The sequence below is a fragment of the Pseudomonas sp. NPDC089428 genome, assembly GCF_044749325.1.
Classification (GTDB): domain Bacteria; phylum Pseudomonadota; class Gammaproteobacteria; order Pseudomonadales; family Pseudomonadaceae; genus Aquipseudomonas.
In genome coordinates this window covers 1-110,149 of the sequence record NZ_JBIVHT010000008.1, presented here as the reverse complement: position 1 = coordinate 110,149, position 110,149 = coordinate 1, and the positions used below count along the sequence as shown (strand labels likewise).

108 protein-coding genes and 1 rRNA gene (1 of these 109 cut by a window edge) are annotated in these 110,149 nt (G+C 63.6%); 49 read left to right on the top strand and 60 right to left on the bottom strand.

Annotated elements, in window-relative coordinates; translation table 11 throughout:
* From ACIPZ5_RS16830 to ACIPZ5_RS16805, 6 genes are all read left to right on the top strand, one after another.
* Positions 1 to 381: the 3' portion of an MBOAT family protein gene (locus ACIPZ5_RS16830; protein ID WP_343597908.1), read on the top strand. It extends 1,077 nt beyond the left edge of the window; the window shows 381 of its 1,458 coding nt (coding positions 1,078-1,458); its start codon lies beyond the left edge, outside the window; its stop codon occupies positions 379 to 381.
* A gap of 10 nt (positions 382 to 391) precedes the next feature.
* Positions 392 to 1,549 carry an alginate O-acetyltransferase gene (locus tag ACIPZ5_RS16825; protein WP_400809747.1) on the top strand — a complete coding sequence of 386 codons (1,158 nt, stop codon included), beginning with the start codon at positions 392 to 394 and terminating at the stop codon, positions 1,547 to 1,549.
* Between the two features lie 20 nt (positions 1,550 to 1,569).
* The gene (locus tag ACIPZ5_RS16820) at positions 1,570 to 2,217 is read left to right on the top strand and encodes an alginate O-acetyltransferase AlgF (RefSeq protein WP_261941512.1); all 648 of its coding nucleotides are present in this window, start codon (positions 1,570 to 1,572) and stop codon (positions 2,215 to 2,217) included.
* Between the two features lie 35 nt (positions 2,218 to 2,252).
* Positions 2,253 to 3,707, top strand: coding sequence for a mannose-1-phosphate guanylyltransferase/mannose-6-phosphate isomerase (locus tag ACIPZ5_RS16815; RefSeq protein WP_343598076.1), 1,455 nt, complete (start codon positions 2,253 to 2,255; stop codon positions 3,705 to 3,707).
* A 100-nt stretch (positions 3,708 to 3,807) separates the two neighbouring features.
* The gene (locus tag ACIPZ5_RS16810) at positions 3,808 to 4,272 is read left to right on the top strand and encodes a multidrug transporter (RefSeq protein ID WP_343597912.1); all 465 of its coding nucleotides are present in this window, start codon (positions 3,808 to 3,810) and stop codon (positions 4,270 to 4,272) included.
* A gap of 151 nt (positions 4,273 to 4,423) precedes the next feature.
* Complete coding sequence (locus ACIPZ5_RS16805; protein ID WP_343597914.1) at positions 4,424 to 5,236, top strand: SDR family oxidoreductase; 813 nt, start codon at positions 4,424 to 4,426, stop codon at positions 5,234 to 5,236.
* A 130-nt stretch (positions 5,237 to 5,366) separates the two neighbouring features.
* Here ACIPZ5_RS16805 and ACIPZ5_RS16800 read toward each other — a convergent pair whose 3' ends face one another.
* From ACIPZ5_RS16800 to ACIPZ5_RS16780, 5 genes are all read right to left on the bottom strand, one after another.
* A complete protein-coding gene (locus ACIPZ5_RS16800; protein ID WP_343597916.1) occupies positions 5,367 to 6,161 on the bottom strand; it encodes an SDR family oxidoreductase in 795 nt (264 codons plus the stop codon).
* Positions 6,162 to 6,316: 155 nt separating this feature from the next.
* A complete protein-coding gene (locus ACIPZ5_RS16795) occupies positions 6,317 to 7,768 on the bottom strand; it encodes an efflux transporter outer membrane subunit (protein WP_343597918.1) in 1,452 nt (483 codons plus the stop codon).
* On the bottom strand, positions 7,765 to 8,826 hold the full coding sequence (locus ACIPZ5_RS16790; RefSeq protein ID WP_343597920.1) for an HlyD family secretion protein: 1,062 nt from the start codon (positions 8,824 to 8,826) through the stop codon (positions 7,765 to 7,767). Before ACIPZ5_RS16790 ends, ACIPZ5_RS16795 begins: the two co-directional genes overlap by 4 nt.
* A gap of 27 nt (positions 8,827 to 8,853) precedes the next feature.
* Positions 8,854 to 10,392 carry an MFS transporter gene (locus ACIPZ5_RS16785; RefSeq protein ID WP_400809744.1) on the bottom strand — a complete coding sequence of 513 codons (1,539 nt, stop codon included), beginning with the start codon at positions 10,390 to 10,392 and terminating at the stop codon, positions 8,854 to 8,856.
* Positions 10,393 to 10,627: 235 nt separating this feature from the next.
* Entirely contained in the window at positions 10,628 to 11,536 is a 909-nt protein-coding gene (locus ACIPZ5_RS16780; RefSeq protein WP_343597924.1) for a LysR family transcriptional regulator, read from the bottom strand.
* Between the two features lie 271 nt (positions 11,537 to 11,807).
* Between ACIPZ5_RS16780 and ACIPZ5_RS16775 the strand changes: the two genes are divergently transcribed.
* Positions 11,808 to 12,254 carry a universal stress protein gene (locus tag ACIPZ5_RS16775; RefSeq protein ID WP_400809743.1) on the top strand — a complete coding sequence of 149 codons (447 nt, stop codon included), beginning with the start codon at positions 11,808 to 11,810 and terminating at the stop codon, positions 12,252 to 12,254.
* A 132-nt stretch (positions 12,255 to 12,386) separates the two neighbouring features.
* Here the strand turns inward: ACIPZ5_RS16775 and ACIPZ5_RS16770 are convergent, their stop codons facing one another.
* The 4 genes from ACIPZ5_RS16770 to ACIPZ5_RS16755 are packed head-to-tail and all read right to left on the bottom strand — an operon-like array spanning position 12,387 to position 17,166.
* Positions 12,387 to 13,247, bottom strand: a complete 861-nt coding sequence (locus ACIPZ5_RS16770; protein ID WP_343597927.1) for an HlyD family secretion protein — start codon at positions 13,245 to 13,247, stop codon at positions 12,387 to 12,389.
* A 10-nt stretch (positions 13,248 to 13,257) separates the two neighbouring features.
* On the bottom strand, positions 13,258 to 13,458 hold the full coding sequence (locus ACIPZ5_RS16765; RefSeq protein WP_008097766.1) for a DUF1656 domain-containing protein: 201 nt from the start codon (positions 13,456 to 13,458) through the stop codon (positions 13,258 to 13,260).
* A gap of 4 nt (positions 13,459 to 13,462) precedes the next feature.
* Positions 13,463 to 15,640, bottom strand: a complete 2,178-nt coding sequence (locus ACIPZ5_RS16760; protein WP_400809741.1) for an FUSC family protein — start codon at positions 15,638 to 15,640, stop codon at positions 13,463 to 13,465.
* On the bottom strand, positions 15,637 to 17,166 hold the full coding sequence (locus ACIPZ5_RS16755; RefSeq protein WP_343597931.1) for an efflux transporter outer membrane subunit: 1,530 nt from the start codon (positions 17,164 to 17,166) through the stop codon (positions 15,637 to 15,639). The genes ACIPZ5_RS16760 and ACIPZ5_RS16755 overlap by 4 nt, the downstream gene beginning before the upstream one ends.
* A gap of 180 nt (positions 17,167 to 17,346) precedes the next feature.
* Here ACIPZ5_RS16755 and ACIPZ5_RS16750 point away from each other — a divergent pair, with 180 nt between their 5' ends.
* Positions 17,347 to 18,294 carry a LysR family transcriptional regulator gene (locus tag ACIPZ5_RS16750; protein ID WP_261941525.1) on the top strand — a complete coding sequence of 316 codons (948 nt, stop codon included), beginning with the start codon at positions 17,347 to 17,349 and terminating at the stop codon, positions 18,292 to 18,294.
* 81 nt (positions 18,295 to 18,375) lie between these two features.
* On the top strand, positions 18,376 to 19,350 hold the full coding sequence (locus ACIPZ5_RS16745; protein ID WP_400809740.1) for a 2-hydroxyacid dehydrogenase: 975 nt from the start codon (positions 18,376 to 18,378) through the stop codon (positions 19,348 to 19,350).
* Positions 19,351 to 19,464: 114 nt separating this feature from the next.
* Here the strand turns inward: ACIPZ5_RS16745 and ACIPZ5_RS16740 are convergent, their stop codons facing one another.
* The 4 genes from ACIPZ5_RS16740 to ACIPZ5_RS16725 all read right to left on the bottom strand — a co-directional run bounded on the left by ACIPZ5_RS16740 (position 19,465) and on the right by ACIPZ5_RS16725 (position 23,243).
* Positions 19,465 to 20,403 carry a glycosyltransferase family 2 protein gene (locus ACIPZ5_RS16740; protein WP_343597936.1) on the bottom strand — a complete coding sequence of 313 codons (939 nt, stop codon included), beginning with the start codon at positions 20,401 to 20,403 and terminating at the stop codon, positions 19,465 to 19,467.
* A complete protein-coding gene (locus tag ACIPZ5_RS16735; protein ID WP_400809739.1) occupies positions 20,400 to 20,768 on the bottom strand; it encodes a GtrA family protein in 369 nt (122 codons plus the stop codon). Before ACIPZ5_RS16735 ends, ACIPZ5_RS16740 begins: the two co-directional genes overlap by 4 nt.
* A complete protein-coding gene (locus ACIPZ5_RS16730; protein WP_343597940.1) occupies positions 20,765 to 22,258 on the bottom strand; it encodes a glucosyltransferase domain-containing protein in 1,494 nt (497 codons plus the stop codon). Before ACIPZ5_RS16730 ends, ACIPZ5_RS16735 begins: the two co-directional genes overlap by 4 nt.
* A 91-nt stretch (positions 22,259 to 22,349) precedes the next feature.
* On the bottom strand, positions 22,350 to 23,243 hold the full coding sequence (locus tag ACIPZ5_RS16725; protein ID WP_343597942.1) for a DMT family transporter: 894 nt from the start codon (positions 23,241 to 23,243) through the stop codon (positions 22,350 to 22,352).
* Between the two features lie 264 nt (positions 23,244 to 23,507).
* Between ACIPZ5_RS16725 and ACIPZ5_RS16720 the strand changes: the two genes are divergently transcribed.
* Positions 23,508 to 24,383 carry a helix-turn-helix domain-containing protein gene (locus ACIPZ5_RS16720; protein ID WP_261941528.1) on the top strand — a complete coding sequence of 292 codons (876 nt, stop codon included), beginning with the start codon at positions 23,508 to 23,510 and terminating at the stop codon, positions 24,381 to 24,383.
* A 78-nt stretch (positions 24,384 to 24,461) separates the two neighbouring features.
* Here ACIPZ5_RS16720 and ACIPZ5_RS16715 read toward each other — a convergent pair whose 3' ends face one another.
* From ACIPZ5_RS16715 to ACIPZ5_RS16690, 6 genes are all read right to left on the bottom strand, one after another.
* Complete coding sequence (locus ACIPZ5_RS16715) at positions 24,462 to 26,852, bottom strand: TonB-dependent siderophore receptor (RefSeq protein ID WP_400809737.1); 2,391 nt, start codon at positions 26,850 to 26,852, stop codon at positions 24,462 to 24,464.
* A gap of 101 nt (positions 26,853 to 26,953) precedes the next feature.
* Positions 26,954 to 27,934, bottom strand: a complete 981-nt coding sequence (locus tag ACIPZ5_RS16710) for a FecR family protein (protein ID WP_400809735.1) — start codon at positions 27,932 to 27,934, stop codon at positions 26,954 to 26,956.
* The gene (locus ACIPZ5_RS16705; RefSeq protein WP_261941531.1) at positions 27,931 to 28,482 is read right to left on the bottom strand and encodes an RNA polymerase sigma factor; all 552 of its coding nucleotides are present in this window, start codon (positions 28,480 to 28,482) and stop codon (positions 27,931 to 27,933) included. Before ACIPZ5_RS16705 ends, ACIPZ5_RS16710 begins: the two co-directional genes overlap by 4 nt.
* 4 nt (positions 28,483 to 28,486) lie before the next feature.
* Complete coding sequence (locus ACIPZ5_RS16700; protein WP_343597949.1) at positions 28,487 to 28,813, bottom strand: DUF3325 domain-containing protein; 327 nt, start codon at positions 28,811 to 28,813, stop codon at positions 28,487 to 28,489.
* A complete protein-coding gene (locus ACIPZ5_RS16695; protein ID WP_400809733.1) occupies positions 28,813 to 30,384 on the bottom strand; it encodes a PepSY-associated TM helix domain-containing protein in 1,572 nt (523 codons plus the stop codon). Before ACIPZ5_RS16695 ends, ACIPZ5_RS16700 begins: the two co-directional genes overlap by 1 nt.
* Positions 30,381 to 30,686 (bottom strand): DUF3649 domain-containing protein, encoded by a 306-nt coding sequence (locus tag ACIPZ5_RS16690; protein ID WP_085675010.1) that lies wholly within the window; start codon positions 30,684 to 30,686, stop codon positions 30,381 to 30,383. The genes ACIPZ5_RS16695 and ACIPZ5_RS16690 overlap by 4 nt, the downstream gene beginning before the upstream one ends.
* Positions 30,687 to 31,078: 392 nt before the next feature.
* Here ACIPZ5_RS16690 and ACIPZ5_RS16685 point away from each other — a divergent pair, with 392 nt between their 5' ends.
* Both ACIPZ5_RS16685 and ACIPZ5_RS16680 read left to right on the top strand, forming a co-directional pair.
* Positions 31,079 to 31,426: an HPF/RaiA family ribosome-associated protein gene (locus ACIPZ5_RS16685; RefSeq protein WP_167065769.1), complete on the top strand. Its 348-nt coding sequence runs from the start codon at positions 31,079 to 31,081 to the stop codon at positions 31,424 to 31,426.
* A 124-nt stretch (positions 31,427 to 31,550) separates the two neighbouring features.
* On the top strand, positions 31,551 to 31,853 hold the full coding sequence (locus ACIPZ5_RS16680) for a DUF3509 domain-containing protein (protein WP_261941535.1): 303 nt from the start codon (positions 31,551 to 31,553) through the stop codon (positions 31,851 to 31,853).
* A gap of 3 nt (positions 31,854 to 31,856) precedes the next feature.
* On the opposite strand, the gene ACIPZ5_RS16675 is transcribed toward ACIPZ5_RS16680, so the two are convergent.
* Positions 31,857 to 32,327, bottom strand: coding sequence for a phosphate-starvation-inducible protein PsiE (locus ACIPZ5_RS16675; protein ID WP_261941536.1), 471 nt, complete (start codon positions 32,325 to 32,327; stop codon positions 31,857 to 31,859).
* Positions 32,328 to 32,623: 296 nt separating this feature from the next.
* Here ACIPZ5_RS16675 and ACIPZ5_RS16670 point away from each other — a divergent pair, with 296 nt between their 5' ends.
* Positions 32,624 to 32,890 (top strand): YebG family protein, encoded by a 267-nt coding sequence (locus ACIPZ5_RS16670; RefSeq protein WP_343597958.1) that lies wholly within the window; start codon positions 32,624 to 32,626, stop codon positions 32,888 to 32,890.
* A 78-nt stretch (positions 32,891 to 32,968) separates the two neighbouring features.
* On the opposite strand, the gene ACIPZ5_RS16665 is transcribed toward ACIPZ5_RS16670, so the two are convergent.
* On the bottom strand, positions 32,969 to 33,988 hold the full coding sequence (locus tag ACIPZ5_RS16665; protein WP_343597960.1) for a Glu/Leu/Phe/Val dehydrogenase dimerization domain-containing protein: 1,020 nt from the start codon (positions 33,986 to 33,988) through the stop codon (positions 32,969 to 32,971).
* Between the two features lie 124 nt (positions 33,989 to 34,112).
* Between ACIPZ5_RS16665 and ACIPZ5_RS16660 the strand changes: the two genes are divergently transcribed.
* Entirely contained in the window at positions 34,113 to 34,919 is an 807-nt protein-coding gene (locus ACIPZ5_RS16660) for a tetratricopeptide repeat protein (RefSeq protein WP_343597962.1), read from the top strand.
* Here the strand turns inward: ACIPZ5_RS16660 and maiA are convergent.
* From maiA to hmgA, 3 genes are read right to left on the bottom strand one after another with little or no spacing between them, the layout of a single operon-like run.
* The gene (maiA, locus tag ACIPZ5_RS16655; RefSeq protein ID WP_343597964.1) at positions 34,913 to 35,545 is read right to left on the bottom strand and encodes a maleylacetoacetate isomerase; all 633 of its coding nucleotides are present in this window, start codon (positions 35,543 to 35,545) and stop codon (positions 34,913 to 34,915) included. The genes ACIPZ5_RS16660 and maiA overlap by 7 nt on opposite strands.
* Positions 35,546 to 35,556: 11 nt before the next feature.
* On the bottom strand, positions 35,557 to 36,849 hold the full coding sequence (gene fahA, locus ACIPZ5_RS16650; protein WP_343597966.1) for a fumarylacetoacetase: 1,293 nt from the start codon (positions 36,847 to 36,849) through the stop codon (positions 35,557 to 35,559).
* Positions 36,850 to 36,852: 3 nt separating this feature from the next.
* On the bottom strand, positions 36,853 to 38,154 hold the full coding sequence (gene hmgA, locus ACIPZ5_RS16645; protein ID WP_400809730.1) for a homogentisate 1,2-dioxygenase: 1,302 nt from the start codon (positions 38,152 to 38,154) through the stop codon (positions 36,853 to 36,855).
* Positions 38,155 to 38,319: 165 nt separating this feature from the next.
* Between hmgA and ACIPZ5_RS16640 the strand changes: the two genes are divergently transcribed.
* Positions 38,320 to 39,102 (top strand): IclR family transcriptional regulator, encoded by a 783-nt coding sequence (locus ACIPZ5_RS16640; protein WP_261941543.1) that lies wholly within the window; start codon positions 38,320 to 38,322, stop codon positions 39,100 to 39,102.
* Positions 39,103 to 39,311: 209 nt separating this feature from the next.
* Here the strand turns inward: ACIPZ5_RS16640 and ACIPZ5_RS16635 are convergent, their stop codons facing one another.
* From ACIPZ5_RS16635 to ACIPZ5_RS16620, 4 genes are all read right to left on the bottom strand, one after another.
* Complete coding sequence (locus tag ACIPZ5_RS16635; protein WP_261941544.1) at positions 39,312 to 40,214, bottom strand: SDR family oxidoreductase; 903 nt, start codon at positions 40,212 to 40,214, stop codon at positions 39,312 to 39,314.
* 114 nt (positions 40,215 to 40,328) lie between these two features.
* Positions 40,329 to 41,234, bottom strand: coding sequence for an alpha/beta hydrolase (locus ACIPZ5_RS16630; RefSeq protein ID WP_343597973.1), 906 nt, complete (start codon positions 41,232 to 41,234; stop codon positions 40,329 to 40,331).
* A gap of 176 nt (positions 41,235 to 41,410) precedes the next feature.
* Positions 41,411 to 42,097 carry an LrgB family protein gene (locus ACIPZ5_RS16625; RefSeq protein ID WP_400809728.1) on the bottom strand — a complete coding sequence of 229 codons (687 nt, stop codon included), beginning with the start codon at positions 42,095 to 42,097 and terminating at the stop codon, positions 41,411 to 41,413.
* On the bottom strand, positions 42,087 to 42,473 hold the full coding sequence (locus tag ACIPZ5_RS16620) for a CidA/LrgA family protein (RefSeq protein WP_400809726.1): 387 nt from the start codon (positions 42,471 to 42,473) through the stop codon (positions 42,087 to 42,089). The genes ACIPZ5_RS16625 and ACIPZ5_RS16620 overlap by 11 nt, the downstream gene beginning before the upstream one ends.
* Positions 42,474 to 42,571: 98 nt before the next feature.
* Between ACIPZ5_RS16620 and ACIPZ5_RS16615 the strand changes: the two genes are divergently transcribed.
* Positions 42,572 to 43,450: a LysR family transcriptional regulator gene (locus ACIPZ5_RS16615; protein WP_343597977.1), complete on the top strand. Its 879-nt coding sequence runs from the start codon at positions 42,572 to 42,574 to the stop codon at positions 43,448 to 43,450.
* Positions 43,451 to 43,564: 114 nt separating this feature from the next.
* On the opposite strand, the gene ACIPZ5_RS16610 is transcribed toward ACIPZ5_RS16615, so the two are convergent.
* The gene (locus ACIPZ5_RS16610) at positions 43,565 to 44,020 is read right to left on the bottom strand and encodes a flavodoxin (RefSeq protein ID WP_261941549.1); all 456 of its coding nucleotides are present in this window, start codon (positions 44,018 to 44,020) and stop codon (positions 43,565 to 43,567) included.
* Between the two features lie 105 nt (positions 44,021 to 44,125).
* Between ACIPZ5_RS16610 and ACIPZ5_RS16605 the strand changes: the two genes are divergently transcribed.
* Entirely contained in the window at positions 44,126 to 44,554 is a 429-nt protein-coding gene (locus ACIPZ5_RS16605) for a PAS domain S-box protein (protein WP_261941550.1), read from the top strand.
* 60 nt (positions 44,555 to 44,614) lie between these two features.
* Positions 44,615 to 45,235, top strand: coding sequence for a hypothetical protein (locus ACIPZ5_RS16600; RefSeq protein ID WP_343597979.1), 621 nt, complete (start codon positions 44,615 to 44,617; stop codon positions 45,233 to 45,235).
* Here the strand turns inward: ACIPZ5_RS16600 and ACIPZ5_RS16595 are convergent.
* The gene (locus ACIPZ5_RS16595; RefSeq protein WP_400809723.1) at positions 45,220 to 46,152 is read right to left on the bottom strand and encodes a MerR family transcriptional regulator; all 933 of its coding nucleotides are present in this window, start codon (positions 46,150 to 46,152) and stop codon (positions 45,220 to 45,222) included. The genes ACIPZ5_RS16600 and ACIPZ5_RS16595 overlap by 16 nt on opposite strands.
* 218 nt (positions 46,153 to 46,370) lie before the next feature.
* Between ACIPZ5_RS16595 and ACIPZ5_RS16590 the strand changes: the two genes are divergently transcribed.
* The 4 genes from ACIPZ5_RS16590 to ACIPZ5_RS16575 all read left to right on the top strand — a co-directional run bounded on the left by ACIPZ5_RS16590 (position 46,371) and on the right by ACIPZ5_RS16575 (position 48,340).
* On the top strand, positions 46,371 to 46,931 hold the full coding sequence (locus ACIPZ5_RS16590) for an antibiotic biosynthesis monooxygenase (RefSeq protein ID WP_400809721.1): 561 nt from the start codon (positions 46,371 to 46,373) through the stop codon (positions 46,929 to 46,931).
* A gap of 76 nt (positions 46,932 to 47,007) precedes the next feature.
* Positions 47,008 to 47,700: a dihydromonapterin reductase gene (gene folM / locus ACIPZ5_RS16585; RefSeq protein WP_261941554.1), complete on the top strand. Its 693-nt coding sequence runs from the start codon at positions 47,008 to 47,010 to the stop codon at positions 47,698 to 47,700.
* A 9-nt stretch (positions 47,701 to 47,709) separates the two neighbouring features.
* Positions 47,710 to 48,006, top strand: coding sequence for a DUF1244 domain-containing protein (locus ACIPZ5_RS16580; RefSeq protein WP_054884724.1), 297 nt, complete (start codon positions 47,710 to 47,712; stop codon positions 48,004 to 48,006).
* On the top strand, positions 47,999 to 48,340 hold the full coding sequence (locus ACIPZ5_RS16575) for a HopJ type III effector protein (RefSeq protein ID WP_400809719.1): 342 nt from the start codon (positions 47,999 to 48,001) through the stop codon (positions 48,338 to 48,340). Before ACIPZ5_RS16580 ends, ACIPZ5_RS16575 begins: the two co-directional genes overlap by 8 nt.
* A 32-nt stretch (positions 48,341 to 48,372) precedes the next feature.
* Here the strand turns inward: ACIPZ5_RS16575 and ACIPZ5_RS16570 are convergent, their stop codons facing one another.
* The 3 genes from ACIPZ5_RS16570 to ACIPZ5_RS16560 form a co-directional block, all read right to left on the bottom strand.
* On the bottom strand, positions 48,373 to 49,281 hold the full coding sequence (locus tag ACIPZ5_RS16570; RefSeq protein WP_400809717.1) for an alpha/beta fold hydrolase: 909 nt from the start codon (positions 49,279 to 49,281) through the stop codon (positions 48,373 to 48,375).
* A gap of 124 nt (positions 49,282 to 49,405) precedes the next feature.
* A complete protein-coding gene (gene fabV / locus ACIPZ5_RS16565; protein WP_261941557.1) occupies positions 49,406 to 50,617 on the bottom strand; it encodes an enoyl-ACP reductase FabV in 1,212 nt (403 codons plus the stop codon).
* 236 nt (positions 50,618 to 50,853) lie between these two features.
* Entirely contained in the window at positions 50,854 to 51,714 is an 861-nt protein-coding gene (locus tag ACIPZ5_RS16560; protein ID WP_400809714.1) for a LysR substrate-binding domain-containing protein, read from the bottom strand.
* A 135-nt stretch (positions 51,715 to 51,849) separates the two neighbouring features.
* On the opposite strand from ACIPZ5_RS16560, the gene ACIPZ5_RS16555 reads away from it, so the two are divergent.
* From ACIPZ5_RS16555 to ACIPZ5_RS16535, 5 genes are all read left to right on the top strand, one after another.
* Positions 51,850 to 52,890, top strand: a complete 1,041-nt coding sequence (locus ACIPZ5_RS16555; RefSeq protein ID WP_261941559.1) for an agmatine/peptidylarginine deiminase — start codon at positions 51,850 to 51,852, stop codon at positions 52,888 to 52,890.
* Positions 52,887 to 53,783, top strand: coding sequence for an N-carbamoylputrescine amidase (gene aguB, locus ACIPZ5_RS16550; protein ID WP_400809712.1), 897 nt, complete (start codon positions 52,887 to 52,889; stop codon positions 53,781 to 53,783). The genes ACIPZ5_RS16555 and aguB overlap by 4 nt, the downstream gene beginning before the upstream one ends.
* 2 nt (positions 53,784 to 53,785) lie before the next feature.
* Positions 53,786 to 54,871 carry an extracellular solute-binding protein gene (locus ACIPZ5_RS16545; protein WP_261941561.1) on the top strand — a complete coding sequence of 362 codons (1,086 nt, stop codon included), beginning with the start codon at positions 53,786 to 53,788 and terminating at the stop codon, positions 54,869 to 54,871.
* Positions 54,872 to 54,874: 3 nt separating this feature from the next.
* A complete protein-coding gene (locus ACIPZ5_RS16540) occupies positions 54,875 to 55,984 on the top strand; it encodes an agmatine/peptidylarginine deiminase (protein WP_400809710.1) in 1,110 nt (369 codons plus the stop codon).
* 153 nt (positions 55,985 to 56,137) lie between these two features.
* Complete coding sequence (locus ACIPZ5_RS16535; RefSeq protein ID WP_400809708.1) at positions 56,138 to 57,316, top strand: acetyl-CoA C-acetyltransferase; 1,179 nt, start codon at positions 56,138 to 56,140, stop codon at positions 57,314 to 57,316.
* A gap of 22 nt (positions 57,317 to 57,338) precedes the next feature.
* Here the strand turns inward: ACIPZ5_RS16535 and ACIPZ5_RS16530 are convergent, their stop codons facing one another.
* Positions 57,339 to 58,181 carry a 5-methyltetrahydropteroyltriglutamate--homocysteine methyltransferase gene (locus ACIPZ5_RS16530; protein ID WP_400809706.1) on the bottom strand — a complete coding sequence of 281 codons (843 nt, stop codon included), beginning with the start codon at positions 58,179 to 58,181 and terminating at the stop codon, positions 57,339 to 57,341.
* A 227-nt stretch (positions 58,182 to 58,408) separates the two neighbouring features.
* Between ACIPZ5_RS16530 and ACIPZ5_RS16525 the strand changes: the two genes are divergently transcribed.
* Entirely contained in the window at positions 58,409 to 59,896 is a 1,488-nt protein-coding gene (locus ACIPZ5_RS16525) for a methylenetetrahydrofolate reductase C-terminal domain-containing protein (RefSeq protein WP_400809704.1), read from the top strand.
* Here the strand turns inward: ACIPZ5_RS16525 and yjiA are convergent.
* The 3 genes from yjiA to ACIPZ5_RS16510 all read right to left on the bottom strand — a co-directional run bounded on the left by yjiA (position 59,856) and on the right by ACIPZ5_RS16510 (position 63,263).
* Positions 59,856 to 60,833 (bottom strand): GTPase, encoded by a 978-nt coding sequence (yjiA, locus tag ACIPZ5_RS16520; protein WP_261941565.1) that lies wholly within the window; start codon positions 60,831 to 60,833, stop codon positions 59,856 to 59,858. The two genes, ACIPZ5_RS16525 and yjiA, sit on opposite strands and share 41 nt — an antisense overlap.
* A gap of 152 nt (positions 60,834 to 60,985) precedes the next feature.
* Positions 60,986 to 61,183 (bottom strand): YbdD/YjiX family protein, encoded by a 198-nt coding sequence (locus ACIPZ5_RS16515; RefSeq protein WP_085674977.1) that lies wholly within the window; start codon positions 61,181 to 61,183, stop codon positions 60,986 to 60,988.
* Positions 61,184 to 61,196: 13 nt separating this feature from the next.
* Entirely contained in the window at positions 61,197 to 63,263 is a 2,067-nt protein-coding gene (locus ACIPZ5_RS16510) for a carbon starvation CstA family protein (RefSeq protein ID WP_400809702.1), read from the bottom strand.
* A 217-nt stretch (positions 63,264 to 63,480) separates the two neighbouring features.
* Here ACIPZ5_RS16510 and ACIPZ5_RS16505 point away from each other — a divergent pair, with 217 nt between their 5' ends.
* Positions 63,481 to 63,843, top strand: a complete 363-nt coding sequence (locus ACIPZ5_RS16505; RefSeq protein ID WP_400809700.1) for a PilZ domain-containing protein — start codon at positions 63,481 to 63,483, stop codon at positions 63,841 to 63,843.
* Between the two features lie 263 nt (positions 63,844 to 64,106).
* Positions 64,107 to 65,624 carry a nucleobase:cation symporter-2 family protein gene (locus tag ACIPZ5_RS16500; RefSeq protein WP_313713378.1) on the top strand — a complete coding sequence of 506 codons (1,518 nt, stop codon included), beginning with the start codon at positions 64,107 to 64,109 and terminating at the stop codon, positions 65,622 to 65,624.
* 60 nt (positions 65,625 to 65,684) lie between these two features.
* Here the strand turns inward: ACIPZ5_RS16500 and radA are convergent, their stop codons facing one another.
* A complete protein-coding gene (gene radA, locus ACIPZ5_RS16495) occupies positions 65,685 to 67,052 on the bottom strand; it encodes a DNA repair protein RadA (RefSeq protein ID WP_400809698.1) in 1,368 nt (455 codons plus the stop codon).
* 176 nt (positions 67,053 to 67,228) lie between these two features.
* On the opposite strand from radA, the gene mscL reads away from it, so the two are divergent.
* Positions 67,229 to 67,648, top strand: a complete 420-nt coding sequence (mscL, locus tag ACIPZ5_RS16490; RefSeq protein ID WP_261941568.1) for a large-conductance mechanosensitive channel protein MscL — start codon at positions 67,229 to 67,231, stop codon at positions 67,646 to 67,648.
* A 32-nt stretch (positions 67,649 to 67,680) separates the two neighbouring features.
* Here the strand turns inward: mscL and ACIPZ5_RS16485 are convergent, their stop codons facing one another.
* A complete protein-coding gene (locus tag ACIPZ5_RS16485; protein ID WP_400809696.1) occupies positions 67,681 to 68,457 on the bottom strand; it encodes a ferredoxin--NADP reductase in 777 nt (258 codons plus the stop codon).
* 212 nt (positions 68,458 to 68,669) lie between these two features.
* Here ACIPZ5_RS16485 and ACIPZ5_RS16480 point away from each other — a divergent pair, with 212 nt between their 5' ends.
* Positions 68,670 to 69,380, top strand: coding sequence for an autoinducer binding domain-containing protein (locus ACIPZ5_RS16480; protein ID WP_400809694.1), 711 nt, complete (start codon positions 68,670 to 68,672; stop codon positions 69,378 to 69,380).
* 93 nt (positions 69,381 to 69,473) lie between these two features.
* Positions 69,474 to 70,598: a methyltransferase gene (locus tag ACIPZ5_RS16475; RefSeq protein ID WP_400809692.1), complete on the top strand. Its 1,125-nt coding sequence runs from the start codon at positions 69,474 to 69,476 to the stop codon at positions 70,596 to 70,598.
* A gap of 30 nt (positions 70,599 to 70,628) precedes the next feature.
* Here the strand turns inward: ACIPZ5_RS16475 and ACIPZ5_RS16470 are convergent, their stop codons facing one another.
* The 3 genes from ACIPZ5_RS16470 to ACIPZ5_RS16460 are packed head-to-tail and all read right to left on the bottom strand — an operon-like array spanning position 70,629 to position 73,226.
* Positions 70,629 to 70,784 carry a DUF2474 domain-containing protein gene (locus tag ACIPZ5_RS16470; protein ID WP_060508707.1) on the bottom strand — a complete coding sequence of 52 codons (156 nt, stop codon included), beginning with the start codon at positions 70,782 to 70,784 and terminating at the stop codon, positions 70,629 to 70,631.
* A 9-nt stretch (positions 70,785 to 70,793) separates the two neighbouring features.
* A complete protein-coding gene (gene cydB, locus ACIPZ5_RS16465) occupies positions 70,794 to 71,801 on the bottom strand; it encodes a cytochrome d ubiquinol oxidase subunit II (RefSeq protein WP_261941572.1) in 1,008 nt (335 codons plus the stop codon).
* Between the two features lie 3 nt (positions 71,802 to 71,804).
* On the bottom strand, positions 71,805 to 73,226 hold the full coding sequence (locus ACIPZ5_RS16460; protein WP_343598023.1) for a cytochrome ubiquinol oxidase subunit I: 1,422 nt from the start codon (positions 73,224 to 73,226) through the stop codon (positions 71,805 to 71,807).
* Between the two features lie 345 nt (positions 73,227 to 73,571).
* Here ACIPZ5_RS16460 and ACIPZ5_RS16455 point away from each other — a divergent pair, with 345 nt between their 5' ends.
* The 3 genes from ACIPZ5_RS16455 to trmA all read left to right on the top strand — a co-directional run bounded on the left by ACIPZ5_RS16455 (position 73,572) and on the right by trmA (position 77,369).
* Positions 73,572 to 74,792, top strand: a complete 1,221-nt coding sequence (locus tag ACIPZ5_RS16455; protein WP_261941574.1) for an MFS transporter — start codon at positions 73,572 to 73,574, stop codon at positions 74,790 to 74,792.
* A 199-nt stretch (positions 74,793 to 74,991) separates the two neighbouring features.
* On the top strand, positions 74,992 to 76,287 hold the full coding sequence (locus tag ACIPZ5_RS16450; RefSeq protein WP_261941575.1) for an NCS2 family permease: 1,296 nt from the start codon (positions 74,992 to 74,994) through the stop codon (positions 76,285 to 76,287).
* Entirely contained in the window at positions 76,284 to 77,369 is a 1,086-nt protein-coding gene (trmA, locus tag ACIPZ5_RS16445; RefSeq protein WP_261941576.1) for a tRNA (uridine(54)-C5)-methyltransferase TrmA, read from the top strand. The genes ACIPZ5_RS16450 and trmA overlap by 4 nt, the downstream gene beginning before the upstream one ends.
* Positions 77,370 to 77,510: 141 nt before the next feature.
* On the opposite strand, the gene pcaG is transcribed toward trmA, so the two are convergent.
* The gene (gene pcaG / locus ACIPZ5_RS16440; RefSeq protein ID WP_261941577.1) at positions 77,511 to 78,116 is read right to left on the bottom strand and encodes a protocatechuate 3,4-dioxygenase subunit alpha; all 606 of its coding nucleotides are present in this window, start codon (positions 78,114 to 78,116) and stop codon (positions 77,511 to 77,513) included.
* Between the two features lie 10 nt (positions 78,117 to 78,126).
* Positions 78,127 to 78,846 (bottom strand): protocatechuate 3,4-dioxygenase subunit beta, encoded by a 720-nt coding sequence (gene pcaH, locus ACIPZ5_RS16435; protein WP_400809688.1) that lies wholly within the window; start codon positions 78,844 to 78,846, stop codon positions 78,127 to 78,129.
* Positions 78,847 to 79,034: 188 nt separating this feature from the next.
* On the opposite strand from pcaH, the gene ACIPZ5_RS16430 reads away from it, so the two are divergent.
* The gene (locus ACIPZ5_RS16430; RefSeq protein WP_261941579.1) at positions 79,035 to 79,925 is read left to right on the top strand and encodes a neutral zinc metallopeptidase; all 891 of its coding nucleotides are present in this window, start codon (positions 79,035 to 79,037) and stop codon (positions 79,923 to 79,925) included.
* A gap of 257 nt (positions 79,926 to 80,182) precedes the next feature.
* Positions 80,183 to 82,102: a methyl-accepting chemotaxis protein gene (locus ACIPZ5_RS16425; RefSeq protein ID WP_400809686.1), complete on the top strand. Its 1,920-nt coding sequence runs from the start codon at positions 80,183 to 80,185 to the stop codon at positions 82,100 to 82,102.
* 120 nt (positions 82,103 to 82,222) lie between these two features.
* Here the strand turns inward: ACIPZ5_RS16425 and ggt are convergent, their stop codons facing one another.
* From ggt to ACIPZ5_RS16410, 3 genes are all read right to left on the bottom strand, one after another.
* A complete protein-coding gene (gene ggt / locus ACIPZ5_RS16420) occupies positions 82,223 to 83,890 on the bottom strand; it encodes a gamma-glutamyltransferase (protein WP_343598034.1) in 1,668 nt (555 codons plus the stop codon).
* Between the two features lie 117 nt (positions 83,891 to 84,007).
* Positions 84,008 to 84,904, bottom strand: coding sequence for a LysR family transcriptional regulator (locus tag ACIPZ5_RS16415; protein WP_400809684.1), 897 nt, complete (start codon positions 84,902 to 84,904; stop codon positions 84,008 to 84,010).
* Between the two features lie 30 nt (positions 84,905 to 84,934).
* Entirely contained in the window at positions 84,935 to 85,525 is a 591-nt protein-coding gene (locus ACIPZ5_RS16410; RefSeq protein WP_085674956.1) for an NAD(P)H-dependent oxidoreductase, read from the bottom strand.
* A 205-nt stretch (positions 85,526 to 85,730) separates the two neighbouring features.
* Between ACIPZ5_RS16410 and ACIPZ5_RS16405 the strand changes: the two genes are divergently transcribed.
* The gene (locus ACIPZ5_RS16405) at positions 85,731 to 86,045 is read left to right on the top strand and encodes a putative quinol monooxygenase (RefSeq protein WP_027918390.1); all 315 of its coding nucleotides are present in this window, start codon (positions 85,731 to 85,733) and stop codon (positions 86,043 to 86,045) included.
* Here ACIPZ5_RS16405 and ACIPZ5_RS16400 read toward each other — a convergent pair.
* Entirely contained in the window at positions 86,035 to 86,799 is a 765-nt protein-coding gene (locus ACIPZ5_RS16400) for a sulfite exporter TauE/SafE family protein (protein ID WP_400809681.1), read from the bottom strand. The genes ACIPZ5_RS16405 and ACIPZ5_RS16400 overlap by 11 nt on opposite strands.
* A 78-nt stretch (positions 86,800 to 86,877) precedes the next feature.
* Here ACIPZ5_RS16400 and ACIPZ5_RS16395 point away from each other — a divergent pair, with 78 nt between their 5' ends.
* Entirely contained in the window at positions 86,878 to 87,783 is a 906-nt protein-coding gene (locus ACIPZ5_RS16395) for a LysR substrate-binding domain-containing protein (protein WP_400809679.1), read from the top strand.
* A gap of 43 nt (positions 87,784 to 87,826) precedes the next feature.
* On the opposite strand, the gene ACIPZ5_RS16390 is transcribed toward ACIPZ5_RS16395, so the two are convergent.
* From ACIPZ5_RS16390 to ACIPZ5_RS16380, 3 genes are all read right to left on the bottom strand, one after another.
* Entirely contained in the window at positions 87,827 to 88,234 is a 408-nt protein-coding gene (locus ACIPZ5_RS16390) for a type II toxin-antitoxin system HicB family antitoxin (RefSeq protein ID WP_261941585.1), read from the bottom strand.
* On the bottom strand, positions 88,231 to 88,458 hold the full coding sequence (locus tag ACIPZ5_RS16385; RefSeq protein ID WP_400809677.1) for a type II toxin-antitoxin system HicA family toxin: 228 nt from the start codon (positions 88,456 to 88,458) through the stop codon (positions 88,231 to 88,233). Before ACIPZ5_RS16385 ends, ACIPZ5_RS16390 begins: the two co-directional genes overlap by 4 nt.
* A 173-nt stretch (positions 88,459 to 88,631) precedes the next feature.
* Positions 88,632 to 88,907, bottom strand: coding sequence for a metal/formaldehyde-sensitive transcriptional repressor (locus ACIPZ5_RS16380; protein ID WP_054886890.1), 276 nt, complete (start codon positions 88,905 to 88,907; stop codon positions 88,632 to 88,634).
* Positions 88,908 to 88,977: 70 nt separating this feature from the next.
* Between ACIPZ5_RS16380 and dmeF the strand changes: the two genes are divergently transcribed.
* From dmeF to ACIPZ5_RS16355, 5 genes are all read left to right on the top strand, one after another.
* Entirely contained in the window at positions 88,978 to 89,916 is a 939-nt protein-coding gene (gene dmeF / locus ACIPZ5_RS16375; protein WP_343598049.1) for a CDF family Co(II)/Ni(II) efflux transporter DmeF, read from the top strand.
* Positions 89,917 to 90,012: 96 nt separating this feature from the next.
* Entirely contained in the window at positions 90,013 to 90,357 is a 345-nt protein-coding gene (locus tag ACIPZ5_RS16370; RefSeq protein ID WP_400809674.1) for a cupin domain-containing protein, read from the top strand.
* Between the two features lie 290 nt (positions 90,358 to 90,647).
* Entirely contained in the window at positions 90,648 to 91,142 is a 495-nt protein-coding gene (locus tag ACIPZ5_RS16365; protein WP_400809831.1) for an Hcp family type VI secretion system effector, read from the top strand.
* Positions 91,143 to 91,152: 10 nt separating this feature from the next.
* Complete coding sequence (locus ACIPZ5_RS16360) at positions 91,153 to 92,130, top strand: hypothetical protein (RefSeq protein ID WP_400809672.1); 978 nt, start codon at positions 91,153 to 91,155, stop codon at positions 92,128 to 92,130.
* Positions 92,127 to 92,516 (top strand): hypothetical protein, encoded by a 390-nt coding sequence (locus ACIPZ5_RS16355; RefSeq protein ID WP_400809670.1) that lies wholly within the window; start codon positions 92,127 to 92,129, stop codon positions 92,514 to 92,516. The genes ACIPZ5_RS16360 and ACIPZ5_RS16355 overlap by 4 nt, the downstream gene beginning before the upstream one ends.
* Positions 92,517 to 93,293: 777 nt before the next feature.
* Here ACIPZ5_RS16355 and mmsB read toward each other — a convergent pair.
* Both mmsB and ACIPZ5_RS16345 read right to left on the bottom strand, forming a co-directional pair.
* Complete coding sequence (mmsB, locus tag ACIPZ5_RS16350) at positions 93,294 to 94,184, bottom strand: 3-hydroxyisobutyrate dehydrogenase (protein ID WP_400809668.1); 891 nt, start codon at positions 94,182 to 94,184, stop codon at positions 93,294 to 93,296.
* A gap of 10 nt (positions 94,185 to 94,194) precedes the next feature.
* On the bottom strand, positions 94,195 to 95,721 hold the full coding sequence (locus tag ACIPZ5_RS16345) for a CoA-acylating methylmalonate-semialdehyde dehydrogenase (RefSeq protein ID WP_261941588.1): 1,527 nt from the start codon (positions 95,719 to 95,721) through the stop codon (positions 94,195 to 94,197).
* Positions 95,722 to 95,853: 132 nt separating this feature from the next.
* Between ACIPZ5_RS16345 and ACIPZ5_RS16340 the strand changes: the two genes are divergently transcribed.
* The 3 genes from ACIPZ5_RS16340 (at position 95,854) to ACIPZ5_RS16330 (ending at position 97,853) form a co-directional block, all read left to right on the top strand.
* Entirely contained in the window at positions 95,854 to 96,804 is a 951-nt protein-coding gene (locus ACIPZ5_RS16340) for a LysR family transcriptional regulator (protein WP_343598053.1), read from the top strand.
* A 395-nt stretch (positions 96,805 to 97,199) separates the two neighbouring features.
* Positions 97,200 to 97,433 carry a hypothetical protein gene (locus ACIPZ5_RS16335; RefSeq protein WP_400809830.1) on the top strand — a complete coding sequence of 78 codons (234 nt, stop codon included), beginning with the start codon at positions 97,200 to 97,202 and terminating at the stop codon, positions 97,431 to 97,433.
* A 156-nt stretch (positions 97,434 to 97,589) separates the two neighbouring features.
* On the top strand, positions 97,590 to 97,853 hold the full coding sequence (locus ACIPZ5_RS16330; protein ID WP_400809665.1) for a DUF3077 domain-containing protein: 264 nt from the start codon (positions 97,590 to 97,592) through the stop codon (positions 97,851 to 97,853).
* A 451-nt stretch (positions 97,854 to 98,304) separates the two neighbouring features.
* Here ACIPZ5_RS16330 and ACIPZ5_RS16325 read toward each other — a convergent pair whose 3' ends face one another.
* The 6 genes from ACIPZ5_RS16325 to recC form a co-directional block, all read right to left on the bottom strand.
* Entirely contained in the window at positions 98,305 to 98,796 is a 492-nt protein-coding gene (locus tag ACIPZ5_RS16325) for an OmpA family protein (RefSeq protein ID WP_400809662.1), read from the bottom strand.
* A 3-nt stretch (positions 98,797 to 98,799) separates the two neighbouring features.
* A complete protein-coding gene (locus ACIPZ5_RS16320) occupies positions 98,800 to 100,071 on the bottom strand; it encodes a diguanylate cyclase domain-containing protein (RefSeq protein ID WP_400809659.1) in 1,272 nt (423 codons plus the stop codon).
* A complete protein-coding gene (locus ACIPZ5_RS16315; protein ID WP_400809656.1) occupies positions 100,068 to 100,634 on the bottom strand; it encodes a YfiR family protein in 567 nt (188 codons plus the stop codon). The genes ACIPZ5_RS16320 and ACIPZ5_RS16315 overlap by 4 nt, the downstream gene beginning before the upstream one ends.
* A 70-nt stretch (positions 100,635 to 100,704) precedes the next feature.
* On the bottom strand, positions 100,705 to 102,780 hold the full coding sequence (gene recD / locus ACIPZ5_RS16310; protein WP_400809653.1) for an exodeoxyribonuclease V subunit alpha: 2,076 nt from the start codon (positions 102,778 to 102,780) through the stop codon (positions 100,705 to 100,707).
* A complete protein-coding gene (gene recB / locus ACIPZ5_RS16305; protein WP_400809650.1) occupies positions 102,777 to 106,448 on the bottom strand; it encodes an exodeoxyribonuclease V subunit beta in 3,672 nt (1,223 codons plus the stop codon). The genes recD and recB overlap by 4 nt, the downstream gene beginning before the upstream one ends.
* A complete protein-coding gene (gene recC / locus ACIPZ5_RS16300; protein WP_400809647.1) occupies positions 106,445 to 109,909 on the bottom strand; it encodes an exodeoxyribonuclease V subunit gamma in 3,465 nt (1,154 codons plus the stop codon). Before recC ends, recB begins: the two co-directional genes overlap by 4 nt.
* On the opposite strand from recC, the gene ACIPZ5_RS16295 reads away from it, so the two are divergent.
* Entirely contained in the window at positions 109,908 to 110,039 is a 132-nt protein-coding gene (locus ACIPZ5_RS16295; RefSeq protein ID WP_343598068.1) for a hypothetical protein, read from the top strand. The two genes, recC and ACIPZ5_RS16295, sit on opposite strands and share 2 nt — an antisense overlap.
* Here the strand turns inward: ACIPZ5_RS16295 and rrf are convergent.
* Positions 110,034 to 110,149 (bottom strand): 5S ribosomal RNA (gene rrf / locus ACIPZ5_RS16290). The two genes, ACIPZ5_RS16295 and rrf, sit on opposite strands and share 6 nt — an antisense overlap.

Genomic DNA, 110,149 nt, shown 5'->3' with positions numbered 1-110,149 from the left:
GCCTTCACCTTCCTGCTGGTGATCGTCGGCTGGGTGATCTTCCGTGCCGAAAACCTGCACGTCGCCGCCCGCATGTACGGCGCCATGTTCAGCTTCGGCGAATGGCAGCTGTCGGAACTCAACCGCGCCCAGCTCACCGGCCTGCAAGTAGCGACCCTGGTGATTGCCTACCTCACCCTGGCGTTCTTCGGCCTGCGCGACTTCTACCGCAATGCCAAGCCAACCGCCAAGGCCACGCCGGTGCAGGTGAATGCCGACGGCTCGATCGGCCTGGACTGGACCCGGGTCATGTCCCGCGCCCTGATCCTGCTGCTGTTCGTGGCCTCGATCCTCAAGCTTTCGGCGCAGAGCTACTCGCCGTTCCTGTACTTCCAGTTCTGAGGTGGATGACATGACCCGGACATTACGCGTCACCTATTCCCTGTCGTTCCTCGGCCTGCTGGTGGGCATGGGCGTCTGGTCCACCGGTGGCTTCGACAGTTTCCACCGTACCGAGCAGATGACCCTGCTCAACGGCAAGCTGGCCAAGGCCGCCGAGACCCACTACGACGACCAGTTCCCGATCAAGCGCCTGGGCACCAACCTATGGGCTGCGCTGGACTTCAAACTGTTCAACGAAGGCCGCCCTGGCGTGGTGCTGGGCCGCGACCAGTGGCTGTTCAGCGACGAAGAGTTCAAGCCTACCGCCGGTGCCGAGCAACTGATGCAGGACAACCTGGCGCTGATCCGCGGCGTGCGCGACACCCTGCAGCAGCACGGCAGCCAGCTGGTGCTGGCGATCATCCCGGCCAAGGCACGGGTGTATGCCGAGTACATCGGCAAGGAACAGCCGGCCAGCCTGCATGACGATCTGTACAACCGGTTCCATGCCCAGGCGCGCCAGGCCAACGTGTTCGCTCCCGACCTGATGGCAGCACTGGAACAGGCCAAGGCCCGCGGCCAGGTGTTCCTGCGCACCGACACCCACTGGACGCCGATGGGCGCCGAAGTGGTTGCGCAAGCGCTGGCCGAAGCGGTCAGCCGCCAGAGCCTGCTCAACGGTGAGCCGCAGACGTTCATCACCGAAGCCGGCAGCACCGCCCCCTACAAGGGCGACCTGACCAACTTCCTGCCGCTGGACCCATTGTTCAGCAACCTGCTGCCGACCCCGGACAACCTGCAGCAACGCACCACCCGCCCTGCCGAAACCGAAGGCGAATCCGGCGACGCCCTGTTCGCCGACAACCAGATCCCGGTCGCCCTGGTGGGCACCAGCTACAGCGCCAACCCGCACTGGAATTTCCTCGGTGCGCTGCAGCAGGCACTGCACAGCGACGTCGCCAACTACGCCGAGGACGGCCACGGCCCAGTGCTGCCGATGCTCAAGTACCTGCAGAGCGATGCCTTCAAGAACGCCGCGCCACAAGTGGTGGTGTGGGAATTCCCAGAACGTTATCTGCCAATGACCAATGACCTCAGCAGCTTCGACCCGCAGTGGATCGCGCAGCTGAAGAACTCCCGTAAATCCGAAGAAAACCTGGCCTTGTCGTCCACCCGGACGAATCACTGATCGATAGAGAGGAAATGCACATGACTACCAAGACTTCCATTGCCAAAGCCCTCACCCTCGCGGCCGGCCTTTCCCTTGCCTCCATGCAGGCCTTTGCCGGTGCCGACGCCGCCCTGTACGGCCCGACCGCGCCGAAAGGCTCGACCTTCGTGCGACTGTACAACGCCGCCAGCGCACCGGCTGCGGCCAGCGTCGGCAACACCCAGATCAAGCAGGTTGGCGCCCAGGCCAGCAGCGACTTCAGCTTCCTGCCGGGCGGTGACTACACCGCCCAGGTTGGCGGCAAGAGCGTGCCGGTGAAGCTGGCCGCGGACAAGTACTACACCCTGGTCAACAACGCCGGTGGCACCCCACAGCTGATCGAAGAACCACCGTTCAAGAACAAGCAGAAGGCCCTGGTGCGGGTGCAGAACCTCAGCGACCAGGCGGTGACCCTGAAGACGGCCGACGGCAAGACCGAAGTGGTGCCGTCGGTGGCTACCAAGGGCCGTGGCGAACGTGAAATCAATCCGGTCAAGGTCAACCTGGCCTTGTTCGAAGGCGACAAGAAAGTCAGCGACCTGAAACCGGTCGCCCTGGAGCGTGGCGAAGCTGCCGTGCTGTACGTAACGGGTTCCGGCAGCAACTTGTCGCCGGTGTGGGTAACTCGCCCCGTGGCTAGCAACTGATTTCCCTGCCTCATAACGACTATTGGAGAAACATGATGATCCCGGTAATTCTTTCTGGTGGTAGCGGTTCCCGTCTGTGGCCTCTGTCGCGCAAGCAGTTCCCCAAGCAGTTCCTGGCGCTGACCGGTGAACACACCCTGTTCCAGCAGACCCTCGAGCGCTTGCGCTTCGAAGGCATGGACAGCCCGATCGTGGTCTGCAACAAGGACCACAAATTCATCGTTCAAGAGCAGCTGGCTGCCCTGAAACTGGAAACCCAGGGCATCCTGATGGAGCCGTTCGGCCGCAATACCGCCCCGGCGGTGGCCATGGCGGCCATGAAGCTGGTCAACGAAGGCCGTGACGAGCTGATGCTGGTGCTGCCTGCCGACCACGTAATCGATGACCAGAAGGCCCTGCAACGCGCCCTGGCCCTGGCCACCGTGGCCGCCGAGCGCGGCGAGATGGTGCTGTTCGGCGTGCCGGCGACCAAGCCGGAAACCGGCTACGGCTACATCCGTTCCAGCCAGGATGCGCTGCTGCCTGAGGGTGTGTCGCGGGTTGCTCAGTTCGTCGAGAAGCCCGACGAAAAGCGTGCCGCCGAGTTCGTCGCCGCCGGTGGTTACTTCTGGAACAGCGGCATGTTCCTGTTCCGCGCCAGCCGCTTCCTTGAGGAACTGAAAAAGCACGACGCGGACATCTACGACACCTGCGTGCTGGCCCTGGAGCGCAGCGCTGAAGACGGCGATGTGCTGAGCATCGACGAAGCCACCTTCGAATGCTGCCCGGACAACTCCATCGACTACGCGGTGATGGAAAAGACCCAGCGCGCCTGTGTGGTGCCGATGTCGGCCGGCTGGAGCGACGTAGGCTGCTGGTCGTCGCTGTGGGAAGTGCACGACAAGGATGCCGACGGCAACGTCACCAAGGGCGACGTGGTGGTGCAGGACAGCCGCAACTGCATGATCCACGGCAACGGCAAGCTGGTGTCGGTGATCGGCCTGGAAAACATCGTCGTGGTCGAGACCAAGGACGCGATGATGATTGCCCACAAGGACAAGGTCCAGGGCGTCAAGCAGATGGTCAAGACCCTTGACGAGCAGGGCCGCAGCGAAACCCAGAACCACCTGGAAGTGTATCGCCCATGGGGCTCGTACGACTCGGTGGACATGGGCGGCCGCTTCCAGGTCAAGCACATCACCGTCAAGCCGGGCGCCAGCCTGTCGCTGCAGATGCACCACCACCGCGCCGAGCACTGGATCGTGGTGTCCGGCACTGCCGAGGTGACCTGTGACGAGAACGTGTTCCTGCTCACCGAGAACCAGTCGACCTACATCCCGATCGCCTCGATCCACCGCCTGCGCAACCCGGGCAAGATTCCGCTGGAGATTATCGAGGTGCAGTCCGGCAGCTACCTGGGCGAGGACGACATCGAGCGCTTCGAGGATGTGTATGGACGCACCTCGACACCCGTCGACCGGGGTATTTCAGTGAAGACCATCGCGCAGTAAGCAACACCCGAGGGGCCGCCGATGCGGCCCCTTCTTTTTGAGACCAAGCCGATTTGGCGCTACGATGGTCTGACCTGCGCAACCTAGGTCTGCCTGCCCCATGATCATCGGTGCCTTTCTCATCCTTACCTGGCTGGTGCTGCTGTTGCGCTACCCAGCCAAGGCCCTGCCGATCTCCCTGGCCGCTGTCTGTGGCCTGGGCCTGGTGGCTTTGATGGTCTTCTGGCAGGACAGTCGCGAAGCGTCGCAACTGGCGCGTCTGGACCTGCGCCTGAGCTACGCTCCCGACCACTGCCCCGCCGACCGCGCATTGCAGGTGCGCATGAAGAACGGCAACGATGTCCCGCTGACCGAACTGCGCTGGCGGGTGGCGGCGTATGCACCAGGGGATACCGTGAACCTGGCGGAGAACACGTACAACGCACCGCGCTATCGCGGGCCGGGGGAACTGCAACCAGGGGGCGAGTGGAAGGACTGCCTGCCTCTTCCACCGCTGCGCTCTGGGTACCGCCCGCAGACTCTGGAGTTTCGTGCGGAACACCTGCAAGGTACATTTGCCAACTGATCCAGCGTCTGCTCCGGCCTCTTCGCGGGCAAGCCCGCTCCCACAGGGTTACGGCTTAGTTCAAGAACAGCTCAGTACCTGTGGGAGCGGGCTTGCCCGCGAAGAGGCCGGAGCAGGCAATCTAAAAGCCTTCAGAATAAAGGCCTCAACCATGCACACCGTCCTGATCACCGGTTGTTCCAGCGGCATCGGCCGCGCCCTGGCCGACGCCTTTCGCGATGCCGGCTACCAAGTGTGGGCCACCGCCCGCAAGCCAGAGGACGTCGAGCGGCTGCATGCCGCCGGCTTCATCGCCCGGCAACTGGATGTGAATGACAGCGAGGCCCTGGCGCGCCTGGCAGAGGAACTCGAAACCCTCGACATCCTCATCAACAACGCCGGCTACGGCGCCATGGGCCCGCTGCTCGACGGTGGCGTCGACGCCCTGCGCCAGCAGTTCGAAACCAACGTGTTCGCCGTGGTTGGCGTGACCCGTGCCCTGTTCCCGCTGCTGCGTCGCTCGCGTGGCTTGGTGGTGAACATCGGCAGCGTCTCGGGCGTGCTGGTCACCCCGTTCGCCGGGGCCTACTGTGCGTCCAAGGCCGCCGTGCATGCGCTGAGCGATGCCCTGCGCCTGGAGTTGGCGCCATTCGGTGTCCAGGTGATGGAAGTGCAGCCAGGGGCAATTGCCTCGCAATTCGCCAGTAATGCCCAGCGCCAGGCCGACCAGGTGCTGGCGGCGGACTCGGCGTGGTGGCCGCTGCGCGAGCATGTGCAGGCGCGGGCGCGGGCGTCGCAGGACAAGCCGACTTCAGCGGCTGAATTTGCCCAGGGCGTGTTGGCGGCAGTTGGCAAGTCACCTGTGCCGGGTGTGGTGCGGTTGGGCAATGGCAGCACCGCGCTGCCGTTGATGGCCCGCTTGCTGCCGCGACGGCTGCTGGACTGGGCGTTACGCAAGCGCTTCGGGCTACTGCGCCCACTCTGAACACCCCATTGCCTATGCTGGCCCTTCGCGGCTAAAGCCGCTCCTACAGGGACGGCGCCGCCCTCAGGCTCGGTGGTATCCCTGTAGGAGCGGCTTTAGCCGCGAAAGGGCCAGTACAGGCTGCAGAGAATCAGGCGATGGAACGCAGCACCCCGCCATCCACCCGCAAGGCAGCCCCGGTAGTGGCACTGGCCTGCATTGACGCCAGGTACACCACCATGTTGGCCACCTCCTCCACCGTCGCCAGCCGCTTGATCAGCGAAGTCGGCCGGTGCTCGGCCAGAAAGTTGGCCTCCAGTTCATCGGTGCCAACACCCTGCTCCTGCGCCAGCTTGGCAAAGAAGTCGCCCACGCCTTCCGAGCGGGTCGGCCCCGGCAGCACCGAATTCACCGTCACCCCGGTACCGGCCAAGGTCTCGGCCAGACCACGGGACACAGCCAGCAACGCCGTCTTGGTCATGCCGTAATGAATCATCTCGGTCGGGATCTGCAACGCCGACTCGCTGGACAGGAAGATCACCCGCCCCCACTTGCGCTGCGCCATGCCCTGGGCGTAGTGGCGCGACAGGCGCACGGCGCTGAGCACGTTGACATCAAAGAAGCGTTGCCAGTCGGCATCGTCGATCTCGAAGAACGGCTTGGGTTCGAAGATGCCGAGGTTGTTGACCAGGATATCGGTGTGCGGCACCTGGTCGAACAGCTTCTGCGCGCCCTCCGGGGTGCTCAAGTCGGCGGCGATGCCAATGATGCGCGCTTGCGGCAGACGCTCGCGCACGGCCTTGAGGGCGTCATCGACACGGGCCTGGGTACGGCCGTTGAGGACCACTTCGGCGCCCGCCTCGGCCAGGCCGATGGCGATGGCCAGGCCGATACCCGCCGTGGAGCCGCTGACGATAGCGCGCTTGCCGTTAAGAGAAATGTGCATCTGTGCCTCCTCATCTGTCTGGGGAATCGCAGCGGGCTGCCTTGCAGCCCATCGCGGGCAAGCCCGCTCCCACAGGGACGGCACTGCCCTTGAAATCAACGCAATACCTGTGGGAGCTGGCTTGCCGGCGATGGGCCGCAACGCGGCCCCCGTCTTTATGCTTTCTTCGCTGGCTGCTCGTCGAACGCCTGCCAGCCACCGCCCAACGCCTTGTACAGGCCGACCAGCGCCTGCGACACTGCCGCCGAACTGTCGATCCATTGCTCTTCGCTGGCCAGCAAGGCGCTCTGCACACTCAGCACATTGAGAAAGTCCACCGCCCCTTCCACATACTGGCGCTGGGCAGTTTCCAGGGCGATGCGGTTCTGCCGCACGGCCTCGGCCAAATGGTCGCGACGCAACTGGCTGGCGTTGTACAGGCGTAGCACATCGTCGATTTCGTGCCAGGCGCCGAGCACCACCTTGCGGTAATTCAGCGCCGCTTCCTGCTGCTGCGCCTCGCGCAATTGGAGAGTGCCCTTGAGCCGCCCACCCTCGAAGATCGGCAGCGACAGCTGCGGGCCGAAGGCGAAGCGGCGCGAATCCCAGGCACCGAAATCGGCCAGTTGCATGGCCTGGAAGCCGACGCTGCCCGACAGACGGATGCTTGGATAGAAGTCGGCCTTGGCGACACCAATGCTCGCGGTGGCAGCATGCAGCCGTGCCTCAGCCTGACGGATGTCCGGGCGCCGCTCGGCCAGTTCGGACGGCAGGCCGATGGCGAAGGTCTGCTGCGGCGCGGGCAGTTCGCCCCCCGGCAGCAACTCGGCTTGCAGGCTGCGTGGCGGCTCGGCGGCGAGCAGGCTGAGGGCGTTGATCAGGTCATCGCGCCGGGCTTCCAGGCTTGGCAGGCGCGCTTCGATGGAAGCGACCTGGGCACTGGCTTGGGCCACGTCGAGACGGGTGGCGACGCCTTCTGCCTGACGGTCCTGGGAAAGCTTCAGACTGTGCTCGGCGACCTTGAGGTTGTCGCGGGTCACGTCCAGGGTGTGTTGCACGGCACGCAGCTGGATGTAGTTGCCGGCGGTTTCCGAAAGCAGCGCCAGCAATACGCCCCGACGGTCGTTCTCGGCCACCTCCACGGTGGCGTCGGCCGCTTCCACCTGGCGCCGCACCCGGCCCCAGAGGTCCAGCTCCCAGCCGGCGACCAGGTCGCCCTGCCAGAGGTTGAAGGCCGATTTGCCCGCGTTGCCGGATGGATCGCTCAGGCCTTCTGCGCTGTTGCGGGCGCGGCTGTAACCGACATTGGCATCGACCGACGGCGTTTCATCGGCCGCCACTGTGCTGCGCAAGGCCCGGCTTTGCAGCAGGCGCGCACTGGCCATCTGCAGGTCGAGGTTGTTATCGGCCACGCGCTGGATCAATGCACTCAGGCGCGCATCGTGAAAGGTTTCCCACCAGCGCAGCTCCAGCGGCTCAGCCTGTGGCTGGCTCGCGGCGGCTTCACCTTGCAGCGCTGCCCATTGCTGCGGCGCCTGGCTGGGAGGGCGCTGAAAGTCCGGCCCGAGGGTGCAGCCGGCCATCAACACGGCCAGCAGCAGCGGGCTCAAGCGTACGGCAGGTTTCATCGGGCGCTCACCTCTTTGCCGGCCAGCTTGTCGCCCTGGGTGTCGATGGTCGCCTCTACCGACATGCCCACGCGCAGGCGCTCGAGCAGTGGCTGGCCATCATCGAAGACGATCTTCACCGGAATGCGTTGCACCACCTTGGTGAAGTTGCCGGTGGCGTTGTCCGGTTTCACCGCGGCGAAGGTGACGCCGGTGGCCGGGGCGATGCTCTGGACATGGCCCTTGAGGGTTTCGCCGGAGAAAGTATCGACACTGATGCTCACCGGCTGGCCCGGCTGCACATGGGTCAGCTGGGTTTCCTGGAAATTGCCGACCACGTAGGCATGCTGCAGCGGCACCACCGACAGCAGGCGTGCGCCCGGGTTGACGAAGGCGCCGACGCGCAATGCACGCTCGCCGACCATGCCGTCGACCGGCGCGGTGATGCGGGTGTAGGACAGGTCCAGCTGGGCCTTCTCGAGGCCGGCTTCGGCACGCTTCAACTGGCCATCGGCACTGGCCACCTGGGCCGTGAGAATGTCCACCTGCTTGCGGGTTGCCACCAGCGCCGCCTGGGCGTTTACCAGCCGCGCGCGGGCCTGGTCGACCCGGCTGCGCGCCTGCTGGGCGTTCTGCACGGTACCGGCGCCTTGCTCGGCCAGGCGGCTGTAGCGATTGACCTCATGGTCGGCGAATGCGGCTTCAGCCTGGGCCGCCGTTACCGCCGCCTGGGCCTGGGCAATCAGTGCGGCCTGGCGTTCAAGGGTGGCGCGGGCATCGGCACTCTGCGCCTTGGCCACCAGCAGCTGAGCCTGGGCGGCATCCAGCGCGGCCTGGTAGTCACGGTCATCGATGGTCGCCAGCAACTGGCCGGCCTGGACCTGCTGGTTGTCTTCGACCAGCACTTCCTTGATGAAGCCGGCGACCTTGGGCGCAACCACGGTGTAGTCGGCGATCACGTAGGCATCGTTGGTGCGTTGCCGGTGGTCGCTGCCGAACACCCAGGGGCCGACGATACCGGCCAGCACGGCCACGGCGAGCACCGAGCCGATGAGAATGGTTTTACGGTTGTTGGTCATGTTCAGTGTCTCGAATTCATCCAGGGTTCAGGCCACCGCACGCGGCGGATAGACCCGGGTAGGCACGAAGGGAATCAGGCAGATCAGCGCCACGGCGACGCAGGCCATGACCAGGTACAGGTCGGCCGACGTGAGCACCAGCGCCTGGTCATGGATACGCTTGGCCAGGCCGGCGGCGTTGTCGTCGATCAGCGGGGCGTTGCCCAGGCTGTCCACCAGGTGGTTGGAATGGAAGTGCCTGCGCAGCGTGCCCAAGGCATCCAGCAGACCACCGGCAATCACGGCGGCCAGGCCTTTGACGGTGTTGAACCAGCTGGAGGCGAATGGGCCTTCCTGCGGGCTCATGCCGTTGGTGGAAAGCATCAGCAGCGGCAACACGGCCATTGGCTGGCCAAATACCTGCAGCAGGTAGAACGGGTAGAAATCGCCACGGATCCACTCGCTGGTCAGCAGGCTGCTGCCCACGCACGAACCCGCCAGCATGGCCAAGCCGATGGCCAGTACCCAGCGGCAATCCACCGCACGGAAATTGCACAGCGCCGCCGTCAGCGGCAGCGCAATCAGCTGCGGCATGGCCACCAGCATCATCAGCGGGCTGGTCTGCGCCGGGCGATAGCCCTGGATCTGCGCCAGGTACGCCGATGGAATGCTGCCCACACCGGACAACACGATCAGCACCCCGGCCAGGGTCAGCAGGGCGAAGCTGAGGTTGCGCCGCTGCAACATGCGCAGCTGGAAGAACGGCAGCGGCTCGGACCATTCGTTGTACATGAACAACACCAACAGCAGCACGCCACCGCCCAGCAGCCAGCAGATCAGCGGCGAATCGAACCAGCCCCAGCGGTCACCCAGCGACAGGCCCAGGACGATGCAGCTGATGGCCGGCAGGCCAAGCAACACGCCGCGCCAGTCGAACTGCTTGAAGCGTTCCAGACGCAGCGGGTCCTGCGGCAGCCCCCAGCCGACACAGAACATGGCCAGTGCCGAGGGCAGGATGATCTGCCAGAACGCCCATTGCCAGCCGACGTACTCGGTCCACAGGCCCGCCAGCGGCGTGCCGAGGTTGGGCCCGAAGGTGGCAGTCAGGGCGTAGCAGGCCAGGCCGTAGACCTTGATGCCAGGTGGCAGGAAACGCAGTGCCACGCTCATCAGCATCGGCGGCAAGGCGCCCGAAGCGAAGCCCTGGAGCACGCGCAACAGCATCAGGCTGTGCAAGTTGGGGGCGAAAGGTTGCAGCAGCCCGAGCACGGCGAACAGGCCGACCGCACCCATGGTGAAGCGGCGCAGGGAGAAGGTGGTGGCCAGCCACGGAGCAAAGGCCATGGCCGAGACCGACGCGGCGCTGTACACCGCCAGCAGCCAGGCCCCTTCGTCGGCGCCGATGCCCATGGCGCCACGGATGTCGGCCAGGGAAATCTTGGTCACCGACTCGTTGAGGCCGGCACACAGCACCGCCAGCAACACACCGAACAGCCCGACCACCACCTGCAGGCCGAACGCCGTCTGCACGGGGGCGGCCGGCGCGGGGGCGGCAATCGCGGCAGAGGGGGCAGACAGGGAACTCATGGGCAGACATCTCCAGCAACAAATTTGCGACTGGAGCCAGTCTAAGAAGGTCGAATGCTGACGAAAACTGACTTCTCGGCAGGTTTAAGTTGCGCCAGGCGCAATCCGGCTCAAAACCGAGTCGATCTCTTCGCGGGTGAATCCCCTTCCACAGGTGCTGAGGTAGCCTCGGGCTTGGCGCTTACCCTGTGGGAGCGGGTTTACCCGCGAAGAGGCCGCAAGGGCTGAGCAGCATTCACGGGTCGACACTGCAACAGGCCTTCAAGGTCTGCCGCAGCCAGCGGTGCGCCGGGTCGTTGTGAAAGCGCGGGTGCCAGGCCTGCAGCACCGTCACCCGCTCCAGCGGTACCGGGATCTCGAACGAACGCAGCGGCAACCCGAGCTTGTGCACACTGTTGAGGATGTTGGCTGGCATCGGCAGGATCAGGTCGGAATCCGGCAGCGAGAACAGCGCCGAGTGAAAACTCGGGGTAATCAGCGCCACCCGCCGCTGCACCTTGAAATTGGCCAGTTCGACATCGATCGGCCCGTTGGCCCGGCCACGGCGGGACACGCTGATCTGTGGATAACTGGCAAAGCTGGTCGGCGTGATTGGCTGGTCGAAGATCGGGTGGTCGCGTCGGGCCAGGCCTACATAGTAAGTCTGGAACAGGCTCTGCACCTTGATCTCCGGGCCCAGGTCGACGGTCGAGCTGATGATCAGGTCGGTGCGCCCATCGCGCAGCACACTGTCGTCATCGCCACCGGGGCTTTCCGGCACGAAGCGCAGCACCGTGCGTGGCGCCTGTTCATGCATGCGCCGCAGCAGCTGGGCGCCATACAAGGCGATGAACAGGTCATTGGTGCGAATATTGAAAGCGCGATCGAGCCTGGACAAGTCGACTTCATCGGCGCTGCGGAACACTTCACCGGCCTGCTCCACCAGTGCCGCCACCTGCTCGCGCAGGGCCAGCGCCCGTGGCGTCGGCACCAGGCCACGGCCGGCGCGCACCAGGATCGGATCGCCCAGGGCATCGCGGATACGCCCCAAGGTGCGGCTCATCGCCGCCGGGCTCAGGTTCATGCGCTGTGCGGCGCCGACCACGCTGCCTTCATCAAGCAAGGCATCGAGAGCGACGAGCAGGTTCATGTCCGGGAGTTGCATGGCCGTTTTCCGTTACAGCGGTGGGAAAGGCGATGGTAGCAGGTTGGCGGATTGCACCAGACGCAATGCGCTCGTGCGTGGCGGGGCATTTATTCGCTGGCCGTGTTCGGCCTTAAATGAAGCATTGGCAAGTCCGGCCCTTTCGCGGGGCAAGCCCGCTCCCACAGATACTGCTCGGCCTTTGAGCAGGGTGGATGCTTGTGGGAGCGGGCTTGCCCCGCGAAAGGGCCAGACCTGCAAGCACACGAACCAGCATCAACCAAGGATTCCCATGCCCAGCCCCGTCCTGATCGCCATCGATGCCTCCCCCGCCGCCAGCGCCCTGATCACCCTCGCCCGCCGCTACTGCCGCCCCGACGAACACGCGTTGCACGTGCTGCTGGCCATCGACTCGACCTTCGCCGTGCACGACAAGCCCGCGCCCTACACTGTCGAGGAACTGGAGGAATACCCTGCCGCCTGCGAGGAACAACGCCTGGGCGACCGCGCCGTGGCCGAGGCGGTGCAACTGCTGCAGCAGGCCGGCTTCAGCAGCCAGGGCTGCATGGTCGCCGGGCAGCCGGTCGAGGCGATTGTCGCCAAGGCACAGGAACTGAACTGCGAGCTGATCATCATGGGCCACCGCCACCTGTCGCGGCTGGGGCGGTTACTGGACCCATCGATCAGCGCGAAAGTGATTGATCGGGTTGAGGTGCCTGTGCTGGTCGGAGCTGCTTGAACCGCTGAACACGCAGGTAATGCGATTGCATTGGTTTTTCAGAAGATGCTGCCGAGCAGCCACCCTGCGGACGATTGGGACCAATTGCTGCAAGAGTGCGGGCCTGCACAGGTCAGGCCCACGTAGCAGCATTCACTCCTCGCCCGGCTTCACCACCACCGTACAGGTCGTCCCCGCCGCCAGCAGGAACCCGTCCGGCACTTCATCGATATGAATCCGCACCGGCACCCGCTGTGCCAGGCGCACCCAGTTGAACGTCGGGTTCACGTCGGCGATCAGCTCGCGGCTCTGCGGGTTGTCGCGGTCGTAGATGCCGCGCGCGATGCTCTCCACATGCCCCTTGAGGCGCTCGCCGCTCATCATCTGCAGCTCGGCCTGGTCACCCACCTTCACGTGCGGCAACTTGGTCTCCTCGAAGAAGCCATACACCCAGAAGGAGTTCTCGTCGACCACCGCCATCACCGCTTCGCCGGTACGCGCATAGTCACCCTTGTGGATGTTCAGGTTGGTCACGTAACCGTCCACCGTGGCGACGATATGGGTGCGCTTGAGGTTCAGCTCGGCCGCCGCCAGTTCAGCCTGGGCCTGCTGATAGTCGGCCAGGGCGGAGTTGGCAATGTTGCTGGCGTCGTCACGGTTTTCCTTGGAGATCACCAGGTTGTCCATGTCGGCACGGCGCTTGGCGTTGACCTTGCGCATCTCCCAGGTGGCCTTGCGCGAGGCGACCAGGGCCTTGGCCTGGTCGACCGCCAGCTGGTAGTGCTCAGGGTCGATCTGGATCAGCAGGTCGCCCTTCTTCACCCGCTGGTTGTCCTTGACCGGCACGTCCACCACATAGCCAGGCACGTCGGCGGCGACGTTGATGATGTCGGCGCGCACGCGGCCATCGCGGGTCCACGGCGTGGTCATGTAGTGCAACCACAACTGGCGACCGATCACCACGGCAGCGGCCAGCACCAGCAGGGTGGCGATCAGGCTGAAGAACTTTTTCATCGAAGGTTTCTCACCAGTAGAGCGACAGCGCCAGGGCGCCGAACAGGCAGACGAACAGGCTCAGGCGCAGCAGCGCCGGGTGCCAGAAGAAGCGGTAACCATCATGGCTGGCGATGAACCGGTCCAGGCCCCAGGCCAGGCCCAGGGCGAACAGGAACATCAGGGTCATGGTGGGCATGTACACGCCATGGAAGGCGATCTCACGGGGCATGCTTTCACGGAGCATCGTGCAATCCTTTCGCCGGTGCCAGCGGCGACTGTGGGTCCAATAGGGATGAACGGATGAAGTGCAGGTAGCTCTGGACACGGCGCAGCACCGAGGTGTCGAAGTGCCGGGCGAACGGTTCGTCAGTGGCCTGCACGCGCGCGATGGCGTGGTCCACCGCGACCAGGGCGCGTTCGTGGTTGCTGGCGCTGGGCTGCAGGAACAGACGGGCCAGGGCACGGCCCATGACACGAATGGCCTGGCGCCACGGCTGCGACTCGGCGTAGGCCGGGTGGACCGGCGCGCGGGCCTGCTCCTTGCGCAGTTCGATGATGGCGTGGCCGATCTCCAGCACGGTGAACATCCAGCCCATCAGCTGGCTCTGTACCTGCGGCTTGCCGGCAGCCAGGCCATAGGCCTGGTGCAACAGGTCGCGGGTGCGGCTTTCGAAGGCCGACCCGAGGCCGCGCAGGCGGCCGCTGATGGCGAACAGCACCTGCCCGCGCAGCTCCTGCTCCAGGCGGCTCCACAGCCAACGGCTGTTCGGCGGCAGGATGATCGCCCCGGCTGCGGCGCAGACGAACATGCCGATGACCATGCCGATGTAGTCGTTGATGAAGCTGTAGGGGTCGTAGACGGTCAGGTTGTTCGGCACCGAGCCGATGGCGAAGAACACCAGCAGGCCGATGCCGTAACCGGCGTAGGCTGGCCGCGACGACAGGAAGGCACCGAGCACGAACACCGGCGCCAGGACCATGCACAGCAGCGGGAAACCGTCGATCCAGGGGAACACGAAGAAGGTTTCGAAAAAGCCGATGAAGGCACCGATCGCCGTACCACAGGCCATCTGGAACGACATGCGCTTGGGGTTCGGCGAAGCGGCCGAGAGGCCCACGGTGACGGTGGCGATCAGGGTCATCATGGCACCGCTGGGCCAGTCGCTCATCAGCCAGTAGCTGCCCAGCAGCAACAGCACCGCCGACGCCCGCACACCGGCGGCCAGCGACACCAGCCAGCTGGTCTGCGCCACATAGGGCTCATCCCACTGCTCGCGCTCGTGCTTGTGCGCGGCCAGCGAGGCGTGGGTTTCGGCGTAGCTGTACATCTCGTCGACGAAACGGTAGAGCAACTCGAATGCAGTGTGGAAATCGAGCAGGTCGGATTCGCTGGGCAGGGTTGCCAGGTAGTCGGCGCGCAGGCTACGCACCTGCGCCTGCAGGCCTTCCTTGTAGGCCGCCAGTTCCAGGGTCAGGCGCAGCGCATCGGCGTCGGTCAGCGCCCGGCCCACATAGGGCTGCAGCAGCTCCACCAAAGTGTCCAGGCCTGGCTCGATGGCGCTGACGATCTGCAGCGGACCGCGGGCGCGCAGGCGCTCCAGCAAGCGGTGCAAGGCGTTGAAGCGCGTGGTGATGGCCATGAACTCGCTGTTCATGCGCACCAGGCGGCCAGAGCGGCGACGCATGTGCGGGTCTTCGAAGGCAGTGACGTTACGCAGGCTCTCCAGCCCCACCGCCTCGGCGACGAAGCGCACGTTGCTGGTCTCGAAGCGGTCGCGCTGGCTATCGCCGCGCAAGGCTTCCACCACTACCCCGGCGAATACGCCGAAGCGCTGGTACAGGGCATTGCGCATGGCGGCACTGGCCGACTGCGGCAGGATCGCGGCGCTGACGAACGTCGACACCAGGATGCCCAGGGCAATTTCAAGGACCCGCCACACGGCCGCCATGAACGCCTGGTCCGGGTGCTGCAGCACGGGCAGGCCGATCATCGCCGCGGTGTAGCCGGCGAGGACGAAGCCATAGGCGCGGAAGGTGCGGTAGCGCATGGCGCCGGCCGAGCACAGGCCAACCCACACCGCCAGGCTGGGCAGGAACAGTTCGGTGTTCTGCGGGAAGATGGCGATCAGCGCGACCATCATCGCCGAGCCGGCCAAGGTGCCGAGCACCCGATAGAAGCTCTTGGCGAACACATGGCCGCTCTGCGGCTGCATGACGATGAACACGGTGATCATCGCCGTACGCGGTTGCGGCAGCTCCAGGCGCATGGCCAGCCACAGGGTGATGAACGCTGCCGCCAGCACCTTGAAGATGTAGACCCAGGTCACCCCGTCGGTGCGCGCCCAGGCAAAGAAGCCCCGGCGCCATTCGAGGCTCTGCAGCCAGCGCATGGGCAAACTGGAAGTGCTCATTCGGCGTTATCCGGCTTCTTGTCGAAAATGGCCAGGGTGGCGGGGGTTTCAGGCGCTGCCTGGCGTTCTTCCTTCGGCACGTCCTGGCCGGCCTGCAGGCCGCCGCCCAGGGCGGTGACCAGTTCGGCATGGGCGATCAGGCGTGCAGCTTGCACCTGCTGCTGCACCTGCTGCTGGCGGAACAGCAAGGTCTGCGCATTGAGCACGTTGAGGTAGTCGGTCAGGCCGCGCTGGAAGGCCACCGTGGCGATGTCGTAGGTTTTCTGCGCAGCGGCCACCGACTCGGCGGCGAAGTGCGACTGCTCCTTCATCGATTCACGGCGGATCAGCTGGTCGGAAATGTTCTTCAGCGCGCCGACAACGGTCTGGTTGTAGCGCGCCACGGCCACGTCATAACCCGCCGAGGCCACGCCCAGCTGCGAGCGCAGGCGGCCACCGTCGAAGATCGGCAGGCTGATCGCCGGGCCGACGTTGTAGTTGAACTTGCGTCCGGTCAGGAATTCCAGCGGGCCACCACCGGTGGCCATGAAGCCGAGGCTGCCGACCAGGTCGACGTTGGGAAAGAAACCGGCGTGGGCGACATCGATGCCACGGGCCTGTGCGGCGACCTGCCAGCGGCTGGCGACCACGTCCGGGCGCTGGCCGACCAGCTCGGCAGGCAGGTTCGAAGGCAGTTTCAGAGGGGCCGCAAGGGCCAGGGTCGGCCGTTGCAACTGCGCGCCCTCCCCTGGGCCTTTGCCCGCCAGCGCCGCCAGCTGGTTGCGGGTCAGGGCGATTTCTTCGTCGAGGCTATCGAGCTGGCGATGGGTTTCGGGCAGCGGTGCCTCGGCCTGGCTGACCTCGAAATGGGTGCCGATGCCACCGTCCAGACGGCGCTTGGCCAGGGCCAGGATCTGCTCCTGCTGTTCGAGCTCGGCCTTGACGATGTCACGCTGGGCGAAATGCAGGCTCAGCTGAATGTAGGCGCGCACCACGTTGTTCTGCAGCTCCAGCTGCGCCTGGCGGGCCTCGGCCACGCTCATGTGGGCCTGGTCCACCGCCTGCTCGCTGGCGTTGCGCTCACGCCCCCACAGGTCCAACGCGTAGCTGAAGCCGATGGCGGCGTTGTTGTCCCAGGTGTTGGCACCCGACAGCGCGCCAGGGCCGTAGAACTGATCCTCAGGCCAGTTATGCCGTTTGAGCGTGGCATCACCATTGACCTGGAGCTTTTCCGCCGACTCGACCACACCCGCCATGGCCTTGGCTTCACGCACACGCGCCGCCGCCATGGCCAGGCTTGGGCTGCCGGCCACGGCCAGGTCGATCCAGCGGTCGAGTTGTGGGTCGCCATAGGCATGCCACCAGCGCTGGTCAGGCCAGTGCGCGTCGCTGGCCGCTTCGCGAATGGCCGCGTCGGTGGTCAAGGTATTGGCTTGCAGGGTCTTGCTTTGCGGGGCGATACCCCAGGTTCCGATACAGCCGCTCAAGGTGAAACTAAGGGCACAGGCACTGAACACTTGAAGCGTTCTGAGGATGCGACGCGGCACAGCTGCGATTTCCCGAGGAAGAGGTGGAGGGGCCGGGCAATTCTAGGGGGGCGCCGCACTGGCGATAAGCGCATATTCCTGCGAATCTTTGTTACCGAAACAGCGATAATCCGGCTTTGGTCGAACGCACATTCGCGTTACTTCGTGACACAATTTTGTCCTCTACCTTGAGAGTGACCCATGGACACCCTGCAAAACATGCGTGCTTTCAGTTGCGTAGCCCAGCTAGGCAGCTTTACCGCTGCCGCGGCGCAACTGGATACGACCACCGCGAACGTGTCGCGGGCGGTCTCCAACCTGGAAGCCCATCTGCAAACCCGGCTGCTCAACCGCACCACCCGGCGCATCGCCTTGACCGAGGCCGGCAAGCGTTACCTGATGCGCTGCGAACAGATCCTCACCTACGTCGAAGAAGCCGAAGCTGAAGCCAGCGACGCCCATGCCCGGCCTGCCGGGCAGTTGAAGGTGCATTCGATGACCGGGGTCGGCCAGCACTTCGTGGTCGATGCCATCGCCCGCTACCGCGAGTCGCACCCGGACGTGACCTTCGACCTGACCATGGCCAACCGCGTGCCCGACCTGCTCGACGAGGGCTACGACGTGTCCATCGTGCTGGCCACCGAGCTGCCGGACTCCGGTTTCGTCTCGCAACGCCTGGGCATCACCTACAGCATTGTCTGCGCCTCGCCCGAGTACGTGGCCAAGCACGGCTTTGCGCAAAAGCCGGTCGACCTGCTCAAGCATTCCTGCCTGCGCATGGTCAGCCCGGTGATCCCGCTGGAAAAATGGCTGTTCGACGGCCCGGAGGGCCAGGAGTTGGTGAACATCACCAGCTCGCCGTTCCAGGTCAACTCGGCGGATGCGATGAAAACCGCGATCCGCAGTGGCATGGGCATGGGCGTGTTGCCGATCTACTCGGTGATCGATGGCTTGCGTGACGGCAGCCTGGTCCGGGTGATGCCGGAGTACCGGCTGCAGGAGCTGAACCTGTATGCCATCTACCCGTCGCGCCAGTACCTGGATGCCAAGATCAAGACCTGGGTCGAGTACCTGCGTAACTCGTTGCCGGAAATTCTGGCGGCCCATGAAGCCGACCTGAAAACCCACGAATTGCTGCTCGCCAACTGAAAAAAGCTGCTGCACGGCGGCGGTGGACAATGGTAGGTTGCTAACCAATCAACCCCAGCCACCGCCCTGAGAAGTTGCCCGATGAAAAAGACCGTCCTGGCCTTCAGCCGCATCACCCCGGCCATGGCCGAGCACCTGCAGCAAGACTTCAACGTGATCGTGCCGAACCCCAAGCTCGGCGACATCAGTGCCCAGTTCAACGAAGCGCTGCCCGAGGCCCACGGCCTGATCGGCGCCGGCCGCAAGCTGGGCCGCGCGCAACTCGAAGGCGCGGGTAAGCTCGAAGTGGTGTCCAGCGTCTCGGTCGGTTATGACAACTATGACCTCGACTATTTCAACGAGCGCGGCATCGCCCTGACCAACACCCCCGACGTGCTCACCGAAAGCACCGCCGACCTGGGCTTCTCGCTGATCATGGGCTGCGCCCGCCGCACCGCCGAGCTCGACGCCTGGACCAAGGCCGGCCACTGGCAAGCCACGGTCGCCCCGTCGCACTTCGGCAGCGATGTGCATGGCAAGACCCTGGGCATCGTCGGCCTGGGCAACATCGGCGCCGCCATTGCCCGGCGTGGCCGCTTCGGCTTCAACATGTCGATCCTGTATGCCGGCAACAGCCGCAAGACGGCGCTGGAGCAGGAACTGGGCGCCCAGTACCGCAGCCTCGAGCAACTGCTGGCGGAGTCCGACTTCGTCTGCCTGGTGGTGCCGCTGTCCGATGCCACGCGCAAGCTGATCGGCGCCCGTGAATTGAAGCTGATGAAACCGAGTGCGTTCCTGATCAACATCGCCCGCGGCCCGGTGGTCGACGAAGCGGCGCTGATCGAGGCGCTGCAGAACGGCACCCTGCGTGGCGCCGGCCTGGATGTTTACGAGAAAGAGCCCCTGAGCCAGTCGCCGCTGTTCCAGCTGCCCAATGCGCTGACCTTGCCGCACATCGGTTCGGCGACTGCCGAGACCCGCGAGGCCATGGCCAACCGGGCGATGGAAAACCTGCGGGCAGCGCTGCTCGGCGAGCGGCCGCGGGATCTGGTGAATCCGCAGGTGTGGAAGGGCTGATAGCCCTCTAGCGCCTGTACTGGCCTCTTCGCGGCTGCAACCGCTCCTACAGGGACCTCGCAATACGTGTGGGAGCGGCTTCAGCCGCGAAGAGGCCGGTACAGGCAACTCATTTCACCTGGGTTGTCGCCGCCTGCCCAATACCTTGCGCACCACGTACCGCGGCCGATGCTTGGTCTCCTGGTAGACCCGCCCGATGTACTCTCCCAATATCCCGATGCCGATCAACTGCACCCCACCCAGGAATAGAATCGCCGTCATCATCGAGGGGTAGCCCGGCACATCATTGCCATGCAGCATCTTGTCGACCAGCATGTACACCGCAAAGGCAAAGGCGAACAACGACACCCCTGCGCCCACGTAGCTCCACAGCCGCAAAGGCACGGTGCTGAACGAGGTGATGCCGTCCAGTGCCAGGTTCCACAAACGCCAGAAACTGAACTTGCTGTTGCCCGCCGCGCGCCCTGGTCGGTCGTACTCGATGATCGCGGTGCGAAAGCCCACCCACGACAGCACCCCCTTCATGAACAGCTGCTGTTCGGGCAGCTGGCGGATCGCAGCCACCACCTTGCGATCGAGCAGGCGGAAATCGCCGACATTCTCTTCGATATGGGTCGAGGCGATGCGATTGTGCAAGCGATAGTAGAAGCGCGCGCTCCAGCGCTTTAGCGGCGTGTCGGCGGCCCGGCTGCGGCGCTTGGCCAGCACCACGTCGGCGCCTTCTCGCCAAAGTGCGATCATCTGCGCGATGACGTCGACCGGGTCTTGCAGATCGACATCGATCGGCACCACGGCATCACCTTCGGCATATTCAAGGCCGGCGAACAGCGCCGACTCCTTGCCGAAATTGCGCGAAAAATTGACCACCGTGACCCACTCGTCCCGCTCTGCCAGCTCGGCGCAGATGTCTTCGCTGGCATCGCTGCTGCCGTCGTTGACGAACAGGATCTCCACCGTCATGCCCTGTAAAGTCGGCTCATTGCGTACCGCGTCATAGAAGCGCTCCAGGGTGTCCTGTTCGTTAAACACCGGCACGATCAGGGTAATGTTCATGATCCCCTCCGGTTGAACACCACGGTGTACGAAAAGCAGTAGCCTGCAACCAGGCTGGTTGCCGAGAAGGTCAGCAGAGTCAGCCAGGGTGACAGGCCCAGCAGGTCGGAGAGCGCTCCCAAGGCCAGGCTCAGGCAACCCATGCCAAGCACGAACAGCAGATAGCGCTTGCCGCTCGGTGTGACGGCGAAGGTGTAACGGGCATTGAGGTGATAAGACACGGTGGCGGCCACGGCAAACGCCAGCAGATTACTCGGGGCCTGCTTCAGGCCCAGCGCCAGATGCAGCCCGAGGAACACCAGCCAGTGCACCAGGGTGTTACCGATGCCGATCAACCCGTAGCGGGCAAAAGGGGGCCAGGTCACTGCCCGTACCCGTCGGGAGGTTTGACCAGCACGTAGGCGTCGCCGCCGACGCGGTGGATGTCATAGAAACGGTTCGACACTTGCGGCGTCGGGCTGGCCGCCAGCACCTGCTGCCGATTCAGCGGTGGTGGCTGGTAGAACGTGCGCAGGTCGTCGATGCCCACTCGGGGCAGCATCTCTGGCAGCACCACATAGTTGTAGGCGTGGATCCTTGCCATGGCGGGCATGGCGTGCAAGGTGCCGGCCGCCGCAGGAATCCATGGGCGCTTCAGCCAGTAGCCGAGCACGTAGTAATGCTCGGCCGCGCCCAACGACAGCAGATCATGGGCCAGCATCTGTGTGATGGACTGATGCAAGGCTTTCTGCAAAACCAGCACCCGACCATACGCGAACGAGAACGACAGCATGAACAGCAAGGGCACGACCAGCGCCAACAAACGCAGGCGTGGCCAACTGGCCAATGCTCGGTGGACCAGGAGATTCAGCAGCATCAACAACACGCCCAGCCCCATCAGTACCCGTACCGACTGCTCGAACTCCGCCAGCAGCAGAATAAACCCAGGGACACACAGTGCAACCAGCACAACCGCCACCAACAGGGCCGCCATCAAGCCCAAGCGCTTGCCCGCAGCGGCCGGGCGTTGCCACACTCGCTGCAACTCACGCAACAATGCCAACGCGGCACACAGCAGCAGAAGCGCGAACAGCCAGGCATTACCGGGGGTGATCAACAAGCCTACGACCTCAGCCGTGGTCCGCAAGCGTGCCACCACCTCAGCAAGCCATCGCCCATCCAGCGGCAACACGCCGGCGCGCGTCGAGGTCACCATCCAGGCGCAGCTTGCGTAGTACAGCAAAACGCCCAGCAGAAGCTGCCCCGTACGTGCCACAGCCAGCCGACAGACAACAGCCCCCCCGTCACCCTCGATCACTCGCCGCATCACCTCCAGCGCACAGAGCCCGGCAAACACATTGACGCTCGGCTGATAGAGCGCGGCGCCGGCAGCCACCAGCAAAGCCCCGCACAACCCGCTACGCAAACGTTGCATGCCCAGGGTGATAGCCCAGACAGCCGCCGCCAGGGACAACGCCATGCTGGCGCCGTCGTACTGATAGGAAAGGTTCTGCAGGAAATACGGCTGAAACCACAGGGGCAGCACCAGCAGCACACTGCTCAAGGTCGGGAACTCGAACCAGTAGCGCAGCAGACGTGCCAGCGCGTGCCCAGTGACCAACATCGCCAGCAGCAGTGGCAATGGATAGAGGTTCACGGCGCCGGGAGCGAAACTGAGAGCGGCAAACAAGGCGACCATCAACGGCCGCCCTACGTCCATCCAGTCGTTGCGCGCCAGCTGCTCACGGGCATAGTCGTCGAGAAACGGCATGTCGGCCATGAGCAAGGGCACGACATGCAGCAGCAAAGCTGCGCAGCAGAGCAGCCACAGTTGTGCAGGCGTAAGTGGCTTGTCCCATGACGGCGGCGACTGCATCTCCTTTCCCCGAGTAAAGACTCCCCCGGAAAAGTCTAGTCAGCCGCCAACGCCCTACCTGGCATTTTTGTCAGTTGCCTGGCTTGCAGACTCATGCTAACGCCGCAGCCGGCTTGGGCCGTGGCTTGCGGAACACCAGCACATTCCCCGCCATCACCGCCACCAGGCCCAGCAGCGCCGGTGTCGTCCATTGGTAACCTTCGGCAAAAGCCGACACATTCAGCGCCACCAGCGGGAACAACACGGTGCAGTAGGCCGCCCGCTCCGGCCCCATGCGCCCGACCAGGGTCAGGTAGGCGGTGAAGCCGATCACCGAGCCGGGGATGACCAGGTACAGCAGCGAGCCGATGTAGCGGGTGTTCCATTCCATGGCGAAAGGGATGCCGCTGACCAGGCAATACAGCGCCAGCATCGAGGCGCCATAGACCATGCCCCAGGCATTGGTGGTCATGGGCTTGAGCCCGGCCTTCTGCTGCATGCTGGAAAGCATGTTGCCGGCCGAGAAGCACAGCGTGCCGAGCAGTGCCAAGCCCAGGCCGTAGAGGGTTTCGCGGCTGGCTGTGTGGTGCGAGAGCTCGGGCCAGAACAGCAGCCCCAGGCCGAGCAGGCCAAGCGCACCGCCAGCCAGGACATTGCTGGCGATCTTCTGGCCGAAGAAGATCCGGGCGTTGAGGGCATTCCACAAAGTCGCGGTCGAGAACACCACGGCGATCAGGCCACTGGCAACCCACTGACTGGCGGTGAGGAAGCACATGAAGTTGACACAGAACAGGCAAAAGCCCTGTGCCACGCAGATCAGGTGGCCGCGCCGGTTCATCGGCTGCAGGCGGCGGGTGAGCAGGAGCATGGCGAACAGGATCAGGCCGGCCAGGGCGAAGCGATAGACGATCGACACCGGAATGTCGACCACGCCCAGTTGCAGTTTCAGGGCGATCCAGGTGGTCCCCCAGATCAGGACGGTGAGCAGGTACAGAAACAGGTTCATGGCGGCGGTTCCTTGGGCCTTTCAAAGTCGGTGCCCGGCGCTTTCGCGGGGCAAGCCCGCTCCCACAGGTACATCACTCGCCTTACCAGCGGCGCGGTCTCTGCAGGAGCGGGCTTGTCCCGCGAATCAAGGGCGCAGCCCTCGCCAGGGCCACCAGTGTTCTCCCTGATCGCTGCTTTTCGCTTGCACAAACTTGCGCTTTTCCTGCCCGGGTAGCTGTCACCGGCATGCAGGCGCAGTACGATGAGCCCCAGAGGACTCACCATGACCCCACTCACCCAGTTGCAAGTGTTCAACGCCATGCACGCCTCGCCAAACGCCCGGCTGGAGCTGAGCGCGCACCTGGGCGACGGTCTGGCGGCAGCGTTGTGGAGCAACCGCGACGACGCCCGCGACTACCAGGCGCCGAGCCATCACACACTGTCGTGCTACATCGCCGATGGCACCGGCACCTTCCGCCGCCAGCGCCCGGCCGACAAGGGCGCGCCTGACAAGTTGTGCATCATGCCAGCGGGGCACGAGTCGAACTGGGTGGTGAACGGTGCGATTCGCCTGGCCCATCTGTACATCAGCGAGGCCCAGTTCGCCCTGGGCTGCGTGCGCCTGCTCGACCGTGAGCCACGCGAACTGCAGCTGCAGGAGGCGACCTTCCTCGATGACCCGCAGCAATCCGTGCGCTTTCGCCAGCTGATCACCCTCGACTGGGATGAACCCGCCGAGCGCTTGCTGGCCAGCAGCCTGGCCCACGAGATCGTCGACCATGCCGTACTCAGCCAGGTTGGCCTGCGCCAGGGGTTGCGCCTGAAAGGCGGGCTGGCGCCGAGCCTGCGTCGGCAGCTGGTCGAGTATATCGAGGCGCACCTCGACCAGCCGATTACCTTGGGCGAGCTGGCACTGCGCTGCAACCTGTCGGAGTACCACTTTGCGCGGATGTTCCGCACCAGTTTCGGCCTGCCGCCGCATCAGTACTTGCTGGCGCGACGGCTGCACCGGGCTTGCCAGTTGTTGCGCCTGGGCGAACTGCCCTTGGGCCAGGTGGCACTGCTGTGCGGGTTCGCCAGTGCCAGCCATTTCAGCAACCGCTTCCGCCAGGCGCTGGGGGCGACACCTGGCGAGTACCGTTCGGCCATTCGCGGCTGAAGCCGCCCCCACAGGCCCTGCGCCGTCCCTTAAGGAGCGGCTTTAGCCGCGAAGAGGCCGACACAGGCTGTACAAGGTTCAGAACTCGAAGGTACTCGACAGGCTCACCTGCCGCGCATCGCCAATGGCGACGAAGTACTGGTTCACCGCCGAGCTGTAATACACCTTGTCGAACAGGTTCTTCACGTTCAGCTGCACGCGCACATTGTGCTCGTCGAGCTTGGTCTCGTAGGTGGCGAACGCGTCAGCCACGGTATAGCTCGGCAGGTCGAAGGTATTGGTCGAATTGCCCGGCCGTTCGCCCACATACCGCGCCCCGGCGCCAAAACGCAGGCGATCGCCACCGAACAGGCTGCCGAAGTCATACACCGCCGACAGCGAGCCGGTATGCCTGGCGACGTTCTGCAGGCGGTTGCCTTCCAGGTCGGGATCCTTGGTCACCTTGGCATCGGTATAGGCGTAACTGCCGATCAGGCTCCAGCGCTCGCTGAGCTGCCCGGTCAGGTCAAGTTCGACGCCGCGCGAATTGACCTCCCCCGCATTGCTGTACACCGTCTCGCCGGTTCCGCTGTCGAAGTTGGCGACCAGCACGTTCTGCTTGGTGATGTCGAACAGCGCCAGGGTACCGGTGAGGCTGCCCGGCATGTCCAGCTTGGCGCCCAGCTCCCAGGACTTGCCCTCCTCCGGCGCCACCGACGAATCCAGCACCACACCCCCGGTCAGCGGGGCAATGCTGGAGTTGGGTTTGAACGACTCGCTGTAGCTACCGTAGAACGACAACTGGTCATCGACCTTGTAGACGATGCCAGCATGCGGCACCCAGGCCTGGCCACTGGTGTCGGTATTGGCCTTGAACGGGCGGCCGCGGCCGGCGTACTGGTCGTATTGCTGGTAACGCGCGCCAGCGACCAGGATCCAGTGCTCGTCCAGGTGCAGCGCGTCCTGCACAAACAAGGCGTCGGTGCGCAGCTTGTCGGTCTGGTCGCTGTCGCTGGCGCGCACTGTCGTACCCTCCACTTCCTGGCCGTAGACCGGGTTCAGGTAGCTGAAGGTGGATTGAGCGCTCTGACGGATCAGGTCACCGCGAAAGATCTTGCGATCTTCGTGGTCAATGCCGAACAGCAGGTCGTTCTGCATGCCGGCCAGCTCGACATTGCCGGTGAGGCTCAAGGTGGCGAACTGGTCGCGGCTCATGGCGTTGTGGGTGCCGTCCATGCTGCGCGTCAGCGTGCCCTTGGCCTCGTTCACCGCAGTAACGCGAACCTGGCTGGCATCGTAGGTCTCGCGGTTGAAGCTGTAGCCGAAGTGCAGCTTCCAGTCGTCGGCCAGCTGGTGGTCGACCTCCAGGCGATAAAGGTCGGAACGCCCTTCCATGTCGTTGAATGGTTCGTCCAGCCGGCGGGTAGCGGGGATGTCCAGTGGGTGGCCGTTGCTGCCGAATGCCGTGCCGCGGTCGAACGGATAAAGGAATTCGCGGTGCTCGTAGGCCAGCACCACCTGGGTGTCTTCGCCGAGCCAGGCCAGCGATGGCGCCACCAGCGATTCGCGGTGCACACCGAAGTTGCGCCAGTAGTCCTCGTCCTCGTGATCGACGATCAGGCGGTAGGCGAAATTGCTGTCACCCAGCGCGCCGGTGCTGTCGAAACCACCGCCGCTGCCGTTCTTGCCGCTGCCGTAGGTGGAGCCGCGCACGGTCAGGGCATTGTATTGCTGCAGTTGCGGGCGCTTGCTGACAACGTTGATCACCCCGCCTGGGTCCTGAATGCCGTACAGCAGCGAAGCCGGGCCCTTGAGCACTTCGACCCGCTCGGTGCTGGCATTGAGGCTGCGACCCTGCACCAGCGGCATGCCATCACGCATGATCGAGCCATCGCGGTTGTCACCGAAGCCACGCTTCATCACGGTATCGGAAGTGCCACCGAAATTGTTGCCCTGGGTGATGCCGCTGACGTTGGCCAGGGCGTCGTCGAGGTTGCGTGGGGCCTGGTCGCGGATGACCTGAGCCGGCACCACGTTGATCGCCTGGGGGATGTCCTGGGACGGCCCCTGACCGCGCATGATCGAAGCGCTGGCCGGCGGTTGATAGCTGTAGCTGTCCATTTGCGAGGTCACCGTGGTGGCCTGCAGGTTGAGGGCGCCAGAGGTTTCCACCGGTTCGAGCGTCAGGGTGCGTGCGTCGAGGCGGCGCCAGGTCAGTCCGCTGTTGCCCAGCAGCTGTTGCAGAGCCTGCTCGGCGCTGAACGAGCCATTGAGGGCAGGGGCTTGTACGCCAGGCAATTCGAGGGTGTAGACGACACTCTGGCCAGTGGCACGGCTGAAGGCATTCAGGGCCTGGGCCAGCGGCTGGCTGGGCTGGTCGAACGTGTGCAGCTGAAGTTGCTCGGCAGCCATCAGGCCAGGGGCAGCGGTAATGGCCGAGCACGCTGAAAGGCCGAGCCAGAGGGGAACGCAACGCGGGGTGAACTTCATGGACGCTGACCTGTGAGAGGGTTATTACTGCGAATGAATCGCACTTCCACTCATTACACGGATGCCGCCACCTGTTACCTCATCCGCTTTTGCATTTTTTTTCAGTGGATCACGGTCAACCGCCCCAACAGCGTTTGCCGCGAAAAGCCCAGTACCTTGCCCAGCGAGTCCAGTGCCGCCAAAGGCTCATTCGCCGGGAAGCTGCCGCTGACCTTGCGCTGCCCCAACTCGCCATCAAGGAGGACGATGCGGCCTGGGTAGTAGCGGCCCAGGTCTGCTACCACCTGCGCCAGCGGCGCCTGGTAGTAGTTCAGCCAGCCTTGGCGCCATGCCAGCCGGCTGTCGCTGTCCACGCTCGACAGCTCGCCTGCCTGTCCGTCGGCATAGTCCAGCTGCTGGTTGGCCGTCAGCACCTGGCCGGCCTGCCCCACCGCCGGGACAACAGCCACGCGCCCGCTGCGCACGATGACCTGCGCGCCCTGCCCTTGGTCACGCACTTCGAACTGCGTGCCCAGCACCCGTACTTCGCCGCCAGCGGCCTCCACCACGAACGGCTGCCCCGTATGGGTAACCTGGAAGAATGCTGCGCCATGCAACAGGCGCACGCGGCGTTCGCCTGGCAGGAAGTCGACGGCGATGGCGCTGCCAGCATCCAGGGTCACCTGCGACTGATCCGCCAGGGTCACCTGGCGCAGCGCATCGCTGCTGCTGAAATCGGCCTGCAAGTTGAGCAACCAGTCACTTGGCCGCCAGCCGCCCGCCATGCTGACAGCCAGCACCAGGCACGCCGCAGCCAACGCCATGCCGGCCCGCCGCCAATGCCCTTTGCCTGGCGGTTTGGCCATGGCCAGCAAGTAGCGCTGCAAAGCGGCGTGCTCTTCCTCGGCCAGGCGCGTTGCCGGTGCTTCGCTGAGCTGCCACAGCAACTGGGCCTCGGCGTAGGCTTCGCGATGCCTGGGGTCGGCCAGCAGCCAGCGCTTGAACTCCGCACTGCCGGCAGCTGCAGGCTGTTCGTTGATACGGATCAGCCACTGTAAGGCCGCCTCGGACTGGGCAGCGGTGATCAGGTCTGGATGGCTCATCGGCGGGCGCTCCCAGGCCTGCGAGTTAGGGTCGCGGGCTCGGCAACACTGGCCTTGCACGCTTCAAGGGCGCGCATCATATGCTTTTCCACGGTGCTCTGGGAAAGCTGCATGGCCTTGGCAATTTCGCCGTACTTGCAGCCGTGGATACGATTGAGCAGAAAGATCTGCCGGGTACGCTCAGGCAAGGCACGCAGGGCGGTTTCGATGCGCTGCAGGTCATGATCGATTTCCGCGGCCTGCTCTGGCGCCTGGGCCAGGCCCGCTTCATCCACCGCCAGCGAGGCTTCGGCGACGCGTTCGCGGCTGCCTTCGCTGCGCAAGTGATCGATGGCCAGGTTACCGGCACAGCGCAACAGGTAGGTGTCGAGCGCGTCGACCTTCAGGTCGGGCCGGCGCCAGAAGCGCAGGAACAATTCCTGCACCAGGTCCGACGCCGTGGCACGGCAGCCTACCCGGCGGCTGACCAGGGCTTCCATGCGTGCACGCTGGGCCAGGAATACCTGGACGAAACGCGCGCGGGTGCCGTCGCTGTCGGGTTCGCTCAAGGCATCACCCGGTAAACATGGCCAACAGCGGGCCCAGCACCAGGCTGAGCGCAGCCAGGCCTAACAACAGCCGCGGCTGGTAGGGCAAACCAAACACCCACAAGGTGCCCCCCGCCATCAGCAATGCGACCCACTCCACCAAACCATGTGCCCAGCCACGCCAACGCACGGCGAGGACCAGCGACAGCATCAGCAACAGCCAGCCAACGATGCGCAGCACACGCAGCTGGCCTGGCGAGGGTTTGCGCCCGAGCAGCTCGCTGAAGTGTTTTTCCATCGCCAGGCACAGCGCGGCGAAACCGGCGAAACCGATCAGGGCAATGCTCAGCATCAGTGCACCTCGACCATGTCAGGCGAGACCTTGGCCGCCTTCGGCGCACGTTTGGCGGCGGGCTTGGCAGGGCGCAGCATCTTGCTCGCGGCCCAGGCCAGGAACAGCCCACAGGCCAGGGCGGTAAGGTCGAACCCGGCCATGGCCCAGTCACCCGCAGGCACAGAGGCGTTCAACCCTTGGCCGGTGCTCAGGGCGTTGAGCAGGGGTAACAGGGCAAAGGCCAACGCGCCCAGGGCCAGCTGCTCGCCCCAGGCTTTGCGCCCCGGGCGCACTACGGCATGCAGCAATGACGCCGACCAGACCAGGAAGAAGGCATTCACCTCCCAGTCGGCCCGCCCTTGCAGTGCCACGGGCAGCAGCCGGTTGGCCCAGAAGAAGCCGGCCACGGCGAGGATCAGGCCACTCATGCTGGCTATGTTGAGCACCTCGACCAGGCGCAATTCGCCCGGCAGGCGTTCGCGCTTGGCGTGCTTGAGCTGGCGCTTGCCCAGCCACATCACCAGACCGGTGCCGATCACCGCCGTGCCGGCAAGCCCGAAGGCGAAATACAGCCAGCGCAGCCAGGGCCCGGCGTAGTTGCCCATGTGCAGGCCAGCGAAACTGAAAGAGGTCATCATCGTGGCGCTTTCCGGCGCGCCCTGTTTCAGCAGTTCGCCGGTGGCGCCATCGAAGGTCCAGTTGGCGCTGCGCTTGTAGGGGACGTTGTCTGCCGATGACTGGCTGAAGGTGACACGGGCATTGCGATCCCCCGGGTTCTGCACCTGGATGAAGCCCATGCGTGCGCCCGGCGCCTGCGCCTGGACCTTGGCGTAGAGGCTCTCCAGCGGCACCAGTGGGGTCGCGACATTGGCCAGCTGGGGTGCCTCGTCGCGGCCGAACAGGTCATTGAAATATCCGCTGGTGTTGCCGTAGCTGGCCAGGATGCCGGCCGGCATGACCATGTACATGAACAGCACCAGGCTGCTGTAGCTGATCATCAGGTGGAACGGCAGCACCAGCACGCCGATGGCGTTGTGGCCGTCCAGCCAGGAGCGCTGGGCCTTGCCGGGGCGGAAGGTGAAGAACTCCTTGAAGATCTTCTTGTGGGTGATGATCCCGGTGACCAGCCCCAGCAGCATGATGAAGGCACACAACGTCGACAGCCAGCGGCCCCACGGGTACGGCATCTGCAGTTCGAAATGGAAGCGGTAGAAGAACTCGCCGCCACGTGTATCACGCGCCTCGACCGGCTGCCCGCTCTGCGCGTCCAAGTCTTTTCTGACAAAGCCCCGCCGCCCGCCCTCGGGGTCGCGCCAGCCCACGTTCAAGGCAGCGTCACGCTCGCTGGGCAGGCGGATCATCCAGTTGCCCGAATGCGCGGCGTTGCTCTCCAGGTAGCGCTGGGCCAGCCCCAGGCTGGCCACCGGGTCGAGTGCATGGCGGCGCACCTCCGGCTGTGCCCAGTGGCTGACCTCCTCCTTGAAATACGACAAGGTGCCGGTGAGGAAGATGGCGAACAACAGCCAGCCAAAGATCAGGCCGGTCCAGGTGTGCAGCCAGGCCATGGCCTGGCGGAAGCCTTCCTTCATGGGTTTTTCATCCAGTAGGCGAACCCGCCAAGCAGCCCCAGCACCAGGCTCGGCAGCAGCACGCCAAGCCAGGCGCGCCAGGCGCTGCGGCAGGCGAAGCACCAGATGAAGGCCAGCAGGTAGAACACGAACGAGAGCATCAGGCCGGTCAGCGTGGCGTCGACCTGGGGCAACGGCAGCAACAGGGCCAGGCAGACACTGACCAACGACGCCAGCAGATAGCCACCCAGTAATGCAGCCAGGCTGCGTGAAACCACGGCCAGGCGATAGCTGAGAGGGAGTCCGGCGGCGGAGCGCTTCATGGCGTGAGTCCGGGAAATGGGGGTGCAATAGTAATGAGTTTAATTCTCATAAGCAAAGACTGGTGGAGGCTCGATGCCTGCCTCACCATTTCTGGCGCTCGGTCGCATTAGGCGCTGCAAGGGTCGTGGCGAACCCGTGGTCGCCCTGAACCGGGGGCCGCTATGCGGCCCATCGCCGGCAAGCGCGGCTCCCACAGTGGGGGCGGGGCTTGCCAGCGATGGACTGCGACGCAGTCCCCTTCAACAGATTTGCAACAGAAAATTTATTTTCAAAAAGGGGTTGTATTCGCTGCGCCGTTGCCTGACCTTAGAGTCAAGAGGCGCAGAATTTCCAAGGCCCTCAAGGGCCTAGGCACGCCTCCATGCGAGCAAGCTGAATAAGGATTGGAATCATGCAAATCCAGGTCAACAGCAGCAACCATATCGAAGGCAACATCCGTCTCAACGAGTGGGTCCGCAGTACGCTGGAAGCCACCCTCGAACGCTATGACGACGACCTCACCCGCATCGAGGTCCACCTGCGCGACGAGAACGGCGCCAAGCCCGGCCCGCATGACAAACGCTGCCAGTTGGAGGCTCGCCCGAAAGGCCATCAGCCGATTTCCGTGACCCACACCGCCACCTCGCTGGACCAGGCAGTCGACGGTGCCGCCAGCAAGCTGAACAATGCGCTGGAACACTTCTACGGCAAACTGCGCAGCAAGCGCGGCGTACTGGAACTGAGCGACCCCGACGCCTGATCGGCCCCCTGAACAACAACGCCCGGCCTGTGCCGGGCGTTTTCGTTTGCAGCGATCAATGGGCCTGAACCAACCGGCCTGTTACCCGGTCAACTTCTGCAGTCATTCATTGCAGGCCCCGACCATGCACAACCCCTTCGAACAGATCAGCGCCGCCTTCGCCCCCGAATACCGGGTCAACCTGAGTATCGAACGGCTGGACGGCAGCATCATGCTGACCCTTTCCGACGACGCTGGCGTGGTCGCCAAGCGCCTTATCAGCCAGGCTCAGCGTAACGACCCGGTGCGCCTGCAGCGGGTCATCGACAGCATCCGCCTGGGCCTGGCCATCGAGCTGGGGCAGAACCCGTTGCAGGTCCTCGCCGCCCTGACCCGCGACACCGGCCACGCACCACGGCATCTGAGCGCAGTCGGCCTGGCCAACTGAGGGCTACTTGCCCTCCTCCACTTCCTTGCCGCTGGCATCGAGCGCCTTGGTCGAGGGGTAACGGTACGAGGCGTAGCGCACCACCAGGATCGAGAACGCCAGCAGCAGGATGCCGCCGCACACGTACAGCAGCCCGGCGTCCGGCGCCTTGTGGTGCGATACATCGCCGATCAGCAGGCGCGTCAGCGCGGTAATCGCGACATACAGCAGGAAGCGGATCGGCATGTGGTTGGTCTTGAAGTAGATACCGACCATCGCCCCGAGCTCCAGGTAGATGAACAGCAGCAGGATGTCATCGACGCTGACCCCGCCCTTGCCGAGCATATCCAGGAAGGTGACCACCGCCGCATAGGCGGTAATCGCGCCAATGCCGAACAGCGCCAGGTAGTGGAACGCTTCCACACACAGGTTGCCCAGCGAGTCGGCCGAGCCGTGCAGGCCCTTGCGCAGTTTTTCTGCCCATTTGATGTCCACGATGTGCGATTCCCCGATACGACATGAAGGATGATGCGTCACCCCTGTGACGCTTGTGCCATGCAGTTAAAGGGCCAGGCCCCTGCGTTGGAAGGCGACCGATTGCCGCAAGGCACGGGCGGCATGCGATTTCAGCACGGCTACAATTTCTGGTTGCGAAATGACCGCATTGCCATTACTGTACATCGATACAGTATTCGGTAACGGCAATCTGCCTGACTGCCTGGATAGCAACTGAACCGCAAAGCAGAAGGCGCACGACAGCTCCCCTGCTACCACTGACCGAGAGGCCTCGTATGGCTGTTGAGATTCTTTACCGCAGCACGCGCGATTTGGAGACCACGTTCTTGGACCGCAAACTCGCAGATGCCCATGACCAGATGCTGGAACTGGCCGAGGTGCTTACTCAGGTTCTGGTAAAACATGTACCCGGGCTGGATGAAAACATGGCCGAAGAGGCAAGCATCTTCATGGCCAAGAACAGGGCGGTGTTCGCGGCGGCATTCAAGAACAATGCAGCGGCATTGGCAGATCTGGATGCACAGGAAAAAGGCGGCGAATAAGTAGCAACTCTTCGGCGCTAAACAGCGGCGTATCATCGGAGACGGTATAGCCAAGGCTGTTGCACCCAGCGCCCGGCCTCAACCGTAAAGCAAGCGCTCGGCCAGCATCTGCGCCACCCTGGCCGGCGAGCGTTTTTCTGCCTGGGCATGGCCAAACACCTCGGTCAGCCTTGTCGGTATCCGCGCCAGGTGCGCGGTGATGGTGCCCAGGTCACCGCCGCGATGTTTCAGCGCCACGTAAATCAGGCCACCGGCATTGATCACATAGTCCGGGGCATAGAGGATGCCGCGCGCCTCCAGCTGGTCTGCTACCTGCAGCGTGGTCAACTGATTGTTCGCCGCCCCCGCCACCGCCGCGCAACGCAGCTGCATCACAGTCTGGCCATTGAGCACCGGCCCTACGCCACAGGGCGCGAAGATATCGCAGGGCGTGCTGATCAATGCGTCATTGGTCACCGGGTGAGCATTGAACTGTTCCACCGCCAGGCGTACCCGGCCTGGGTCAAGGTCGCTGACCAACAATTCCGCGCCCGCCGCATGCAGTTGCTCGGCCAGGGCGTAGCCGACATTGCCCAGCCCCTGCACCGCCACGCGCAACCCTTCGAGGTTGCTGCTGCCCAGGCGTGCCTGCGAAGTGGCACGGATGCCAGCGAACACGCCCATGGCGGCATGCGGCGACGGGTCGCCGGACGCCGTGGTACTGGTGACATGCGGTGTGCTCTGGGCGATGCAGTCCATGTCCAGGGTCGAGGTACCGCTGTCCACGGCGATGATGAAACGCCCTTGCAGGGTATCGATGAAACGGCCGAACGCCTCGAACAGTGCCGCGCGGTTTTCCACATGGGGGTTGCGCATGATCACCGCCTTGCCGCCACCCAACGGCAAGCCCGCCAGCGCCGCCTTGTAGCTCATGCCTTGGGCCAGGCGAATGGCGTCGGTCATGGCGCTCTCGTCATCGGCATAGGGCAGGTAGCGGCAACCGCCCACCGCCGGGCCCAATTTTTCGCTGTGAATCACCACGACGGCTTTGAGGCCGGTGGGCGGGTCAATGAACAGGTGCAGCGACTGGGTACGGGTGCTTTGCATCAGCGCGAACATCGGCGGGCTCCCCAACGAGGTGCTCCTACCAGTATAGGCACGCGCCAGACGCCGGGACTGCGGGCGGACCACTGGACGAATCAACGCGCCCCGGCTAATACTCAAGCTTGAGTGGAGAGCCCCCATGAAGCCACGTCAAGCCTGCCTGGCCTGCCTGGAACGCGAGCCGGTCGCCCTGCTGGAAGCAGCGTTGTGGATCGCCGTCGAGCATGATCGACAGGTCGAACCTGCTGCCTGCCTCGCCACACTGAACAACCTGCAAGGTCAGATCAGTGCCAGTCTGCCGATGCTGCCGTTAGTCGAACTGGCCCAGCCGCTGCTGCGCCAGCTCAATGCACTCGGTTTTCAGCAGGACGAGTACCACCCACTGCGCCCGCAGGCAGCGCTGCTGGACAAAGTACTGCAGCGCCGGCGTGGCCAGCCCCTGGCACTGGCCATCATTACCCTGGAACTGGCCAGGCGCTTGTCCATACCACTGGAGGGCGTGGCCTTCCCTGGGCACTTCCTGCTGCGCGTGCCCGGTGCCGATCACCTGCTCGACCCCTGTGGCGGGCGGCGGCTGTACCCCAATGATTGCCGCGAGCTGCTGGCGCGCCAGTTCGGCCCGCATGTGCCGCTGACTGCCGAACACCTGCGCAGTGCCAGCGCCACGCAGATGCTGCAGCGGCTTTCACGCAACCTGCGCCAGTTGCATATCAGCAACGACAACCACCTGGCCGCGCTGATCGACGCCGAACGGGTAATGCAACTGGGCCCGGCGCAGGCCAGCGACTACATGACCCGCGCGACGCTGTATCAGCACCTGGACTGCCCCCAGGCCGAACGTTTCGACCTGGAGCATGCCCTGCTGCTGACCGACGACCCGGTCCAGCGCCTGAAGCTTTCCGAACGCATCGGCAAGCTACCGACGGTGAACCGCTCGATTCACTGAGCCGGCGTGTCCACCTGGCAGGACGGATGTGCCTTGGCGAACGCCGGATGCCCTTTGGCCAAGGCGGCGACCCGGGCAATGCGCGGATAGCCGCCGAGGTCGATGTTGAAGCGCTCGGCCGCATACAACTGCGGAATCAGGTAGACATCCGCCAGCCCCGGCTCATCGCCAAAGCAATAACCGTGATCACCAATCAACTGCTCCACGGCCGCCAGCCCCTGGCCGATCCAGTGTGCGATCCACTGATTGACCTGCGCCTCGTCATGGCCCAGCTGGCGCAGCTGGTTGAGTACGCTGACGTTGTGCAGCGGGTGCACATCGCAACCGATGATCGCCGCCACGCCACGCACCTTGGCGCGCAGTGCAGCCCCCACCGGCAACAGTGCCGGCTGTGGATACGCCTCTTCCAGGTACTCGATGATCGCTGGCGACTGCACCAGCAGTTCACCGTCATCGCTGCGCAAGGCCGGCACCCTACCTTGCGGATTCAGCGCAAGGTAGGCAGCACCGCGCTGGTCACCCTTTAGCAGGTTGACCGGCACAGCCTGGTAGTCCAGGCCCTTGAGTGCCAGGGCGATGCGCACGCGGTAGGAAGACGTGGAACGGTAATAGGTATACAGCTCCATGGCCGGCCCCCTCAGTTGGCTGCGATGATCTTGCCGCGGCATTCACCGAAGCCGATGCTGGCCACACCATCGCGCTTGCAGCGGGCGCGCAGGATGATCTCGTCGCCGTCTTCGAGGAATTTGCGTACCTCGCCGCTGGCCAGCTCCACCGGTTGCTTGCCGCCCACGGTGGTCTCCAACAGGCTGCCGTAGGCATCTGGCGTGGTGCCGGACAGGGTGCCCGACCCGAACAGGTCGCCGGGCTGCAGCTGGCAACCGTTGACGCTGTGGTGGGCAATCAGCTGGGCCACGGTCCAGTACATGTTCAAGGTGTTGCTCAATGCCAGACGATGAGCCGGCAAGCCCTGCTCGCGCATGCGCTCTGTGAGCATCAGCACTTCCAGTTCGATGTCGAAGGCGCCACGGGCCTGGTCACGCGGGTCGAGCAGATAAGGCAGCGGCTGCGGGTCGCCGTCCGGGCGTGCCGGCTGGGCGCAGCGGAAAGGCTCCAGCGCTTCGGCGGTAACGACCCAGGGCGAAATGGAGGTGATGAAGCTCTTCGACAGGAACGGGCCCAGCGGCTGGTATTCCCAGGCCTGGATATCCCGCGCCGACCAGTCGTTGAGCAGGCACAGGCCGGCCAGGTGCTGGTCGGCCTCGGCAATCGGGATGGCCTGGCCAATGTCGTTGCCCTGGCCGATCCAGATGCCCAGTTCCAGCTCGTAGTCCAGGCGCGCGCAGGGGCCGAAGCTCGGCTCGGTGTGGCCGGCGGGCAGGGTCTGGCCTTTCGGGCGGCGGACCTCGGTACCCGAAGGGCGCAAGGTCGAAGCGCGGCCGTGGTAGCCGATGGGTACGTACTTGTAGTTGGGCAGCAACGGGTTGTCAGGGCGGAACAGCTTGCCGACGTTGGTGGCGTGCTGAATGCCGACGTAGAAGTCCGTGTAGTCACCGACCTTGGCCGGCAGGTGCAGTTGGCACTCGCTGGCCGGATACAGCGCAGCCTTGAGCGCGGCCTGCTGGTCGCTGTGTTCGCCCAACAGCACCAGCAGGCGCTCACGCAGCGCTACCCGGGCGCCACGCCCCAGCGCGAAGAAGGCATTCAGCGCACCGCCTCGGGTGGCCTCCACCGCAGCCTGGGCCTGGCCAGAGAACAGCCCAGCGGCCAGCACCGCTTCCAGGTCAAGGATGGCATCGCCGATGGCGACGCCACAGCGCTGCGCTTCACCAGGGCGGCTGAAGATGCCCAGCGGCAGGTTCTGCAGCGGGAAATCGCGGTGCCCGTTGGCATGCTCGACCCAGCTACGGGCAATGGCGGTCTGGTTCATGGGTTATCTCCGGTTCGGGTTGAAGGTGCTCGGCAAGGTGGCCCAGCAGCTATCGTAGTCGGCCTGCAATTGCGGGCTGTCGAGTGCCTGCAGGCTCGGGCGCAGCACCTGGCTGGTCTCGAACATGAAAGCCATGGTGTTGTCGATCTTGTGCGGTGCCAGCTCGGCGGCGATGGCCTTCTCGCAGGTCTCGGCATCCGGCCCGTGGGCGCTCATCACCCCGTGCAGCGAGGCACCGCCAGGCAGGAAGCCTTCGGCCTTGGCATCGTAGGCACCGCTTATCAGGCCCATGAACTCGTTCATCAGGTTGCGATGGAACCATGGGGGCCGGAAGGTGTTCTCGGCCACCATCCAGCGCGGCGGGAAGATCACGAAATCCATGTTGGCCATGCCGTGCACGCTGGTCGGTGACGTCAGCACGGTGAAGATCGACGGGTCTGGATGGTCGAAGCTGACCGTGCCGAGGGTGTTGAAGCGGCGCAGGTCGTACTTGTAGGGTACGTTGCTGCCATGCCAGGCGACCACATCCAGTGGCGAGTGCTGGAGCTCGCAGGCCCAGTGCTCACCGAGGAACTTCTGCACCAGTTGCACCGGCCCTTCGGCTTCTTCGTAGTGTGCCACCGGGGTGAGGAAATCACGCGGGTTGGCCAGGCCATTGCTGCCGATCGGCCCCAGGTCTGGCAGGCGCAGCGGTGCGCCGTGGTTTTCGGCGATGTAGCCGCGGGCCTGGCCATCGGGCAGCTCGACGCGGAACTTCATGCCGCGCGGAATCACGGCGATTTCCAGTGGTTCGACGTCCATCACGCCCAGCTCGCTGACGATGCGCAGGCGGCCTTGCTCCGGCACCAGCAGCAGCTCACCGTCAGCATTGAAGAACACCCGCTCCATGGAACGGTTGGCGCGGTAGATATAGATACTGACCCCGGCCGGCTTTTCGGCGGCCGAGTTGGCCACCATCGGCAGCCAGCCTTCGATGAAATCGGTTGGCTCACTGGGGATTGGCTGCGGGCTCCAGCGCAGGCGGTTGGGCGTGACCGCGCCCGACGGGCCGCTCAATGGCTGGCGCTGCAGGCGCTCGAAGCGCGGGTGCAGGGCCGACGGGCGGATGCGGTACAGCCAGGTACGGCGCAGTTCGCTGCGGGCCATGGTGAACGCCGTGCCCGACAACAGTTCGGCATACAGGCCATAGGGGGCTTTCTGTGGCGAGTTCTGCCCGACCGGCAGGGCACCGGGCAATGCTTCGCTGGCGAATTCGTTGCCGAAGCCGCTCAGGTACTGAAGGTCGGGGGACGTGTCGCGGTTCATCGATGCCTCCGGGCTCTTGCCGAGCCATTGCGGGCAGCTGGCTGCTGGAGTGGCAGCGCGTCTGCATTGTTTTTATCGTAATCAGATTACGAATAACGTAATTTGCTCAGGGCAAGGCGTCAAGCTATAAAGGCCCGACGCGAATAATCCGGAACCACGAAACCCATGGCCAAAGCCAGCTCCCCCGCCGACAACGGCAAGCAGAAGGTCCGTTCGGCGGAAGTCGGCACCGATATCCTCAAGGCCCTCGCCGAACTGTCCCCGTCCACCTCACTGTCACGCCTGGCCGAGCATGTGCAGATGCCGGCGAGCAAGGTGCACCGCTACCTGCAGGCGCTGATTGCCAGCGGTTTTGCCGAACAGGATGCCGCCACCAACCACTATGGACTGGGGCGTGAAGCATTGCGTGTGGGGCTGGCGGCGCTGGGCAGCATCGATGTGCTGAAAGTGGCGGCGCTGCCGCTGTCGCAACTGCGCGATGAGCTCAACGAGAGTTGCTTCCTTGCGGTCTGGGGCAACCAGGGCGCCACCGTGGTGAGCATCGAGCCCGCCGTGCGCGCGGTCACGGTGGTGACCCAGATCGGCTCGGTGCTGCCGCTGCTCAGCTCCTCCACCGGCCTGGTGTTTGCAGCCCATTTGCCCGAGCGTGAAACCGGGGAGCTGCGTGACCGCGAGCTGGCCGCGCTGCAACAGAGCGCCAGCGACTATGACGGCTTGCTGGCAGGGATCCGCGAACAGGGCTTGCACCACGTACACGGCCTGTTGATGCCTGGTGTGGATGCGTTGTCCGCGCCCGTGTTCAACGCCATGGGGCAGATCGCGGCGGTGATGACCGTGGTCGGCCCGACCTCGATCTTCCATGCTGATGAACACGGCCCGGCAGCTCAGCGTCTGCTGGCTGCAACGCGGGACACCAGCTGGCGCATGGGCTACTCGCCGGCGGCCTGAAATGCCTGCCGGGCACTGTTGCCCGAAACGTAAAGGTGAATGTCATAAGCGGCTATTTTTCCTGCCGGATCAAGCGCTTATTCTTACCTCACTGGCCGGCATGAAGGGCTCTACCCCCCGCCTTTCAGGCCCGCGAGGTTCACCGACGTTGATTTTGAAGCTCCTTGATCTAACGTCTCGATTGGCCGCTGCGTTTGCAGCGGCCTTTTTTATTTCTGCAGGTTGGCCATCATCTGCTGCAACGCCTGCAAGTTGTCGCGTGGGTGTACCGCCCCGGCGAAATCACCGATCTGCGCCCAGTTTTGCGCGACCTGCTCCGGGGTGAACCCTTGGCCAGGATCGAAGCCGACACCCAGGCTGCGCTCCCAGCGCACCTTGCCCACCCAGCCACCGCCCACCTCGAACAATTCGCCGCTGTCCTGGCACTGGTCGCTGCACAGGTACACCACCAGCGGGCTGATCAACTCGGGCCTGAGCCGCTCGAACACCTGCGGTGGTATCAACCCCTCGGTCATGCGCGTGCCGCCGGTCGGCGCGATGGCATTGACCAGCACGCCATGCTTGCGACCTTCTATGGCCAGGGTCCGGGTCAGGCCATACAGCCCCAGCTTGGCCATGCCATAGTTGGCCTGGCCAAAGTTGCCGTAGATACCCGAGGTCGATGCGGTGAAGATCACCCGCCCCCAGTTCTGCTCGCGCAGGTGTGGCCAGGCAGCCCGGGTGACCTTGAACGCGCCTTCGACGTGTACCTTGTAGACCAGCTCCCAATCGCTGTCGTCCATCTTGTGAAAGGCTTTGTCGCGCAGGATGCCGGCGTTGTTCACCAGCACATCGACCCTGCCGAAACTGTCCAGTGCCTGTTCGACAATGCGCGCACCATCACCCACCGAGTCGTGGTTGGCCACCGCCGTGCCCCCGGCTGCGCGGATTTCGGCCACCACCTTGTCGGCAGCCGATGCATTGGCCCCTTCACCCTGAGTCGAACCGCCCAGGTCGTTGACCACGACCTGGGCGCCACGGGCGGCGAACAGCAGGGCATGGGCGCGGCCCAGGCCGCCACCGGCTCCAGTGACGATCACTACACGGTCTTGCAGACTTACCGGCTCGCTCATGCGCATGGCTCCAGGTCAGGTTGAATGCATCGAGTGTCCGCCAGCCCGTACAGGCGGACAATCAAGCTCACCCTGGGTGAATGCCAGGCGATAACGGCGGGCGATATCGCTGGCTCAGGACCAGGCGACGCTCTGCGGCAGGTAGCTCAGAAGCTGTTCGCGAAAGGCCAGGTAGTGGCGCAACACCTGCACGGGCGCTTCGGTATGCGGATAATGGCCGATGCCCTGCAACTGCACGGTGTCGGGGTTTGGCACCAGTTGCCGGTAACGTTCGACCATGCGTGCACCGGATACCGGGTCGACCACGCCGTTGATAAAGCGCAGCGGCACCCCTTCACGTTGCAACGCCCCCACCCAGCGCTCGCGATGCAGCCTGCGCTCGGGCAGGTAACCCACCAGCTTGTGCAGGATACGCGTGCCGGAATTGGCGGCGATCAGGCTCCAGCAGTCATCCAGTGCGCTTTCGCTGGGGTGGGTACATGGGCCGTAGATCTGGGTGACGTTGCGCACCAGGTCTTCGCGCCTGAACGATCGCCCCACCAGCCAGCCGAGGCGGCTGAGCAGCAGTTTCTGGACCAACAGCACCTGGCAGCTTTCCGGAAACAGACCGCTGTTGAGAAAGACGCAACTGGCAATCTCGGCACGCTGCTCGTGGTGCCGCGACAGCAGCTCCTGAGCCACGCTGCCGCCGTAGTCATGCGCCAGCAGATGCACGGGCTGGTCAATCTGCAGATGGGCCAGCAACGCCTGTTGCAGGTCCGCTTGCTCCATCAGGCTGTAACGGTGATTGATCGGCTTGGCGGAATCGCCAAAGCCGAGCATGTCGCAGGCAACCACCCGATAGCGCTGGGCCAGCGGCGCCCACAGGTAGTGCCAGTCCCAACTGGCGGTGGGAAATCCATGCAACAGAAGCAGGGGCTCTCCTTGCCCTGCGGTCCAGTAGCGGATGCTCTGGCCCCGGAATGAAAAACTCTGCCCCCGGGTACGCCAGACGCGCAATGGAATCTCGGCCATAGGCATCAGAATTGTCCCGGTGCAAGGGTGTTGTCGGAATAGGGCAAGGCTGCGGTCATTGCATGTTACCTCGGCACTTACATGTGCTCTCTATGTCGAGGTTGAGTGTAATCAGCAGCCCGCCAGATGAAACTTGCGTTACCAGCCAGCTTGATGACTGAGCGAGTCAGTGGCACGAATGGTCACAGCAGCATCGTCAGCAACGGTGCGGCGAACAGGTTGAGCAGGCCGGTGAGCACCATCACCAGGCCGGCAACCGAGCCTTCTTCACAGCCCACCTCCTGGGCCCGGCTGACCCCGGCGCCATGCGCGCCAACCCCGAACAGTGCCCCCCGCGCCAGCGGTGTACGCAGCGGCAACCAGCGCAGCAGCACGCCGCCGAACATGGCCCCCAGCACCCCGGTGAACATCACGAACACGGCCGTCAGCTCCGGTACGCCGCCCAGGTCATGGGCCAACGGCATGGCGAACGGCGTGGTGATCGAACGCGGCACCAGCGACAGGCTGATCGCGTCGTCCAGCGCCAGCAGGTGCGCCAGGCTCCATGAGCTGGCGATCGATGCTGCACTGCCCGCCACCATGCCCACCAGCAACGCCGGCCAATGCCGTGCAAGCATCGCCCGCTGCTGCCAGATCGGCACGGCGAAGGCCACGGTCACCGGGCCCAGCACACCCATCAGCCAATGCGTGTTGCGCGAGTACTCGGCATAGGCGGTGTGCAGCGGCACCGCCACTGCAAGCAGCAAGGCCGGGACCAGGATCAGTGGCGACATCAGGTAGCGCCCGGTGCGCCGATACAACCAGCGGCTGGCCAGGTAGGCCGCCAAGGTCAGTGCCAGCCAGAACAGCGGCATGGGTTCAAGGCTCATGGCGCAACCTCCAGCGGCACACCAGCTCCACGGTCACGGCGGTCACCACCATGACCATCAGGGTACTCACGGCGATGACCAGCAAGATGCGCCAGCCTTCGCTGCGCACCAGGCTGCCGTAATCGAGCAGGCTCATCAGTGCCGGGATGAAGAACAGCAGCATTTCCGCCATCAGCCAGCCTGCACCCAGTTGCAAGGTGGCCGGCGTGACTATGCCGCAGGCGAACAGCAGCAACAGCAGGCCCAGGCCCATCACCCCGCCGGGGATCGGCCAGCCCAGCCAAGCGGCCAGCTGGCCACCGAACAGGAACAGGGCAAGCAGAACCGTCAGCTCGGCGAGCAGGCGCAGGGGCTTTTTCAGTAACGCAGGTTTCATGGCCAGGGTTCCTCGATAGGCCCTCATTTTAAGATTCGGCTGCCTAGGCCAAAAGCGAATTGTTAGACTTGCCGCCATTCCACAATGGAATCGCAACCATGGAATTCAAACAGCTGCGCAGCTTCATCGAAGTGGTCCATCGCGGCGGCTTTACCCAAGCCGCGCAGACCTTGCATATCAGCCAGTCAGCCGTGAGCAAGCAGGTTGCCCAGCTGGAGCAAGATGTGGGCCAGCCGCTGCTCGAGCGCCAGGCCTCGCAGCTGCATCTGACAGCGGCCGGGCGCATCGTGCTGGAGCGCGGCGAGGCGCTGCTGCGCCAGCGTCAAGAGTTGCTCAGCGAGCTCGACGACCTCAGCCAGATGGCGCGCGGCGAACTGCGCCTGGGTTTGCCGCTGCTGGGCAGCGATGCCTTGTTCGCCGGGTTGTTCGCCGAATATCGCAGGCGTCATCCGAACATCGCCATTCAGCTGCTTGAAGGCGGCAGCCGTAGCATCGAGCAGGCGGTAAGAAGTGGCGAGCTGGAACTGGGTGGCAGCCTCACGCCGAGCGACCCGGCGTTCGAATACCAGCCGTTCTGCAATGAACCGTTGGATGCCTTGCTACCCGCCGGGCATGCGCTGGCCGGCCTGGACCAGGTGAACCTGAAGCAACTGGCGGATACACCGTTCCTGCTCTACCAGCGCAGCTTCGTGCTCAACGACCGCTTGCTCAAGGCTTGCCAGCAGCAGGGCTTTATCCCGAAAGAGGGTGGCCGCAGCGGCCAGGCGGACTTCCTGGTGGCACTGGTCGCGGCCGGCCAGGGCGTGGTGCTGCTGCCCCGTGTGGTGGCAAAAGCACTGGAGCGCCCCGGGGTGGTGCGGCTGCCGCTGAAGGCGCCGACGTATCTACGCTGGGATATCGCCTTCATCTGGCGGCGTGGAGCCTACCTGTCGCGAGCGGCGCAGGCCTGGCTCGAATTGCTGCGGGAGATGAACTGACCTGCACCGGCCTCTTCGCGGGCAAGCCCGCTCCCACACCGGGCTTTAGGGCAGTGATACCCCTGTGGAAGCGGGCGTGCCCGCGAAGAGGCCGGTACAGCCTAAAGCAGTACCTCAGGCTTTCAGTGCTTGAGCAAGCTCTGCCAGCCAAGGCTCGGCATCAGCCTCTGGGGTCACGGTCTCACTGGCATCGAGCTTCAACATCGGCAGCACTTCCCGTACCCCCAGTTCGGCGAACAGCTCGCGCATCTGCTCACCACCGCCACAATACGTATCGCCATAGCTCGAATCACCCAGGGCGATCACCGCGCCCGGCAGCCCACGCCAGGCCGCAGGCAGGGTGTCGCGAATGCTGCTGTACAGCGGCATCAGGTTATCCGGCAACTCACCCATGCCGGTGGTCGAGGTCACGGCGAGCAACGCTTCAGGGGCAAAACCTTCGAGATCCTGCTGGGTAGCGCGGGCAGCATGCCAGGCTTCAAGGCCTGCAGCCTTGAGCAACGACTCGGCATGACGGGCGACTTCTTCGGCGGTGCCGTACACCGAGCCGGAAATAATGGCGACTTTCATCAGGAAGAGGATTCCGAAACTGAGTGAAAACGTAGGATACTAGCATCCGGCGATGGCAAAAGGCCGTCTCTACCAAAGTCCCCTCATTACCTCCATGGTCCGGACATGATCAACGCGCAGCTGTTGCAATCGATGGTCGACGCATCCAACGACGGAATCGTGGTCGCCGAGCAGGAAGGCGACGACACCATCCTGATCTACGTGAATGCGGCCTTCGAACGCCTGACCGGCTACAGCCGTGACGAGATCCTGTATCAGGATTGCCGCTTCCTGCAGGCCGATGATCGCGATCAACTGGGCCGGGCACGCATTCGCAAGGCCCTGGCCGAAGGGCGTCCCTGCCGTGAAGTACTGCGCAACTACCGCAAGGATGGCAGCGCGTTCTGGAACGAGCTGTCGATCACCCCGGTGAAGCACGATGCCGATCGGCGCACCTATTTCATCGGCATCCAGAAAGATGTAAGCCGCCAAGTCGAACTCGAGCGCGAACTGGCAGAAATGCACGTTCGTCGGAATCCCGACGAACGTACCTGAACCAAGCGCCCTGAGCACGGTCAATTCCCGTTGAAGAAATCGTCATCACCGAGTTCGATCATGCAAGCAGACGCGCTCCTGACTCAGGACGAACTGGATTTCATCCAGGACATGCAGCATTCCCCGCAATTGAACCTGGCCGACCCCATGTCGAGCCTGCTGGTCAATGGCGACCGCCGTATCCAGTCGCTACTCGCCCGCCTGGTGGCCAACGAGCAAGTGACCCTGCAGGCACAGTTCAACAATCAGCAGATCAGCTTCCCGCTGCAGCTGGTGGAGGACGAGTTCCACGCCGTGCACCTGCAGATCGGTTCACCGGAAATCTACGAAGACGACGGCCCAACGCTGCGCCCCTGGCGCTTGTCGATGGAGCAGCCCAGCCCACTGCTGGATGCCCAGGGCAAGGCCAGCGGCCTGCTGGTCAGGGACATTTCGTTCAAGGGCGCGTTGCTTGAGGTGCGAGGCCTGGCCAAGGCGCCTTCGCGCTTCGATCTGCATTTCGCCCCGGACGGCATCAGCCCGATCGGTCTGCATGGTCGGCTGCGCCGGCGCATTGGCCCGGACCTGGCTGCCTACGACCTGAGCCGCAGCCCCGCAGGCGAAATCGACCGGCTGCGTGAGTACATCCTCCAGGCCCATCGCCAGGCCCATCCAGAGCTGCACGATCAGGTATCGAGCTGACCGGCAAGGTACTGGCGCAAGCGCCGCCGCATCAGCTCAACCTCTGCGCCAAGGCATGCCACCGGGCTTCCCGCCAGGCCATCCTGGGCACCTTCAGCCGCTTCGCCGGCCAGCAGCAACGGGCACTGCAGCCCTGCTGCCATGCGCGTCAGGCGCTTGCCCAGGCCGCCACCGGGTGGGTGATTGGCGAACAGCACCAGCGCATCCGGCTTGAGCCGCTCGCACACCAGCGGCAACTCGTCCAGTACCTGCCCAGGCATGAGCAAGCACACACCCACTTCATCGCTGGCCAACAGCAAGCCGGTCACCAATAGCTCCAGCTCCAGGCATGGCCCGGGCAACGGCCCCAGCACCACGTTGTGGCTACGCGGCAGACGAGCGAGCTGCAAGCGAGCGAACACCCGACCGCGCAGGAACTGGTCAAGGAACAACCACTCACTGGCCAGGCCAAACACCCCCGGCCCCGCCGCCAGGTCGTGCCAGACGGGCATGAACACTTCACTGAATACCTGGTCCTGGCTGAGTGCCGCAAACACCTGGTCGAACAGGCTATCCAGGGCGAGGGCATCGAAGCGATGCACCGCCTCGCGCACCTGGGCTTGCCAGCGTGCCGTGCAATCAGCCAGAACCGCACCGTGGGTGAGCATCTGGCCACGAGCCAGGATGCTGCCGACCTTGCTTACGGCCACGCCGCGCTCAAGCCAACCGAGAATGCGCCGGATGTCATCGATATCCGCCTGGGAATACAGCCGATGGCCGCTGTCGGTGCGCGTGGGCTGGATCAGCCCGTAGCGGCGCTCCCAGGCGCGCAAGGTCACGGCGTTGACGCCGGTCAGGCGGGAAACCTCACGGATCGGGAACAAATCCTGATGTTGCAGGCCCGCCTCGATGGCCGGGTTACGTCCCTGTTTGGTCATCTGCACTGAGTAACCTGTGTGCGGAAGTTGAACAGTCATTCTACTACGACACTATAGGCCGCAAGCCAGCAACCGTTTGCGAACAATTGTTAAGGCTGCATTGTCATCAGGTTGTTGCTTCGCGCCCGATTCTTGCATGCCCGCAGGCGTTGCCCACCACCCCGGGCCACGCAGCCAAGGGGCCGGCTACCCGCCAGCCCGTCGCCAGGAGATACACGATGTCTACCCCACCCGTCACCCTGATGGTGTCACGCCGCGCCGCCCACGGCCGTTACCAGGACCTGCTGACCTGGCTGCACGAAGGCGAGCAACTGGCCACCGACTTCCCCGGCTACCTCGGCTCGGGCATCCTCGCCCCACCCCGCGACAGCGACGAATTCCAGATCATTTTCCGTTTCAGCGACGAGCCCACCCTGCACGCCTGGGAGCATTCCGCTTCGCGCCGGGCCTGGCTGGCTCGCGGCAACGGCCTGTTCGAACGCCCCAAAGAGAGGCGCGTCAGCGGTATTGACGACTGGTTTGGCACCAACATGGTGCAAAAACCACCGCGCTGGAAGCAGGCTGTGGCTATCTGGCTGGCCTTCTTCCCGGTCTCGCTGCTGTTCAACGTGGTGTTCGGGCAGTGGCTCTCAACGCTCGAACTGCTGCCCCGGGTCATGCTCAGCACGCTGGCCCTGACCCCGGTCATGGTCTATCTGTTCATCCCGCTGTCCACCCGCCTGCTGGCCAACTGGTTGCACGCCACGCCATCCGCCAGCCCGGCACTGCGCAGCCGTTGAGGCGAGCCGTACAATCGGAAAAATCTTAAGGTATGCTGGGCGGCAACGACAGGACAGACAAGTTGACCGCCCGCACATGAACAGCCCAATTCTCGTCACCGGCGCCAGCCAGCGCGTCGGGCTGGCCCTGGCCCTCGAACTGGCTCAGGCCGGCCATACGGTGGTCAGTGCCAGCCGTAGCCTCCAGCCGCAGTCCGCGCACCCGAACATCGTGCAGTTCCAGGCCGACCTCTGCCGCAAGGCCGACCGTGAAGCGTTGATCGACCACCTGCAGCGCAACTACGACGGCCTGCGCGCTATCATCCACAACGCCTCGCTGTGGCTCGACGACGACCTCGACAACCTCGACACCATGTTCCGCCTGCACGTCGAAGCGCCGTACCACCTCAACCTGGCCCTCGGCGAGTTGCTGAACAAGGTCGACAAGGCCGACATCATCCACATCTGCGACGAGACCTCCTCACGCGGCAGCAAAGGCCACATCGGCTACGCCGCGACCAAGGCCGCGCTGCAGAACATGGTGCTGTCATTCGCCGAAAAATACGCGCCCACGGTGCACGTCAACGGTATCCTGCCGGGCCTGCTGATCCTCAAGGAAGGCGGTGACGAGGCCTACCGCCAGCAGACCCTGAAAAAGGCCCTGCTGGAATTCGAACCCGGCGCCGGGCCACTGATCGAGACGGTGAAGTACCTGCTCGCCAGCCAGTACAGCACCGGCAGCCAGGTGGTCATCAACGGTGGCCGCCACCTGAAGAACCGCATGATCTGAGAGACTGCCATGACTGAGCAACAACAGCTCGAACTTGAAGCCGCCGCGTTCCGGCGCCTGGTCGAACACCTGCAGAAACGCACCGACGTGCAGAACATCGACCTGATGAACCTCTCCGGCTTCTGCCGCAACTGCCTGTCCAAGTGGTACAAGGCCGCCGCCGACGAGCGCCAGGTCGACATCAGCCTGGATGACGCCCGCGAAGCGGTGTACGGCATGCCCTACGCCGAGTGGAAAGCCCAATACCAGAAAGAAGCCAGCGCCGAGCAGCAAGCGGCGTTTGAACAAGGAAAACCTCGTGACTGATCTGAACACCCTGCGCAGCAGCCTGGCCAGCGGCCAACACGTCTTCGCCGACACCCTGGCATTCATCGCCGACAACTACAGCTACCAGCCCCAGGCCTTCAACAATGGCGGCGTGGCGAATGCCGCCGGGCAGAACGAAGGCTCGTGCAAGACCTTGGGCCTGGCCCTGCTGGAAGGCCTGAGCGATCAGGAAGCGCTGCTGGCCTTCGGCGAGCATTACCGTGATGTGCTGGCCACGCCTGAAGGCAGTGATCATGGCAATATCCGTGCGCTGATCAAGCATGGGCTGGCCGGCGTGAAGTTCGCCGAGCTGCCGCTTTCGCGCAAGGCTTGAGAATGCCGGGGCTGCGAAGCAGCCCCAGTTTTTCAACGGACAGTCGTCCCCGGCACTCCGTCTGCCAGCACGCCCTCCTGCAACCACTGCAACGCAATCGGCCACAGGCTTTCGCGAAACCGGTCGTGGAAGAATGCGAAATGCCCAATCTCATCGACCGAGATATCCACAGGCGCAATACGCAAATGCAGCCGCTGCGCCGCTGGCAGGTACCCCAACAACCGCTCGGTCGCGGCCACCGTGCCGAACGGATCGTCCGTCAGGCTGATGGCCAAGGTCGCAGCCCGTACCTGGGTGAAAGGCTGCGCAGCCAGGCCGCGCGCGCTCGGGCGCTGTTCATAGCGCGGCGTGCGCGTGGTCCAGTCATGCACTACACCAGCCGGGGTATCTTCCAGCCAACCCAGGCGTTTGCCGGGGAAGTAGCCGAAGGCGCGGGTCAGCAGTGGCATCACCACATGCCACTTGCCAAACAACCGCCAGCGCTGATCGGCGGCATAGTCGCGCCAGTAGGCGAACTGCGCGCCGACCATCACCACCCGCCGCACCTGCCCGGCCGAGGGTGCCAGGCCCACGGCGCAGCCACCGAAACTGTGGCCCACCACGTCCACCGGCTGACCGGGGAAATGCACGGCGGCGTGCGCCAGCATGGCTTCGAAATCCAGCCGGCCCCAATCGCTCCATGAAGCCTGAAAGCCGCGCAGCGAGTGCGGGCGCGATTCGCCGATACCGCGATAATCGTAGGTCAGTACATCGCAACCTTGGGCGAACAGATAGTCGGCAAAGCGCGAGTAGTAGCGGCAGCGGACCGAAGTGGCCGCATTGATGATCACCAGCGGGCGCCGGGGGTCGGCTTGGGCGTGACGCCAGCAGAAGCCGCCGAGGCTGTAGCCGTCGGTTGTGGCCTGGCGAAAGGCGGTGGCGGGTTGGGTGAGGCTGCTCATGGCGCGCTTCCTGTTGTTGTGCGCCAAAACTAGCAAAAATTTTCCGGGCTGTACCGGCCCTATCGCGGGCAAGTCGGAGCGGCGGTTCGGCGCCCCGACTTGCCCGCGAAGAGACCTGCAGAGATTACAGCTCGATGCAGTCGAACTTCACATCGGTCGCCACGTCTTCGTCGTAGTTGACGTCAGCACGCTCGAAGCCGAACAGGTTGAGGAACTGCTTCTTGTAACCGGCGTAGTCGGTCAGCTCGAACAGGTTCTCGGTGGTCACTTGTGGCCACATGGCCTTGCACGCGTCCTGTACGTCGTCGCGCAGTTCCCAGTCGTCCAGGCGCAGGCGGGCTTTTTCGTCCACTTCGGCCGGGGCGCCATCGGCGCGGTACATGCGATCGCGGAACATGCGGTCCAGTTGGTCCTGGGTGCCTTCGTGAACGCCTTTTTCCTGCATGATCTTGAAGACCATCGACAGGTACAGCGGCATCACCGGGATGGCCGAGCTGGCCTGGGTGACCACCGACTTCAGCACCGCCACGTTGGCGCCGCCCTTCACTTCACCGGCCAGTTTCTTGTCCAGGCGCAGCGCGGTTTCGTCCAGGTCCTGCTTGGCCTGGCCCAGGGCGCCGTGCCAGTAGATCGGCCAGGTGATCTCGGTGCCGATGTAGCTGAAGGCCACGGTGCGTGCGCCTTCGGCCAGCACGTCGGCGCCAGCCAGGGCATCGATCCACAGCTGCCAGTCCTGGCCGCCCATGACGGTGACGGTGTCCTGGATTTCCTGCTCGGTGGCCGGCTCGATGCTGGCCTCGATGATGGTGTCTTTGTTGGTGTCGATGGCGGTCGACTTGTACGGCTGGCCGATCGGCTTCAGCGCGGAACGCACCAGTTCACCGGTCTGCGGCAGCTTGCGCACCGGCGAAGCCAGCGAGTAGATGACCAGGTCGACCTTGCCGCCCATTTCGTTCTTGATCAGTTCGATGACCTTGGCGCGGGCTTCGTCGGAGAAGGCATCACCATTGATCGACTTGCTGTACAGGCCCTCGGCCTTGGCGAACTTGTCGAAGGCAGCAGCGTTGTACCAGCCAGCGGTACCGGCCTTGGTCTCGGTACCAGGCTTTTCGAAGAACACGCCCAGGGTGTCGGCCTTGAAGCCGAAGGCGGCAGTAATGCGGGCTGCCAGGCCGTAGCCGCTGGAGGCGCCGATGACCAGGACCTTCTTCGGGCCATCCTCGCGCACGCCCAGCTTGCGGGTGGCTTCGATCTGGTCACGGACGTTGAGCTCGCAGCCCTTCGGGTGAGTCGTGGTGCAGATGAAACCGCGAACCTTAGGATGAATGATGGCCAATGTCTGTACCTCGTCAGGTTTATGCCGGGGAAGCGCCACTGGGGCGATTCCGATTGATCAGAGGGTGAGACTACCCCCGCAGGTTATCCGACACATATTAAGGGCTGAGCCCAGGGATTCAAAACCGGAGTTCACCTGCTCCGGCCTCTTCGCGGGCAAGCCCGCTCCCACAAGGACCGCGCAAATCCTCAATGCTGCACAGTACCTGGACTGGCCTGCAAAAAGGTTGGACAGTCCTATTCTGCAGCCAAAGCCCCTTTCAACCACTCCAGAAACTGCCGGGCCAGCGGATCATCCTGGCTGTCCCGGTGCACCAGGCAGGCCCAGGCCGGCCCCCGCACCCGCTGTGAAGACAGGGCCTGCAGGCGCCCCTCGCCCACCGCCCGCTGCGCCAGCAACTGGCTGACCAGGGCAACACCCAGCCCTTCGCTTGCGGCATCCAGCAGCAGCCCAGGGTCGGAAAAATTCAGCCCCTTGCCCTGTTGCCCCACATCCTCGCCGCCTTCCAGCTGCCAATGGCTCCAGTCCATTTCGCGCTCGCCATGCAAGGTGGTGCGCTGTTGCTCAGGTGCGTGCAGCAACGAAGGGTGGCAGGCGGGGTAAAGCGTGTCCTGGTGCAGTACGGTAAAGCTGCACTCGGCCTGGGCACTGAGGTCGTCACGAATGGCCAGGTCGATGGTTTCGCTGGCCATGTCCGGGACCTCGAAGCTGGTGAACAACCACAGATCGACATGCGGGCAGCGCTCATGGAAATCGGACAGGCGCGGCAGCAACCAGTGCCGGGCGAACGCCGGGCTGGTGTTGACCACCAGTTGATTCGGCTTGCGGTACTGGTCCAGGCGACGAATGCCGACTGCCAGGTGCTGCAGCAACGACTGCGTGGTGCTGAGCAGGTCATGCCCGGCATCGGTCAGGCTGACGCTGCGGCCACTGCGGTGGAACAGTGGCTGTTCCAGGTAGGTTTCCAGGCTGCGGACCTGCTGGCTGATCGCCGACTGGGTGAGGTTCAGGGCCTCGGCGGCCTTGTGGAAGCTGCCAAGCCGTGCGGCGGCTTCAAAGCCCCTGAGGGCATTGAGCGGTGGCCAGTGTTTGAGCATGATCGATAAGCCCTGCTAATCAGATATCGACTAAATCTATCGTTTGTCGTCACCCCTTCATAGCCATAGCATGGACACCAACACCCGCGACGGCGGGCTTCGTTGATAAAAATCCTTAATAGATCGGAGTTCACTATGCACCTGTCCCTCGACAGCGGCTGGCGTATGCCTGCCGAATGGGCCCGCCACGCGGCAACCTGGATGGTCTGGCCACACAACCAGGCGCTGTGGGAAAGCGGCTGGGGCGTCAGCCTGGCCGATGTGCAGCGCGATTATGCTCGCGTGGCAGCCGCCATCGCTCGCTTCGAGCCGGTGAAGATGGTCGTCGATCCATCTGCCCTGCACAGTGCCCGCGCCCTGTGCGGCGCCAACATCGAACTGATCGAGCTGGCCGTGGACGACAGCTGGTGCCGAGACAGTGGCCCGAGCTTCATCTGCCACCCACAGCACGGCCTGGCCGGGCTCAGCTGGCGCTTCAATGCCTGGGGCGGTAAATCGCAACACAGCCAGGACCGCAGCCTCGGCCGTCGCATCCTCGACCACCTGGGCCTGGGCGGTTTCAGCACCCCGTTGTGCAACGAAGGCGGCGCGATTCATGTCGATGGCGAAGGCACGCTGATCACCACCGAATCGGTGCTGCTCAACCCCAACCGCAACCCGGGTATCGACAAGGCAGACTTCGAAGCCTGCTTCGCCCGCCATCTGGGCATCAGCAAGACCATCTGGCTGCCCGGCGACCCGCAGTACGTCACGGGCGACATGACCGACGGCCATGTCGACGGCGTGTGCGCCTTCGCCCGACCAGGTGTGCTGCTGGTCGATGCCACCCACGAGCATGGCTCGGTATACGCTGAAGTGGTCCGCGAGAACCGCCGCGCGCTGGAGCTCGCCACCGACGCCCAAGGTCGGCACTTCGAGCTGCTCGACCTGTTCGAGGCCAGCGCCGCCGTCGATCAGGACGCTGAAGTGTTCTGCGCGTCCTACACCAACTTCTACATCGCCAACGGCGCGATCATCATGCCGGCCTACGGCATCGCCGCCGACCAGGACGCCGCCGAACAACTTGCTCATGCCTTCCCGGGCCGCGAAATCGTGCCGGTGCGCATCGATGCCATCGCCCACGGCGGCGGCGGCATCCACTGCATCACCCAGCAGCAGCCGCAGGTGCAAGCATGAGCCTGATGCGTATCGCCACCACCCAGATGCCCTGCAGCTGGAACCTGCCCGACAACCTGGACCGCGCCGAGCAACTGGTCCGCCAGGCCGCCGCCGATGGCGCAGAGGTGATCCTGCTGCAAGAGCTGTTCGCCACGCCCTACTTCTGCATCGAGCAGGACCACAGGCACCAGGCGCTGGCCGAACCTTACCCGAACAGCCCGATCCTCCAACGTTTCGCCGCCCTGGCCGGTGAGCTGGGCGTGGTGCTGCCGCTGAGCTGGTACGAACGGGCCGGCAATGCCTTCTTCAACTCGCTGACCGTGGCCGATGCCGACGGCCAGTTGTTAGGGGTGTACCGCAAGACCCATATCCCCAACGCCATCGGCTACCAGGAGAAGGAGTACTTCAGCCCCGGCGACACCGGCTTCAAGGTCTGGGACACCGCCTTTGGCCGCCTGGGCATCGGCATCTGCTGGGACCAGTGGTTCCCCGAAACGGCCCGCTGCCTGGCGCTGATGGGCGCCGAGGTGCTGTTGTTCCCCACCGCCATCGGCTCCGAGCCCGGCTGCGCCGAGCTGGACTCGCGCGACCATTGGCAGGTCGCCATGCGCGGTCATGCCGCCGCCAACCTGTTGCCCGTGGTGGCGGCCAACCGCGTCGGTGTGGAAGTGGCCGATAGCGATGAATCACTGCGCATGCGCTTCTACGGCTCATCGTTCATCTGCGACCACAAGGGCGCCCTGCTCGCCGAAGCCGACCGCGACAGCAGCGGCATCTGGCTGCACGACCTGGACCTGGCACGCATGCGCGAAGACCGCTTGAGCTGGGGCATCTACCGCGACCGCCGCCCGGAAATGTACGCCCCGCTGCTGACCCTGGACGGCAAGCACCCACACAATTCGAGGGCCTGAGCATGAAACGCCACGTTATCGCTGCACTGGCCCTGGCCATCTGCGCCAGCCAGGCCCAGGCCGACCAGCCCACCCTGCGCTTGTACAACTGGGCCGATTACTTCGCCGAGGACACCCTCAGGCAGTTCACCGCCGAAACCGGTATCCAGGTGATCTATGACGTGATGGACGGCAGCGAAGTACTCGAAGCCAAGCTTATGTCCGGGCGCAGTGGCTACGACCTGGTGTTCCCCGGTGACACCGTGGCTGAACGGCTGATGCGTGCCGGCAGCCTGCAGCCACTCGACCCCAGCCGCCTGGAGGCACTCGACGATGTCGAACCCGGCCTGCGCAGGCTGCACGCGCAATACCCCAAGGCCAGCCAGGCGACTGTGCCCTACACCTGGGGCACCATCGGCCTGACCGCGAATGCCGAGAAAGTCCGCCAGCGCATGCCCGATGCGCAACTGGACAACCTCGACCTGCTGTTCAAACCGGAGCTGGCGGCCAAGTTCGCCGATTGCGGCATCTCGATCATCGACTCGCCTGACGAAGTGCTGGCCGTGGTGCTCAATTATCTGGGCCGCGAACCGCGCAGCGCCAAGCGTGAAGACCTGGCCGCCGCCAGCGAGCTGCTGAAGGCGGTGCGCCCGTACATCCGCAAGTTCCAGTCGCAACCGGTGACCGAGCTGGTCAACGAGAACCTGTGCCTGTCGCTGGGCTACAGCGGCGACGTGATCCAGGCCCAGCGCGCCGCCGACTCTGCAGGCAAGCACCTCGATTTCCAGTACCGGGTACCGCGCCAGGGCACCACGGTATGGATGGACACCATGGCCATCCCGGCCGATGCCCAGCATCCGGAATACGCCTATCGTTTCATCAACTTCGTCATGCGCCCGGCAAACATGGCCGCCATCAGCAACTTCACCGGCTACCCCACGGCCAGCGCCAAGGCGCGCCAGGCCGTGGACCCGCGCATGCGCGACAACCCCGACATCTACCTCGACGAAGCCACCTACGCCCGGCTGATCCCGGGCCGCGACATTCCACAGGCCGACATGCGTGCACGCATGCGTGTGTGGACCCGCTTCAAGACTGCACAGGACTAAGCCATGCCCAGCCGTAGAACCTTCCTGCAACTGTCACTGGTCACAGGCCTGGGTGCCGGCCTTGGCCTGCCGCTGGGCCTGGCCCGTGCCGAGGAGCCCGGGCGCTGGTTCATGCCCGACGAAGGCGAACCGCAGCAGCGCGCGTTCATTGCCTTTGGTGCCCAGAAGGCCATCTGGGAAGACTTCACCGCCGACGTGCAAGCCGCCCTGGGGCGTATCGCCCAGGCCATCGCCCGCTACCAGCCAGTGACTGTCTTCTGCCGGCCCAGCGAACGCGAACTGGCCGAGCGGCACTGCGCCAGCCACAACAGCCAGTTCGTCGAATGCAACCTGGATGACATCTGGATGCGCGACATCGGCGCCAACTTCGTCGTCGACGATGACGGCGCCCTCGCTGCGCTCGACTTCAACTTCAACGGCTGGGGCAACAAGCAACGCCACCGCAACGACGCGCAGCTGGCCAAGCGCGTTGCCACCCTGGCAGGCGCCCGCTACCAGCGCAGCGAGCTGGTGGGCGAAGGCGGTGCCATCGAGGTGGACGGCCATGGCACCGGCATCATGACCGAGAGCAGCTGGATCAATGGCAACCGCAACCCGGGCTGGAGCAAGGCCGACGTCGAGGCCGAGCTCAAGGCACGCCTGGGCTTGAGCAAGATCATCTGGCTGCCGGGAATCGCCGGGGAAGACATCACAGACGGGCATGTGGATTTCTATGCCCGCTTCGTACGCCCGGGGGTGGTGATCGCCAACCTGGACAACGACCCGGACTCCTACGATCACGCGGTGACCCGCAAGCACCTGGCGATACTCAAGCAAGCCACCGATGCCGAAGGCAGGCGATTGCAGGTGCATGTGGTATCACCGCCCATGCAGGGGCGGCGCAACAGTTTCAGCCAGGGCAACAACGACTTCGCAGCAGGTTATATCAACTACTTCGTGATCAACGGCGCGATCATCGCACCGCAGTTCGGTGATGCGCAGGCCGATGAAAAGGCGCGGGCGTTGTTGGCCGTGTTGTACCCGGGGCGGGATATCGTGCAATTGGATATCGATGCGATTGCGGCCGGGGGTGGGGGGATTCATTGCGTCACCCACCATTGCCCGGCTGTGTGAAGGCCGCCAGGTGCATGTCGACAGAAGTTCGGCATGCACCTGGCAGCCCATTGATTTGCTTTTCACATCAATCACAAAGAAAAACAAACTTAACAAATCAACCAAACCCGCCGATGCTGGCAGCACTATGCCCATTGCCCGGAGAACAACAACATGAACGACGTGGTCATCGTCGCCGCAACCCGTACCGCCATCGGCAGCTTCCAGGGAGCCCTGGCCAACGTGCCTGCCGTGGACCTGGGTGCAGCGGTGATCAAACAGCTGCTGGAACAGACCCAGCTGGACCCGGCCCTGGTCGATGAAGTGATCCTCGGCCAGGTGCTCACCGCCGGTGCCGGGCAGAACCCGGCGCGCCAGGCTGCGATCAAGGCTGGCCTGCCCTACAGCGTACCGGCGCTGACCCTGAACAAGGTCTGCGGCTCGGGCCTGAAGGCCCTGCACCTGGCGGCCCAGGCGATCCGCTGCGGTGACGCCGAGGTGGTGATCGCCGGTGGCCAGGAGAACATGAGCCTGGCCCCGTACGTGATGCCTTCGGCACGTACCGGCCAGCGCATGGGCCATGGCCAGTTGATCGACAGCATGATCAGCGACGGCCTGTGGGATGCCTTCAACGACTACCACATGGGCATCACCGCCGAGAACCTGGTGGACAAGTACGGCCTCAGCCGCGAGCAACAGGACGCCTTCGCCGCCGAGTCGCAGCGCAAGGCCGTTGCGGCGATCGAAGCAGGCCGCTTCAAGGACGAGATCACTCCGATCGTGATGCCACAGAAAAAAGGCGAGCCGAAAGTCTTCGACCGTGATGAACAACCGCGCCCGGACACCACCGCCGAATCGCTGGCCAAACTGCGCCCGGCGTTCAAGAAAGACGGCAGCGTCACCGCCGGCAACGCCTCCAGCCTCAACGACGGCGCCGCCGCAGTGCTGCTGATGAGCGCCAGCAAGGCCCACGCCCTGGGGCTGCCGGTGCTGGCGAAGATTGCCAGTTATGCCAGCGCGGGGGTGGACCCGGCAATCATGGGCATCGGCCCGGTGTCGGCGACCCAGCGCTGCCTGGACAAGGCCGGCTGGCAGCTGGCTGACCTTGACCTGATCGAAGCCAACGAAGCCTTTGCCGCACAGGCACTGGCAGTGGGCAAGGCGCTGGAATGGGATGCCAGCAAGGTCAACGTCAATGGCGGCGCGATTGCCCTGGGGCATCCGATTGGCGCTTCCGGCTGCCGGGTGCTGGTGACCTTGCTGCACGAAATGATCAAGCGTGATGCCAGGAAGGGGCTGGCCACCTTGTGCATCGGTGGTGGCCAGGGTGTCGCACTGGCGATCGAGCGCTGATCGGCTGCTGCTTGCGCAAGCATCAGGCAGTGGCGCGCAACTCGCAGGCAGCAGCGTCATTGATGGCCCTGGCCAGCAGCGCAACTTCCTGACATTTCTGCACGGCCTGGTCCACCGGGCTGTGCAGCAAAGAGCAGGAAGTCGCCACCCACAGCCGCTCACCCAGGCGGTCGTGAGCATCGCGCAGCAGGTCCAGGGTCTTTTCCAGGTTGCAAGGTGAGGCGTTGCGACCGTCGACCAGGCCGAGCGACAGCACCTTGTAAGCCGGTAGACGATCGAGCATGGTCGAGTATTGGTCGGGGGCCTGCACCAAGTCGATGTGCAGGCCATCGACCGGCAGGTTGACGGCCAGGCCGAGGTTGCCTTCCAGGGCACCGGAACAGGTGGCGATCAGCTTCTTCAGCGGCGCACGCTGAAGGATGTTGTAGACGCGCTCGTAGGCGTTTTTCCAGTCCTGCGGCAGTTCCTGGGCCAGGATCGGCTCATCGATCTGTACCCATTCGACCCCCAGGGCAGCCAAACGGTTGAGGGCCTGGTCATACACCGGCAGCAAGCGTTCCAGCGCCAGTTCGTCGAGGTCACCCTCGGGGTTCTTGATCAGCCACAGGCAGGTCAACGGGCCGATCACCACTGGTTTGACCGCATGGCCCAGCGCCTTGGCTTCTATCACCTCTTCGAACAGTTGTTCCCAGGCCTGGGCAAACGGCTGGTCATCAGTGCTGAGCGGCGACACCTGGTCGTACCCGGCAAAATCGCCGACTGGCAGCAGCTCGATGCCGGCGTCTTTCTGCACTTGCCAATGGCGGGCACGCAGCTCGCGGTCGCGGCCGAAACGGGGGAACCCCAGGTTGTGTGCCAGTGCCATGTCTTGTCCCTCAGAGTTCCGAAAAAGTACCGAAATGAATGAGGGCATTTTCCGGTCAGCGATTTGCTGAGACAAACTCATTAAATTTGAGATGAACTCAAGAATTGCTCATGATGCCGGTGAAACTGAATGTCTTGATCAGAGCAGCACCCTACGTATTCAGACATGAGCCCAACCGACAACCTGGCGCACAATGCCAACCTGAATACTCCAGGTGCCCTCGAGCCATGAGCCTGCTGAAAGCCGCGCTGCGCGAAAAACACTTCGTCTGCGTCATGGAATTCGTCCCCAAGCCCTCGGCGGAACGCTTCGCCGCGATGGAGGCGATCATGGCCCGCGGGCACTTGTGCGGCTGGCCCATGACCGTCGCCATCGGCGACCGCGTGGGCAGCCCGCTGGACATGTCGCCACTGGACGCCCTGGCCTCTTTCAGCACCCCGCTGCCGGCCTTGCCGCACTTCTCCGGCAAGGATCGCGAGCGCCATCAACTTCTGGCTCAATTGCAGCGCATGGATGCCGCCGGCCTCGACCAGTTGCTGCTGCTGACCGGCGACCGCCTGCCCGGCCACCAGCCCGGTGAACGCCCGGTGCGCTACCTGGAGTCGGTCGCGGCCTTGCTGATTGCGCGCCAGGCTTGCCCGCACTGGTTGCTCGGTGCGGCACTGAACCCGTTCAAGTACCACGAGGAAGAAGGCGGCGCACAATACTTCAAGGCGGAGAAAAAGCTCGCCGCCGGTGCCGACTTCCTCACCCTGCAACTGGGCTTCGATGCCAGCAAGCACCAGGAAGCCATGCGCTGGATGCAGCGCCAGGCTTCACCCAAACCGATGCTGGCCTGCCTGATGAGCCTGACCCACGGCCGCGCGACGATGCTCGAGCACGTGGCGGGGGTAACGGTGTCGCCCTCGATGCGCGACATGCTCGAAGCCGAAAGCAAGGTGTCCAAGGCCTTTGCCTTGGCGCGCAGCGTCGACCGCCTGGCCTTGCAGATCATCGGTGTAAAGCTGATGGGTTACGCGGGGGTGCACCTGTCGGGTATTCACGAGCTCAAGCAGCTGCTGGCGCTGGAGCAACGCTTGCAGCACTGGCAGACGCAGATCCACTCACTGGAACAATGGGCGCCCGCCTGGGCCGATAGCTGGCAAATGCCAGGCCTGCCCATCGTTGCGTTCCATCCGCCGCAGGGCAACTGGCGCCAGGGCGAATCGAGCGTCAGTGCCTCGAGCAAGGAAAAAATCCGCTACCACGTGTTGCACACCGCCCATTCGCTGCTGTTCAGCCGTACCAACTGGCTCAGCAAGGCGTTCGGTTGGGCCGTGCGCCAACCACTCTGGGCAACACCACGTGGGGCCGGTGTACTGCATGGGCTGGAACGGCTGGTAAAACGCCCACTGGTTGGCTGCGACACCTGCGGCCGCTGCCGTCTGGAAGATACCCTCTACACCTGCCCGGAAACCTGCCCCAAAGGCCTGGCCAACGGCCCTTGCGGTGGCACCGCGCTCAACCGCTGCGAGTTTGGCGACCGCGAATGCATCCACAGCGTCAAATACCGCACCGCCAAGGCCGTGCGGCAAACCGCCGTGCTCAGCGAGCAACTGATCCCGTGCATCGACGTCGAAACACGCCACCGCAGCTCATGGCCACAGTGGTTCGAGGCCCAGCCGCCGCGCCGGCTCAGCCCGCAGCCAGCGCCTCGAACCCAGCCCGAATCTTAGCTTCGGGCAGTTCATCGGCGATGAACACCATCACGCTCTCGCGGTTCTCATCTGCTGCCCATTCGGCATCCCAGTCGAAGCCGTAGAGCTTGAGTACGCCCTGGAACACCAGGCGACGGTCCTCGCCGGCAATATTCAGTACGCCCTTGTAGCGCAGCAACTGCTTGCCGTGGGCCTCCAGCAGCTCGTTCATGAAATCGCTGAGGCGGTCGATGTCCAGTGCGGTTTCGGTGCGCAGCACCAAGGTTGAAATCCGATCAGGGGTAGCTGGTTTGAGCAGCGGACGCAGGCTCGGCTTGAGGTTGGCGCCCAGGTCCGGGTTCAGGTTGAAACCGCGCACATCGAGCAGCTCGGCCAGGTCGATACGGCCATGCTCGACCACCCTGATGGCCGCCCGCCCATTGATTCGCGCCAGGCGCTCGCGCAAGGCCTCCACCGCGGCCGGCTCGACCAGGTCGGTCTTGCTCAGCAGCAGGCGATCGGCAAAACCGACCTGGGCCTGGGCAATGGTCTGGGTCAGGTGTACCTCGGCGTGGGCAGCATCGACCAGGGTGATGATGCCGTCGAGGATGTAGCGATCACGCAATTCTTCGTCGACGAAGAAGGTCTGCGCAACAGGCGCCGGGTCGGCCAGGCCGGTGCATTCGATCACCAGGCGGTCGAAGGCGATCTCGCCGGCGTCCAGGCGTTCGAGCAGCAGGTACAGGGCTCGGGTCAGGTCGCCATGGATGCTGCAGCACACGCAGCCGTTGGCCAGGGTCATGACCTGTACCGGCTCGTCGCCAAGCAGCTGGCTGTCGATACCGGCCTCGCTGAATTCGTTCTCGATCACGGCGATCTTCAGCCCATGCTCAGCCTTGAGCATGTGCTTGAGCAGGGTGGTCTTGCCTGCACCGAGGAAGCCGGTGAGGACAGTAACGGGAATTGGCGTCTGCACGCAGAACATCTCCTGCACAGTAGAAAAAGAAAGGCCGCAATCCTGCAGGAGCGGCCTTGTGTCGCGAAAAGGGCCGCACAGCGGCCCCAGGTTCCAGCTTCGCAGCAGATATTGCCGGGGCCGCTCCTACCTGAACCGCGCCGGCATTGGATTCAACAGCACTTGGGCCCGGACTTGCCGCCGTAACGTGCTTCCTGGCGTTCGCGGAAGAACGCCTCGTACGTCATCACCGGCTTGTCCGGGTGCTTGGTCTGCATGTGCTCGACATAGTTGTCGTAGTCGGGCATGCCGACCATCAGGCGGGCTGCCTGCCCCAGGTATTTACCCAGTCGACCCAGGTCGTTGAACATCGCTGCAGTCCTCTCAAGCGTCAGGCAGGGCCTGGAACGGGGTTTCCTTGTCGGTGCGCTCTTTGCGGCCGAGGGCGGCGTAGCCGACCTTGAGGGCGAAGAACAGCACACTGAACACCACCAGCAGGAACAGAATGGTCAGGCCGGCGTTGGTGTAGGCGTTGAAGATCACGTGCTGCATCTGCCCGATGTCCTTGGCCGGGGCCAGAACCTGGCCGGCGTCCAGCGCAGTGCTGTACTTCTTGGCCAGGGCCAGGAAGCCGACGGCCGGGTTCGGGTCGAACAGCTTGATCAGACCTGCCGCGGTGGTGCAGATCAGCAGCCAGGCCGCTGGCAGCAGGGTGACCCAGATGTAGCGCTCGCGCTTCATCTTGATCAGCACCACGGTGCCGAGCATCAGGGCGATACCGGCCAGCATCTGGTTGGAGATACCGAACAGCGGCCACAGGGTGTTGATACCGCCCAGCGGGTCGATCACGCCCTGGTACAGCAGGTAGCCCCAGAGCGCCACGCAACCGGCGGTACCGATCAGGTTGGCAGTCCACGACTCGGTGCGCTTGAGGGCTGGTACGAAGCTGCCCAGCAGGTCCTGCAGCATGAAACGACCGGCACGGGTACCGGCGTCCACGGCGGTGAGGATGAACAGCGCCTCGAACAGGATCGCGAAGTGGTACCAGAAGGCCATGGTGTTTTCACCCGGCAGCACCTGGTGCAGGATCTGCGCGATACCCACCGCCAGCGTCGGTGCACCACCGGCACGGGCGAGCACGGTGTGCTCGCCGATGTCGCGGGCCACCGCTTCGAGCTGCTCAGGGGTGATCATGAAGCCCCAGCTGCTGACCGTTTGCGCAACCGAAGCAACGTCGGTACCGACCACGGCGGCGGGGCTGTTCATGGCGAAGTACACGCCCGGCTCGATCACCGAGGCGGCAACCATGGCCATGATGGCGACGAACGATTCCATCAGCATGCCGCCGTAGCCGATGTAGCGGGCGTTGGCTTCGTTGTCCAGCAGCTTCGGCGTGGTCCCCGAGGAGATCAACGCGTGGAAGCCCGACACCGCGCCGCAGGCGATGGTGATGAACAGGAACGGGAACAGGGTGCCCTTCCACACCGGGCCGGTGCCGTCGGTGAACTGGGTCAGTGCCGGCATTTTCAGCTCGGGCATGGTCACCAGGATGCCGATGGCCAGGGCGATGATGGTGCCGATCTTGAGGAAGGTCGACAGGTAGTCACGCGGCGCCAGTACCAGCCATACCGGCAGCACGGCAGCGACGAAACCATAACCCACCAGCATCCAGGTGATCTGCACGCCCGTGAAGGTGAACGCCGGGCCCCAGACTGGATCAGCAGCAATCTGGCCCCCCAGCCAGATCGAGGCCAGCAGCAGGACCACACCCACCACCGAGATCTCGCCGATACGGCCCGGGCGGATGTAGCGCATGTAGATGCCCATGAACATCGCGATCGGGATGGTCGCCATCACCGTGAACATGCCCCAGGGGCTCTCGGCCAGGGCCTTGACCACGATCAGCGCCAGCACCGCAAGGATGATGATCATGATCAGGAAGCAACCGAACAGGGCGATGGTGCCGGGAATACGGCCCATCTCCTCGCGAACCATGTCGCCCAGCGAGCGGCCGTTGCGGCGGGTGGACAGGAACAGGACCATGAAGTCCTGCACTGCACCGGCCAGCACCACGCCGGCTATGAGCCACAGCGTACCAGGCAGGTAGCCCATCTGTGCGGCGAGTACCGGGCCAACCAAGGGGCCGGCGCCAGCGATGGCGGCGAAGTGGTGACCGAAGAGGATGTGCTTGTTGGTCGGAACATAGTCCAGACCGTCGTTGTTGAGCACCGCAGGGGTGGCTCGGCGAGGGTCAAGTTGCATCACCTTGGTGGCGATGAACAGGCTGTAGTAACGGTAGGCGACCAGGTAGATGGCCACCGCGGCGACCACGATCCACAAGGCATTGATCGCCTCGCCGCGACGCAGGGCGACGACACCCAGCGCGCAGGCCCCTATGACCGCCAGCGCCAGCCACGGGATGTGGCGTAGCAGGCTGTTATTGTTGTTCATGGCATGCTTCCAGCTAAGTGGTTGGAATAGACAGCCCCTTGAGTCTAGGGCTTGCTTGGCAGCTTTACCATATCGAATTGCGATCACCGCCAGGCCGCCAGCAGGCACGCTAGAGCGGCATGGGCATCGTTTCCGGCAAGTCGCCTCTCGTCGCCCTCTACCCGGCAGAAATGCCCATGACTGGTCTATAGTCAGTGCAACTGACGAGGGGCCTGCCATGACCACTTCTGCCGACGACCGCCGCCGTTTCCAGCGCATCGATTTCGACGCCCCTACCGAACTGCGCCAGGGCAATTGCCGCTGGCCGGTAAAGCTGCTGGACTTGTCGCTCAAGGGCCTGCTGATCGAACGCCCCCCTTGGGACGCTGACCTGACCCAGGATTTCGATGCGATCATCCACCTCGACAGCAATGTCCGTGTGCAGATGCAGGTGGAACTGCGACACGAAGAAGACACGCGCCTAGGTTTCATCTGCCTCTATATCGACGTCGAATCGATGATTCACTTGCACCGTCTTGTGGAACTGAACGTGGCCGACAGCACCGAAATGATGCGTGAGCTGCGCGAACTGATCGAATAATGGAATCTCTTAGCTAGCTAACAGCACCCCCACCGATTGTTTCTTGTCTACCCAGACAGCTTTCTGCCTGGGTATTGGCGCTTTGTACACACCCCTCTAGCACCGTCTCTGACGACTTGGTACGCGATCTGCATTAGCGTCTTGCACACATTGCAAGGCCAACTGTCTGCGCTCCGATCAAAATATTGTATACAATTTATGTAGCAATCATTTGTAGGAAATGTCTACAGTAGTGCCACAACAATAAACAGAGAGCCTGCTCCATGACTACGTCCCCTAGCACGTCTCCCGCCAAGCGCCCCGAGGATGAAAACCTCGGGCTTGGTGCCAACCTGGCCTATGGTCTGCAGCATGTGCTGACCATGTACGGCGGGATCGTCGCGGTACCCCTGATCCTGGGCCAGGCAGCCGGCCTCACCGGTGCCGAGATCGGCATGCTGATCGCCGCTTCGCTGTTTGCCGGTGGCCTGGCAACCTTGCTGCAGACGCTGGGCATCCCGTTCTTCGGTTGCCAGCTGCCGCTGGTGCAGGGCGTATCGTTCGCCGGCGTCGCGACCATGGGCGCGATCCTCAGTAGCGAGGGTGGTGGTGGCCTGCCGGGCGTGCTCGGTGCGGTCATGGCGGCTTCGCTGATCGGTTTGCTGATCACCCCGGTGTTCTCGCGCATCACCAAGTTCTTCCCACCACTGGTGACCGGCATCGTCATCACCACCATCGGCCTGACCCTGATGCCGGTCGCCGCGCGCTGGGTGATGGGCGGCAACAGTGCCTCGCCGGAATTCGGCAGCGTGGCCAACATCAGCCTGGCCGCCCTGACCTTCGCCATCGTACTGGTGCTGAGCAAGCTCGGTAGTGCCACCATCTCGCGCCTGTCGATCCTGCTGGCCATGGTGGTCGGCACGCTGATCGCCTGGGCACTGGGCATGACCGACTTCAGCAAGGTCGGCCAGGGCCCGATGTTTGCCTTCCCCACCCCGTTCCACTTCGGCATGCCGGAATTCCACATCGCCGCGATCCTGTCGATGTGCATCGTGATCATGGTGACCCTGGTGGAAACCTCGGCCGACATCCTCGCCGTAGGTGAGATCATCGACACCAAGGTCGATTCCAAGCGCCTGGGCAACGGCCTGCGGGCCGACATGGCATCGAGCATCCTGGCGCCGATCTTCGGCTCGTTCACCCAGAGCGCCTTCGCCCAGAACGTCGGCCTGGTAGCCGTGACCGGGGTCAAGAGCCGCTATGTGGTGGCCACAGGTGGTGTGATCCTGGTAGTGCTCGGCCTGCTGCCGGTGATGGGCCGGGTGATTGCCGCCGTGCCGACCCCTGTACTGGGTGGCGCAGGCATCGTGCTGTTCGGCACCGTGGCCGCCAGCGGTATCCGCACCCTGTCGAAGGTCAACTACAAGAACAACGTCAACCTGATCATCGTCGCCGCCTCGCTGGGCTTCGGCATGATCCCGATCGCCGCGCCGACCTTCTATCACCAGTTCCCGAACTGGTTCGAGACCATCTTCCACTCGGGCATCAGCTCGGCGGCCATCATGGCCATCTTGCTGAACCTGCTGTTCAACCACTTCAAGACGGGCAACTCGGAGAACCAGTCGGTATTCGCCGCAGCCTACGAACGCACCATCCAGTACTCGGACATCTCCTGCCTGCGCGATGGTGACTACTTCAAGGATGGCAAGTTGTTCGATGCCGAAGGCACCGAAGTGCCGGTGATGGAGTTGGACGAGCACGGCAACCAGGCGCCCAGGCGCAGTGCAGTTGCCGAACATTGACCGCTGACTGAGCGGTGAGGTGGGGGGAGCCGATGCGCATCGTCGGCTCCCCTTTTTCATTTATTCGAACAAGGCATCCAGAGCCTGCTCCAACCGGGTCACCGCTATCACCTGCAACCCCGCTGGCGGCTCCTTCGGCGCATTGCCCTTGGGCACGATGGCGCGCTTGAAGCCATGCTTGGCCGCCTCTTTCAGGCGCTCCTGGCCACTGGGCACAGGCCGCACCTCGCCCGACAAGCCGATCTCGCCAAACACCAGCAACCCATGGGCCAACGGCCGGTTGCGCAGACTGGACATCACTGCCGCCAACAACGCCAGGTCCGAGGCCGTTTCCAGCACCTTAACCCCACCGACCACGTTGAGGAACACGTCCTGGTCATGGGTGGGAATGCCACCATGCCGGTGCAACACGGCCAGCAACATGGCCAGGCGGTTCTGGTCCAAGCCCAGGGTAACCCGCCGTGGGTTGGCCAGATGGCTGTCATCGACCAGCGCCTGCACCTCGACCAGCATCGGCCTGGTGCCTTCCCAAGTGGCCATGACCACACTCCCCGGCACGTCTTCCTGGGTGCGGTTGAGGAAGATCGCCGATGGGTTGGACACCTCTTTCAGGCCACGATCGGTCATGCCGAACACGCCCAGTTCGTTGACCGCGCCGAAGCGGTTCTTCACAGCCCGCAACAGCCGCAGGCGGCCGTCGGATTCGCCCTCGAAGTACAGCACGGTGTCGACCATGTGCTCCAGCACCCGCGGCCCGGCCAACGAGCCTTCCTTGGTGACGTGGCCGACCAGGAAGATCGCCGTGCCACTCTGCTTGGCATAACGCACCAGCAGGGCCGTGCTCTCACGCACCTGGGCCACGCCACCAGGGGCGGACTGCAACTGCTCGGTAAAGATGGTCTGGATCGAGTCGATCACCATGACTCTGGGCTTTTCCACCCGCGCGGTGGCGATGATGGTTTCGATGCAGGTCTCGGTCATCACCTTTAGCTGGTCCTGGGGCAGGCCCAGGCGCCGCGAGCGCATGGCCACTTGCTGCTGCGACTCTTCACCAGTGACATACAACGCCGGCAGGCCCACGGCGATGTTGCACAGTGTCTGCAGCAGGATGGTCGACTTGCCAATGCCCGGGTCACCGCCGATCAGCACCACCGAGCCATCGACCAGGCCACCGCCGAGCACGCGATCGAGTTCGGTACTGCTGGTGGTGAAACGCGGGATCTCTTCGACGCTGACTTCGGCAAGGGTCTTGATCTGCGCCTGTTGCCCGGTCCAGCCTGCGCGGCCGCTGGGGGCCGCCGCGCCACCGCTTTCGATCATGGTTTCGACCAGGGTGTTCCAGGCCCCGCAGTCGGCGCACTGGCCGGCCCACTTGGGGAAGGTCGCGCCACACTCGGTGCAGCCATACAAACGCTTGGCCTTGGCCATGGGCAGGGTCTCCTGGAAAAAACCGCCATGATAGCCGAGGGCGACGTGTCTCGAACGCGTCGAGATGCGACAAAACTATTCGTTCTAACCGCAGTCCCTACCCCTGAAGCCAACGCATGAAGCGTTCAAGTGGCTTACACTGCGTTTACCTCACCATTTGTTACAAGGAATCAAACATGGGCATGCTCAGTGAGTTCAAGGCCTTCGCGGTCAAAGGTAATGTCGTCGACATGGCGGTCGGTATCATCATCGGCGCGGCCTTCGGCAAGATCGTCTCCTCGTTCGTCGGGGACGTGGTCATGCCACCACTGGGGCTGCTGATCGGCGGCGTCGACTTCAGCGACCTGGCCATCACCCTGAAGGCTGCCGAAGGTGATGTACCGGCCGTGGTGCTGGCCTACGGCAAGTTCATCCAGACCGTGATCGACTTCATCATCGTCGCCTTCGCCATCTTCATGGGTGTGAAAGCGATCAACAAGCTCAAGCGCGAAGAAGCCGTGGCACCGACCACACCGCCCGTGCCGACACCGCAGGAAACCTTGCTGACCGAGATCCGCGACCTGCTCAAGGCGCAGAACCAGAACCGCTTGCCCTGAAGCAGCTGGGGCCGCAGCGCGGCCCCTTTGCATCACCAGTAGTTTTCCACCGCCACCTGTCCCGGCCGCTTGCTCAGGCTCAGCTGCAGGTCACGGGCCTTGAGCACCTTGCGTGTCTCGTCGATCATCTGCGGGTTGCCGCAGAGCATGATTCGCGAATGCTCGGGCGACAGTTGCAGCCCCGCCGCTTTTTCCAGCTCGCCATTCTCGATCAGCGTAGTGATGCGCGCACCCAACGCCCCTGGATGCTGCTCACGGGTCACCACTGGAATGAACTGCAGCTTGCCAGCGAATTCAGCCAGATAATCACGCTGCTCCAAGCCGGCAATGTCGTCAACATACGCCAACTCTTTCGACTCTCGGACCGAATACACCAGCTTGATGTTGTCGAAGCGCTCCCAGGCTTCAAAGTCCTGCAGAATCGACATGAAGGGCGCAATGCCGGTCCCGGTGGCCAGCAGCCACAGGTCGCGGCCGCCGACAAAGCGGTCGAGGGTCAGGTAGCCGAACGCCTGACGGTCGATCAACAAGGTATCGCCCACGCCCAGGCGGCTCAGTTCGCTGGTGAACTCCCCTCCCGGTACCACGATTGAGAAAAAATCGAGGTATTCGTCATGGGGGGCGCTGACCATCGAATAGGCGCGCCAGACCACGCTGCCATCGGCCTTGGTCACGCCCAGCCGGGCAAACTGGCCGGCCCGAAAGCGAAACCCTGGATCGCGCGTAACCCGCAGGCTGAACAGGTTCGGCGTCAGCGGCTGAACGTCGAGCAGGGTCTGACGGGTAAATTTGTCGGCGCTGGCGGTCATGTCGGGCTCCAAAGATGGCGTGCGCCCAGTGTCGCGCAAAGCAGGCAGGATAAAAACCGCTGGAGTGTAGGGACACATCACGGCGATCACACCAACGGAACATGAAAACCTGATTGCTATAACAAAAAATCCCAACATAACACTCAGTCTTTTCCTACAATCTCCCCCGTGTGCAAACGGATTGGATCCCGGAAACCGAAGGAGCGTGAGAGATGCTTCAATGGAACCATGAGCATCTACATAAGCTGATCAGCGAAAGCACCCCGCAAAAGGCGTTCGATCTAGCAGTGCATCTGGCACAGGACCTGGGCATGGAATTTCTCGGGTTGAAGATTCGCATTCAGCTCGCTGCCCAATCTCCCCGCCTGTACCTGTACAGCAACTACCCAGTTGAGTGGATCGAGCGCTACCAGCGCGACGAATTTTATAAACAAGACGCGGCTGCGACCCGGAGCCATTCCTCGACCATGCCGGTGCTATGGACCGACGACCTGTACCGCGAAGTGCCCCATTACCGCGAACAAGCCTGTGCACATGGCCTGCGCCATGGCTGGACGCAATCCCTGCATGACCTTCAGCACAACGAAAGCCAGGTCAGTGTGTGTCGGCCACTGGGCGAAGTGAACATCCCCGAGCTTTATGACAAGGCTGGCAAGGTGCAGTGGTTGTGCCACAGCCTGCACGCGATCATCAGTGAACATCATCTGGCCAAGCTCAGTGTGCCGCTGAAGATGAGTGACCGCGAAATCGAAGTACTCAAGTGGTCGGCAGCCGGCAAGACCGCAGCCGATGTGGCCTGCATCCTGTCGCTGTCGCAAAGCACGGTGAACTTTCATATCCGCAGCGTGATCACCAAGACCAACGCCGCCAACAAGGCCGGTGCCGTCGCCATCGCCATGATGCGCGGCCTGATCGAGCAGTAGCCAGGCCTGCGGCCTCGGGCAAAGCCCTGTAGAATCGCCCAGCAAAGCTTGCGGCGATCCGCCGTGGGCAGATCCGTACCCGAGCCAGACGCCATGCCCCTGTTGACCACCCCCTACGCCGAACTCGACCTGATCCGCCAGCCGGACCAGGCCAACGACCCGCTGCAGGCCTTCGATGCCGCCGATGAATACCTGCTCGAGCAACTGCACGCGCAAGGCTTGCAAGCCGGCAGCCGCGTGCTGGTGCTCAACGACAGCTTCGGTGCCCTGGCCGCCAGCCTGGCCGGGCACCTGCAGGTGGTCAGCAGCGGCGATTCGCACCTGGCGCGCATGGCCCTGGAGAAGAATCTTGTACGCAATGGCAAGGCCTTCGACAGTGTGCCCTTCGTGCCGGCCAGCGAACATTGGCAAGGCCCGTTCGACCGCGTGCTGGTACGCGTGCCCAAGACCCTGGCACTGCTTGAAGAACAACTGATCCGCCTGCAAGGTCACCTGGCACCCGGCGCCCAGGTGATTGCAGGTGCCATGATCAAGCACCTGCCACGCGCAGCGGGCGACCTGATGGAGAAGTACATCGGCCCGGTACAAGCCTCGCTGGCACAGAAAAAGGCGCGCTTGCTGACTGCCACGGTCGCCGACCGGCCGGCCGCAAAGTCGCCCTACCCGACCCGCTACCTGCTCGACGCGCCGGCACTGGAACTGCTCAACCATGCCAACGTGTTCTGCCGCGAGGGCCTGGATATCGGCACCCGTGCGTTCCTGCCCCACTTGCCGCGCAACCTGGGCAACGCCCGCGTCGCCGACCTGGGCTGCGGCAACGGCGTACTGGCCATTGCCAGTGCGCTGGCCAACCCGGACGCACACTTCACCCTGGTCGACGAGTCGTACATGGCGGTGCAGTCGGCGCAGGAGAACTGGCAGGCTGCCCTGGGTGAGCGGCCAGTGGTGGTGATGCCGGGGGATGGCCTGGCCGGGGTGGAAAAACAGTCGCTGGATGTGGTGCTGTGCAACCCGCCGTTCCACCAGCAGCAAGTGGTGGGTGACTTCCTCGCCTGGCGCATGTTCCAGCAGGCGCGCGAGGCGCTGGTGGTGGGCGGCGCACTGTATATCGTCGGCAACCGCCACCTGGGCTACCACAGCAAACTGGCGCGGTTGTTCCGTGGCGTGGAGCAGGTAGCGGCAACGCCGAAGTTCGTGATCCTCAAGGCCCGCAAATAAAGAAAGGGGGCGCCAGGCGCCCCCTTTCTCTCAATGCGTGGTCAGGCCTGCGGCGCCCATGAACAACCTCATCACCCAGGCCGCCACGCCCAGGGCTGCCACGCTCATTGCCCAGATCAGCACCAGCCAGCCCAGCCGCTGCCACAGCGGTTTCTTGTCTTCCAGGCCATGTTTACCGGTCATCATGCGGCCCTCCTAGTGATAGCCGTCTTCATGGGTCACCTTGCCGCGGAACACGTAGTAGCTCCAGAAGGTATACATGAGGATGAACGGCAGGATGAACAACGTGCCCACCAGCATGAAGCCCTGGCTCTGCGGCGGCGCTGCGGCATCCCAGATCGAGATCGACGGCGGGATGATGTTCGGCCACAGGCTGATGCCCAGCCCGCTGTAACCCAGGAAGATCAGCACCAGGGTGAGCAGGAATGGCGTGTAGTGTGCATTACGCGCCACCGCCTTGAGCAGGCCATAGAAGGTCACCAGCACCAACAGCGGCACCGGCATGAACCAGAACAGGTTGGGCATGCTGAACCAGCGGTCGGCAATCTGTGGATAAGCGATCGGGGTCCACAGGCTGACGATGCCGATCACTGCCAGCAGTACCAGCGCCAGCGGCCGGGCGAGGTCGTGCATCTTCAATTGCAGGTCGCCCTCGGTCTTCATGATCAGCCAGGTACAGCCCAGCAGGGTGTATGCGACGATCAGGCCCAGGCCGCAGAACAGGCTGAACGGTGTCAGCCAGTCGAGGGTGCCACCGGCGAAGTGCCGGTCGACCACCTTGAAGCCTTCGAGGAAGGCCCCCAGCGCCACACCCTGGAAGAACGTGGCGACCAGCGAGCCACCGATGAACGCCTTGTCCCACAGATGGCGCTTGTCGGCCGTGGCCTTGAAGCGGAACTCGAAGGCCACGCCCCGGAAGATCAGGCCGATCAGCATCAGGATCAGTGGCAGGTACAGCGCCTCGAGCACCACGGCGTAGGCCATCGGGAATGCCCCGAACAGCCCGGCGCCGCCCAGTACCAGCCAGGTTTCGTTGCCGTCCCACACGGGAGCGACGGTATTCATCATCACATCGCGGTCACGCTCGCCCTTGACGAAGGGGAAGAGCATGCCGATACCCAGGTCGAAACCATCCATCACCACATACATCATGACGCCGAAGATGATGATCACGGCCCAGATCAGCGGAAGGTCGATACCCATGGCTCAGTTCCCCTTGCTCAGGCTGGCGGAATCATCGGCGGCGGACAGTGGCCGCGCCTGCGTACGTGTGGTGCCAGGGCCACCGGGGTTATGCTCGTCGCCCTCGCCTGTCTGCGGGCCTTTGCGCACAAGGCGCATCATGTAGCCGAGGCCGGTACCGAACAGGGCGAAATACACCACCACGAACGCCACCAGGGTGAAGCCAAGCTGTGCATAACTGTGGTTGGACACGCCATCGGCGGTACGCAACAGGCCATACACCACCCACGGCTGGCGACCGATCTCGGTAGTGAACCAGCCGGCGAGCAACGCGATCAGGCCGGACGGGCCCATCCACAGGGCAAGGTGCAGGAACGGCCGCGAGGTGTAGAGCGTGCCGCGCTTACGTAGCCACAGGCTCCACAGGCCGACGAAGATCATCAGGAAACCGAGCCCGACCATGACCCGGAACGACCAGAACACAATGGTCGAATTGGGCCGGTCCTCAGGCGGGAACTCCTTCATTGCCGGCACCTGCTTGTCCAGGCTGTGGGTCAGGATCAGACTGCCAAGCGCCGGGATCTCGACCTTGAAGCGGGTGGTTTCGGCCTTCATGTCGGGGATGCCGAACAGGATCAGCGGGGTCGGCTCACCGGGCACGTTCTCCCAGTGGCCTTCGATCGCGGCGATCTTCACCGGCTGGTGCTTGAGCGTGTTGAGGCCGTGGAAGTCACCGATCACCGCCTGGATCGGGGCGACGATCAGGGCCATCCACATGGCCATCGACAGCATCTTGCGCACCGCCGGGTTGTCACGCCCGCGCAGCAGGTGCCAGGCTGCCGAGGCACCGACGAAGAACGCCGTGGACACGAACGCGGCGGTGGCCATGTGCATCAGGCGATAGGGGAACGATGGGTTGAACACCACCGCCAGCCAGTCCACTGGCACCACCCGGCCATCGATGATCTCGTGGCCCTGCGGGGTCTGCATCCAGCTGTTGGAGGCCAGAATCCAGAAGGTCGATACCAGGGTGCCAAGCGCCACCATCACCGTGGAGAAGAAGTGCAGCCCACGGCCGACACGGTTCCAGCCGAACAGCATGACACCCAGGAAGCCCGCCTCGAGGAAGAAGGCTGTCAGCACCTCGTAGGTGAGCAACGGGCCGGTAATGGCGCCAGCGAAGTCGGAGAATCGGCTCCAGTTGGTGCCGAACTGGTAGGCCATGACCAGGCCAGAGACCACGCCCATGCCGAAGTTGACGGCGAAGATCTTCGACCAGAAGTGGTAGAGGTCACGGTAAACCTGGTTGTTGGTCCGCAGCCAGAGGCCTTCGAGGACTGCCAGGTAGCTCGCCAGGCCGATGGTGATGGCCGGGAACAGGATGTGGAACGACACGGTAAAGGCAAACTGCATTCGGGCGAGCTCTAAGGCCTCTATTCCGAACATGGTGCTTCCTCTTCAGATAATCCGGCGTCCGGGCTTGTGGCCCCGTCGCCCACTGCCCCCACGGTAGTCGAGTGCGGCACGTTGGAATTGTTCTGTTCGATCGCAGGGATTCCGGCCCAAGGGCCAATTCGTTACATCTGGAACGATTGATCCAGGTCAACGATTCCTAAGAAGCATAGTCCCGAATGGCCCGCTGGGCGGTGTGGTTGTTTGCCGCGTGACCAGTTGCCCCACCCTCTTTCGCGAAGCCTGGAAAAGTGCCGATCACGGCAAACAGTAACCGTTTGTTACAAACAGATGATACGCTGCGGCCCCCTCTACTGCGCCGAGGCCAACAGGTTTCCGATGTCCGATTCCGCACCGCAGTTGTTGCGTCACCACCGCCCCTTCATCGCCTTCTGGCTGGCCCGGGTGTTCACCGCCAGCGGCTTCCAGATGCTCACCGTGGCCATTGGCTGGCACCTCTACCAGTTGACCGGCAACGTGCTCGACCTGGGCCTGGTCGGCCTGGTCGAATTCGCCCCACGGGTGCTGTTCATGCTGCACACCGGGCACGTCGCCGACCGCTATGACCGGCGCAAGGTCGCGGCGCTGTGCCAGACCTTGCAGGGGCTGATCGCCCTGGCGCTGGCCGTGGGCAGCGCCACCGACAACGTCAGCCGCGAACTTATTTTCGCTTTGGCCTTCCTGCTCGGTGCCACCCGCTCGTTCGAGATGCCGGCGACCCAGGCGCTGCTGCCCAACGTGGTGCCTCCCGGGCTGTTCCCGCGGGCGGTAGCCGCTTCGGCCTCGGCGACCCAGGCAGCCACCATCGTCGCCCCGGCCGTGGGCGGCTTCCTGTACGCATTCGGCAGCATCTGGGTGTATGGCCCGACCGTAGCGCTGTACGCCATCGCCTGTCTGTTGATGCTCAGCCTCGACTCGCGCCAGCAGGTGCCGCAGCGCGGCCGCGCCAGTATCGAGTCGCTGATGGCCGGGATCCGCTTCATCCGCAGCCGCCCAGACATCCTCGGGGCCATCTCGCTGGACCTGTTCGCCGTGCTGCTCGGTGGTGCCACCGCCTTGCTGCCGGTGTTCGCCAAGGACATCCTGCTCACCGGCCCATGGGGCCTGGGCCTGCTGCGCTCGGCACCGGCGGTGGGGGCTCTGCTGATGTCGCTGTGGCTGGCGCGGTTCCCGGTCGAGCGCAAGGTTGGCCGCACCATGTTCACCGCCGTCGGGTTGTTCGGCGTGGCGACCATTGCCTTTGGCCTGTCGACTTCGTTCTGGTTCTCGCTGGCGGTACTGGTGGTGCTGGGCGCGGCGGACATGATCAGCATGGTCATCCGCGGCGCCTTCGTGCAACTGGAGACGCCGGACGAAATGCGCGGGCGGGTGAGCGCGGTGAACGGGTTGTTCATCGGCGCGTCGAACCAGCTGGGTGAGTTCGAGTCCGGGGTGACGGCGCACTGGTTCGGCACAGTGCCGGCGGTGGTGCTGGGAGGCGTCGGTACGCTGGTGGTGACCGGGGTCTGGATAAAGTTGTTCCCCACACTGGCCAAGCGCGACCGGTTGCACAACGAATGATGCGTTTACCGGTGCCCGCGAAGAGGCCGGTACAGGCTAAAGATAAGCCATTCCCCAACGGCGATAGGCCCCCGCCGAGCATGCTGGTATGATGCGCGGCTTTTTTCCGCCCCACACAAAACCACGGCATCCGCTACGGTCTGTGCTTTGCTGATGGGGTCGATACATTCACGGCGCGAGGGCGCCCTGGGGAGCGGGCATGCTGGAAAGGCTGTTTCAACTAAGAGCACACAACACCAACGTGCGCACCGAGATTCTTGCGGGCGTCACCACCTTCCTGGCCATGGCCTACATCCTGTTCGTCAACCCGAGCATCCTCGGCGAGACCGGCATGGACAAAGGCGCGATCTTCGTCGCCACCTGCCTGGCCGCCGCCATCGGCTCGACCACCATGGGCCTGATCGCCAACTACCCGATCGCCCTGGCGCCGGGCATGGGCCTGAACGCGTTCTTCACCTACACCGTGGTCCTGCACATGGGCCACACCTGGCAGGTGGCACTGGGCGCGGTGTTTCTCTCGGCGGTGATGTTCTTCCTGCTGTCGATCTTCCGCATCCGCGAATGGATCGTGAACAGCATCCCGCTGCCGCTGCGTTCGGCGATTGCCGCGGGTATCGGCCTGTTCCTGGCGTTCATCGCCCTGCATAACGCCGGTATCGTCGTCGATAACCCGGCGACCCTGGTGGGCCTGGGCGACCTCAAGCAGCCGGCCCCGATCCTCGCCACCCTGGGCTTCTTCCTGATCGTCGGCCTCGAGTCGCTGAAGGTCCGTGGCGCGGTGCTGATCGGCATCCTGGCCGTGACCATCGCCTCGATCCTGATGGGCGTGACCCCGTTCGGCGGCGTAGTGTCGATGCCGCCGTCGCTGGCGCCGACCTTCCTCCAGCTGGACATCAAGGGCGCCCTCGACGTGGGCCTGGTCAGCGTGATCTTCGCCTTCCTGTTCGTCGACCTGTTCGACAACTCCGGCACCCTGATTGGCGTCGCCAAGCGCGCCGGCCTGATGGGCAAGGACGGCCACATGCCGAAGATGGGCCGTGCCCTGATCGCCGACAGCACCGCGGCCATGGCCGGTTCCCTGCTGGGCACCTCGACCACCACCAGCTACATTGAATCCGCAGCTGGCGTGAGCGCCGGGGGCCGCACCGGCCTGACCGCCATCGTGGTCGCCATCCTGTTCCTGCTGGCCCTGTTCTTCGCCCCGCTGGCCGGTAGCGTGCCAGCCTTCGCCACCGCCCCGGCGCTGCTGTTCGTCGCCGTGCTGATGGCCTCGGGCCTGGCGGAAATCAACTGGGACGACGTCACCGAAGCCGCTCCGGTGGTGGTGACCGCCCTGGCGATGCCGCTGACCTACTCGATCGCCAACGGCATCGCCTTCGGTTTCATCTCCTGGACCGCCGTCAAGCTGATTTCTGGCCGCCACCGCGACCTGAACCCGGCCCTGGTGATCCTCTCCATCCTGTTCGTCATCAAGCTGGGCTGGTTCAACGCATGAGTGCTGTCTTCGACCCCACCGCCTACGACACTCAGCTCGAGGGCAAAGTCGCTCGCCTGCGCGAGCTGCTGGCGCCCTTTGGCGCGCCGGAACCGGCCGTTTTCGACTCGCCGCGCGAGCATTACCGGCTGCGCGCCGAGTTCCGCCTGTGGCGCGAGGACGGCCAGCGCCACTATGCGATGTTCGCCCCGGGCGAGAAGCACAAGGCGATCCTGATCGACGATTTCCCTATCGCCAGCCAGCGCATCAACGAGTTGATGCCGCGCCTGAAAGCCGCCTGGCAGGCCAGTGAGGCGCTGAGCAACCGCCTGTTCCAGGTGGAGTTCCTCACCACCCTGGCCGGCGATGCCATGGTCACCCTGTGCTATCACCGCCCACTGGACGAAGCCTGGGAAGTGGCGGCCCGGCAGCTGGCCGAAGACCTGGGCGTGAGCCTGGTCGGCCGCTCGAAGGGCAAGCGCCTGGTGATCGGCCGCGACTACGCGGTGGAAAAGCTCGAAGTCGCCGGTCGCGTGTTCAGCTACCGGCAACCGGAAGGCGCGTTCACCCAGCCCAACGGCGCGGTGAACCAGAAGATGCTGAGCTGGGCCTTCGAGGCCATCGGCGAGCGTGAGGACGACCTGCTGGAGCTGTATTGCGGCAACGGCAACTTCACCCTGCCACTGGCCACCCGCGTGCGCCAGGTGCTGGCCACCGAGATCAGCAAGACCTCGGTCAATGCCGCGCTGAGCAACCTCGACGAAAACGCTGTGGATAACGTGCGGCTGGTGCGCCTGTCGGCGGAAGAGCTGACCCAGGCGCTGAATGAAGTGCGCCCGTTCCGGCGGCTGGAAGGGATCGACCTGAAAAGCTATGAGTTCGGCACTGTGTTCGTCGACCCACCGCGTGCGGGGATGGACCCGGATACCTGCGAGCTGACCCGGCGATTCGAGCGGATCCTGTACATCTCGTGCAACCCGGAGACGCTGGCGGCGAACATTGCCCAGTTGCAGGACACGCACCGCATCGAGCGTTGTGCGTTGTTCGACCAGTTCCCCTATACCCACCACATGGAAAGTGGCGTCCTGCTGGTTCGGCGTTGACCGATAGATTGCGGGGGCCGCTTTGCGGCCCATCGCCGGCAAGCGCGGCTCCTACAGGTACAGCGCCAACCTCGAGGTTTGCACTCTACCTGTGGGAGCCGCGCTTGACGGCGATGGGCTGCAAAGCAGCCCAGGCTTCACTCAGAAGTCGAAGAAGACCGTCTCCCCTTCCCCCTGAATACGGATATCGAAGCGATAGGCCGTTTTCCCATCTACTTCGCAACGCTTGGCAATCAAGGTCTCGCGGCGCTGCGGCTGCTCGATCAGGTTGAGCACCGGGCACTTGGCATTGGCCTCGGCCTCGTCATCGAAGTACAGACGCGTGTGCAGGTGGATGTTGATCCCCCGGGCAAACAGGCTGATGTTGATGTGCGGCGCCATCGGCACGCCTGCAGCGTTGTTCACTACCCCTGGCTTGACCGTGTGCGCGGTCCACTCGCCAGCATCGAAGGTGGTGGCGGTGCGGCCGAAGCTGTTGAAGGCGTTTTCCAGGTTGTAGGCATCCTGATACTGGCCGTTGGCATCGGCCTGCCACAGCTCCAGGAACGAGTCACGCACCAGATGGCCGTTGCCGTCATAGACGTGACCGATCAGCAGGATGTGCTCGCCAGCAGCGTCCGGCTTGGCCAGGCGGTTCCAGATTTCTTGGTCGCGGGTCGGGTTGCCGGCCGCTTCCAGGGCCAGGCCGATGTGCACGTAGGGGCCGGCGGTCTGCGAGGGGGTTTCCGGCAGCAGTTCGATTGGCATGGCGGGGTCCTCAGCAGTTTTCGAAGTGGGTCTTGCGCTGGCCGCGCAGCACGATGTCGAAGCGATACGCCAGGCAGTCCATCGGGTTGGCATTGCTCATGTCGAGCTTGGCGATCAACTGCTGCACGGCTTCCGGATTGGCAATCGACTTGACGATCGGGCACATCGGGATCAGCGGGTCACCCTCGAAGTACAGCTGGGTGATCAGCTTGGTGGCGATCGCAGGGCCGCTGATGGCGAAATGGATGTGCGCCGGGCGCCAGTCGTTCGGCCCGTTGCGCCATGGGTACGGGCCCGGCTTGATGGTACGGAAGCTGTAGTAGCCGTCGCGGTCGGTCAGGCAGCGGCCGACACCACCGAAGTTCGGATCCAGCGGCGCCAGGTAACGGTCGTTCTTGTGGCGGTAACGGCCGCCGGCGTTGGCTTGCCACATCTCTACCAGGGTGTTCGGCACAGGCTTGCCGTACTGGTCGACGACGCGGCCGGCAACGATGATGCGCTCGCCGATCGGCAGGCCACCGTTGTTGAAGTTCAGCAGCAGGTCATGGTCATGGGCACCGAAGCCCAGGTGGGAAAAGTCCGGGCCGGTGGTTTCGCTGATCGACTGCGGGATGCTGACCAGTGCCTGGCGCGGCGAGCGGGCAATGGAAGTCTTGTAGTCGGGCGTCAGGGCCTTCGGGTGCCAGTTGCGATCACGGATCACAAAGCGGCTGTTGTCCTGGGCGGGCATGCCGGATTCCTCTCTTGGAATTATGAAAACGCCTGTACACGGCAGGCGGACTTGCAGTTTCAGATAGGTCGCGCGTGATGAATATTGAAATCAGCCACCCAATACATAACCTTATGGTTATGTATTAGTGCCTTTGGCTGGGGTGATCTAGTATTTATCCCCATGTTTCACGCTCTGGAGAGCACCTCATGGAATGGCGAAAAGGCCGACGCAGCGACAACGTGGTCGATGCCCGTGGCGAAGGCGGCGGCGGCGGTATGCGCTTTGGCGGCGGCAAGGGGCTGGGGCTTGGCGCAGTGCTGCTGATCGTCGGCATCGGCTGGCTCACCGGCCAGGACCCGCTGCAGATCCTTGGCCAGCTCGCCGGGCAGATGGACCAGCAGCAACAGCAGGCTGCGCCGAATGGCGCCGGGGGCAAGGCGCCACCGGCCAATGACGAACAGGCTCAGTTCGTTGCCTCGATCCTGGGTGACACCGAGGATACCTGGAAGGCCCTGTTCGCTCAGGCTGGCAAGCAATACCGCGATCCCAAACTGGTGCTGTTCAGCGGCCAGGTGAACTCCGCCTGCGGCTTTGCTTCTGCGGCGGTCGGGCCGTTCTACTGCCCGGCGGACCAACGGGTCTACCTGGACATGTCGTTCTTCCGCGAGATGGAAACCCGCTTCGCTGCGGCCGGCGACTTCGCCCAGGCCTACGTGATCGCCCACGAGATCGGCCACCACGTGCAGACCTTGCTGGGTGTGTCGGCCAAGGTCGATGCTGCGCGGCGTGGCGGCCAGCGCATGGAAGGCGACAACGGCCTGCTGGTGCGCCAGGAGTTGCAAGCTGACTGCTTGGCCGGGGTGTGGGCGTATCAGGCGCAGAAGCGGCTGAACTGGCTGGAGCCTGGCGATGTCGAGGAGGCACTGAACGCGGCCAATGCCATTGGTGATGACCGGCTGCAGCAGCAGGGCCAGGGGCGCGTGGTGCCCGACTCCTTCACCCATGGCACCTCGGCGCAGCGGGTGCGCTGGTTCAAGGCCGGCTTTGCCCAGGGTAATGTGAACAGCTGCGATACCTTCAGCGCACGTAGCCTTTGAGATCCTGGGCCGCTTTGCGGCTTCCACAAAACTGGCGCAGCATCTGTGGCAGCCGTGCTTGCCGGCGATGGGCTGCCAAACAGCCCCCGCGATCTGCAAAAAGCAAACGTTTTCGCTAAGTTACAAATCAGCTGAAAAAGCGATTCAGCTTTCCGTTCGTCGTGCCGATAACAGCAGCACGAATCAGCGGGCTCCCAGAACAACAACGCCCTGCGATCGATGATCAAGTGAGCGAATGAATTTTCTGGAGAGCGTGCATGAACAGCTGGTTCGCCAACATCAGCGTCAACCTCAAACTCGGCCTGGGCTTCGGCCTGGTGCTGTTTCTAACTGGCCTGCTGGCCCTGACTGGCTGGACCAGCCTGGGCAGCCTGATCGACCGCAGCAACTGGATGGGCGACATCGGCCAGCTCAACAAGGACCTGACCGACCTGCGCGTGGCGCGCCTGCAGTACATGATCGCCAATGGCGATGACGCCGCTGCGGCCAACACCCAGGCCAAGCTCGACGCCTTCAGCAAGCAGCAGCAATACCTGGTCACCACCTTCACCAGCCCGGCCAACGTCGTGCTGCTCAAGGAGCTGGGGCAGACCATCAGCGAGTACAAGGTGTCGCTGAACAAGATGCGTGCCGGCTACAAGAGCTCGCTGGCCGCCCGTGACGCCATGAACGTGTCGGCGGCCAAGGCCGATGACGCCATGGAAACCCTCAGCCAGGACGTCATGTCCCGCCCCGAGGCTGACAGCGTGCGCCTGGCCCAGTACCAGCTGATCAGCAAGGCGCGCCAGCAACTGCTGCAAGTGCGCATCGATGTGCGCGGCTACATCGCCGACAACACCGCCGCCAACGAGCAGGCCGCCCTGCGTCAGCTGGACAGTGCGCTGGCCGACATCGACAACCTCAAGCGCCAGCTGCCCGCTGAAGCCACCCGCGTACAGCAATTCGAGCAGTCGGTGCTGGCCTACCGCGATGCCGTGCGCCAGTTCCGCGATGCGGTCGCCGCGATCACCGTTGCCCGTGCGGAAATGACCGTGCAGGGTGCCGACATCGTCAAGCGCAGCGACGCGCTGTACAAGATCCAGCTCGAACGCCGCGACGCCGAGAGCACCCAGGCACGTAGCCTGCAGACCATCGCCACGCTGCTGGCGCTGCTGGCGGGCGTGATTGCCGCCGTGATCATCACCCGGCAGATCACCGGCCCGCTGCGCGACACCCTGCAAGCCGTGGAACGCATTGCCGCTGGCGACCTGACCCATGAGCTGCGCGTCACTCGCCGCGACGAAATCGGCGTGCTGCAGCAAGGCATCGCGCGCATGGGCACCACCCTGCGCGAGCTGATCAGCGGCATCCGTGACGGCGTCACCCAGATCGCCAGCGCCGCCGAAGAGCTGTCGGCAGTGACCGAGCAGACCAGTGCCGGCGCCAACAGCCAGAAGGTCGAGACCGACCAGGTGGCCACCGCGATGCACGAAATGGCCGCCACCGTTCAGGAAGTGGCGCGCAACGCCGAGCAGGCTTCGCACGCGGCCACCGGTGCCGACGACGAGGCCCGTGCCGGTGACCGTGTGGTAGGCGAGGCGATCAGCCAGATCGAGCGCCTGGCCGCGGAAGTGCACCGTTCCACCGAGGCCATGAACCTGCTGCAGCAGGAAAGCCAGAAGATCGGCAGCGTGATGGACGTGATCAAGTCGGTGGCCGAGCAGACCAACCTGCTGGCGCTCAACGCCGCGATCGAGGCGGCCCGTGCCGGTGAAGCCGGCCGTGGCTTCGCCGTGGTTGCCGACGAAGTGCGTGGCCTGGCCCAGCGCACGCAGAAGTCCACCGAAGAGATCGAAGAGCTGGTGGCCAGCCTGCAGCACGGTACCCAGCAGGTGGCCAACGCCATGCAGGGCAGCCGCACGCTGACCGACAGCAGTGTCGAGCTGGCGCGCAAGGCAGGTGCTTCGCTGGAGAACATCACCGGCACGGTGTCGAGCATCCAGTCGATGAACCAGCAGATCGCTGCGGCGGCCGAGCAGCAGAGTGCTGTGGCTGAAGAGATCAGCCGCAGCATCCTGAATGTGCGGGATGTGTCGGAGCAGACCGCTGCGGCCAGTGATGAAACAGCCGCGTCCAGCGTCGAGCTGGCGCGCCTGGGTGGTCACCTGCAGATGCTGGTCAGCCAGTTCCGCGTCTGACCTTTAGATAGCATTCGCGGGGCAAGCCCGCTCCCACAGGATTACCGCTGCCTTCCGAAGAGCGGTGAACCTGTGGGGGCGGGCTTGCCCCGCGAATACGTCAGCTCCGCCAATGCAGAACTATTTAACGATCATCCCCACCCCACGCCCACGCGGATCCGAAGCGGTCTCAAGCTGCGCCCCGTTGACCCGGATCGCCTGGATATCGCCCATCTCCCAGCCCTGATCCTCCAGCACATAGCCCATCTTCTTCAGTTCATCAGCCACCGGACCGGTCAGCGGCGCGTAGCTGTCGAAGTAGATGGTGTCCTTGGGCAGCAACTGATGGTGCACACGTTGCGCCGCCACAGCCTTCTCCAGCGGCATGCCGTAGTCGTACAGGTTGTTCATCACCTGGAAGATCGAGGTAAAGATCCGCGAACCACCCGGGGTACCGATCACCAGCTCGACCTTGCCGTCGCGGGTCATCAGGCTCGGGCTCATCGACGACAGCATGCGCTTGCCCGGTGCGATGGCGTTGGCGTCACCGCCGACCACGCCAAAGGCATTCGCTGCGCCCGGCTTGGCGCTGAAGTCGTCCATCTCGTCGTTGAGCAGGAAGCCCGCGCCCTTGACCACCACGCCGCTGCCGTAATCGAGGTTGAGGGTGTAGGTGTTGCTGACCGCGTTGCCCTGCTTGTCGACGATCGAGAAGTGCGTGGTCTGGTGCGGTTCCAGGCCTGGCTTGACCTTGTCAGTCTCGGAGATGGCTTTCGGGTTGACCTGCGCGGCACGCTTGGCCAGGTAGTCCTTGGCCACCAACTGGTCGACCGGCACTTTGGTGAAAGCCGGGTCGCCGAGGTAATCGGCACGGTCGGCGAACACGCGCTTCTCGATCTCTGCCAGCAGGTGGATGTACTGCGCCGAGTTGTGCGCCACGCCCTTGAAGTCTGCCGCACGGTCTTCCTTGATGCCCAGCAGCTGGGCCAGGGCTACCCCGCCGGAGCTGGGCGGTGGCGCGGTGTAGACCACGTTGCCGCGCCAGCTCAGGGCCATCGGCTCGCGCCACACGGCCTTGTAGTCCTTGAGGTCTTCCTTGGTGATCAGGCCCTTGTCGGCCTGCATCTGCGCCACCAGCAGGTCGGCCGTCTTGCCCTGGTAGAACTCGCTCACGCCTTTGTCGGCAATACGCTCGAGGGTCTGGGCCATTTCCGGCTGTTTGAACAGCTCACCGACCTTCATGTTGCCGAAGTAATCGTTGAAGTTGGTCGCCGTCTTGAACATGCCTTGGGCATCGTTACGGTACTGGTACTGCTTTTCGGCGACCTTGAAGCCGTTCTTCGCATAGCCGATGGCGGGGGTCAGCAGCTCGCTCCAGGGCAGCTTGCCGAACTTCTGGTGAGCTTCCCACAGGCCCATCACCGTGCCGGGCACGCCAGCGGCGCGCACACCAACCAGGCTCAGGTTCTCGATCACCTCGCCCTTTTCGTCCAGGTACATGTTGCGGGTAGCGGCCTTGGGCGCCACTTCGCGGTAGTCGAGGAAATACGGCTTGCCGTCGACGAACAGGGTCATGAAACCGCCGCCACCGATGTTACCCGCCTCGGGGTAGGTCACCGCCAGGGTGAACGCCGTCGCTACCGCAGCATCCACTGCGTTGCCGCCCTTCTTGAGAATATCGGCGGCTACCTGTGCACCATATTGATCGGGTGCGGCCACCGCGCCGCCTTCCAACGTGGCGGCATACGTCGAGGAACAGCTCAGGATCGCGGCTGCCAGAGCCAGGTACTGGAACGGGACAATACGCATGACACTTCCTTGGTGTTGTTTTTGTTGAGCAGTCAGTAAGGCCGAAGCGCTCTGACTGTGCAATCAAACGTAGGAAGTTTCGCCGCCTGTGGACAGGATCTGTCGCGTTCAGGCAACTCAGCAAGCGTACATGGCCAGCTTGCGCTGGATGAAATCGAGGAAGCACTGGATGCGCAGGGCCAGCTGCGTGTTGCGGTAGTACACCGCGTGGATCGGCTGGCGGTAGCCGTTGTTGGCCTCGCTCAGCAGCACCTTGAGGCGGCCGGCGCGGATGTCTTCGTGGGTCATGAAGTGCGACAGGGCGACAATGCCCTCCCCGGCCAGCGCCAGCTGACGCAGGGTCTCGCCACTGGAGGCGATCAGTGCCGGGCGGATGCCCCAGCGGTCACCTTGGGCATGACGCAGAGGCCACTGGTTGAGCGACTCAGGTTGGCTGAAGCCGAGCAGGCAGTGGTTGTTCAGGTCTTCGACCTTTTCCGGCGTGCCGTGTTGCTCCAGGTACTCCGGGCTCGCCAGCACCTGGACCGGGCTGCAGCCGAGCGAGCGGGCATGCAGGCTGGAGTCGGCGAGTTCACCGATGCGGATGGCCACGTCGGTGCTCTGCTCCAGCAGGTCGATGATCAGGTCGTCGGTGTTGAGCTCCAGCTCGATGCCGGGGTACTGGCGACGGAATTCGCCGATCCACGGCAGGATGGCATGCAGCATGAACGGTGCTGCGGCGTTGATGCGCAGGCGCCCGGAGGGGGTCTGGCGGTTCATCGACAGGCGCTCTTCCATCTCGTCCATCTGCTCCAGCACCAGGCGCGAGCGTTCGAGGAAGAAGCGCCCTTCTTCGGTGAGGTCCATGCGCCGGGTAGTGCGGTTGACCAGGGTGGTGCCGAGCTTGGCCTCCAGGCGTGACAGCGTGCGGCTGACGGCCGACGGGGTCTGCCCCAACTGCTCGGCAGCGGCAGAGATCGAGCCGCAGTCGATGACGGCGACGAACACCTGGAGTTCTTCGGATCGGGTCTTCACTTGAGCGCCTGTGCTTGAACCATGCAGGGATTAGATAGCCTTGCCGAACACCTTGTCCAGATGCGCCTCATAAGCCGCCAACGCCGCCGGAACATCCGGGCGCTTCATCACATCCACCGCGAGGAAGGTCGGCAAGCCGGTCATGCCGAGGAACTGGTTGGCCTTGTGGAACGGGAAGTACACCGCATCCACACCTTTGCCCTCGAAGAAGTCCGTCGGGTCATCGAACGCCTGCTGCGGCGCGTTCCAGGTCAGCGACAGCATGTACTGCTTGCCGTGCACCAAGCCACCGCTGCCGTATTTCTGCGAGTGATCGGAACGGGTACGGCCATCGTTGGCGTAAAGGCTGCCGTGGCCGGCGGTGAAGACATCATCGATGTACTTCTTCACGGTCCACGGCGCGCCCATCCACCAGCCCGGCATCTGGTAGATGATCACGTCGGCCCAGAGGAATTTCTCCACTTCGGCCTGGGCGTCGTAACCACCGTCGATGAACGTCTGCTGCACATCGAAACCGGCACGGTCCAGGTGGGCCAGGGCGGCATCGTGGAGGGTCTGGTTGAGACGGCCGTCGGAGTGGGCGAACTGTTTGCCGCCGTTGAGCAGAAGGATCTTTTTCATGCTGGCCTCGAAGTTGTCGGTGGCGACCCGAGGCCTGAATGCCTGTGATCGCGTCATGAAGATGAGGCCGGCAGATTAGAAGTTCGGGGGCACGGGATACAGCCAGCACGGGGCAAAATACAATTGACCTTAAGTCAAAGATCGGAGAGATATTATTGCCGTAGAATCGTTTCACCAACCCTTTGCCCATTGCGAGAACCGATCCATGAGCGAGCAGCACGCATTCATCCTCAAGGCCAAGACCCGTCCGGAAATGGCCGAAGCCTTCGAAACCCTGTTCCGCGCCTACGTCGAGCCAAGCCGCCAGGAACCGGGCTGCATCGAGTACCACATGCTGCGCGACCAACAGGACCCGAGCCTGTTCGTGTTCTATGAGGTGTGGGCTGACAAGGCGGCGCTGGACGTGCACTCGGCTCTGCCGCACATGGTCGAGTTCTTCGAAAAACGCATGGATTACCTGGAGCGCGACTTCGACATCCAGCCGATCGTGATGCTCAGCGCCTCGTCCGCTAACCGTTGATCAGCAAATGGCCGCCCAGCGCGGCCAGGCCGATGAAAAAGCAGCGCTTGAACAGCGCAGCACTGATGCGCTGGCGCAACCCCTGCCCGGCGAGCATGCCCAGCAGTGCCGGCGCCAGCATCAGCAACGAAGCCCCCAGCGCTTGCCCACCCAGGGCGTCCTGCCCGGCCAGGCCAAGGGCTAGCGCCAGGGTCGAAACCGTGAACGACAGGCCCAGCGCCTGAATCATCTCGTCGCGGCTCAGGCCCAGGCTCTGCAGGTAAGGCACCGCTGGCATCACGAATACACCGGTGGCCGCAGTGACCATACCGGTCACCAGCCCGCAGACCGGCCCCAACCACCCTTCCCGCCCCGGCGCCACACGCATGGCCGGGCCTGCCAGCCCGTACAACGCATAGATCACCAGCGCCGCTCCCAACGCATGCACCGCCCACGGCCCACTGTTGATGCCCAACCAGGCACTGCCAAGCAAGGTTCCAAAGAAGATCATCGTCAGCATCGGCCCGAGCCTGCGCAGCAGCGCCAGCAGATGCCCTCCAGCAGCGAGCTGCCAGAGGTTGGTGAGCGTCGACGGAACGATCAACAGCGCCGCAGCCTGCGCCGGCGACATAGCCAGCCCCAGCAGGCCCATGGCGATGGTCGGCAGGCCGAGGCCGATCACACCTTTGACGGCACCGGCCAGCAGGAATGTGATGATTACCAGCAGCGTCAGTGCCGGGCCGATGTTCTGGTAAAAGGCGATCAAGGTATTCATGGGCGCCATGATGGCGCGCAGCGGTTGGGCTGAAAATCTGCCATATACTCAGCCAGACTCTCGCCAGGACAGAGGCAGATGCATTTCGACCTGATCGACCTCCGGCTTTTCCAGCACACCGCCGAGTGCGGCAACATCACTGCTGGCGCCCGCCGCAGCCATCTCTCGCTGCCGGCGGCCAGTGCGCGCATCCGTGCCATGGAGACATCGCTCGGCACGACTTTGCTGGAGCGCGATCGCCGTGGCGTGCAGCCGACGCCCGCCGGGCAGGCACTGCTGCAACATGCACGGCTGATCGGCCAGCAGGTCGAACGCCTGCAGTTCGACCTGGCCCACTATGCCAAGGGGCAGCAAGGGCAGGTTCGGCTGCTGTGCAACACCGCGGCGCTGACCGAATACCTGCCGGAACTACTGGCCAGCTACCTTGCCGACAACCCTGGGATCAGTATCGATGTGCAGGAGCTGCCAAGCCTGCGCATCGTGCAGTCGATCACCCAGGGCATGGCAGACCTGGGCGTCATTTCCACTGCTGCGCCCAGCGCGCATCTGCAGACCTTGCCGTTTCGCGATGATCCGCTGGTGCTGGTGACACCGCTGGCTCACCCCCTCGCCGCAGAGCCCGCGCCGAGCTTCGTTGACTGCCTTGCCCATGGCCATGTCGGGCTGGGGGCGAACAGTGCCCTGGCGCTGTACCTGGAAGAACAGGCGCTGCGCGAAGGCCAGCGCATGCAGGTACGGGTGCGGGCAGAGGGATTTGACGGGGTAATACGCATGGTTGCGGGGGGCGCCGGTATCGGTGTGGTGCCGCTGGCATCGGTGCAGCGCTGGCAGGGGGTGTTGCCGATGCACTGGGTGGCGCTGCGAGAGGATTGGGCCAAGCGGCGGTTACTCTTGTGTGCGCGGGATTTTGCCGGGTTACCCGGCTATGCGGCGGGGTTGGTTGAGCGATTGATGCAGCCCCACAGGGAACTGCAAGGCCCTTGACCCAGCGCGAGGCCCGCGATGGCTTGCAAAGCAGCCCCGTTGCTCAATGCGCGAGCGCCAGCTCTCGCAGGGCGGCCGACGCTAGAAATCCGGAGCGAGAGGCATATCGATGGTCACGCTTCACTTTTTCATCGATTCGCTGCAGCAGGTTTTCCGGCAGTGTTGCGTTAAACCTTACGGCCTTCCCCAGGTACGGCGTAACATCGAAATCGACGACAGCCCAGACCCCACCGGCATACTCGGGGTTCGCCACATGGACGTCGACTTCCTGCGCTTGCGGAAGCGCTTCGTTATCTGCAACCAAGCCTTCGAAATGAAGCGCCAATGCTTCCTGAACGTTCTCCAGTGCCTGGGCGACACTCCCTCCAGCAGAGAAACAGCCTGGTACATCGGGAATGGTCACGCCGTAATCCGATTCGGCGTCCTTGTGCAATACGACCGGAAATTTCATAGCGCGTCTCCACTGCTGTTTGAGCTATCGAAGCCACTGCACTGCTTCAAGCCAGCTTGCTTCAGGATGCTGTGTACGGTGCCTTTGGGCAGATCGCTCTTGGGGTGAGGAACTGTCACCCGTCCCTTCTTGATCGGATGCCTGAACAGATGATGGCTGCCCTTCACCTCGACTTCATACCACCCATCCGCCTCAATGAGCTGGATCACTTCACGACTGCGCATTCACCCTTCCTTCGGCAGTCGATGTGTATCATACACACCAAATTAACCAAAACGAAGCACAGTACACACCATGCACACTTCAGGTGACCATCGGATGTTTCGGGCCGCCGAGTAAGCTTCTACTTATCGCCCTGTAGGAAACCAACCTTCCTAGCCTATACCCCCAGGGGGTATCACTTCAGATAAGACCGCAACAAAGCCGCCACCTTGTCCGCCTCTTCCTGCCGTTCCTCGGCGCTCAGCCCTTCCGCCACCAGGTGCTCGCGGATGTGCCCTTCCATGACCTCGGCCATCAGCCCGTTCACCGCGCCGCGCACGGCGGCGATCTGCTGGAGGATCGCCAGGCAGTCCTTGTCCTGCTCCAGCGCCGTCTCCAGAGCGGCGGCCTGGCCTTTGATCTTGCGCACCCGGGTCAGCAGTTGCTTCTTGCTCTTGATCGTATGTGCCATTCGCTTTCACACCACGCTAGGTATACTGGGGTATAGTATATTTCTCGACATTCCGGGAGCATGATAAACCATGGCGACACAAACCTCAGGCCGCTGGCAGCACAGCCACCAGTTCCACACCAGCAACCTCGGCGCCGAGCGCAAGACCCGCCTGGCCGTGTGGCTGACGGCGATCATGATGGTGGCGGAAATCGCCGGTGGCTGGTTCTTCAACTCCATGGCACTGCTCGCCGACGGCTGGCACATGAGCTCGCACGCCCTGGCCCTGGGGCTTTCGCTGTTGGCCTATGCTGCCGCACGCCGCTATGCCAAGGACCAGCGCTTCGCCTTCGGTACCTGGAAGATCGAGATACTCGGCGGCTATTCCAGCGCCCTGCTGCTGCTCGGCGTGGCCGGGCTGATGGCCTTCCAGTCGGCCGAACGGCTGCTGACGCCGGGGCCGATCCACTATGACGAGGCGATCTTCATCGCCGTGATCGGCCTGGCCGTGAACCTGATCTGCGCCTGGCTGCTGCGTGACGATCACGATCATCACCATCATGCTCATGGCCATGACCATCACCACGACCATGGCCATCACCACCACGACCTGAACCTGCGCTCGGCCTACCTGCACGTGATCGCCGACGCCGCCACCTCGGTGCTGGCAATCGTCGCCCTGCTGGCCGGCAAGCTCTGGGGCGCCAGCTGGCTCGACCCGGTAATGGGCCTGGTCGGCGCGGTGCTGGTAGCGCTCTGGGCCCGCGGGCTGCTGCGCGATACCGGCCGCGTCCTGCTGGATGCCGAAATGGACGCGCCGGTGGTCGAGGAGATTCGTGAGGTGGTCGCCGAACTGCCGGTGCCTGCCACCATCACCGACCTGCATGTATGGCGCGTGGGCAAGGACCAGTACGCCTGCATCCTCAGCCTGGCCACCCAGGCGGCACTGAGCGCCGACAGCGTGCGCCAGGCACTGGGTGTGCACGAGGAACTGGCCCACATCACCGTCGAGGTAAACGCCCTGGCATAGCGCGGGCAGGCAGCTGGATGTCGAGCCCAGGCAACTGCGGCTCGGCCTTTGGCCCTATGGTGACTCGTCATTCAGCCAGTCACCAGGAGTTGTGCCATGTCCGATTTCATCACCGTCCTGCGCGAAACCTGCCCGACGCCGGTCGTGGACGCCACCAAGTGGAAGCGCATCGGCGGCGATCCGCACACCGTCAACCTCAACGCCTACCTGTCGGCCGACGGCAGCAAGATCATGGGCACCTGGATCTGCACCCCAGGCAAGTTCGAGGTCAACTACGAGAAGTGGGAGTTCTGCCACTTCCTCGATGGCTACTGCATCATCACCCCGGAAGGCGAAGAGCCGAAGCATCTGAAAGCGGGTGATGTGTTCGTGATCGAACCGGGGATGCAAGGCACCTGGGAAGTGGTCGAGACCGTGCGCAAGTACTTCGTCTTCGCCTGATTTATTTGCTACTCCGATGTAGGCCCTGTGGAAAACGCTAAACTTCCTACAGGGCCATCACCATGATGAACATCATGTTTAATACCAGTAGTAGAAGTGCATGAGCCCGCTGATGCACAGTTACATCTCCTGACAAATACTTTCAGACTTAATCCCCTCTTTGTAGTCCTTTTCTGAATTGCTTTTTTCAATCCCATAGTCTATTGCTCTCGCACTCTCCCAGACCTAGCCTGCACTGGTCGCCCGAATCGCCGGGCAGCATTGCCCACTCAAAATAATGTCAAGGAGAGATAAGCATGGCTTTCGACGCATACGTTCAGATCGACAGTATTCCAGGAGAAGCACTGGACGAAAAATACAGTAAATGGATTGAAGTACTGGGCTATGACTTTGGCGTCAGCCAAAGTACCTCGGCCACAGCCAGTTCCGCAGGCGGCGCAACTTCAGGCAGGACGTCCGTCACCAACTTCACTTTCACCAAGTACCTCGACAGTGCCAGTTGCAAACTGATGGAAGCCAGTTGCACAGGCCAGCATCTGAAAGAAGTGAAGCTCGCCCTCTGCCGTGCTGGCGGTGACAAACTCAGGTACTTCGAAATCATCCTCGAAGAGGTGATCATCGCGGAGTATTCGCAGGCCGTGGACTCAGGAGTGCCGCTGGAAGTAGTGCAACTCAATTACGGGCGTATCAAGACCACTTACACCCAGCAGCGCCGCCAGGATGGCAGTGGCGGCGGCAATATCGCCGGCGGCTGGGACCGTATCGGCAACAGAAAATACGCGTGAGGGTGCTGCCATGTCCGAAGCGCGCGCGTACCTCAACCTCAAGCTGCAAAATTATCACAGGCTGAAATCCGACCTGGCGCTGACCGGTCATTCCCTGGAAAAGTTTGACGTGCTGAATTCACACATTGCCAATACGGTGGTCCGTAGCGGTGAACTCATCATCATCGGCGACCCCACCACGGCCTCCTGCACCAGCCAGGAAGCCTGGATGATGAGGCAGGCGACAATTGCGCATTTGGGGCTGATGCGCAACGGCCAAGGTGTGGATAACTTTTTTCTGGACAATTTCGAGACCTTGAAGAGCCTCATCGCGCATGCGTCCGTGGGCGCTGGAGTGGTCAGTGAAGGGTGGAGCAAACACCTGAAAGCTATCGAGGCCACCTTGATGGACATAGAGAAGCTGCATCAACAGCATCTCGGGTCAGGGGCCATGGCGGCTCGCGATCAGTTCCTTGCAAAGCGTGCCGCCTTGTTCATGAAGCTGGATGAGCAGTTGAACAAGCTGGCTGCTTACGGTTCCGGCTTAAGAAACCACGGCTCGATCAAAAGGAAGTTGGGGATATCCACGAAGAGCTACATGCATACCGGCGAGATTGCGGGATATGCGAACAAGGTGGCTGGGATTACAAAGGCTGCTGGGCTGATCAAAAAAGGGGGCTATCTCGGCATCGCATTAGATGTTGCGGCTACTGGCCTGGAAATTTATAAGGCCTGCACCCTGGGCCGTGAAGAGGAATGTCGGAGAGCTAAGTATGTGGAGAGTAGCGCCTTTGCTGGAGGCTTCATAGGTACCGCACTTGGATCGGTGGGTGGGAAATTTGTCGCGAGTGCTGCCTGCAGGATTTTTTTGGGGATAACTACAGGAGGTCCTGGAGCGCTTGCTTGCACCATAATAGGCGGCGCTACAGGCGGCGCGTTAGGTGGAAAGCTGGGGAGTGACGGGGGAGAGATTATGGGTGACGTAATTTATGAGAGGGTAGCAAAATGACAATTGCACACCACATCTTCGCCTTAACCTTCTTGCTTATTATCATCTCCGCATCCATCACGCTTGCTCTAACTGCACACTACGCCCATCGAGAAATCGATAAAATCGAAAGCCTTCTCAAGAACAGCAAAATGGTGATGAGCGACAAACTAACACTCTCCAATGCTGGATTGCTCGGGAAAATATTTCGACTCACCTCAATCTCATTCTTACTGATGACTCCAAATTTCTTTGCACGCAAAGGGCTTGTAGACGCTGACGAAATCGCAAAACTCCCAAGAGGAGTAAAAAAGAAACTTAAAACCTTTGGCTACACTTATACGCTTTTGATAATCACCTTTTTAACGTCAAGTATTTTTTCCTATTTCTTAGATTGCAAAAAATAGCGGTAAGGGCACCGTCCCTCTTGTGGCAAGAAGAGCAAGGTGAAGTCGACGGTTAGTTAATGCATAGGGGGTAGTTAGGTGACTATTATCGTTGAAGGGCTAATCGCGGCAATCATCATTACAACATGTACAAAATTTGATATCGCTATAGTTTTAAAAGACATCGCAGAGCGGAGGCTTTGAGGCGCTCGCTTTCGTGATATTCGGCGGTACAGCGGCGGAATGGCAGGCGGAAAATTTGGGAATGAAGCAGGCGCCTGGGCTGGGGAACTTCTATACGAGGCAGTAGCAAAATGACAATCATGCACTGGATTTTTTTAGTCTACAGCATGACAGTCACAACTTTACTTTTCTTGAACCTGGCATTAACGATATGTATCGCTCATCGAAAAATTGATTACATTGAAGGATTTTTATTAAATTGCACTGCAATAACCGACGAAAAAAAACTCTGGCTGCATGCAGGCTTGATGGGGAAATTCTTTCGACTAACGAATATATCATTCATTCTGCTCATTCCTAAAATGTATGCACGAAAAAACCTCATTGACATCAAGGAAATAAATAATCCACCTTCAAAAATCAAGACCCTCCTAATCTTCCTAGGCTCCTCGCTTTTGATATTGACTATCGCATTTTTTGGTTTGGGAGTTTTCATGCATTACTTACCCCCCTTACCTAAATAATGCTCAAAAAACATCGCGGTACGGGCACCTTCCCCTCTGGTGCGCAGTTACAGAGGGAAGGCCGCCCGGCCCGCGATGAAGTCCTCGCTCGTCAATCCTTCTTGCGGTAACCCTCGATGATCGCCGAGAAGTCCTTGCCGCCTTCACCGCGCAGGCTCATGGCCTGATAGAGCTGCTGGGCAACGGCGCCAAGGATCACCGGCTGGTGGGCCTGACGCGCAGCCTCGGTGGCCAGCCCCAGGTCCTTGAGCATCAGCTCAGCGCCGAATCCACCGGTATACCCACGCGAAGCAGGTGCAGTCTCGATGATGCCTGGCCACGGGTTGTAGGTATCGGAGCTCCAGCAACGCCCGGTCGAGCTGTTGATAATCCCCGCCAGCACCTTGGTGTCGATGCCCAGCGCGTTGCCCAGGGCCATGGCCTCGGACACGCCGATCATCGAGATGCCCAGCAGCAGGTTGTTGCATATCTTGGCGATCTGCCCGGTCCCCACTTCGCCGCAGTGCACGATGTTGCGGCCCATCTGCGCCAGCACCGGCTGCAGAGTGGCAAACAGCTCGGCGCTGGCGCCGACCATGAAGGTCAGGGTGCCCGCCGCTGCGCCGCCTGTGCCGCCGGAGACCGGCGCATCGCCCATGTCGACGCCTTTGGCCGCTGCAGCGTTAGACACCTCGCGGGCGGTCTGCGGGTCAATGGTGCTGCAATCCACGGTCGGGGTGCCTGGGCGGATGCCAGCCAGCACGCCCGTGTCGTCATCCAGGTAGACGCTGCGCACATGGGCCGCCGCCGGCAGCATGGTGATCACCAGCTCGCTGCTGGCCGCCGCCTCCTTGGGCGAGGCGCTGACCTGCCCGCCCAGTTCGGCGAGCTCGGCCAGCACGGTCTTGTTCAGGTCGAACAGGTTCAACTGGTTCCCGGCCTTGATCAGGTTGCGGGCCATGGGCGCGCCCATGTTGCCGAGGCCGATGAATGCGATACGCATGGCGTTCTCCTTAGCGCAGGCTGATGGTGGTGTTCACACCGTCATTGACGCTGTCGTCATCGAACCAACGGGCGGTGACGGTCTTGGTCTGAGTGTAGAACTGCACCACTTGCTTGCCGTACGGGCCGAGATCGCCGAGCTTGGAGCCGCGCGAGCCGGTGAAGCTGAAGAACGGTACCGGTACCGGGATCGGGATGTTGATGCCGACCTGGCCGATGTCGATCTCGCTCTGGAACTTGCGCGCCGCCGCACCGCTCTGGGTGAACAGGCCGGTGCCGTTGCCGAACGGGTTGGCGTTGACCAGGGCGATGGCTTCATCGAGGGTGTCGACTTCCAGGGTCACCAGCACCGGGCCGAAGATTTCCTGGGTGTACACCTGCATGTCGGTCTTCACCCCGGAGAACAGGGTCGGGCCGACGAAGTTGCCTTGCTCGTAGCCGGGCACTTTGACGCCACGGCCATCGAGTTCGAGTTTGGCGCCTTCCCGGATGCCGCTTTCGATCAGGCCCAGCACACGCTCCTTGGCGCGCTTGGAAACCACCGGGCCGACATCGGTGCCCGGCTCGCAACCGGCGTTGACCTTGAGCTTGCTCGCTGCCTCCTTGATGTCCGGCAGCCAATCACGCGCCTTGCCCACCAGCACCGCCACCGAGGTGGCCATGCAGCGCTGCCCGGCGGCGCCGAAGGCCGCACCGACCAGGGCGTTGACGGTTTGCGTGCGATTGGCGTCAGGCAGCACCACGGCGTGGTTCTTGGCGCCCATCATCGACTGCACGCGCTTGCCGTGCTGGCTGGCCAGGTTGTACACGTGGGTGCCGACTTCGGTGGAGCCGACGAAGGAAATCGCTTTGATGTCCTGATGGGTGCAGATCGCATCCACGACCTGCTTGCCACCGTGTACCACGTTGAGCACGCCCGCCGGCACACCGGCTTCCAGCGCCAGCTCGACCAGCAGCATGGTCGACAGCGGGTCCTGTTCGGAAGGCTTGAGCACGAAGGTGTTGCCGCAGACGATGGCCATCGGGAACATCCACAGCGGGATCATTGCCGGGAAGTTGAACGGGGTGATGCCGGCGCACACGCCGATCGGCTGGCGCAGGGTGTAGGTGTCGACGCCGCTGGCGACGTTCTCGGCAAACTCGCCCATCTGCAGGGTGCCGATGGAGGCCGCGTGCTCGACCACTTCCAGGCCGCGGAAGATGTCACCCTCGGCGTCGGCAAGGGTCTTGCCCTGCTCGGCGCTGAGCACCTGGGCGATGCGCTTGGTGTGTTCGCGGATCAGCGCCTGCAGCTTGAGCATGATGCGCATGCGTGCACCGATTGGGGTGTCACGCCAGGTCTTGAAGGCGCGCTGGCCAGCCGCCACGGCGGCGTCCACTTCTTCGACGGTGGCGAATGGTACCCGCGCCAGCACCTCTTGGGTGGCCGGGTTGACGATATCGCGCCATTCGCTGGTCTTCGATTCGACCCACTGGCCGTCGATCAGCAACTTGACCTGTTCGACCTTGGTCTTGTCAGGGGATTGTGGAGCGTTCATCTGCGTTCTCCTTGGAATTATTGTCAGGACGAGATCGCCGGCGCCGGGCAAACGCGAGGTGGCGCCTTGGGGCTTTTTTCGAGTATAGATGTGCAAACATCCAACAAGAACGCACAAAAAAACCGGATCAACATGCAAAAAGACCTGACCTCCCTCAGTGCGCTGAACTGGGACGACCTGAAGTTCTTCCTCGAAGTGGCGCGCACGCGCAAGGCCAGCAGCGCGGCCAAACGCCTGGCCGTCGACTACACCACGGTGTCGCGGCGCATCAGCTCGCTGGAGGGCGCGTTGGGCACGCTGCTGTTCGAAAAATCACGCACCAACGGCTTCGTGCTGACTGCCGAGGGGCAGCGCCTGCTGGGCTACGCGGAGTCGATCGAGAGCACCTTGCACATGGCCTGCGAGCAAGTCTCCGGCTCGGGCGTGGCGCTGTCGGGGCATGTGCGCATGGGCTGCACCGAAGGCTTCGGCAGCTTCTTCGTCACCCCGCAGCTGAGCCATTTCGTCGATGCCTACCCGGCGATCTCGGTGGATATCCTGCCGCTGCCGCACTTCATCAGCCTGTCCAAACGCGAGGCTGACATCGTCATCGCCCTGGAGCGGCCGGAGCATGGGCCTTACGTGTGCTGCAAGCTGTGCGACTACCGGCTGCGGCTGTATGCGACCCAGGACTACCTGGACAGCCATGCGCCGGTCCGCCAGGTCAGCGACCTGGCGAGCCACCCGTTCATCAGCTATGTGGACGATCTGGCGTTCAGTTCGGAATTGCTCTACCTGGCCAACCTGATTCCCAATGCCAATGCGCATTTGCGCAGTACCAGTGTCATCGCCCAGTACACGGCGGCGTTGCAGGGGCGTGGGTTGGCGATACTGCCGTGCTTTCTGGCGGCGCAGGATGCACGGCTGGTGACGGTGTTGCCGGAGCAGATCGAAGTGACGCGGCAATTCTGGATGTACTGCCGGGAGGATCTGCGCAAGTTGAAGCGCATTACCTTGCTGTGGGATTACATCCGCGGGGTGACCGAGGCGAATGCACCATTGCTGATGGGAGAGACGCGCGAGATGCGCTTTGCTCAGGATTGACGGGGCCGGCGCTCGATCTCATAAACGCTGAAAATCTGAAGGCGATCCCCTCTGATCCAAAACTTCAGATTTTTCCCGTTGTTTGTAGTCCATTTCTGAATTAGCTTCCTACCGCCCTTGGGCCATTGCGGTGGTGTTTCTGGCGGCTTAGTGTGGCCCAGTCGTTGCCAAAGCAGCGACCGGGCCTGCAAGCCCGCTGAGAACATATGTTGATCACCGACGTTCAGTGGCAAGCCATTGAGCTCGCTTTATGGTGGCTGCGTACGGGAGGTTTTCGAACCTGCCGTTTTTTGTTCTCCCGGTCTTGCAGCCCCGTACGTGGCCGCCACCCATCACACTGCAAGTCATGAGTGGCGGCTCTATGTAACCCATATGAGAACGCCACCATGCTATAGATTGTTCCCGATCCACCCCACGATATTCATTCCCTTGAAGACACCCTGATCCAGGCCGCCGACTACGCCTTGTGTGCGTCGACCGTGGTGCATCAGGCGTTGTTGCTGCAGCCCAAGTCACCGGCGTCGATCCTGATGATGGCCTCGATGCATGAAATGAAGGCGCTGCGGGCTTTGCTCGAATCGGCGTTAATCCAGGTGCAGATGCCCACTGGGCCTCGGACTTTGCACTAAGGCTCAAGTGATGTGCTGGATGGTCTGGCCTCTTCGCGGGTGAACCCGCTCCCACAGGTACTGCGCAATCCTTAAGGCTTGTGGTTAGCCCTGTGGGAGCGGGTTTACCCGCGAAAGGGCCCGACCAGGCAACAAACATTTCAGGGAGATTGACCAATGACCACAGACAACACGCAATGCACCGTCGGCGAAACCACCTTCTTCCAAGGTGAAAACCAGACCCACCCCTTGTTCCGCATCGAACCCGGCATCCCCTGCCGGGATGCCCGGGAGCAAGCCTCGGAACTGATGGGCTATGTGAGGGAATTGACCATCCTCGGCCTGATGGAAGAGAAACCGATGATGATCTGGGCTTCTCACTATCTGAGCGCGATGGCCAAGGCGCTGATGGATGATGCCGAGATGGGCATGAGGCATTGATGGGCCAGGCCTGATAAGCGCATCACGGCCACCAGGTGCTCGCCGACAGATGTGCAGCGCCTATCAGATCGAGCGCCGCCCGCGCGGCGCATCGCGGGCAAGCCCGCTCCCACATCTGTTTCGGGCCAGTCACTCCTGTGCCGCCAACAGGGACCGCCTTGTTGGCATGGCGATGCATCTCGGTGGAAGCCGACAGGGTCTGGCGATGCATCTCGGTGGGCGCTGATGCCGCTCCACCGGTCTCCAGTCATGCACCAAGGCGGTCCCTGTTGGCTTCATAGGAGTGACTGGCCCGAAACAGATGTGGGAGCGGGCTTGCCCGCGATGCGCCGCGCGGGCGGCGCTCGATCTGACAGGCACCAAAAAACTCAAGGCTGGCACCTGTAAGCCCCACCACAACTCCTTGTCAGGGCAAGCCTGCTATCACAAACAGTGCGGTAGACCGGAACTATCAGTAAGACGCCACCACAATCGACACCCGCCGGTTCTCGGTCCGCCCCGCGCTGGTGCGGTTGTCTGCCACCGGCTGCGTGCTGCCCAGCCCCCGGGTAAGAATGTTCTGCGCTGGCATCCCCACGCCAGCCAGTGCCTTGGCCACACTCTGCGCGCGCCGTTCGGACAACTGCTGGTTATACGCCGCCTTGCCCGACGCATCGGCATGGCCATCAACCCTCACGCCCTGAATGCCCACCCCCAGCAAGGCCTTGCCGATCCGCTCGACGATTGCCTGACTCGCGCCGTTAAGGGTGTCCAGATCGCTGCCGAACAGCACCTTGCCCGACAGGTCGAACGCCCAGCCCTCGTCGGTGGGGGCAAAGCCTTCACGCTTGAGCACGGCAATCTGCTCAGCGGTCAGCCCTTTGGGCGGTGTGCTCTGGCACCCAGCCAGCGCCAGCAAGGCCAGCAACATCACGACGAAAGAAAAACGCGAACGCTGTATCACGATTCAACTCCTGTTCCTGTAATCGGCGGCGGACCGTTCCGTCTGTGCCGCTTGCCACTGGCCACGGCGCTTGCGCTTGGCCTGGTACATCGCCGCATCTGCGGCATTGAGGAGGCTGGCAGGGTCGCTGCCATCATCCGGGTAATAGGCGATGCCCACGCTCAGCGATGTGGTAAGGCTCTCGCCGCCATCGAGCAGCATCGGCAGTTGCATGCTGGCGATGATCTTCTCGGCGATGCGCTCGGCATCCTCGCGCGAATGCAGCGGCGTCAGCAGTACGGCGAACTCGTCACCGCCCAGGCGGGCCACCAGGTCGTGCTCGCGCAGTTGTGCACGCACACGGTCGGCAACATTGATCAGTACTTGATCACCCACGGCATGGCCGAGGCTATCGTTGATCTGCTTGAAGTGGTCACTGTCGAGGAACAGCAACGCCAGATGATCTTGCTGGCGTGCGGCATTGCGCAGGCTACGGCTGAGGCGGCCCTCGAAGAACGCGCGGTTGGGCAGGCCGGTGAGGCTGTCGTGGCTGGCCTGGTGAGCCAGGGTGGCGTTCTCGTTCTGCAAATGGCTGTGCCAGACCTCCAGTTCATCGAGCAACGCGTTGAAGTCGTTGCCCAACTCGTTGAGCTCGGCAATGGGTGCTTCCGGTACGCGGCGGTCGAAACTACGTTCGCGGCGGGCGGCGTGGGCGACGCTGGCCAGGCCGCGCAGGGGCCGGACGATATCGCCGAGCAGGCGCCGCGACAGGTACAAGGCGACGAAGGCACTGAGGATGGTGCAGAACAGGATTCCGCCAAGGCCGCTGAGCAGGAACAGCAGCAGGCTGCGGCCCTGGCCGATCAGCTCGATATGCCCGACCTTCTGTTGCTGGTGCATGATCGGCAGGTTGATCGGCTCATCCAGCAGGGCCGTCGCCACTTGCACTTCCAGGTGCCCGAGCAGGCTCTCATCGCTGCGTTGCCAATGCGCCAGCTGATCACCGTCGTTGTTGAACACCTTGGCGTCGGCCACTTCTTCGGTTTTGGCGATCAGTTCCAGCGCCTCATTGGCCGCGGCACTGTCGTCGAACACCACGGCGGCTTCGACGGTGTAGTTGATCGAACGGGCAATCAGGTGAAGGTTGTGGTTGGCGTACACACGCAGGGCCAGCACGCCGAGCAGGGTCAGCGAGATGCCGGCCAGGCTCACCGCCAGCAGGGCCACGCTGAGGTGACCACGGCCAAGCACCGAGCGCAGGGTCGGGCGCACGCCCTGCTTGTTGCCGGCCTTCATGGCAGTGCTCCGCGACGCCGTGACAGCTGCAGCACACTGGGGTGGATACGCACACCAGAACGCGCCACGGAGTCGAGGTTGACCTCGAAGGCGACCTGTTGATCGCTGACGCGCAGGCAGAACAGGCTACCGACCGTGCACGGGTCGTCGGCTTCGCTGATGCTCAGTACCGGGCGGCCACTGATGGCCTGGAACAGGCGGTCGCGCTGGCCATCGTCGAGCTTGCCGATGTACACGGCGTCACAGGCCAGGGCAACCTGCCGGTCGTCGGCCAGCAGGCGCCTTACCTGCAAAGGTTGCCCGGAGTTCTGCACGCTGCCTTTGATCAGGTCGTCGGCGTATTCGGTGGGGCCGACCAGGCACAGGCGCAAGGGCACGGGCTCAGTAGGCCAGCGCGCGTAGCTGAGGATACCCAGGACCACCTGGGTCACCGCCCTGGCACGCTGCTGGGCCTGCGCGGCGGTGGCCGAACCGTCCGCCTGGGCAGGGCCGGCCAGTAGCGACAGGGCAACTAGCAGCAGCGAAAGCGCACAGCCTGTCAACCGCTCCCTGGCGCCTGTCATGTGAGAATTCTCTCAAAATCCTGTCGAAGTCGGCGCAACGATAGCACAACGCTGGCTATCTGTAGGCGCGTCAGACTTGTTCGAGCATCAGACCGGATATGCGCCGTACCTTGCGCAGCACCGCCTCTTCGAAAATACCCTGGCGCGGCTCGATCAGGCTGAAGCAATGCTTGGCCCGGGTGATGCCGGTGTACACCAGCTCCTTGGTCAGCACCGGGTTGAGTGCATCCGGCAGCACCAGCGCGGTGTGGCTGAACTCGGAGCCCTGGGACTTGTGCACGGTCATGGCGTAAACGGTTTCCACCTCGTTGAGGCGGCTGGGCAGGACGAAGCGCACTCCGCCACTGCCATCGTTGCGCGGGAAAGCCACCCGCAGCAGCGCTTCACCGTGCTCATCCGGCAGGCGCAGGGCGATGCCGATGTCTCCGTTCATCAAGCCAAGGCCATAGTCGTTGCGTGTCACCAGCACCGGGCGGCCTTCATACCACGGCTGCTGGCTGTCGATCAGCCCGGCGTTGTGCAGCACCCGCGCTACCCGCTCGTTGAGACCTTCGACACCCCAGGCGCCCTTGCGCACAGCGCACAGCAACTGGAAGTCTTCGAAACTGTGCAGCACTTTGGCGGCCCACTGCTCCCAGCGCGGATCGTCGAATGCGCTGCCCGGTGCCGGGCGATAGCGGCCAATGGCACGCAGGTAGCTGCGATAGCCCTGAGGCCCTTCGGTACCCCGGTTGAGGCCGTCGAGAATCAGACGGTCGAAGGCCCGATCCTGCTCGCCACGCAACGCCAGGCCGAATACGTCCGCAGGCGGCAGGCTCAGCAGGTCACGTGCCGCCTGGGCCTCCTGGCGGTTGACCAGGCGCGCCAGCTGGCCGATGCCGCTGCCTTCACCAAAACGCCGCGAGAACCGCAACATCACGACCTGCTGGGCCAACGGATTGCGTTGCGCATCCCCAGGTTTCAGGCCACTGGCGGCCAGCGACTGGCCACCGATCTGTTCCAGCCAGGCCTGGGTCGCGGGCGAGTAGCAGCCCTCTTCGGCATCCCGGCACAGGTCACCGAGCACGGCGCCGGCCTCGACCGAGGCCAGCTGGTCCTTGTCCCCCAGCAGAATCAACCGCGCCTTCGGCGGCAATGCCTCCAGCAGGTTGGCCATCATCTCCAGGTCGATCATCGAGGCTTCGTCGACCACCAGCACATCCAGCGGCAGCGGGTTGCCGGCGTGGTGACGGAAGTGCCGCGAGCCCGGGCGACTGCCGAGCAGGCGGTGCACGGTGCTGACGTCGGTGGGGATCTGCCCGCGCACGTCGGCGCTCACCTGCAACCGTTCTACCTGCTGGCCGATGGATTCGGTCAGGCGTGCGGCGGCCTTGCCGGTCGGCGCGGCCAGGCGAATGCGCAGCGGCCGGCCCTGCTCCACCGCCGGCGCCTGCAGCAGCGCCAGCAAGCGCACCACCGTGGTGGTCTTGCCGGTACCGGGGCCGCCAGTGATGATGCTGAAGCCTGCGCGGGTAGCCAGGGCGCAGGCCAGTTTCTGCCAGTCCACCTGGCCGGCCAGGGCGCCTTCGTCGAACAGCTGTGCCAGGCGCGCCGGCAGGTCGGCCGGGGCCGCGTCGTCCTGGGTCAGGCGCTGGCGCAGGGTCTGGTCGATCTGCCGCTCGTAGCTCCAGTAGCGGCGCAAGTACAGACGCTGGCCGCTGAGCACCAGCGGCCGCGATTGCTGGCCCGGCGTATCGCCAGCCGCCACCAGCGGGCTGGCGGCAATGCGTTGCAGCCAGGTCGGCAAGCCAAGGTTGGCCAGCAGCTGCGAGGGCAGCAACAACGGCCCGCTCAGGGCATCACCTTCCGGCGGCAGCGACAGCGCGAAATCCGGTTCAGCGAGGGTCTGTTGCAGGTCGAGGCAGACATGCCCGTGGCCCAGCTGATGGCTGGCCAGGGCTGCCGCCAGCAAGAGCAGCGGGTCACTGCCGGGGGCACGCTCTTCGAGAAAGCTGACGAACGCCCGGTCGAGCGCGCGCAGCCAGCCACGCTCCACCCAGCGATCGAGCAACTGCAACAGGTCAGCGCTGTTGTGCTGAGGGGCCAGGGCCAGCAGATGCTCGGCGTGCAGTGGCGTAGGCAAGAGATCGTCGAGGGTTCGGCTCATGGCGCGGCTCCGGCAAACAGGTCCTGCTGCTCGGGCGCGTGCACGCCACGGAACAACGCGTCGAGGGCCTCGATCAGCTCGCGTGGCGGTTTGGCGAAATACACACCGTGGCCGCTGCTGCTGGCGCCGCGCAGGAAGATGAACAGGGCACCGCCGACATGGCGGTCGTAGTCGTAATCAGGCAGCCGCGCGCGCAACTGGCGGTGCAGGGCCAGCAGATACAGCACGTACTGCAGGTCGTAGCGGTGCTCGAGGATGGCTTTTTCCATGGCCTGGGTGTCGTAGGCCTGAATGTCCGGGCCAAGCCAGTTGGACTTGTAGTCCGCCACGTAATAGCGCCCGTCGAGCTCGTAGGCCAGGTCGATGAAACCCTTGAACATGCCATTGAGCAAGGTGGGTTGCGCTGCAGGGCGTGCACTGCCGGGGTGGGTATGGCGGGCCACCAGGCGGTCGAGCTGCTGGGCGTCGACGTTGTGGCTGGCGAACCAGAACTCCATCTCGATCTGGTAATGCTGCAATTGCGCGAGCGTCAGCTGCCCAGGGCCGGCCGGCAGTGGCTCGTTGAGCAGGCGCTGCAGCCATGGGCTGAGGGTCGGGATCCAGCCGGCCCAGTCGCGGCGGTTGCAACGCTGGCCAACGGTACGCTCGATGAGCTTGGCGTTACCGGCGACTTCGCCAAAACCTTCACGGCCGGCCCACTCCAGCAGCCCATGAAGGAAGGTGCCCGGGTTGGGGCCACGGGGGAAGCGATGGATGTCGCCACCGTCGGCGGGGACTTCACGGATCAGCTGGGTATCGGCCACTTCGTCATCGAGCAGTTGCTGGGCCTGTGAGCTGTCGGCGCCGAGGGTTTGTTCGCCAACGCGCAAGGCACTGTAGGACGCGATCCACCAATGCTCGGCAGCCGCCCGGCGTGGCTTGCGGGCAGGCAACAGCTCGCGCTCGGCCTGGGACGCACGATAATGCTCATCGCGGGCCTCCGGCAGTGCCGGGCAGGCAATATCCACGCAACCTGCCAGCAAGCTCTGCAGCCACGCCTTGAGGTGCTCCGAGCCTGGTAGTGCCAGGCCGCCACCCAGCAGGTAACCGAGCGCCGAGCGGTGCAGCTGCGAGCTTTTCTGGTTGCCGCGCTTGAGGTCGGCGACACCCAGCCAGCAGGCGTGCTGGGCACGCGTCAGGGCCACATAGAGCAGGCGCAGGTCTTCAGCCAGGCGCTCCTCGTCGGCCAGGGCGATCTGCTCGGCGTCGGGGGTCAGCGTCAGTTGTGCGTTGCCGAGGCTGTCGTGCCAGGCCAGCGGCAGACGGCTGCCATCCACCGGCTTGCTGGTGCAGATGAACGGCAGATAGACCAAGGGGTATTCCAGGCCCTTGGACTTGTGGATCGTCACCACCTTGACCAGCTGCTCGTCGCTTTCCAGGCGCAGGATCTGCTCTTCGCCCGCTTGGCCGGAGTTGGCCAGGTGCTCGGCCAGGTGACGGATCAGCGCCTGTTCGCCGTCCAGCTCACCAGCCGCCTGCTGCAGTAATTCGGCCAGGTGCAGCAGGTTGGTCAGCACGCGCTCGCCGTCCGTGCGGCCGATCAGCGTGCGCGGCAGCTCGAAGTCGTGCAACAGGTGCCGCAGCATGGGCAGCACGCCCTGGCGCTGCCAGATCTCACGGTAGCGGCGAAAGCGCATGACCCAGCCTTCCCACACCCGCTCGTCCTGGTTCAGCTGATCAAGTTCGGCCAGCGACAGCTCCAGGGTCAGGCTAGCCAGTGCGGCCTTGAGCAAGCGCTCGGAATCCGGTTCGGCGCAGGCCTTGAGCCAGGCCAGCAAGTCATGGGCCTCCTGGGCGGCGAATACCGAATCCTTGTCGGAAAGGTACACGCTGCGCACACCGCGGGCGGCCAGCTCGCTGCGCACCAGCTGCGCTTCATGGCCATCACGCACCAGGATGGCGATGTCCGAAGGCTGGCACGGGCGCAACTCGCCCTGGTCATCGCTGAAGCCAGTTACCCCACGCTGGCCACCATTCAATACGGCAACGATATGGCTCGCGCAGCTGGCTGCCAGCTGCTGCCGGTAGAGCGTGCTGGATACCGGTTCCTCGCTTTCCAGCTGCCAGCACTGCAGTGCCGCACACGCCTCGCCGTCGATCAGCAGGCGTTCGCGGCGGCCTTTGGCGCGGACCTCGACGAACGGCAGCGGGTTGTCATCGGCTTCGCGGAACAGGAAGGCGCCCTTGCCCTGCGTACGGGCTTCGGCCTGCAGGAACACCTGGTTGACCGCCGCGACCATCGCCTGGCTGGAGCGGTAGTTGGTGTCCAGGCTGTGCAGGCGGCCGGCAGTGGCGCGCCGGGCCGACAGGTAGGTGTAGATATCGGCGCCACGGAAGGCGTAGATCGCCTGCTTGGGGTCGCCGATCATGAACAGGCCGGTTTCCGGGTTGTTCTGGCTGATGCGATAGATGCTTTCGAAAATGCCGTACTGGACCGGGTCGGTGTCCTGGAACTCGTCGATCAGCGCCACTGGGAACTGCTCACGGATGAGCCCGGCCAGGCGCTCCCCTGATTCCGTAGCCAACGCCTGTTGCAGACGCAGCAGCATATCGTCGAAGCCCATTTCGGCACGCCGGCGTTTTTCCACTTCGAAGCGCGCCGCCACCCAGGCGGCAGCGTGTTCAAGTAAGCGGGCGTCCGGGCTGGCCAGAGCCTGCAACTGTTGTTGCAGGTTCTGCATCGCATGGAGGGCCGGGTGGTCGGGCGGATCACCGACTTTCCAGGCTTCGGCCATCCCGACCGGAGTCAGCCGGGTAAAGCCGGTGCCCAGGTCGAGTTCCACCGATTGTTCATCACTGGCCCAGGTGCGCAGTTTTTCGAACCAGGGCTCGAAGTAGCGCGCCTGCAGTTTGCGGCCATCGGCCTGTTTCGCCGCCACGGCGTCGCGGCAGATCTGCTGCAGCTCGTCCGCCCATAGCACCCACGGTGCCTTGAGTTGGCTCAACTGCTCGCCCCGCTGCTGCAGCGCACCCTCGATCAGCGCTTGCGGCTCCGCTTCGTCCGGCTGCGCACGCACGCGGCCGAACAGCGGGCGGATGCGCGGCAGCAGGGCATCGGGGCTGACCCAATGGCTGCGCACCCAGTTCAGCGCTTCGCCGTGCATGCCGTAGCAGAAGCGCCGCCAGTAATCGCGCATGACCTGGCCGAGCAGGTCACTGTGGTCGGTTTCCAGGCTCTGGGTAAACAGGCTGCCACTGTCGAACGCATGCTCACGGAGCATGCGCTGGCACCAACCATGGATAGTCGACACCGCCGCTTCGTCCATCCACTGTACGGCGACTTCCAGGCGATTGGCGCACCGTGGCCAGTGTGCTTCGGCATAGTCGTCGCGCAGTTGGTGCAGCAGCGGGTCGCCGCCTTCCAGCTCGCCGCGGAAGAAACGTGCGGCCTCGGCCAGGCGCGCGCGGATACGCTCGCGCAACTCCTTGGTAGCGGCATCGGTGAAGGTCACCACAAGAATCTGCGGTGGCAGCAGTTCGCGGCCGAAGCCTTGCTCACCGCCATGGCCGAGGATCAGCCGCAGGTACAGTGCAGAAATGGTGAACGTCTTGCCCGTGCCGGCACTGGCCTCGATCAACTGGCTGCCGTGCAGGGGAAAACTCAGTGCCAGGGGGCGGGCCTGGGTCATGCTTCACTCTCCGGATTGCCCTGGGCCTGCCAGGCGGCGCTGAATAGGGGGCGGTACAAGGTTTCACACCAACCTTCGAAGGTTTCGTCGGCGCTGAGTGCGGCGAAATCGCGGAACTGCCGGGCCAGGGCAACACTTTCGCTGCGCTCGCCGAAACTGGTGCGGCCATCCCCCTCGTAGGCACGGGTAGCGGCAGCCAGGGCTTTGTCCGGATCTTCCTGAGCGAGCCAGGCAAAGGCCGTCTTTGCGGCGACGGGCAAAGGTGCATTCATCGCCGCCTGGCGCGCGACCAACAGGTGACCCAGTTGTTCGCTAGCCTGAGCCTGCGGCAAGGGCCCGAGCAGCAGGGTGATGTCGCTGGCCAGCAGTGCACTGTGCAGTGGATAACCGGCAGCGCAGGCGGCCAGGTGCATCACCCAGCTGGCAATCAGGCGGTGCCATTTGAGGTTGTTGCGCCCGGCACTGATGGTATTGGGAACCGTGGTGATACTCAGCAGGCTTTGATCGTCGGCCTGATAGACCCGGCCCAGCCAGCCTTCAAGACGGTGGTTGGCGTGCTCGAAGTGGATCGGCAACGCGCCGTCTACCACCGTGGGCCAGCGCTGCAGCAGCTGCCGATGACGTTGCAGCAGATCGGGCAGTGGCTGGATCAGTTCGGCTTGCAGCAGTTCACCGAAACCTGCCAGGGGTAGCATGCCGCAGGCTTGCAGGCGGCGGGCCTGGGCCTGCAGCGCACGTTCGGCGTTTTCAGGGTCGCTCAGGGCAGCACCCAGCAGGCTTTCGCTGGCGCTATAGCGCTGCAAGGCGTCAAGGACGAATGGCTCTTCGTCCGGTGTGGGGGCTTCCAGGGCTTCGAAGAACACTTTCAGGCGCTGGCTGAAAAAATGCCTCACAGGGTGACGCAAGAAATCCTGCAGCTGGGTCAGCGTCAGCGCTTCATCGCTGACATACGGTGGCAGGGCAAGGTCAGGCTGCTGCTGCTCAGCAGTCTGCTGGTGCAGCAATTGCCATTCATGGGCATAGCTGAACAACGCACTGCCCTTTTGGAAATAGCGCGCACTGAATGGCTGTAGCGGGTGCTCCTGGGTCAAGGCATGCAGCAGCTGCTGGCCATCAGCATCGCCCTTGAGGCGCCAACCGGCAGCCAGGTGATCGCGCAACTGGCCGATCAACACCGAGGCCGGTCGCTCACTGTTATCGCGGATGCTGCGGCCAACCCAACTGATGTAGAGCTGGTCACGTGCCGACAGCAGCGCTTCGAGCAGCAGGTAACGGTCGTCCTCCCGGCGCGAACGATCGCCCGGGCGGTAATCGCTGGCCATCAGGTCGAAGTCCAGCGGCGGTTGGGCGCGCGGATAGTCGCCATCGTTCATGCCCAGCAGGCACACCACGCGGAACGGAATTGCCCGCATCGGCATCAAGGTGCAGAAATTCACCGAACCGGCGAGAAAACGCTGGGACAACTTGCCTTCGTCGAGGCCCGAAAGCCAGGCTTCCCGGATCACCGTGAGTGGCAACGGGTCTTGCAGGTTTACGGCTTCACAGACTTCCAGCCAGCTGTCGCGAAGCGCCTGCAACTGCATCAAGAGAAATTCGTCGTGCTCTTCCTCGGCCAGGAAAAACACCTGCAACAAAGCATTAAGGCGATCACCCCACTCACTGGCGGTGGCGGGTTGGGCCAACGCCTGGTTGGCCACATCGAGGGCATCGAGCAGCGCAACCAGCGGGCCGATCAAGGCGGCATCCAGGCCGCCAATTTCATCGTACGGTTCGATGCCGTCGCAGCCTTCTCCCACACCCACGGCGTAACCCAGCAGCATGCGCCGCAAACCGAAGCGCCAACTGTTCTGCTCCAGGCCATGAGGCAAGCCAAGGGTGGCACGCTGATCGGCGTTCAACCCCCAGCGAATGCCCGCGCCTTCGATCCAGTGGTGCAGCGTGGGCAGGTCGCTTTCGCGGATGCCGAAACGTGCGCGTACTGCCGGGACGTCGAGCAGGTCGAGTACTTCGCTGACGGCGAAGCGGCTGTCCGGCAGCTTGAGCAGGTGTTCCAGGGCAATCAGCAGCGGGTCGCGGCCACGCTGGCCCTGGTCGGTCAGGGTGAACGGAATGTAGCGCGGGTCGTTGCGCTGCAGTTGACCGAAAACTGCACGTATATGCGGGGCATAGGTGTCGATTGCCGGAAGCATGACGATAACGTCACGCGGGCGCAGCGTGGGGTCGGCGCTGAAGCGGGCCAATAACTGATCGTGGAGGATTTCCACTTCGCGCTGCGGACTGTGTGCCACGTGACAGCGCACGGAGCGGTCCTTGGTCGGGTCCACTTCTGGCCAACGTTCGCGGGTCTCTGCGAGTGGGCGCAGTTCGAGGATATCGTCCTGCAGCTGAGTCAGCAGCGTGGTGGGCTGGCCGTCGCTGAACAGGTCGATGCGCCCGTCGCTGAACACGCCTTGATAGCTGCCGGGGTCGTCGTAGCTGTCCAGCAGGTTGATGTAATCGCGGCCTTGCTTGCCCCAGGCAGCCAGCAGCGGGTGGGCGTGCTGATGCAGCGACTCATCGTCCAGCTGCAGCGGCATGCCTTGCTTGCGTTGCTGGCGCTTGTACTGGTGGCGTAGCAGGTCCTTGTCGGCAACGATATCGGCCCAGTGGTGACGGCATGGGTTGTGAACGCACAGCAGCACCTGGCTGAAACGGGACAACCCGGCCAGTGCCTCCAAAGCCTGGGCGGGCAGGGAGGAAATACCGAACACGATCACCCGCGAAGGCAGCCCGTGAGGTGCAGCTTCCAGGCTGTTGATGCGTTCGATGAAGCGCTGGTGCACCCCTGCCCGGCTCTGCGCCATGCCCTGTTCACCGACATCCTCGAGCAACGCACGCCAGAGTTCCGCCTGCCAACGGTTGGCTGGCGCGAGAGGCTTGCGCTCGCCACGGGCAGTATTGAGGATATGCTCGCCGGCTGCCCAGTCCTTGAGCCAGTCGGCACGGTAAACCTGGTATTGGTCGAACAGGTCGGCCAAGCGCTCGGCCAGCTGATAGCGCTTGCGTAGGTCACTGTCATCGGTGAGGAAACGACGCAGCGGTTCGAAATGCGGGCGCTCGATCAGTGCAGGCAACAGACGCATCAGGCGCCAGGTCAGCGGTGCCTTGTCGAGCAGGGACACTTCCGGGATCTCATCGCGCCCGAGCACCATGCGATACAACTGCCACATGAAACTACCGGGCAGTTGCACATCGATGGCGGCAGCAATTCCGCAACCGCCCATGTCATCGTCCTGGGGGTCCTCGGCGAGAGCCAGCTTGAGCCACTGCGCAATGCCATTGCTCTGTACCAAGGCAATTTCGTTTTCCAGCGGTGCGAGCGGATAGCGGCGCATCCAACTCACCACCAGGCTGCGCAAGTCGTCCAGGCGGTTGCCGTGGACGATCATGAAACCAGGCTGCAGTGAGGTGGTGTTGGGCATGGAAAAGTCCCTGGGAGAAGAATGGGGAACGATATCACGGCTGGCCGCCGATGCTGGCCCGAGTAAAAGCCAGAAAAGACAAAACCCCTACCTGCATGCGCAGATAGGGGTTTTGCGAAATGAATCTTGACGATGACCTACTCTTACATGGGGAAACCCCACACTACCATCGGCGATGCATCGTTTCACTACTGAGTTCGGGATGGGATCAGGTGGTTCCAATGCTCTATGGTCGTCAAG

Excerpts from the sequence above, each read along its gene's own strand:
- ACIPZ5_RS16455 (WP_261941574.1), top strand. The coding sequence starts at position 73,572 with ATGTCCGATTCCGCACCGCAGTTGTTGCGTCACCACCGCCCCTTCATC.
- mscL (WP_261941568.1), top strand. The coding sequence starts at position 67,229 with ATGGGCATGCTCAGTGAGTTCAAGGCCTTCGCGGTCAAAGGTAATGTC.
- ACIPZ5_RS16515 (WP_085674977.1), bottom strand. The coding sequence starts at position 61,183 with ATGTTCAACGACCTGGGTCGACTGGGTAAATACCTGGGGCAGGCAGCC.
- ACIPZ5_RS16800 (WP_343597916.1), bottom strand. The coding sequence starts at position 6,161 with ATGCACATTTCTCTTAACGGCAAGCGCGCTATCGTCAGCGGCTCCACG.
- ACIPZ5_RS16790 (WP_343597920.1), bottom strand. The coding sequence starts at position 8,826 with ATGACCAACAACCGTAAAACCATTCTCATCGGCTCGGTGCTCGCCGTG.
- radA (WP_400809698.1), bottom strand. The coding sequence starts at position 67,052 with ATGGCCAAGGCCAAGCGTTTGTATGGCTGCACCGAGTGTGGCGCGACC.
- ACIPZ5_RS16315 (WP_400809656.1), bottom strand. The coding sequence starts at position 100,634 with ATGACAGGCGCCAGGGAGCGGTTGACAGGCTGTGCGCTTTCGCTGCTG.
- ACIPZ5_RS16785 (WP_400809744.1), bottom strand. The coding sequence starts at position 10,392 with ATGAGTTCCCTGTCTGCCCCCTCTGCCGCGATTGCCGCCCCCGCGCCG.
- ACIPZ5_RS16480 (WP_400809694.1), top strand. The coding sequence starts at position 68,670 with ATGCTTCAATGGAACCATGAGCATCTACATAAGCTGATCAGCGAAAGC.
- ACIPZ5_RS16740 (WP_343597936.1), bottom strand. The coding sequence starts at position 20,403 with ATGAACATTACCCTGATCGTGCCGGTGTTTAACGAACAGGACACCCTG.
- ACIPZ5_RS16590 (WP_400809721.1), top strand. The coding sequence starts at position 46,371 with ATGTCTACCCCACCCGTCACCCTGATGGTGTCACGCCGCGCCGCCCAC.
- ACIPZ5_RS16680 (WP_261941535.1), top strand. The coding sequence starts at position 31,551 with ATGCACAACCCCTTCGAACAGATCAGCGCCGCCTTCGCCCCCGAATAC.
- ACIPZ5_RS16605 (WP_261941550.1), top strand. The coding sequence starts at position 44,126 with ATGATCAACGCGCAGCTGTTGCAATCGATGGTCGACGCATCCAACGAC.
- ACIPZ5_RS16600 (WP_343597979.1), top strand. The coding sequence starts at position 44,615 with ATGCAAGCAGACGCGCTCCTGACTCAGGACGAACTGGATTTCATCCAG.
- ACIPZ5_RS16775 (WP_400809743.1), top strand. The coding sequence starts at position 11,808 with ATGCCCAGCCCCGTCCTGATCGCCATCGATGCCTCCCCCGCCGCCAGC.
- ACIPZ5_RS16695 (WP_400809733.1), bottom strand. The coding sequence starts at position 30,384 with ATGAAGGAAGGCTTCCGCCAGGCCATGGCCTGGCTGCACACCTGGACC.
- ACIPZ5_RS16700 (WP_343597949.1), bottom strand. The coding sequence starts at position 28,813 with ATGCTGAGCATTGCCCTGATCGGTTTCGCCGGTTTCGCCGCGCTGTGC.
- ACIPZ5_RS16580 (WP_054884724.1), top strand. The coding sequence starts at position 47,710 with ATGACTGAGCAACAACAGCTCGAACTTGAAGCCGCCGCGTTCCGGCGC.
- ACIPZ5_RS16470 (WP_060508707.1), bottom strand. The coding sequence starts at position 70,784 with ATGATGACCGGTAAACATGGCCTGGAAGACAAGAAACCGCTGTGGCAG.
- ACIPZ5_RS16525 (WP_400809704.1), top strand. The coding sequence starts at position 58,409 with ATGAGCCTGCTGAAAGCCGCGCTGCGCGAAAAACACTTCGTCTGCGTC.
- ACIPZ5_RS16450 (WP_261941575.1), top strand. The coding sequence starts at position 74,992 with ATGCTGGAAAGGCTGTTTCAACTAAGAGCACACAACACCAACGTGCGC.
- ACIPZ5_RS16535 (WP_400809708.1), top strand. The coding sequence starts at position 56,138 with ATGAACGACGTGGTCATCGTCGCCGCAACCCGTACCGCCATCGGCAGC.
- ACIPZ5_RS16560 (WP_400809714.1), bottom strand. The coding sequence starts at position 51,714 with ATGCTCAAACACTGGCCACCGCTCAATGCCCTCAGGGGCTTTGAAGCC.
- ACIPZ5_RS16500 (WP_313713378.1), top strand. The coding sequence starts at position 64,107 with ATGACTACGTCCCCTAGCACGTCTCCCGCCAAGCGCCCCGAGGATGAA.
- recC (WP_400809647.1), bottom strand. The coding sequence starts at position 109,909 with ATGCCCAACACCACCTCACTGCAGCCTGGTTTCATGATCGTCCACGGC.
- ACIPZ5_RS16510 (WP_400809702.1), bottom strand. The coding sequence starts at position 63,263 with ATGAACAACAATAACAGCCTGCTACGCCACATCCCGTGGCTGGCGCTG.
- ACIPZ5_RS16615 (WP_343597977.1), top strand. The coding sequence starts at position 42,572 with ATGGAATTCAAACAGCTGCGCAGCTTCATCGAAGTGGTCCATCGCGGC.
- ACIPZ5_RS16665 (WP_343597960.1), bottom strand. The coding sequence starts at position 33,988 with ATGTTCGCGCTGATGCAAAGCACCCGTACCCAGTCGCTGCACCTGTTC.
- ACIPZ5_RS16780 (WP_343597924.1), bottom strand. The coding sequence starts at position 11,536 with ATGCAACTCCCGGACATGAACCTGCTCGTCGCTCTCGATGCCTTGCTT.
- ACIPZ5_RS16570 (WP_400809717.1), bottom strand. The coding sequence starts at position 49,281 with ATGAGCAGCCTCACCCAACCCGCCACCGCCTTTCGCCAGGCCACAACC.
- pcaH (WP_400809688.1), bottom strand. The coding sequence starts at position 78,846 with ATGCCCGCCCAGGACAACAGCCGCTTTGTGATCCGTGATCGCAACTGG.
- hmgA (WP_400809730.1), bottom strand. The coding sequence starts at position 38,154 with ATGAACCGCGACACGTCCCCCGACCTTCAGTACCTGAGCGGCTTCGGC.
- ACIPZ5_RS16370 (WP_400809674.1), top strand. The coding sequence starts at position 90,013 with ATGTCCGATTTCATCACCGTCCTGCGCGAAACCTGCCCGACGCCGGTC.
- ACIPZ5_RS16745 (WP_400809740.1), top strand. The coding sequence starts at position 18,376 with ATGAAAAAGACCGTCCTGGCCTTCAGCCGCATCACCCCGGCCATGGCC.
- ACIPZ5_RS16660 (WP_343597962.1), top strand. The coding sequence starts at position 34,113 with ATGAAGCCACGTCAAGCCTGCCTGGCCTGCCTGGAACGCGAGCCGGTC.
- ACIPZ5_RS16750 (WP_261941525.1), top strand. The coding sequence starts at position 17,347 with ATGGACACCCTGCAAAACATGCGTGCTTTCAGTTGCGTAGCCCAGCTA.
- ACIPZ5_RS16720 (WP_261941528.1), top strand. The coding sequence starts at position 23,508 with ATGACCCCACTCACCCAGTTGCAAGTGTTCAACGCCATGCACGCCTCG.
- ACIPZ5_RS16460 (WP_343598023.1), bottom strand. The coding sequence starts at position 73,226 with ATGTTCGGAATAGAGGCCTTAGAGCTCGCCCGAATGCAGTTTGCCTTT.
- ACIPZ5_RS16640 (WP_261941543.1), top strand. The coding sequence starts at position 38,320 with ATGGCCAAAGCCAGCTCCCCCGCCGACAACGGCAAGCAGAAGGTCCGT.
- ACIPZ5_RS16595 (WP_400809723.1), bottom strand. The coding sequence starts at position 46,152 with ATGACCAAACAGGGACGTAACCCGGCCATCGAGGCGGGCCTGCAACAT.
- ACIPZ5_RS16670 (WP_343597958.1), top strand. The coding sequence starts at position 32,624 with ATGGCTGTTGAGATTCTTTACCGCAGCACGCGCGATTTGGAGACCACG.
- ACIPZ5_RS16410 (WP_085674956.1), bottom strand. The coding sequence starts at position 85,525 with ATGAAAAAGATCCTTCTGCTCAACGGCGGCAAACAGTTCGCCCACTCC.
- trmA (WP_261941576.1), top strand. The coding sequence starts at position 76,284 with ATGAGTGCTGTCTTCGACCCCACCGCCTACGACACTCAGCTCGAGGGC.
- ACIPZ5_RS16690 (WP_085675010.1), bottom strand. The coding sequence starts at position 30,686 with ATGAAGCGCTCCGCCGCCGGACTCCCTCTCAGCTATCGCCTGGCCGTG.
- folM (WP_261941554.1), top strand. The coding sequence starts at position 47,008 with ATGAACAGCCCAATTCTCGTCACCGGCGCCAGCCAGCGCGTCGGGCTG.
- ACIPZ5_RS16545 (WP_261941561.1), top strand. The coding sequence starts at position 53,786 with ATGAAACGCCACGTTATCGCTGCACTGGCCCTGGCCATCTGCGCCAGC.
- ACIPZ5_RS16815 (WP_343598076.1), top strand. The coding sequence starts at position 2,253 with ATGATCCCGGTAATTCTTTCTGGTGGTAGCGGTTCCCGTCTGTGGCCT.
- recD (WP_400809653.1), bottom strand. The coding sequence starts at position 102,780 with ATGAGCCGAACCCTCGACGATCTCTTGCCTACGCCACTGCACGCCGAG.
- ACIPZ5_RS16715 (WP_400809737.1), bottom strand. The coding sequence starts at position 26,852 with ATGAAGTTCACCCCGCGTTGCGTTCCCCTCTGGCTCGGCCTTTCAGCG.
- maiA (WP_343597964.1), bottom strand. The coding sequence starts at position 35,545 with ATGGAGCTGTATACCTATTACCGTTCCACGTCTTCCTACCGCGTGCGC.
- ACIPZ5_RS16530 (WP_400809706.1), bottom strand. The coding sequence starts at position 58,181 with ATGGCACTGGCACACAACCTGGGGTTCCCCCGTTTCGGCCGCGACCGC.
- ACIPZ5_RS16385 (WP_400809677.1), bottom strand. The coding sequence starts at position 88,458 with ATGCGCAGTCGTGAAGTGATCCAGCTCATTGAGGCGGATGGGTGGTAT.
- ACIPZ5_RS16730 (WP_343597940.1), bottom strand. The coding sequence starts at position 22,258 with ATGCAGTCGCCGCCGTCATGGGACAAGCCACTTACGCCTGCACAACTG.
- cydB (WP_261941572.1), bottom strand. The coding sequence starts at position 71,801 with ATGGGTATCGACCTTCCGCTGATCTGGGCCGTGATCATCATCTTCGGC.
- ACIPZ5_RS16400 (WP_400809681.1), bottom strand. The coding sequence starts at position 86,799 with ATGAATACCTTGATCGCCTTTTACCAGAACATCGGCCCGGCACTGACG.
- ggt (WP_343598034.1), bottom strand. The coding sequence starts at position 83,890 with ATGCGTATTGTCCCGTTCCAGTACCTGGCTCTGGCAGCCGCGATCCTG.
- ACIPZ5_RS16610 (WP_261941549.1), bottom strand. The coding sequence starts at position 44,020 with ATGAAAGTCGCCATTATTTCCGGCTCGGTGTACGGCACCGCCGAAGAA.
- aguB (WP_400809712.1), top strand. The coding sequence starts at position 52,887 with ATGAGCCTGATGCGTATCGCCACCACCCAGATGCCCTGCAGCTGGAAC.
- recB (WP_400809650.1), bottom strand. The coding sequence starts at position 106,448 with ATGACCCAGGCCCGCCCCCTGGCACTGAGTTTTCCCCTGCACGGCAGC.
- ACIPZ5_RS16360 (WP_400809672.1), top strand. The coding sequence starts at position 91,153 with ATGTCCGAAGCGCGCGCGTACCTCAACCTCAAGCTGCAAAATTATCAC.
- ACIPZ5_RS16390 (WP_261941585.1), bottom strand. The coding sequence starts at position 88,234 with ATGAAATTTCCGGTCGTATTGCACAAGGACGCCGAATCGGATTACGGC.
- ACIPZ5_RS16340 (WP_343598053.1), top strand. The coding sequence starts at position 95,854 with ATGCAAAAAGACCTGACCTCCCTCAGTGCGCTGAACTGGGACGACCTG.
- ACIPZ5_RS16345 (WP_261941588.1), bottom strand. The coding sequence starts at position 95,721 with ATGAACGCTCCACAATCCCCTGACAAGACCAAGGTCGAACAGGTCAAG.
- ACIPZ5_RS16380 (WP_054886890.1), bottom strand. The coding sequence starts at position 88,907 with ATGGCACATACGATCAAGAGCAAGAAGCAACTGCTGACCCGGGTGCGC.
- pcaG (WP_261941577.1), bottom strand. The coding sequence starts at position 78,116 with ATGCCAATCGAACTGCTGCCGGAAACCCCCTCGCAGACCGCCGGCCCC.
- ACIPZ5_RS16620 (WP_400809726.1), bottom strand. The coding sequence starts at position 42,473 with ATGAAACCTGCGTTACTGAAAAAGCCCCTGCGCCTGCTCGCCGAGCTG.
- ACIPZ5_RS16725 (WP_343597942.1), bottom strand. The coding sequence starts at position 23,243 with ATGAACCTGTTTCTGTACCTGCTCACCGTCCTGATCTGGGGGACCACC.
- ACIPZ5_RS16430 (WP_261941579.1), top strand. The coding sequence starts at position 79,035 with ATGGAATGGCGAAAAGGCCGACGCAGCGACAACGTGGTCGATGCCCGT.
- ACIPZ5_RS16395 (WP_400809679.1), top strand. The coding sequence starts at position 86,878 with ATGCATTTCGACCTGATCGACCTCCGGCTTTTCCAGCACACCGCCGAG.
- ACIPZ5_RS16320 (WP_400809659.1), bottom strand. The coding sequence starts at position 100,071 with ATGAAGGCCGGCAACAAGCAGGGCGTGCGCCCGACCCTGCGCTCGGTG.
- ACIPZ5_RS16505 (WP_400809700.1), top strand. The coding sequence starts at position 63,481 with ATGACCACTTCTGCCGACGACCGCCGCCGTTTCCAGCGCATCGATTTC.
- ACIPZ5_RS16710 (WP_400809735.1), bottom strand. The coding sequence starts at position 27,934 with ATGAGCCATCCAGACCTGATCACCGCTGCCCAGTCCGAGGCGGCCTTA.
- mmsB (WP_400809668.1), bottom strand. The coding sequence starts at position 94,184 with ATGCGTATCGCATTCATCGGCCTCGGCAACATGGGCGCGCCCATGGCC.
- ACIPZ5_RS16425 (WP_400809686.1), top strand. The coding sequence starts at position 80,183 with ATGAACAGCTGGTTCGCCAACATCAGCGTCAACCTCAAACTCGGCCTG.
- dmeF (WP_343598049.1), top strand. The coding sequence starts at position 88,978 with ATGGCGACACAAACCTCAGGCCGCTGGCAGCACAGCCACCAGTTCCAC.
- ACIPZ5_RS16555 (WP_261941559.1), top strand. The coding sequence starts at position 51,850 with ATGCACCTGTCCCTCGACAGCGGCTGGCGTATGCCTGCCGAATGGGCC.
- ACIPZ5_RS16825 (WP_400809747.1), top strand. The coding sequence starts at position 392 with ATGACCCGGACATTACGCGTCACCTATTCCCTGTCGTTCCTCGGCCTG.
- ACIPZ5_RS16625 (WP_400809728.1), bottom strand. The coding sequence starts at position 42,097 with ATGAGCCTTGAACCCATGCCGCTGTTCTGGCTGGCACTGACCTTGGCG.
- ACIPZ5_RS16630 (WP_343597973.1), bottom strand. The coding sequence starts at position 41,234 with ATGCCTATGGCCGAGATTCCATTGCGCGTCTGGCGTACCCGGGGGCAG.
- ACIPZ5_RS16820 (WP_261941512.1), top strand. The coding sequence starts at position 1,570 with ATGACTACCAAGACTTCCATTGCCAAAGCCCTCACCCTCGCGGCCGGC.
- ACIPZ5_RS16405 (WP_027918390.1), top strand. The coding sequence starts at position 85,731 with ATGAGCGAGCAGCACGCATTCATCCTCAAGGCCAAGACCCGTCCGGAA.
- ACIPZ5_RS16540 (WP_400809710.1), top strand. The coding sequence starts at position 54,875 with ATGCCCAGCCGTAGAACCTTCCTGCAACTGTCACTGGTCACAGGCCTG.
- ACIPZ5_RS16770 (WP_343597927.1), bottom strand. The coding sequence starts at position 13,247 with ATGAAAAAGTTCTTCAGCCTGATCGCCACCCTGCTGGTGCTGGCCGCT.
- ACIPZ5_RS16685 (WP_167065769.1), top strand. The coding sequence starts at position 31,079 with ATGCAAATCCAGGTCAACAGCAGCAACCATATCGAAGGCAACATCCGT.
- ACIPZ5_RS16355 (WP_400809670.1), top strand. The coding sequence starts at position 92,127 with ATGACAATTGCACACCACATCTTCGCCTTAACCTTCTTGCTTATTATC.
- fahA (WP_343597966.1), bottom strand. The coding sequence starts at position 36,849 with ATGAACCAGACCGCCATTGCCCGTAGCTGGGTCGAGCATGCCAACGGG.
- ACIPZ5_RS16475 (WP_400809692.1), top strand. The coding sequence starts at position 69,474 with ATGCCCCTGTTGACCACCCCCTACGCCGAACTCGACCTGATCCGCCAG.
- ACIPZ5_RS16760 (WP_400809741.1), bottom strand. The coding sequence starts at position 15,640 with ATGAGCACTTCCAGTTTGCCCATGCGCTGGCTGCAGAGCCTCGAATGG.
- ACIPZ5_RS16765 (WP_008097766.1), bottom strand. The coding sequence starts at position 13,458 with ATGCCCCGTGAGATCGCCTTCCATGGCGTGTACATGCCCACCATGACC.
- ACIPZ5_RS16810 (WP_343597912.1), top strand. The coding sequence starts at position 3,808 with ATGATCATCGGTGCCTTTCTCATCCTTACCTGGCTGGTGCTGCTGTTG.
- ACIPZ5_RS16805 (WP_343597914.1), top strand. The coding sequence starts at position 4,424 with ATGCACACCGTCCTGATCACCGGTTGTTCCAGCGGCATCGGCCGCGCC.
- ACIPZ5_RS16330 (WP_400809665.1), top strand. The coding sequence starts at position 97,590 with ATGACCACAGACAACACGCAATGCACCGTCGGCGAAACCACCTTCTTC.
- ACIPZ5_RS16635 (WP_261941544.1), bottom strand. The coding sequence starts at position 40,214 with ATGAGCGAGCCGGTAAGTCTGCAAGACCGTGTAGTGATCGTCACTGGA.
- ACIPZ5_RS16295 (WP_343598068.1), top strand. The coding sequence starts at position 109,908 with ATGGAAAAGTCCCTGGGAGAAGAATGGGGAACGATATCACGGCTGGCC.
- ACIPZ5_RS16485 (WP_400809696.1), bottom strand. The coding sequence starts at position 68,457 with ATGACCGCCAGCGCCGACAAATTTACCCGTCAGACCCTGCTCGACGTT.
- ACIPZ5_RS16795 (WP_343597918.1), bottom strand. The coding sequence starts at position 7,768 with ATGAAACCTGCCGTACGCTTGAGCCCGCTGCTGCTGGCCGTGTTGATG.